Source organism: Mesorhizobium sp. WSM4906 (genome assembly GCF_029674625.1).
Classification (GTDB): domain Bacteria; phylum Pseudomonadota; class Alphaproteobacteria; order Rhizobiales; family Rhizobiaceae; genus Mesorhizobium.
In genome coordinates, this window is the sequence record NZ_CP121355.1 from 3,695,750 (window position 1) to 3,808,620 (window position 112,871).

Consider the following 112,871-nt stretch of genomic DNA (forward strand, 5'->3'; position numbering starts at 1 on the left):
AAAGAGTAATTTCGACTTTCCGCGACGGCTTTTTCTCGCGGAACGCAGGCGCCGATGGCCGCCGGTCATTGAAAGCTATTCATCATGAGCAAGTTGGTTGCGGCCTTGCCGATGTATGACTGGCCCGAGGTGCGTGGCGAGGTCGACGCGCAATGGGCGCGGCTCCGCGACGCTTTCCGGCAGAGAGGTATCGACGCGCCGGAGAAAATGGCGCGCAGCAATCGCGATTTGCCGCCGGTGCCAGGCGGTATCCGCGACGGTACCGGAAGACTGATCGCGCCCGACCCGACGACATTGCCCCCGGACGATTTCGATTTTCACCAGCTTTGGCTGAGCCCTGCGCTGCTCTTCGGGCAAACCTGCTGGGGACCGATGGGACTCGGCCTGGCCGCGCATGTGCAGGTGATTGCCCAGCCAAGCTATGACGAGTTCGAAGGCGGGCAGGGCGAGCTCTATTCCAGCGCGCTGGTGATGCTGGCCGATGGCGGGCCGTCGGTTACCTCGCCCGAGGATGGCAAGGCCGTCATCCCGCTCGATCTCGTCCGCGGCAAGCGCTTCATCTTCAACAATCCGGATTCCATGTCCGGGCTGCTGGGGCTGACGCGCGACCTGGAGGCGATCGGCGAAACTCCAGACATCTTCGCCTCGCGCAGCGAAAGCGGCGGCCACCGGTCGTCGATCGTCGCCATCGCCGAGGGCAGGGCCGACGTCGCCGCCATCGACTGCCAGAGCTGGGCGTTGGCCCAGCGTTTCGAGCCGGCGGCGAAGCATGTCAAGGTCGTCGGTTGGACGGCAAGGCGCAAGGGCCTTCCGTTCATCACCGCGAGGACTACGCCGGCCAATGTCGTCGCATCCATGCGCGAAGCCATCGCCGGGCTTGGCCTGGAAGGGTCAGTCGCCAAGCAGCCTTTCGTCGAGCGGATAGGCTGAGAGCTTTTCATTGCCGGTCTCGGTGATCAGGATCTGCTCCTCGATCTTCACGCCCTCGCGTCCACCCATCCTGCCGATGTAGCTTTCCACGCAAAGCGCCATGCCGGGCTCGAGCACGCCGTCAGGCGTGTCGTCCGTCCAGTCAACGGCATGCGGCAAGGTTGGATATTCGTCCGCCAGGCCGACGCCGTGGTAGAGCACGCCGTAGCGCGTCGGGAAGCAGTCTCCGGGTGGCACCGCAGAACGCTCGACGAGATCGCGAAACGAGATGCCCGGCCGCAATAGGCTGGTGTTGTGCGCGATCTGGTCGGCGGCGATGCGGAACAGGTCGCGCTGCTCGTTCGATGGCCTGCCGTCGCCACAGAGCCATGTGCGCGAAAGATCGGCGCAAAATCCATAGGGGCCGATGAGGTCGGTGTCGAAGGCGACGAGGTCACCGTCCTCGATCACGCGCGACGAGCATTCCTGGAACCAGGGATTGGTGCGCGGGCCGGACGACAGCAGCCGGGTCTCGATCCATTCACCGCCGCGCGCGATGTTGCCGCGATGGAGCTCCGCCCACAATTCGTTCTCGGAAATGCCCGGCCTCAGCGCCGCTTCCATCTCGCCCATTGCCGCCTCGCAGGCGACGACCGCGCGGCGCATGGCAAAGATTTCGTCGGGCGACTTGATCAGGCGCGCGTTCTCCATCACAGCCTCCCCGTTGCCGACCGTGATGCCGCGGCGGGCAAGCTCGTCGACGCCTTCCGGGTTGATGTGGTCGACGGCGATGCGGCGATTGCCGCCGCCGTGCTCGGCAAGGAGTTCGGCGATGCCGGCTCCCCAGCGGCGAACCTTCTTGTCGGTCAGCTCGCCGCTATAAAGATACATCCACGACACAGCCGGTCGCACCTCGTCGACGACCCCGGCGTGATCCGACAAGTGCTCACAGGAGAAATAGTCGAACAGCACCACCGGGCCTTCGGTGGCGACGAAACAGTGGCGGGTCGGGTTGTGCGCGACCCAAAGCTGCATGTTGGTCGTATCGGTCGCGTAGCGGATGTTGACCGGGTCGTAGAGCAGGGCGCCGGCATAGTCGCGACGCCTGAGCTCGGCGCGGATGCGTTCGAGCCGGTATTTTCGCATCGCCGGCAGGTCGGGAACGGCAATGCCTGCGGCCGCCCATTCGGCTTCGGCCTGTGCGCCATAGCCCAGGACGTGCTGGTTGAGCGCGGCAGCCTTCTCGCGGGAAGCCTCGCGCAGCGCTTCGACGGAGCCCGGTTCGAAGGGCATGATCTTGCGGTGGCGGCCGAAGCGAAATTTGTCCATGCGGTCCCCCTGCGCCTATTGCACCGCGATCTTGTGAAGCCTGGTGATCGTCACCTGACGGGTTCGCGGCGTGCCTCCGAGCAGCTGTGGCACCTCGATGCGCCGATGGATGGTGTCCATCACGTAGCCCGCCTTGGCGATCCTGTCGAAGATGACCCCGACGGGCTCCCTGTCATCAGCCAGGACGAGCACCGCCGGCTCGCGGATCGACTGGCTGAAGTCAGGTATCTCGTCGTCGAGTATGACAAGATCCGGATCGACCAGCCGCAGATTGCCGACCCAGAACCAGCTTGAGACCACTGTGCCTACCGGTCCGTCGGCGGTGATCTGGTCGTAAAGCGAACGATAGTCCATCCGCACGATACGGCCGCGGTTGTCGCCGCCGTTCAGATGCATGTACCAGCTTGCCGGTAACGCCAGAATGGCAAGAACGGCGCCGACGAAGACGATCGTGCCTTGCGTCTTCCGGCCTCTGTCTCCCATGGCGTCGAGCCGCATGGCAAGGGCGACAGGCAGCAGAACAAAAACAGGGAGCATCCAGCGATCGCGAAATTGCGTCACGCCGCTAACAAGAACCACGACGAGCGTGAGCAACAAGGCGAGGGCAATCGCCCGCCAGACCAACTTTTCGGGCCACGATGCCGCCACGGGTGATGGTGCGGATTCCTTGCGTGCCAGAAAGAAGGCGAGGGCGAAGACCGCGATCGGAAGTCCGGCGAAGTTGAGTATCGCATTGCCAAGGCCAAGAATGCCGAGAGATGCCGTTTTCGCCGCGCGGCCGCCCTCAACGCCATCGAAGCTCCCGCCGTGCGCCAGCAGGTCTCCCAGATGCGTGAGGCTCCAGTAGAATGTCGGCAGGCAGGCAAGGATCGCCACAACCACGCTGATCAGGAAACGGCGATCGAAGGTCGTCTCACGTGTCTCGCGAAGCGACAGCGCCGCAAGGAACAGCGCGGCGAGAAAGATCACCACATTGTATTTCGACAGCGTCGCCGCGGCCGTCGCCAGGCCAAGCAGCACATAGGCGGCCGTCGAACGCCGTTTCTGCAACTCGACCACCGCCAGAAGCAGCAGCGACGAAAAGGAGAAAACCGCGATCGAATGGGTGAGGGCGTGCTGCATCTCCCACACGATCTGAGGAAAAAGCAGCAGGCCGAACATCGCCGCGGCGGCCGCGCGGTTCGAGTAGCCGAAGCGGCGCACCGCTGCAAAGGACGCGATCAACCCACCGGCCAGCAGGGCGTATTTGACGATCTTGAGCGCGAAGATGTCGGTGCCGACCAGCGATGCGGTGAGGATGCCGAGCCAGGTGTATAAAGGCGGCTGAGAGCTGCCATAGCCGGCCGTCAGGAAGCGCATCGCCATCAACTGTTCGGCGTCGTCGACGCCGACGCCCGTGCCCACGACGTGGGACGAGAGCGTCATCATCGCGATCTGGACAAGGCAGTATGCAAGAGCAAACGCGATCGGGGCGCTAAATGGGCCGACCCGTTCATCGCAGAGCCAGTTGGTCCATTTCTCTAGCTGCCGCAAAGGGGTCGTCTTCTCACTGATGCGTTGGTGGCCGGTTGTCTATATAGCCGGCCACCGGCGCGATCCGAAAGCGGTACATTCAGGGTGAAACCGCGCACGCTCCTGGAGTTGCTCTAGGCGCGCATCTTCTCGCCGCTCGGGTCGAAAGGCGGCTCGATATTGATGCGGGCCGGGCGGCGGTGGCCGAGGATCTCGATCTCGAACAGACCGGCGCTCTCGTCCTCGGCAAGGGCGGCCGGCACATAACCTTGCGCCATCGATTTCTGAACATAGTGCGCATAGCCGCCCGAAGTGACCCAGCCGACCACGCGCCATTCGCCGTCGACGATGCCGCGCACGGCGGAGGCGCCTTCGGCGGCCCTGGAGCCGCGCACTTCCTTGCCCGTCTCGTCGAAACGCGGCGCGCCATAACCATGCGGCTTTTCCACCGTGCCGTAGTCCTTGCCGACCTTCGCCCAGATCGGCTCGTCGCCCATCACGTCGGCGTCCGCCGCATCGACGATGAAGGAGACACGGCGCAGCTTCGGCCCCTGCGCCTGCTCCTTGGCTGACGCCTCACGGCCGATGAAGTCGTTCTTCTCCAGCTTGATGAAGCGGTCCATCGAACCTTCGAACGGTCCGTAGATCGGGCGCAGTTCGCGGAACCAGGTCGGGAAGTTCTTCTCCAGGCGCATCGACAAGAGCGCGCGCATGCCGAAATCGACGATGCCGAATTCGGCGCCGGCGTCCTTGATCGCGTGATAGACCAGACGCTGGTAGGCGGGCGCCATCCAGATCTCGTAGCCCAAGTCGCCGGTATAGGTGATGCGGTTGACCATGCAGGGCGCGCCGCCGACCGCCATCTCGCGGAAATCCATGAAGCGGAAGGCCTTGGTCGAGACGTCGACATCGACAAGCCTCTGCAACAGGTCGCGTGATTTCGGTCCGGCGATGGACAGCCCGACCAGCGTCTGGTCGAAGCGGTGGATGCGTACCGAACCGTCCTTCGGCAGGTGCTTCTCGAACCAGCGCATATGATATTTCTGTGCGGCCGACGAGCCCCAGATCATGAAGCGGTCCTCGCCGGTCTTGGCGATGGTGAAGTCGCCGATCAGCTTGCCGAACTCGTTGACCATAGGGGTCAGCACGATGCGGCCGGCCTTCGGCATGCGGTTGGTCATCAGCCGGTTGAGGAAATCCTCGGCCGCCGGTCCCGACACCTCGTATTTGGCGAAGTTGGCGATTTCGGTGACGCCGACCCTTTCGCGCGTGGCGCGCACTTCTTCGCCGATCGGACCGAAATCGTTGGAGCGGTGGAAGGAGACGATGTCCTTTGGCTCGGTGCCCTTCGGCGCAAACCAGAGCGGGGTTTCGAGTCCCCATGAATCGCCCATGACGGCGTTGTTGGCGAGCATGGTGTCGTAGAGCGGCGTCGTCTGCGCCGGACGGGCGGCAGGCAGTTCCTCGTTCGGGAAGCGGATCGAGAAACGCCGCGAATAGTTCTCGCGCACCTTGGCGTTGGTGTAGCGCAGCGTCGCCCATTCGCCGAAGCGGGCGACGTCCATGCCCCAGACGTCGAAGCCCGGATCGCCATGCACCATCCAGTTGGAGAGCGCGAGGCCGACGCCGCCGCCCTGGCTGAAGCCGGCCATGACGGCGCAGGCGCACCAGAAATTGGTCAGGCCCTGTACCGGACCGACCAGCGGGTTGCCGTCGAGCGCGAAGGTGAAGGGGCCGTTGATGATCTGCTTGATGCCGGCCTTCTCGATGCCGGGGAAATGCTTGAAGCCGATCTCCAGCGACGGCGCGATGCGGTCGATGTCGGGCTGCAGCAACTCATGGCCGAAATCCCACGGCGTGTTCACCGGCGACCACGGCTTGCAGGCCTTCTCATAGGTGCCGAGCAGGATGCCGTTGCGCTCCTGGCGGGTGTAGATCTCGCCCTTGAAATCGAGCACGCCGATCATCTCGCGGCCGGTCGACTTGTTGAATTCCTCGACCTCCGGCATCGGCTCGGTGAGCAGGTACATGTGCTCCATCGCCAGCACTGGCAGCTCAACGCCGACCATGCGGCCGATCTCGCGCGCCCACAGTCCGCCGCAGTTGACGACATGCTCGGCCTTCACCGTGCCCTGCTCGGTAACGACGTTCCAGGTGCCGTCGACCTCCTGCGTCAGCTCGATGACGCGGTTGCGCAGCACGATCTCGGCGCCGAGTTTTCGCGCGGCCTTGGCATAGGCATGCGTCGTACCGGACGGATCGAGATGGCCTTCGACCGGGTCCCACATGGCGCCGACGAAATTCTTCTCGTCCATCAGCGGGAACATCGCCTTTGCTTCCGAAGGCGTGATCAGTTCGGTGTCCATGCCGAGATAGCGACCCTTGGCGTGGGCAAGGCGCAGGAAGTCCATGCGCTCCGGCGTATCGGCCATCATGACGCCGCCGGTGAGATGCAGCGAGCAGGACTGGCCGGAGAGCTCCTCGATCTCCTTGTAGAGCTGGACGGTATAGGCCTGCAGCTTGGCGACGTTGGGGTCGCCGTTGAGCGTATGGAAGCCGCCCGCCGCATGCCAGGACGAGCCGGAGGTCAGCTCCGAGCGCTCGATCAGCATGATGTCGGTCCAGCCGGCCTTGGCGAGGTGGTAGAGCACCGAGCAGCCGACGACACCGCCGCCGATAACAACCGCTTTTACGTGGGATCTCATGAAGATAGGTCCGTTTTTGAAGATACTGAATCGAGTGATTGAGGCGTGAAGACAAAGCGCAGATCGGGGGCGACGATGTTTTCCGCCATCCTGCCGTCAAGCGCGGCAAGGATGGTTTCGCAGACGGAAGCGCGATGTTTCAGGCCGTCATGGTTCCAAAGGCGCAGGATCGAATAACCTTGCGCGCGCATGAAGTCGTCGCGGCGGCGGTCATAGGAACTGTCGGCGTGTTGGGACCCATCGACCTCAACGACCAGCCATTTTTCGCGGCAAGCGAAGTCCGCGAAATAGGGGCCGATGGAAAATTGACGCGTGAACCGGTAGCCGCCGAGCTTGCGCGCCTTCAGCTCAAGCCAAAGCAGTGCTTCGGCCTGATTGCCTGTCTGACGGAGGTCTCTTGCTCGCTGGGTGGTACCTTGTTTGCGGCGGCTTCGCGTTTGAGCAGCGCCTTCCCCACTCCGTCGCCGCTTCGCGGCGCCACCTGTCCCCCCTCCGGAGGGAGAGGAAGGGTGCCACCGAGAGGAAGGGCGCCGGCTGGAATCGCCTCGCGCCTTTCCTCTCCCCCGTCGATCGGGGAGAGGTGTCGAGCGAAGCTCGACGGAGTGGGGGTCGATCGTGCACCAAATCCGCTTGATTTCCTGCTCGCTGGGTCGCGCCCGCTTTGCGGCGGCTTCGCGTTTGAGCAGCGCCTTCCCCCACTCCGTCGCCGCTTCGCGGCGCCACCTCTCCCCCCTCCGGAGGGAGAGGAAGTGCGGCACCGAGAGGAAGGGCGCCGGCTGGAATCGCCTCGCGCCTTTCCTCTCCCCCGTCGATCGGGGAGAGGTGTCGAGCGAAGCTCGACGGAGTGGGGGTCGACCGTTCATCCTCAACCCAGATGGATCAGAAGTCGGTCGGCGCGCCGCCTTCGGCGCGGCGCTTATCGACGAAATCGTTGAGCTCTTCGCGAATGGCAGGGTCCATATAGGGCTCCTCGTAGGAAGCAAGGCGCTCCTTCCAGACCTTGTTGGTGCGCTCCAGCGCCGTCGGCGAGCCGGCCTCGGTCCAGGTTTCGAAATTACGCCAGTCGGACACGATCGGCGAATAAAAGGCGGTCTTGTAGCGCTCCTGCGTGTGCTGGGTGCCGAAGAAATGACCGCCCGGTCCGACCGACTGGATGGCGTCGAAGCCGAGAGCATCCTCGGAGAGATCGAGCGGGGTGAGGAATTCCGCCACCATCTGCAGAAGATCGATGTCGAGAATGGTCTTTTCGTAGGAGCAGCGCAGGCCGCCTTCCAGCCAGCCGGCGCCATGCATCATCAGGTTGCCGCCGCCCTGGATAGCGCCCCACAACGAGAAGACGCTTTCATAGGCGGCCTGCGCGTCGACCGTGTTGGCCGCGCAGGTGTTCGAGGTGCGATAGGGGATGCTGTAACGGCGGGCGAGCTGACCGCCGACGAGCTGAGCCTTCATGTATTCCGGCGTGCCGAAGGCCGGCGCGCCGGACTTCATGTCGACATTCGAGGTGAAGCCGCCATAGCCGACCGGCGCGCCCTTCCTCACCATCTGCGCGAACGCGATGCCGGAGAGCGCCTCGGCGTTCTGCTGCACCAGCGCTCCGGCGATGGTGACGGGCGCCATGGCGCCCGACAACGTGAACGGCGTGACGATCACCGCCTGGCCCATGCTGGCCATCTGGACGATGCCTTCCATCATCGGCACGTCGAGCTTGAGCGGCGAATTGGTGTTGATGATGGTGAAGACCGAGGGCTCTTCCATCAGCTGCTCTCGGCTGATGCCGCGGGCGATGCGGGCGATCTCGATGCCGTCGACATTGCGCTCCTTGCCGAGCGAATAGATGTGGAAGACTTTGTCGGTCAGCATGGCGAGGTCGCGGATGCATTCGAGGTGCCGGACCGAAGGATGGATGTCGATCGGCTCGACCGGATAGCCGCCGGTGCACTGCAGGATGTTGTGCATCTGCGCCAGGCGTAGGAAGTTGCGGTAGTCGGCCTGGTTGCCTGGCCGCCGGCCGCGATCGAGGTCGGAGCAATTGGGCGCCGAAGCCATCATCGACAGGATGACATTGTTGCCGCCGAAACGCAGATTGTGTGCCGGATTGCGGGCATGCAACGTGAATTCCGGCGGGCAGTGCGCAATCAGCTCCAGGATCATGTCGCTGTCGAAGCGGACGCGCTCGCTGCCTTCGCTGACGTCGGCGCCATGCGCCTTCATGATGCGGCGCGCTTCCTCATGCAGCACATCGACGCCGATTTCCCTCAAAACGCGCAGCGAGGCGAGGTGGATCGATTCCAGCTCGTCGTCGGAGACCAGCTTGGTCGGCGTCAGCGGATTCTTCAGCTGCCGAAAGGGCGGCTGCTCGAAGGCCGCCGATCCGCCAGCGCGCTTCCCCGCACGGCCGCCGCGGCGGGCGCGATCTGTTGCCAATGCCGGTTCGGCGGGATGAAGGGCGGCGGTCATGAGAAGCCTCGTGAGGATGCGAAAGTGGCCGGCATAATGGACCGGCGGCAATGCTGCCGGTGAGGAGGCGGCGACCACTAGGGCGAGGGAAGCGACATGACGGAACGGCAGCCGTCGCCCCGGTCTGCTGACCCAGGTTCGGGGCGACGCTGCTCTTGAATGTTGGCGCGACGAACGCGATGTAGGCAAAGCCCCAGACGCCGGAGACCCGCATGACCAGCACAATGACCAAAACCCAGCCCGAACTGGCGGCCGAGGATCCCTTCCTCTGGCTGGAGGACCGCAATAGCAAGGAGGCGCTCGACTGGGTTCATCGCCAGAATGCGGTGACGGTCGCCGAATTGCAGGGCGACCCTTCCTATCAGGGCGCGTTCGAAACCGCGCTCGACCTGATGACCGCCGAGGACAATATCCCGGTCGGTGCGGCGCTCGCCGGCCATGTCTACAATTTCTGGCAGGATAAGACCAATGCGCTTGGGCTGTGGCGCCGCGCGCCTGTCGCCTCCTACAAGACCGCCAAGCCGGAGTGGGAGACGATCATCGACTTCGACCAGCTCTCGGCCAAGGAAGGCGTGAAATGGGTGTTCGGCGGGGCGAGCCGGCTCTATCCCGATTTCGACCTCTGCCTGCTCTCCATGTCGCCCGACGGCGGCGACGCCAGCGAGATGCGCGAGTTCGACATCGCGACGAAATCCTTCGTCGAGGACGGTTTTCGGGCGCCCGCCTCGAAGTCGGGTTTTTCCTGGCTGGACAAGGACACGGTGATCGTCTCGGCGGCTTTCGAGGAGGACGACAAAACGCAGTCAGGCTATCCGCGTGTGATCAAGCTCTGGCGGCGCGGGACGAAGCTGGAGGACGCAACGCCGATCTTCGAAGGCGAGAAGCATCATCTTGCGGTCGGCGGCGGCGTGGAGTTCGACGGCGACAAGAAGCATGTGCTGCTTGGCAAAACGATCGACTTCTTCACCTCGCACAGTTTTCTGCGGCTGGCTTCGGGCGAGAACCGACGCATCCCGCTGCCCGATGACGCCACCGACACGGCGATCTTCAAGGGACAGCTCGTTTTCGGCGTGCGCAGCCCGTGGACGGCGCCGGACGGCACACGCTGCCTGCCCGACGGGCTCTATTCCGTGGATTTCGACCGCTGGATCGAAACCGGTACGTTCGAACCGATCGAGACGCTGCTCAAACCGGAGCATCGCGTTTCCATCGCCGGCCTCGCGAGGACAGAGGACCGCCTGTTCATCAACCTGATGGACAATGTGCGCGGCAAGGTCGTCGTTTGCGATCGCACCGACAAGGGCTGGTCGCTGAAACCGGTCGGCCTGCCCGATAACGGCAATGTCGGCATCAGCCATGCCGAGCATTTCGGCGCAAGCGTCTCCTTTTCCTTCACCGATTTCCTGACGCCGAGCTCGATTATCTGGTCGGACGACGATGGCGAGACGCTGACGACCGTGAAGGCGCAGCCGGCGCGGTTCGATGCCTCGCCTTATGTTTCGGAGCAGTTCGAGGCGCGCTCGAAGGACGGCACGATGATCCCGTATTTCGTCGTGCGGCGCCGCGACCAGACAGGGCCGGCGCCGGCGCTGCTCTATGGCTATGGCGGCTTCGAAGTGCCGCTCCTGCCAAGCTATGCCGGCATCCGCGGCAGGCTCTGGCTGGACAAGGGCAACGCCTATGTGCAGGCCAATATCCGCGGCGGCGGCGAATTCGGCCCGGCCTGGCATCAGGCCGCTCTCAAGGCCAAGCGCCAGAACGCCTTCGACGATTTCGCGGCGGTGGCCGAGGATGTGGTCAGGCGCGGCATCACCACGGCGGCGCAACTCGGCATCCAGGGCGGCTCGAATGGCGGCCTGCTTACCGGCGTGTCGCTGACGCAGCGGCCGGAGCTGTTCGGCGCCGTCATCATCGATGTGCCGCTGCTCGACATGCTGCGTTACACCGAACTACCGCCGGGCGCGTCATGGATCGCCGAGTATGGTGATCCCTCGAAGTCGGAGGAGGCAGCCTGGCTCGGCGCCTATTCGCCCTATCAGCATGTCGCCCCGGGCACCGGCTATCCGCCGGTGCTGCTGATGACGTCGACCGCCGACGACCGCGTCCACCCCGGCCACGCGCGCAAGATGGCGGCGCGGCTGCAGGAAGCCGGTCACGGCAGGACGCTGTTCTTCGAAGAAACCGAAGGCGGTCACGGCGGGCGCGGCGACCGCCGGCCGCAAGCGGCACAGACGGCGATGCGCTATGTCTTTCTACAGCGCGCGCTGAGCATCGGACCGAAAAGTGGAAGCCGGTTTTCGGACAATCCGATGCTCGACTGAAAACGCGGCGCAGCTTGAATTTATGGCCATGGGCGGCTTAATGTGCCGCCATGGTCCGTATCAGCACATCAGGCGCCTTCGGGGTCGCGGTGACGCCGTCACCGCGCACGCTACGTGCCGAACTGTTGCGGCTGTGCGCCCGCATCGGCTACTCGCCGCCCCGTTTCCTCTGACGAATCCGCCCCGGCTTCTGCCGGATTGGTTCCAGAGGAAAGATCAAATCCATGACCTATCAGAACTATTCGCTGAAGCAGCTTCAGCAAATCGATGCCGCGCATCACCTTCATCCCTTCACCGACCACAAGGAACTGCGCGAGATCGGCTCGCGCATCATCACCCGCGCCGACGGTCCGTTCATCTACGATTCCGAAGGAACGAAGATCCTCGACGGCATGGCGGGCCTTTGGTGCGTCAATATCGGCTATGGCCGTGACGAGCTGGCCGACGCCGCTTATGCGCAGATGAAGGAACTGCCTTACTACAATTCCTTCTTCAAATGCTCGACGCCGACGCCAGTGCTTTTGTCGAAGAAGCTGGCGGAGCTGGCGCCCAAGGATGTCAGCCAGGTCTTTTACGGCTCGTCCGGCTCGGAGGCGAACGACACGGCGCTTCGGCTCGTGCGCCACTATTGGGCGTTGGAAGGCAAGCCGGAGAAGAACCGCATCATCTCGCGCAAGATGGCCTACCACGGCTCGACCATCGCCGGCACCTCGCTCGGCGGCATGGAGCCGATGCACAAGCAGCTCGGCGGCGCGGTGCCCAACATCGTCCATGTGATGATGCCCTATGCCTATGAGCTCGCGCTGCCCGGCGAAAGCGACCATGATTTCGGCATACGCGCGGCCAAGGCGGTGGAGGACGCCATCCTCGAAGCCGGCGCCGACAAGGTTGCCGCCTTCATCGGCGAGCCGGTGATGGGTGCGGGCGGGGTGAAAATCCCGCCGATGAGCTACTGGCCGGAAGTGCAGCGCATCTGCCGCAAATACGACGTGCTGTTGATGCTCGACGAAGTGATCACCGGCTATGGCCGCACCGGCGAATGGTTCGCGGCGCAGACCTTCGATGTGGAACCCGACACCATCACCACGGCGAAGGCGCTCACCTCCGGCTACCAGCCGCTGTCGGCGCTGCTGGTCGGCGACCGCATCAGCAAGACGCTGGTCGAGAAGGGCGGCGAGTTCTATCACGGCTACACCTATTCCGGTCATCCGGTGGCCTGCGCGGTGGCGCTGAAGAACCTCGAGATCATCGAGCGGGAAGGCCTGGTCGACCGGGTCAGGACCGACACCGGTCCCTATTTCGCGCAGGCGCTGCAGGAGCGCATCGCCGGCCACAGGCTGGTCGGCGAAGTGCGCTCGATCGGCCTGATGGGGGCGATCGAGATCGTCAAGGACAAGGCGACCAAGGAACGCTACCTGCCGTCGGGCAGCGCCGCCGTGGTCGTCCGCGATCATGCGATTGCGCAAGGCATGATGCTGCGCGCCACCGGCGACACGATGATTTTGTCGCCGCCGCTCATCTGGACGCGCGACACGATCGACATGGCTTGCGAGCGCATCGCCAAGGCGCTCGACCTTGCCGATGCGGATCTGCGGAAGCGTTGAACGAAGCGGGTCGTCTCGTCGTCATCCTGGGGCGGAGCAAGGAGCGTAGCGACGAGCGCAGACCCCAGGATCCATGCCGTGACCTCGACCGAGGGGTGCAGCGCTGCAGAGTTCTGCGCCATTGCACCGCTTCGAAGTCACGGCATGGATTCCAGGGTCTCCGCGACGGAGCTTCGCTCCTGCTGCGCCCTGGAATGACGAGGTGAAGGGGCATTGCATAAACGCAAAAACCGCGCCCCAACGGGAACGCGGCTTTTGCCAGATACGCATGGCGCTTCGCTACGAGAGACTTGCGAAACTTACGGGCTCCGGTACGCGAGACCTGATCCGGAGCGCCGGGCGGTTGCGATGTCCGCCTCGCAGTCCGTTTTAAAGGCACATCGTTACCGGTGCGTTATCGAGAGCTTAAGCAAATCTAAATTTGCCGGCTTTGCGTCGAAAAAATCCGCTGATAAGCCTTTGAAAGCAGTGGTTTAGATTTTATCGCCGCGCAGGAAATTAATAATGCCGGAAAAATCGACTCCGGCATTCCCTTGCGCGTTGAACAGCGCGTAGAGCTGCGTCGCCTCGGCGCCCAGAGGCGTCACCGCGCCGGCACTTTGCGCGGCTTCCTGCGACAGTTTCAGGTCCTTCAGCATCAGCGCTGCGGCAAAGCCTGGCTTGTAGTCGCGGTTTGCAGGAGATGCCGGAACAGGACCGGGCACCGGGCAGTAGGTGGTGAGCGACCAGCACTGGCCGGAAGAGGTGGAGGCGACGTCGAACAGCGCCTGATGCGAGAGGCCGAGCTTTTCGGCAAGCACGAAGGCTTCGGCGACGCCGACCATCGAGATGCCGAGGATCATGTTGTTGCAGATCTTGGCGGCCTGGCCGGCGCCGTCGCCGCCGCAATGGACGATGCGGCCGGCCATCGGCTTCAGGATCGGCTCGGCGGCGGCGAAAGCCGCGTCGGAACCGCCGGCCATGAAGGTCAGCGTGCCTGCGGCGGCGCCACCGGTGCCGCCAGAGACCGGGGCGTCGATCGAGGGCAGGTCATGCCTGGCGGCAATCGCATGCGCCTTGCGCGCTGATTCGACATCGATGGTCGAGGAATCGATGAGCAACGCGCCTTTCTTCGCCTTGGGCGCGATGTCCTCGTAAACCGACAGCACATGCTTGCCGGCAGGCAGCATGGTGATCACCACATCGGCGTCCTTCACCGCGGCGATGGCGTTGGCCATGACGGTGACGCCATGCTCTTTCGCGACGGTGAGGTTCTCCGGAACTAGATCGAAGCCGTTAACAATGTGCCCCGCCTTTACGAGGTTGGCAGCCATAGGGTTGCCCATATTGCCGAGGCCGATGAAGGCAATAGTGGTCATCGTTGTTTCTCCGGAATCTTCGCCTTCAGCGGCCTATCAGCGCGCGCGCGATGATGACCCGCATGATCTCGTTGGTGCCTTCGAGGATCTGGTGGACGCGCAGGTCGCGCACCAGCTTCTCGATGCCGTAGTCATGCAGATAGCCGTAGCCGCCATGCAGCTGCAGCGCCTCATTGGCGACGTCGAAGCCTATATCGGTGACGAAGCGCTTGGCCATCGCCGACCATTTGCCGGCATCCGGCGCCTTGCGGTCGAGCTTCGAGGCGGCGGCGTAGAGGAAGATGCGCGCCGCCTGCAGCTCGGTCTCCATATCGGCCAACCTGAACTGCAATGCCTGGAACTGGTTGATCTTGGAGCCGAACGCGTTGCGCTCGGCGGTGTAGGCAAGCGTCTTGTCGAGCGCCGACTGCGCGCCGCCCAGCGAGCAGGCGGCGATGTTGAGCCGGCCGCCGTCGAGCCCGGCCATGGCGATGCCGAAGCCGGCGCCTTCGGCGGCAAGCAGGTTCTCGGCAGGCACCTTGCAATCCTCGAAGATGACCTGGCGGGTCGACTGCATGTGCCAGCCCATCTTGTGCTCGTTGGCGCCGAAGGTGAGGCCCGGCGCATCCTTGGGCACGACGAAGGTCGAGATGCCTTTCGGCCCGTCGCCGCCTGTTCGCGCCATCACGACATAGAGGTCGCTGTCGCCGGCTCCGGAAATGAACTGCTTGGCGCCATTGAGCACATAGTCGCCGCCGGTCTTCACCGCCCGCGTCTTCAGCGCGGCGGCATCCGAGCCGGAGCCGGGTTCGGTCAGGCAATAACTCGCCAGCCATTCCATCGAGGTCAGCTTCGGCAGGAAGCGTTGGCGCTGCTCGTCGCTGCCGAAGCGGTCGATCATCGAGGCCGCCATGTTGTGGATCGAGATGAAGGACGAGAAGGCCGGATCGGCGCGGGCAAGCGCCTCGAAGATCAGCACCGCATCGAGGCGGCCGAGCGCCGAGCCGCCGACATCGTCCTTGATATAGATGCCGCCGAGGCCGAGCGGCCCGGTCTCGCGGATCACATCGGCGGGAAAGTGCTTCGCCCGGTCCCAATCGAGCGCGTTCGGCGCGACGCGGTCGGCCGCGAAGGCCTCAGCCATCTCCTTTATGGCGCGCTGTTCCTCGGTGAGTTCGAATTGGCCAGTGCCCGCATCGACTGCCGCGTCCATGGCGTGCTCCCTGTCGTTTCAGACCTTGTGGCCTGTCGTTTTTGGCTTTGCGCAGCGATCAATCTAGACCAATGATGCCGCCGCGCAACCCAGCCTTCCGCGGACCGGCTGTGCATGGATTGATCAACGGAGCCTTGCGTGCCGACAATTTTCGACCAGTTGCTGGAGCGGTTCCACTTCTATCTCGCCGGTGTCGGCAGCGATCTGGTCGCGGACGCCGTCGCCCGCATCGGCTGGGACATGCCCTCGCGCCGGCTCGAACCGCGCGCGCTCGGTTGTCTTCGCCATCTCGATCGCATCGCCGAGCTTGCGCAGCCTCACAGCAAGCCGTTGGCGCGGTTCGTTGCCGATCATCGAGACGAGTTGCGCTGGGGGCAGACCTATACGGCCGCCGATTTCGGCCAGGCCTTCATCGACAGTTACGGTTGGCTGGAGGTGTTCGGCACGCGCGGGCACTTCGTCAATGATGAGGTCGCGGCCGGCCTGCTGATCCTGGGGCCCGGCATCGTCTATCCCGACCATCACCACATCGCCGACGAGATCTATATTCCGCTGACCGACGGCACCGAATGGCGCATGGGCGAGGGGGATTTCCACGTTCGTGCGGGCGGCGAGGTCATTCACCACGCGTCCAACGTCAGCCACGCCATGCGCACGGGCAAGGAACCGCTCATGGCGCTCTATATCTGGCGTGGCGGACCGCTGGCGCAGAAATCGACGATCGGCTCGGAGGGCAGCAACTGATGGCAAAAGCGATCATGCTGCAAGGCACCGGCTCCGATGTTGGAAAGACTGTGCTGGTGGCGGGGCTCTGTCGTGCCGCCCAAAAGCGGGGCCTGAAGGTCAGGCCGTTCAAGCCGCAGAATATGTCGAACAACGCCGCCGTCGCCGATATCCCCGGCGACAGCAATGCCGGCGGCGAGATCGGCCGCGGGCAATGGCTGCAGGCGCTGGCCTGCGGGGTCCGGCCGACCGTGCACATGAACCCGGTGCTGCTCAAGCCGCAGAGCGACATCGGCTCGCAAGTGGTGGTGCAGGGCAAGGTGTTCGGCGAGGCGCGGGCGCACGACTATCAGGCGATGAAGGCACGGCTGATGGACGCGGTGCTCGATTCCTGGGCGAAGGTCGGCGAGGGCGCCGATCTGGTCATCGTCGAAGGCGCCGGCTCGCCGGCCGAGATCAATCTGAGGAGCCGCGACATCGCCAATATGGGCTTTGCGACGCGCGCCAACGTGCCGGTGGTTCTGGTCGGCGACATCGATCGTGGCGGCGTCATCGCCTCCGTCGCCGGCACGCATCTGATCCTGCCGGAGGAAGACCGGCGCATGATTGCCGGCTACCTCATCAACAAGTTCCGCGGCGATGTCTCGCTGTTCGACGATGGCATAAGCGCGATCGAGAAATTCACCGGCTGGCCGTGCTTCGGTGTCGTGCCATGGCTGAAGGCTGCCGCGCGCCTGCCTTCAGAAGATTCAGTCGTGCTCGAGCGCCTCGCTTCCGGCGAGAAGCGGGCGCTGAAGGTGGCGGTGCCGATGCTGGCGCGCATCGCCAATTTCGACGATCTCGATCCGCTCAAGGCCGAGCCGCAGGTCGAGGTGGTGTTCGTGCCGCCGGGCAAGAAGCTGCCGGAGGACGCCGGCCTAGTGGTCATACCCGGCTCGAAGTCGACGATCGGCGACCTTCTGAAATTCCGCGAGAATGGCTGGGATCGCGACCTCGTCGCCCATTGCAAGCGCGGTGGCCATGTCGTCGGCATCTGTGGCGGCTATCAGATGCTCGGCCGCATGGTGCGCGATCCAGACGGTATCGAGGGCATCGTCACCGAGACTGAAGGCCTTGGCCTGCTCGACATCGAAACGGTGATGGAACCGGAAAAGACGGTGCGCAATTCAAGCGCCCATTCGGTGCAGTTCGGCCTGCCGCTCGAAGGCTACGAAATCCATCTCGGCCGCACCACCGGTCCGGACACGGCGCGGCCGTCGGCGATCATCAACGGCGTCGAGGACGGTGCCATCTCCGCCGACGGCAAGGTGATCGGCACCTATCTGCACGGGCTGTTTTCGGCGAATGCCTTCCGCGCCGCTTATCTCGAGAGCCTTGGCGTCAGAAGCGGCGGCGTCGACTACCGCGCCGAGGTCGAAAAGGCGCTGGACGAGGTCGCGGCCGAGCTGGAAGCGCATCTCGACTGTGATGCGATTTTTGCGTTGGCGCGATAGGTCTGTTCCGCTGCACGGAAGCCGGGCTGGCCGCATGTGCCCCGAGCATAGAGCGTCTTGGCGGTTATCCGAGCCATCTAAGCGGTCGTCATTCTATGGCGGAGCAAGGAGCGAAGCGACGCGTGCAGACCATAGAATCCATTCCGTGACGTCGAGGCGTTGCAGCCGTGCAGAATTCTGCTCTGCTGCGCCCTTCGATCGAGGTCACGGAATGGATCCTCGGGTCTCCGCGACGGAGCTTCGCTCCTGCTCCGCCCGTGGATGACGAAGTTCAGGCGCTGTCGCCAATCCCCAACGTCAGCGAGACGTCCTACCCCGTCTCCCCGGCCTTCGGCCAATAGGTGCCGAAGGACCAGACATTGCCTTCCGGGTCGAGGCAGATGAACTCGCGGCTGCCATAGTCGCGGTCGACCAGTTCCTGAATGATCTTGGCGCCGGCCCTTCTTGGCTTTGGCATAGGCGGCGTCGGCGTCATCGACGGCAATGTAGATCGACTTGCCGCCACTACCGCCCGGCTCGCCGACCATCTTGCCGTAGTCGTCGTCGCGGGCCGTGCCGAGCATGATCATCGAGGACCCGAAGGTCAGCTCGGCGTGATGGACGAGGTCGCCCTCGCCATAGCGGGCGCGCACTTCGAAACCGAAGGCGTCGCATAGCCAGTCGATGATCTTGGCCGCGTTCCTGTAGCGCAGGGCAGGATAGATACGGGGTGCTTCGTTTGCCGCGGACATGACAATCTCCCTTGTGTCGGTTGATGAGAGCCAGTCTCGCTTGGGGCGGTTTCCGCGTCTTGAAGAAGTGTTACCTGCCCCCGGCGGCCTAAGCCAGCGCGGCGAGCGCGGTTGGCGTTTCGCCGGCGAACTGGCGGAATTCGCGCACCAGGTGCGCCTGGTCGGCATAGCCGCAATCGGCGGCGATGCCGGCCCAGTCGTCTTCCTGCCGCTTCGACAGCGAGAGCGCGTGGTTGAAGCGCACGATGCGCGACAATGTCTTCGGGCCTATGCCGATCGCGTCGGAGAATTTGGCCGCCAGATGCTTGCGGCTCCAGCCGATCTCTTCGGCGAGCGCCGAAATGCGGTTGCGGCCGCCCGACGCTATAACCTTCCTGTAGGCCCAGGCGACTTCGGGCGAAAGCGGGTTCGCCTCGGCAAGCCGGCTGGTCACGAACCCCTCGGCAATCGCAAAGCGTGCGTCCCAGTCCTGCGCCTCGCCCAGCCGTTCGCGCAAGGCGATGCCTTCGAAGCCCAGCGCATCGTCGAGGCCGACCATGCGGTCCTTGAGCTCGCTCATCGGCAGGCCGAAGAATTGCCTGGCGCCGAGCGGGGTGAAATTGACCTGGACGCAGCAGGCGCCGCCGAAGGATTCGATCACGACAGGACCGGCATAAAGGCCGGCAGCGAAGCTGGCGAAACGGTCATTGTCGCCGGGATCGCGGCCGAGTCCGATGGCGAAGGCCTCGGCAAAACTGATCACCAACGGCACGGTGAGCGAGGCATATTCGACGATGCGGAAATGGCCGGGCCATATCTCCCGATAGCCGCAGATATCGGTGACAATGCCCGCTAGCAAGGCGGTGGGCTTACGCCGGACCATCTCGAAATGGAGGGCGGAAGAGCGATTGTCCTGCCGATGGCGCTCTGTCTCGTCGGACATGGCTCAAGCCTACCAGACCTTGCCCTCGAATCAAAAGCGCCCGGGCAGAGCCGGGCGCTTCGAGTTGCTGAAGATCTGCCAGCCTTTATGCACCGCGCATCAGGCAGCCGGCGGCAAGCACGATATAGGCGATGAGCATGATCCAAACCGCCGCGAGAGGAATGAACGCAAGAAGGCCAAGAGCGGCGAGAAGGCCGATGATGGCGATGACCAACGAAACAATGAACACGATCTGGGTGGGCGCACTGAGATTCATGTCTGGTCCCTCCAACATGATTCGCAACACTCGAATTCTACCAGCAGGACCGTCACACACCAATTAGCTGGCGTAGGGGATTGGCCGGGTCGGCAAGCAGCTTGATCGCCAGCGCCACGCAAACGATCACCAGCAGCGGCTTGATCAGTTTGGCGCCGATCCTGATGGCGAGGCTGGCGCCGACGCGTGCGCCGAGAAACTGCGCCACGCCCATCATCAGACCGATCTTCCAGTAAACGACGCCGACAGCGGCGAAGACGACGAAGCCGCCAATGTTGGAGGCGAAGTTGAGCAGCTTGGTGTGTGCCGTCGCCTTGAGCACGCCGTAACCGGCGAGCGCGACGAAGGCCAACATGAGAAACGAACCCGTCCCCGGGCCGAACAGGCCGTCATAGAAGCCAATCGCCGGTACGATCGTCAGGCCGAACAGAAACGGAGACAGGCGCTCGGCACGATCGACATCGCCCATGTTGGGCTTGAACGCAAAATAGAGAGCAATGGCGATCAGCAGGACCGGCAACAGAGCACGCAGGAAGTCGCCGGGCACGACCGTCGCCAGCAGGGCGCCGATGGCGCCGCCGACGAGCGCCAGCAGCGCGGAGGGGAACTGGCGACGCAGATCGACCTGACCGTTCGCGGCATAATGGATGGTGGCCGAGCCGGAGCCGAACATGCCCTGCAGCTTATTGGTGCCGAGTGCCGCGACCGGTGAGAAGCCCGCGAGAAGCAGCGCCGGAATCGTGATCAAGCCGCCGCCGCCAGCGATCGAATCGACAAAGCCCGCGGCGAAAGCGGCGGCGATCAGTATGAAGACGGACTGCAGGGTAAGGTCGATCATCGGGCTGGGGGGCGAGGCGAGGAGGGAGCCGCAGCTTCCATCACGCTTGCCCAGTTTGCGCAAGACCGATTCCACGCTAACAATCAGGCGGAATCGCAAAGGGGAGGCTGATGGCGATGGCGCTGCTCGATCAGATACGCTCGATCTTCGACGGCGACCCGGGCGTGCGCAAGGTGGCGGACGATCCGGTGCTGTCGGCGGAGCTTTTGATGCTGTTCCGCATGATCCTGGCCGACGGCTCGGTCTCCGAGAGCGAAATGGCAGCCTTCCGGCGCATCTGCAAGGAAGCCTTCGGTATTCAGGAATCCTCGATCGACAGCGTCATCGAATATCTCAACGACTACGGCTACGAGACCAACGGCTCGCAGGCGATCGCGCTGTTCCGCGACCTCGACGTCGAGCGGCGCAAGCTGCTTGCGCGCCACATGGCCGAGATAGCCAAGGCCGACGCTAAGCTCGCCGAGAGCGAGGTCAAGCTTCTGCGCCGCACGCTCGACCTGCTCGATATCAGCCCGGTCGATCTGGTCAAGCCGGAGGGCTGAGCGCGGCTGCCCGGCCGGGTCCCCGCCACTTCGCGGCGTCCGGCGTTCGCTGTCGGCGCTGCGGGAACCGGCTGCTCAACCCTGTTCATGCATGCGCCGCGCGATCGCGCGGTGAAGGTCTGGCGCCGCCGCGACCAGCGCCTGAGCCGATTCAGAGCGAGGATTGTCGAGCACATCGCTGGTCCGGCCGCGCTCGACGATCTTGCCTTCATGCATGACCAGCACTTCATCCGACATTGCGCGGGCAACCGTCAGGTCGTGGGTGATTAAGAGATAGGCGATGCCGAGCTTCTGGTTGAGCTCGGCGAAAAGGTCGAGGATCTGGGCGCGGATCGAGACGTCCAGCGCCGAGACCGGCTCGTCGGCCACCACCAGCTTCGGCCGGGTGATGATGGCGCGGGCGATCGACAGGCGCTGGCGCTGACCGCCCGAGAATTCATGCGGGTACTTATCCATGTCGCGTGGGCCAAGCCCGACCTCGTGCAGCGCATTCGCGACAATCTCGCGGCGCTCGGCCCGCGCCGGCTGCTTTTCCAGAAGGTGCAGCGGTTCGGCCACCAGCTTCTCGACCTTCTGGCGCGGGTCGAAGGAGCCGTAGGGGTCTTGGAAAACCACCTGCATGTCACGCCGGGCCGGCTTCAGCGCCGCCTCCGCCTTACCGGTGATGGTCTCGCCGCGAAAGCGGATCGCGCCCGCCGTCGGCCTGTCCAGCGCCAGGATCATGCGAGCGAGGGTGGATTTGCCGCAACCGGAGCGTCCGACGAGCGCAACAGACTGGGCGGGTTCGATGGTCAGCGAGACGTCGTCGACGGCGCGGATCGGCTCCGCTGGTCGGAACAGGGATTTGCGCCGGCCCGGATAATCGCGGCTGACGCCTTCGACCTCGAGCAGCGGCTTTGCCGAGCCGGCAAGATGGGTCTTAGGCCGCGCCGGCACGTGCATGGAAGCAAGGGCCAACTCGCGGGTGTAGGGGTGAAGCTGCTCCGACAGCGTGCGCGCGGTATCGCCGGCCTCCATCACCTCGCCTTGCCGCAGGATGGTCAGGCGATCGGCCATCTCGGTCACCACCGCGAGGTCGTGCGAGATGAGCAGCAGGCCCATGCGGTTTTCGCGCACGAGATCACGCAACAAGTCGAGAATCTGCGCCTGCAGCACCACGTCGAGCGCCGTCGTCGGCTCGTCGGCGATCAGGAGCTTCGGCTTCAGCGCGCACGCGATCGCAATGACGACGCGCTGGCGCTGGCCGCCGGAGAGTTCGTGCGGGTAGCGCGACAGCGGGAACTTTGTCTCCGGCAAGCCGACCCGGTCGAGCATTTTTCGCGCCCGTTCCTCGGCTTCGGCGCGGCTCGTCTTGGTGTGCCAGCGGATGCCCTCGGCCACCTGCTCGCCGATCGTCTTGACCGGATTGAGCGCCGTCATCGGCTCCTGGAAGACCATGCCGATGTCGTCGCCGCGCAGCGCGCACATCTGGTCCTCGCTCGCGGCCAGGAGGTCGATGCCATCGAAAGTGACGCGTCCGCTGGTGCGCGCCAGATGCGGCAGAAGGCGCATGACGGTCAGTGCCGTCATCGACTTGCCGGAGCCGGATTCGCCGACCAGGCCGACCACCTCGCCGGGCGCGATTGCGAGCCCGACCTCCTTCAGGATCGGCGTCTTGCCGATGGCCAGCGACAGGTTCTCGATCTCGAGCAGGCTCATCGCTGCCGCCGCGATTTCGGATCGAAGATGTCGGCGATGCCGTCGCCGAGCAGATTGAGCCCAAGCACGGTGACGACGATCGCCATGCCGGGAAAGATCGCCATCCAGGGCGCCGTCACCATGCGCGTCTGGGCGTCGAACAGCATGCGCCCCCAGCTCGGCATCGGCGGTTGCGCGCCGAGACCAACGTAGGAGAGGCCGGCTTCGGCAAGGATGCCGAGCGCAAACTGGATCGTGCCCTGGACCAGCAGCAGCGTCGCGATGTTGGGCAGGATGTGCTCGATGGTGATATGCGTCATGCCCTTGCCGGCGGCGCGCGCGGCGAGGATGAACTCGCGCGGCCAGATCGCCAGGCCACCCGCGCGAGCGACGCGGGCAAAGACCGGGATGTTGAAGATGCCGATGGCGATGATGGCGTTGACGGCGCCGGGGCCGAAGATGGCGGTGATCATGATCGCCGAGAGCAGCGCAGGGAAGGCGAAGACGAGATCGTTGACGCGCATCAGCGCCTCGTCGGCAATGCCGCCGCGCGCGGCGGCGAAAGCGCCGAGCGGCACGCCGACGCCCATGCCGATGCCGACCGCCACCAGTGCCACGGCGATCGAGTTGCGGGCGCCGACCATGATCATCGACAGGATGTCGCGACCGAAGTGATCGGTGCCGAACCAGTGCGCCAGCGACGGCGCCTGCGTCTTGTCGGCGATCACCAGCTTGGTCACGTCATAGGGCGTCCAGACGAAGGACAGCAGCGCGACCGCGGCTACGAGCAGGGTGATCGCGAAGCCGATCAGGAACGAGCGGTTGCGGAAGGCTTTGGCCAGAGCCCCGGCAAGGGTTTCCTCGGGCAACTCGACGCGCATCGTCATTGCCGGCCTCTCAGCCGCGGATCGACGACGGCATAGGAGAAGTCGACCAGCAGGTTGACGGCGATCACGGCGGCGACCAAGAGCATCACGACGCTCTCGACGACGATCAGGTCGCGCTGGGTGATGGCCTGGAACACCAGCCGGCCGAGACCGGGCAGATAGAAGACATTCTCGATGATGATGGTGCCCGCGAGCAGGAAGGCGAATTGCAGGCCGAGGATGGTGAGCACCGGGATCATGGCATTGCGCAGCGCGTGGCGCCAGAGCACGGCGCGGTAGGGCAGGCCTTTGGCGCGGGCGGTGCGGATATAGTCTTCGTTGAGCACCTCGATCAGTGCCGAGCGGGCGACACGCGCGAGGATCGCCGCTTGCGGCAGGGCCAACGCCAAGGCAGGCAGCAGCAGCGACTTCAGCGCCGGCCAGATGCCGGCGCTCCAGCCGGGAAAGCCGCCGGCCGGCACCAGCCGCAGCCACACGGCGAAGAGGTAGATCAGCATCAGGGCGAACCAAAAGTTCGGCACAGCGACGCCAAGCTGCGCCGCGCCCATCGCAAGCGCGTCGCCGGCCCGCCCCTGCCGGCTGGCCGAAAACACGCCGACCGGAATGGCTATGACGGTCGAGAGCGTCAGCGCGACCAGCGCCAGCGGCAGGGAAACGACGACGCGCTCACGCACAAGTTCGATGACGGGAACCGAGTAGGTATAGGAGCGACCGAAATCGAGGCTGAGCAGCCCGCCCGCCCAGTGCAGGTAGCGCAGGACAAGCGGCGCATTCAGCCCCATCTGGTCGCGCAGCAGCTCGACCTGCTCGGTGCTGGCGTTGAAGCCCAGCATCAGGCGCGCGGGATCGCCGGGCAGGATCTCCATCACGGCGAACACCACCATCGAGGCCAACACCAGCGTGATGGCCGCGATGATGAGACGCTTGAGGAGGTAGGCGGTCATGGGAGGTGGTGCCCCGCGACGGCTGGATGAAGGCCGAGTTCCCGCCAACCCCCATCCGTCCTGCCGGACATCTCCCCCTCAAGGGGGGAGATTGTGCTCTCGCTACGGCTTTCGCCAATCGCCAACGGTGCCAAGGAAGAGGCGGCGATGAAGCCGCCAATCTCCCCCCTTGAGGGGGAGATGCCCGGCAGGGCAGAGGGGGGTGTGACGGAGTGCAAGTTTCGCCTTTAGGCCGTCAATCCGTCCACTTCACCTTGGTGAGGTCGTTGGCCTGGATCGGGGCGTTCTCCCACAGGCCCTGCAGCTTGGCGTCCCAGACGCCGACCTTCGGCAGCTCGTAGAGGAAGCCGACCACGGCGTCGTCGGCGAGGATCTTCTGCGCTTCGCCGAGCAGTTGCTTGCGCTTGGCTTCGTCGGAGGTGAGGTTGAGGTCGGCGATGATCTTGTCGAAGGTCTGATTGTCGTAATTGAAGTAATAGTCCTTGCGCGAATAGATATCGATGTCGTTCGGCTCGGTATGAGACACGATGGTGAGATCGTAGTCCTTCTTGGTGAAGACCTGGTCGAGCCATTGCGCCCATTCGACCGGAATGATCTCCAGGTCGATGCCGACCTCGCGCAGCTCGGAGGCGATGATCTCGCCGCCAAGCCGCGCATAGGAAGGCGGCGGCAGCTTCAGCGTCGCCTTGAAGCCTTTTTCGAGGCCGGCCTCCTTCAGCAGTTCCTTGGCTTTGTCGACGTTGTGCGGATAGAGGCCGGTGAGGTCGACATAGTCCTTGTTGGCGGGCGACATATGCGAGCCGATCGGCACGCCGAGACCGGCCGAGGCGCCGTCGATGATCGCCTTGCGGTCGAGCGCGAAGGAGATCGCCTGTCTGACCTGCAGCTTGTCGAAGGGGGGCTTCTTGTTGTTGATCGAAAGAATCGTCTCGCCTTCGGTGGAGCCGATCACGACCTTGAAACGCGGGTCGCCCTTGACCTGGGAAACGCTGTCGGGATCGAAGAAGGGAAAGGCCTGGATGTCGCCGGAAAGCAGCGCCGGCACAGCGGCGGCGGCGTCGGGCACGATGCGGAACTCGACCTTGTCGAGCGCAACGGGGGCGCCCCAGTAGCTGTCCGACTTCACCAGCGAGATCGACGAGCCCTTGGCCCAGTTCTGGAACTTGAAGGGGCCGGTCCCAATCGGCTTTTCCTTGTTGGTGTCGGCGGATTTCGGCGACACGATCACCGCGTCGCCCCAGCCCATGTTGTAGAGGAAGGAGCCCTGCGGGTTCTTCAACGTCACCTTGACGGTGGCTGGATCGACGACGTCGACCTTGTCGATCTGCGCGAACAGCCCTTTCTGGGCATTGACCGAATTGTCGGCGCGAGCGCGGTCTAGGGAGAATTTCACGTCGTCGGCGCTGAAGTCGCTGCCATCGTGGAACTTCACGCCGGTGTGAAGCTTGAATGTGTAGGTCTTGCCGTCATCAGAGATGGTCCAGCTTTCGGCGAGGTCGGGCAGAACCTCGCCGTTGGGGCCGATGCGGGTGAGGCCTTCGAAGACATTGGCATACAGCACCTCGTCGATCGCGGCGGCCGCGCCCGCGGTCGGATCGAGATGCGGGGGTTCGAGCGGAATGCCGATGACGAGGTCGGTGCGCGCGGCAAACGCCGACGTGGCGGCGGCAAACGACAGCACGGCTGCGGCAAAAATGGTCTTCCACAATTTCATCGCTGAACTCCCATTGCTCAAAATATGCTCAAGCCAGCGGATAGAAGCGTGATTTGGCCCGGGAGTAAATTGCGTTTCGTGCTGCCGGGCAGCGCCAAGGGAAATGTTTTTCCGGATCAGCCGTTCGTACCGCGCAGCAGCGCGTTGAGGCCGATCGCCATCACCTTGGCCGATTCCACCATGTCGGCGATGCCGACCCATTCGTCCGGCCGATGGGCAAGATCGAGAATGCCTGGGCCATAGGCGATGCAGTCGTAGATATGGCCGATGCGGGCGACGTGCTTCTGGTCGTAGGTGCCGGGCGAAATCACATAGTCGGGCTCGCGGTCGAAGACCTCCATGATGCCTTGTGCGACAGCCTTCACCACCGGTGCGTCGCGCTCCGTCATCAGCGGCAGAACTTCCATCAGGTCGCGGATCTCGTAGTCGAACTTCTTCCGCTCGCGCTTCAGCCGTTCGAGGATGCCCGTGACTTCGCCCTTGACGGCGGCGAGGTCCTCCTCGAGCAGGAAGCGGCGGTCGATGGTCAGCCGGCAGGAATCGGGAACATTGGGCGAGGGCAGGCCCGGCCTGAAATCCTCGGTCTGGCCGCCATGGATGGAATTGATGTTCATGGTCGAGCGCCGGGCGCCCTCGGGCACCACCGGCATGCGCGTCACCTTGCGGTCGAGCGCCGGGAACAGCTCGTCCTCGAAGGCCTGCAGCACGGCGCCCATATGGCGCACGGCGTTGTCGCCGAGGAACGGCATCGAGCCATGCGCGATCTCGCCCTTGGTCTCGATCTCGGCCCACCAGACGCCGCGATGGCCAAGGCAGATGCGATCCTTGTTGAGCGGCTCGGGAATGATGACGTGGTCGACCTTCGGCCTGGAGAAGTAGCCCAGCTTCGCCAGATGCGCGACGCCGCCGAAGCCGCCGGACTCCTCGTCGACGGTGCCTGAAATCTCGATGGCGCCGGAGAAGTCGGGATAGACCTCCATGAACGCTTCCGCGGCGATGACGGAGGCGGCGAGCCCGCCTTTCATGTCGCAGGCGCCGCGGCCGTAAACCCGGCCGTCCTTCACCAGGCCGGCAAAGGGATCGACGGTCCAGCCTTCGCCCGCTTCGACCACGTCGATATGCGAATTGAAGTGCACGCAAGCACCGGGCGAGCGGCCGTCGAAACGGGCGACGACATTGACGCGCGGGTAGCGGTCGGTGTCGCCGGGCGTGCCCTCGGCGCGAATGAACTCGGCCTCGAAGCCGAGCTTTTCCAGCCGCGCACCAAGATACTCGGCGCATGGCCGGTAGGCCTCGCCGGGGGGATTGACGGTCGGAAAGCGGATCAGGTCGGCGGCCAGCGCGACCAGGTCGTCGACCCGGTCGTCGACTGCCCGAAGGAGTCGTTCATTCATCCGACGGATTGAAGAAGCAATGCCGCGGTTTTGCAAGCCGCCACTCGCTCACCGTCAAACAATAATCAGCCGAGCAATCATCCGTCAGGCTCAAAGGTTAAACCGTCGAGAGTGTGTGCCGTATCGGCAACCATGGCGCGAAAATCATTCAAATTCGCCGCATCGGATTGGCGGTTTCGTCAACGAGTGTGTGGTACTTAACGCACCTGCCGGCAAAATGATGGAAAAGAACCACGTGATGGCAAGGGGCAATCGAAGGGGTTTGATCGCATGAAGAAGTCCGTTCTCATGGCAGCCGTGCTGGCAACCGCGCTGCTTGGCACATCTCTTGCCGGTAGGGCGGCCTCGCTGGTCGCCAACATCGACGTTTCCACGCAGACGATGACCGTCAGCAAATATGGCCAGGTGCTCTACCGCTGGAACGTATCGACCGCGCGCAAGGGCTACTTCACGCCGCGCGGCAGCTACCGGCCGCAATGGACGGCGCGGATGTGGTACTCGCGCAAGTACGACAATTCGCCGATGCCGTATTCAGTGTTCTTCCACGGCGGCTACGCCATCCACGGCACCGGCGCGGTGAAATATCTCGGGCGGCCGGCCTCGCATGGTTGCGTGCGCCTGCACACGGCCAACGCCGCGACCTTCTACGCGATGGTCAGGGAAGTCGGCTACGGCAATACGCGGATCGTCGTGACGAACTGATCCGGTCTGGACAGCCGGTTAGGGCAGTTCATCGTTTCACGGAAACGCTGAACTGCCCTAACTATTTGTTTTTACGCAATTCCGGACGGAAAACCGCCGCGCATTTTTTCCTGGAATTGCTCTAAATTATTGGCCGGTTGTCTCTCTTGCCTGTCCGCGCTTGCGCCGGCGGCCGCTCATCTCCCAGCGCTTGTGGAACCACATCCACTGTCCGGGATCCTCGCGCACCCAGCGCTCTACGACGTCGGCGAGCAGCTGGGTCGTGGCGTGGACGTCGATACTGCCGCCTTCGGTGCGCGGCAGGGTCAGCTTGTCTTCGATCTCGAGGCGGAACCGGTTTCCCGGCAACCTGACGCAGCGGGCCGGATAGACGTCGCAGTCATAGTGGCGGGCGAGCATGGCCAGCACTGGATTGCTCTGGCAGGGGCGGCCGAAGAAGGTCGTTTCGACGCCGTTCGTGAATTTCTGGTCGACCAGCACGCCGATATTGCCGCCGTTTTCCAGAATGGAGGCAAGGGCGAACGATGCGCCTGTCGAGGAGGGCAGCAAGCCTCCCATCGTCGAGCGGCGTGTCGAATGGATGTAGTCGGCGAGGTATGGATTGTTGGGCGGGCGAAACAGCGCCGTGATGTTCATGCCGAAGGTGGCGGCCGCCACCGGCAGCAGCTCGAAATTGCCGAGATGGCCGGTAAACAGGATATGCGGCTTCTTCTCGCCGGCGATCGCGACGAAATGGTCGATGCCGCGGACCTCGACCCGGCCCGGCTTGGTGGTGTTAGGATCGAAGTCGAACAATGCGTCGAGGAAGATATACTCGGCCGCCAGGCGAGCCATGTTGCCCCACATGTCGGACGCAATGGCCTCGATCTCGGCATCACTCTTTTCCGGATAGGCGAGGCGCAGATTGTTGACCGCCACCCTATGCCGCCCGACCAGAGGCCCAATGCGGCGGGCGACGCGGTCGGCGAAGTTGAGCGCGCTGTCCGGCGGCAAAAGCCGCAGCAGGCCGATCATCGTCATGGCAAGCCGCGCGACCAGCCAGTGCTCCATCTGGCGCAGCCGCCGGCCGTAGCGGAACATGAAGTCCCGGCGGGCTTTCTTGAGCACCTTGCCGACCATCTTGTCCTAGGAAACGCGCAGGATGATCTTGCCGAAGACGTCGCGGCCTTCCATGCGCTTCAGCGCGGCGTCGATATCGTCGAAGCCGACCTCGGTATCGATGACCGGAGCGACAAGGCCGGCCGCCATCTTCTGCATCGCATCGGCCATGTTCTCCATGCGGCAGCCGAAGGAGCCGAGCAGTTTCAGTTGCTGCTGGAAAAGCTGCATCAGGTTGACTTGCGTCGACACGCCGGACGTCGAGCCGCAGGTGACGAGACGGCCGCCACGCTTCAAGGACAGCATCGAGCCGGCGAAGGTATCGGCGCCGACATGCTCGAACACGACATCGACGCCCTTCTTCTTCGTCAGCTTGCGCACGACGCCTTCGAAACGGTCCTCGCGGTAGTTGATGACATGGTCTGCGCCAAGCGCCTTCGCCTTGTCGATCTTGTCGTTCGAGCCGACCGTGGTGATGACCGTGCAGCCCATGCGCTTCGCCAGCTGGATGGCGGCGGTGCCGATGCCTGAGCCGCCGGCATGGACGAGAATGGTCTCGCCCGGTTCCAGCTTCGCATTGTCGAACAGCATGTGCTCGACCGTGCCGAAGGTGACGGGCGCGACGGCGGCGCCGATTTCGGTGACCCCAGGGGGCGCGGGCACCAGGAGGCGGGCGGGCAGGTTGATCTTTTCCTGAGCGAAGCCGTCGAGATGAAAACCGTGGACGCCGGACACATGCTCGCAGAGATTGTCGCGGCCTTCCCGGCAGGCGCGGCAAAGCCCGCAGGTGCGCGCGCCATAAATCGACACCAACTGCCCCGGCAGAAGGTTGGAGACACCTGGTCCGACCGCCTCGACTTCACCGGAGGCCTCGGCGCCGACGACCAGCGGCAGCTTGCGCTTGGCGAAGGCCATGCCGCGCCAGCCCCAAACGTCGATGTGGTTGAGCGCCACCGCCCTTATGCGGAGCGTCACTTCGCCTAGCGATGGCGGCGGAGGAGGCAGCAGGTCCACCGTTTCAAGGCGGCGGTCCTCGATAAGTTGCAATGCGCGCATTTGGCCTGTCGGTACTGTGGAAGCGGAAATGTCCGCTAAAGCGCGTCGCGCAGAAACGGATTCAGGCGTCGCGCTTTAGCTCTTTGTTTTGATGCATGTCGTTCTCCCAAAACCGCTGCGCACTTTTGGGCGACATGCATTAGACCGGTTCCCGCGCCATGACAAGGCAGGTGTTCTGGCCGCCGAAGCCGAAGGAATTCGACAGGACCGTGCCGACTTCGGCGCTGCGCTTCGTGTTCGGCACGACATCGAGCACGATTGCGGGATCGGGATTGTCGTAATTGATCGTCGGCGGAATGACGCTTTCGCGCATCGTCATCAGCGAGAATGCGGCCTCGACCGCGCCGGCGGCCGATAGCGTGTGGCCGATCATCGACTTGTTGGACGAGATCGGCATCGAGCCGATCCGCTCGCCGAAGACGGTCGACAGCGACAGATGCTCCATCTTGTCGTTTTCCGGCGTCGAGGTGCCGTGAGCGTTGACGTAGTCGATCTCGTCTTCGCTGAGGCCCGCATCGGCAAGGGCGGCGCGCACCGCGGCGATCGCCGGCGAAGCGTCGGGTTTGGAACGGGTGCGATGGAAATCGTCGGCCTTTTCACCACAGCCGCGCATGATGCCGAGGATGGTCGCGCCGCGGGCGAGGGCTGCCTCCAACGACTCCAGCACCAGCGCGCCGGAGCCTTCCGCAAGGACGAAGCCGTCGCGGTCCTTGGAGAAGGGTTTTGACGCCTTCTCGGGAATGTCGTTGTGGGTGGAGAGCGCCGAGAGCAACGAGAAGCGGATCAGCGCCTCGGCCGTGGCTGAACCGTCGGCGCCGATCGACAGCGCCTTGTCGCACTCGCCGCGCCGGATCGCCTCGACGCCAAGCTGGATGGCAGTGGCGCCGGAAGCGCAAGCGGTCGACAGCGTGATCGGCAGGCCGCGCGTTCCGAAACGGTCGGCCAGGCGGTCGGCGATCGAGCCGAACTGCGTGGTCTCGAAGATGTCGAGCTCCTTCAACGCGCGAGCCACGCGCAGCAATCTCTCCGAACCGCTTTCCTTCTTGTCGGAATTATAGAGCGAGAAGCGGTCGGCCCAATCGAGCTCGACCGGCGGCGAGGCGAGAAACAGCGGTCCGCCGAAATCGCCGGAATCGAGGCCTGCCTCCGACATCGCCTCCTGGGCCGCCGTCTCGGCCAGCTCGTAGGTGAGGGGACTCGCACCCTTGGAGCTCGACGGCAGAAAATCGACCATGCCGGAGATGCGGGTGTTGAGGTGATCGACCGGAAAGCGGGTGATCGGATGGATGCCGGATCTGCCTGAGGTCAGCGCCGCCCAGTTATCGGTCTTGCCGACGCCCAGCGACGTGACGACGCCGATGCCGGTCACGGCAACGATCGGCCTGCCCATGTGATCGCGGAGATTGGCCATGTTTTATTGCCTCGCTCTAAGCGGCTTTGATCAGCCCCAGGCCCTCGAATTGGTGATAGCCGATCGCCGTTGCAAGGACGGTCGTGGGGGCGCCTTCGAATGGCCGCTCGGCCGTGGCATCGAAGGCAGGATAACCGGCCTTGCGATCGACGGCGAGCGCGGCGAGCGCCACGGCGAAGGGGAACTGCGCTTCCTTCATGTGGCCAGTAAGCGTCGAGAAGGCGCGCACGGCAAGCGCCGGGTTGGCGTCGAGCGCCGCCTTTTCGGCCGCCGTGGCGGCATGGGCCCCCGAGGCGCCGGAAATGGTCAGCAACGCGCCATCGGGCAGAGCCGCCTGCTTGAGCAGCGCGGCGATTTCGGCATTCAGCTCGCCGCGCCGGCGCCTGGCCCGGCCGGAAACCACGGGACCGAGCTCGGCGTAGATCTTGCGACCGCGGCTCATCGCGTGCTCGCGCTGTTCGAGCACAAGGAAGGCACCGCCCGAGCCGGTCACCACGCCGCCGCCTTCCGCCCCCTGCCGCTGCCAGACCGGCCTCCAGGGACCGCGGTGCAGATAGCCGGCGAGCTCGTAGCCCAGCAGCATGTCGGAATGTTCGGTCTGGAACGCGCCGCCGACCAGCACATGCGTCGACTGGCCGGAACGGATGCGCGCGGCGGCCGTCTCGACGGCCGAGACGCCGGCGCCTTCCTCGCCCATGAAGGTGCGGGACGAGCCGGTGACCTTGTGCACGATCGAGATGTTGCCGGCGAGCAGGTTCGAAAGCTGGGCGAGGAACAGCGTCGGCCGCAATTCGGTGGTCAGCTTCTCGTTGAGCAGCACGCCGCGGTCATTGCGGTTCTCGGAAGCAGCGAGGATCGCGCCGTCGACGGCCTCGTCACGCTCGCCGCCGCCGGCCGCCACCACCATGTCCATGGTCGTGCTGAGCTCGTCATTGCCCTTGATGCCGGCATCGTCCAGCGCCAAGCCGGCGACATAGGTGCCAAGCCGCTGCCAGGTCTCCATCTGGCGCTGGTCGCCGCGCTTGGCGATCTGCAGGTTCCAGTCGATCTCGGGCAGGGGGTGGATGGTGTAGGGAGCGAAGCGGGTCGCATCGAGCACCGGCTCGACACCCGGCCGGGTCAGCTTCTGCCAATGCGCGTCCGGACCTTCTCCCAGCGAGGAGACAAGGCCGATGCCAGTGATGACGACGTCGTGGGAATTCATAGGCGGCCGTTGTGGGTCAGGTTGCTTCCGATTTTGCGCATGATCTTTTCCGAAAATCGCTGCCGATTCTCGGGGTCATGCGCTGGGCACATCAAGACCACGCCCGGGCCGTCTCAGGCGGCCTTGGCCGCGACCAGCGCGTCGATCTTGGCGCAGAGGTTCTTCATGACGAAGTAGTCGTCGGTCGAGGCCTTGCCGTCATTGACCTCCTGCGTCCACTTCTCGAGCGGCACCTTGATGCCGAATTCCTTGTCGATGGCAAAGACGATGTCGAGGAAATCGAGGCTGTCGATACCGAGATCGTCAATGGTGTGGCTTTCGGGCGTGATGGTGTCGATATCGATCTCGCTGGTGTCGGCAATGATCTTGGCGACTTTCTCGAACGTCGTGGACAAGGGCTCTTCCTTCGGTTGCGGGCGGAATCTGTCCGCATCTTGTTTGGGCGCTGTCTAATCGGTTTTTCCGGGCAGGAAAAGGCCGAATGCACGGCGCGCAGATGGGATGCCGGCTTTCGGAACGCAAGAAGGGCCGCCGGTCGGCCCGGCGGCCCTTCCCGTTAACCTTAAGTCAGCTCAGCTCTCGCGGAGCTTGACCAGGTCGTTGAGCAGCCCGCCCGTACCGTTATGGACGGTCAGGCGCTCGACCTTGCCGGCGATGGCTTCGAGAGCCTCGAGCTCCTTCAGCCGCAGCATCACCGGGTTCTCGGCCATCACCTTGGCCGTGTTGAGCAGCGAACGCGTGGCGTTCGTCTCCTCGCGGCGGCGGATGACGTTGGCCTCGGCCTGCTTCTCGGCCGAAACCACCTGGTTGAGGATTTCGCGCATCTCGCCCGGCAGGATGACATCCTTGAGCGCGATATCGCTGACCTCGAGGCCGATCGCGGCCATGTCGGCACGGACCTTGGCCGCCGCCTCCTCGTCGACCGTCACCTTCTTGTCGAGGATCTGGTCGAGCGTGAGCGCGCCAAGCGTCTTGCGGAAGGCGTACTGCAGGGCGCGGTAGAGGGCTTCCGAGAAGTCCTTGACCGTGCTCACCGCCGTCACCGGATCGACGACCCGGTATTCGGCGGCGATGTTGACGCGGATCGTCACGCGATCCTTGGTCAGCATTTCCTGCCCGGCGACATCAAGCGACTGCCGCTTGAGGTCGACGACCTTCACCTGGACCATGCGCCCGACGTTCCAGAAGGCGTGCACGCCCGCGACAAGCGCGCGGGTGTAGACGCCGTCCACGAACAGCAGCCCGACCTGGCCGTCCGTGACCGGATGGAAGAACATGTGTTCCGTCTTCCGGGCCTGGCCGATCCGGCGCATCAAGGCCGGTTCGACGGCCAGATCGGCCGCCGTGTCGACGGACGTCACCTTCCACGGGCCGGCATCCGTCCACAACACGAGCTTGCGGTCCGGAGCAAGAACGGCGTGGAGGACGCCGTCGCGCTCGATGACGGCAATGTCGGCGCGCCCGGTGCGAACGACCGTGAAGTGACGCGCGGCCACATCCGGGAGCTTGTCGAATAATGCCTTCTCGTATGCCGAAACGAATTCCGGGTTCTTCAGGTCGTGCCTGGAGACTTCCAGGTTGCCGCGCCGGTTAGCGAGCCAATGTTCGCCCGGCATCAGGACAGCCTGGATCTCGCCCTTGTAGAGGGCGACGGCACGTTCGTTTTCCTTCACGAGGACGCGCTGGCGTCCAAGTAGCTTTTCGAGAATGGTCTTCATTGTCTTCACTCCTGTCGGGCATGGCCCCATGCGAGGCGTCACGTCATGCGTCGATCGTCCTTTCGTTTCTCGTTTCAACTCCCGGCACGAATGATCCGGAGACCGGTGGCATCGCCAAGCGGCGGGCTTTCGGGAGCGGATCGCGGGGCGGCGAAGCGGGCGCCGGAAGCCGAAGCTTCCTTGCCGGCCGCGTCGCGCCTTGATCGTCACCGCGGGCCTGGCCGCGAGCCGACGGCGCAGGACATCGCCGTCCGGCGGGGCCGAAGCCCTGCCGTCCATGAAGTCCTCGCATTCCGGTCCCCGGACCGTTTTGGATAACACCACCTGAAGGTGTCGGCTTATCAGGCCGTTGGAGAAGGATTCGAACCTTCGACAGTCAGATTATGAGTCTGATGCTCTAACCAATTGAGCTATCCGTGTCGTGGGTGTGGGAATCGAACCCTGCCTCCGGACCCAAATCCGGCGCTCTCCATGAGCTACACCCGCAAGTCCCAACACTCCGAAACGGCGCCGTACACAACGCGGCAAAGCCGTCTGCGCGGGCGGAGGCGAAAGCTCCAACCGTTGTGCTCGCTTCGGTTTTCGTGACCGGGAGCGCGCCCTTTAGACCCTGCGACGGGTTGTCGCAAGCGGCATTGTCGCGGCGGATTCGCGGCTTCTTTCGGTTGTTGCATTTCGGCAACGATTGCGTGTACCGATGTACCGTGGTACAAAAGGCCATGATTGTAGAACGTGTTCAGACCGGGGTTCGCCTGGAAAAGAGGTTGGTGAAGGTGCTCAAGGCGCTTGCAGAGCATCGCGACATGAGCCTTGGCGATCTCATCGAGGGCATCGTGCTGCACGCCTTCGAAGGCCAGGCGCCGTTCTCGCCGGCAACCTTGGAAACGATTGATCAGCTGAAGCGCATCTACGGGCTGGAGCTCGGCGCGACGGACAGCCATCGCCTCGTGGAAACGATTGGGAAAGCCGATGACGAACCATCTTGAGCGCAACCACAGCATTTTCCTTGCCGGACCGGTCGAACGCGTCTTCCCGTTGTTCACGCCGATCGGGGAAACGCTGTGGGTCGACGGCTGGGATCCGGAGTTTCTGCATCCGCAGGATGGGGAGACGCGCCGTGGCATGGTCTTCCGGACCAGCCATGGCGACGAGACCACGCTCTGGGCCTGCACGGATTGGGAGCCTGAGGCGCATCGAATGCGCTATGCCAGGGTGACGCCGGATTCGCGTTTCGGATTTGTCGAGGTGGCCTGCCGCCAGGCCGGCACCGGAGGCACACAGGTGTCGATCGCCTATACGCTCACGGCCTTGAACGAGGTGGGACGGTCATATCTGTTCGAGCTGACGGAGGATGCGTTCGAGCGCATGATCGAAGGCTGGAAGGTCCGCATCGACGCATGGCTGCTGAAGAATGCGTCGGCCAACCTGGCCAGCTAGAACGTAACCCGGCCGAGCACCTTGAGGCCGTCGCCCTCCGGCGCCACAACCACTGCCTCGCCCTCGCGCGGCGCGATGCCGGTGAGCGCCTCGATGTTTTCCAGATGCGTGACCAGCACGAGATTGTCGGAACCGGAATATCCGCGGATCTCCTTCATCACCGCCTCCAGCTGGGCAGCCTTCTCAGCCGGATCGGTCGTGAGCAGGTCGAGCGGCGCAAAAGGCTCGGGTTCGGCCTCGAAAGCGATGCGGGCGGTGTCGAGGCAGCGGCAGTAGCGGCTGGAGAGCACGCGCTCGATCGGGGCAGCGCGCGCCGCGAAGAGGGCGCCGATGCGGCTTGACTGCTGCTTGCCGCGTTCCGACAGGTTGAGCTGGGTGGCGCAATTGCGGATGTCGAAATTCGCCGGGTCGGTATTGCCGGTGACGAAGGCATGGCGAAGCAGCACGACATGGCCGCCATCGCGCAGCAGCGCCCAGCCCGCGTCGGTCGCGTGGGCGAGCGTAGGAACAGCAAGCAGGAAAAGCGCCAGGGCAAGTCGCAGCATCAGAAGTCCTTGAGACGGCCCGAGAGACCCCGGGTCCGATTGGCATATAGGAATCGCAAAGCGAGCCGAAAGACAAGCTGAGGACCCGGCGGATGGGGAAGCCAGCCCCGATTGCACCGCGATCGGGGCTCGCCTATGACGAGAAAAATGTCTCTGCCCCGAAAATGACCCCGCTCACCGAAACCGTCCTCTTCGTATTCAGCCTCGTCGCGCTCGGCTATCTGGCCGGGTTCGCCGGTTATCTGAGGCCGGCAAGCGGCGAGGGCATCTCCGAATTCGCAGTCAACGTGGCGATGCCGCTGCTGTTGTTCCAGACGATGGTGAAGTCCGATTTCCACGGCGTGGCGCCGTGGTCGCTATGGGGCGCCTATTTTGCGGCGGTCGCCGTCACCTGGACCGCCGGTCATCTGGTCACGACGCGCGTCTTCGGCCGGGACGCCCGCGCCGGCGTCGTCGGCGGTGTCTCCTCGGCTTATTCCAATGTCGTGCTGCTCGGCGCCCCCTTCATCCTCGGCATTTTTGGTCAAAGCGGCTTCGAGGTGCTGTCGCTGCTGGTCTCGGTTCACCTGCCGATCATGATGATGGCCTCGATCGTGCTGTTCGAGATGTTCGGCCGCGGCGGCGACGAGCAAGTGCATCCGCTGCGCGTCATCAGGAATTTTCTCAGGCGGCTGTTCGTCAACCCGCTGATCGTCGGCATTCTGGCGGGGCTCGCCTGGCGCTTCACCGGCGCGCCGCTGCCGGCGCTGATCGGGCGGCTGGTCGACGCGCTGGCCGACACGGCCGGGCCGGTGGCGCTCTTTGCGATGGGCCTCAGCCTGCGCCGCTTCGGCATTTCCGGCAACGTCCGGCCGGCGCTCGCGCTGTCGGTACTGAAACTCTTCCTGATGCCGGCCCTGGTGCTCCTCCTGGTCTGGCTGCTCGGCCTGCCGCCGCTGACGGCAAAGGTAGCGGTGGTGGTGGCGGCGCTGCCCTCCGGCATCAATTCCTATCTCATCGCCGTCCAGTTCAGCACCGGCCAGGCGCTGGCCTCGAACCAGATGACAATCGCCACCGCGAGCGCGGTGCTGACCACGTCCTTCTGGCTGACGGTGGTCGTCCACGTTTTCGGCTGACAGGGGCCAGGCGCTCGCTTTTGCTGGCCCAACCCCTATATGCCATCTTGTGATTGCTTGCAGGGCTTTCCCTAGGTAAGAGCATTGCGCCAGTGTGCGGCCCTGCACGCCTATCGAATATTCAGAAAAACGGCCGATCAGCGCGCCGAACGGAGGCCAGACCATGCTTCAGAAAACCAGTCATTTCATGCGCCAGGCCAATCTCATCAACGGCGAATGGGTGCAGGCCGACAGCGGCCAGACCATCGACGTCAACAACCCGGCCACGGGCCTCAAGATCGGCACGGTGCCGAAGGCCGGCAAGGCCGAAACCCGCCGCGCCATCGAGGCCGCCGAGGAAGCCTTCAAGACCTGGCGCAAGACCACCGCGCTCGAACGTTCGAAGCTCTTGCGCAAGCTGCATGACGCGATGATGGACAATCAGGACGTTCTGGCAGAGCTGCTCACCATCGAGCAGGGCAAGTCGCTGTTCGAGTCCAAGGGCGAGATCGGCTCGGCCGCGAGCTATATCCTCTGGTTCGCCGAGGAAGGCCGGCGTGTCTATGGCGACATCGTGCCGTCGCCGTGGGGCGACCGCCGCATCCTGGTAACCAAGGAGCCGGTCGGCGTCATCGCCGCCATCACGCCCTGGAATTTCCCGTCCTCGATGCTTGCCCGCAAGATCGGCCCCGCGCTTGCCGCCGGCTGCACGACCGTGGTCAAGCCGGCTTCGCAGACGCCTTATTCGGGCCTCGCCTGGGGCGCGCTCGCCGAAGAGGTCGGCTTCCCCAAGGGCGTCATCAACATCCTGACCGGCTCGGCCGGCGAGATCGGCGACGAGCTCTGCACCAATCCGCTGGTCAAGAAGATCACCTTCACCGGCTCGACCGAAGTCGGCAAGATCCTGATCCAGAAGTCGGCCTCGACGGTCAAGAAAGTGTCGATGGAGCTCGGCGGCAATGCGCCGTTCCTGGTCTTCGACGACGCCGATGTCGATCGTGCTGTCGCCGGAGCCATCACCGCCAAATACCGCAATTCCGGCCAGACCTGCGTCTGCACCAACCGCTTCCTCGTGCAGGCCGGCATCTATGACAAGTTCGTCGAGAAGCTCGCCGCCGCCAGCAACAACCTGAAGGTCGGCTCCGGGCTGGAGGAAGGCGTGCAGCAGGGACCGCTGATTGACGAGAAGGCGGTCGAGAAGGTCGAGGAGCTGATCGCCGATGCGACGTCCAAGGGCGGCAAGATCGTCGCCGGCGGCAAGCGCCATGCGCTCGGCGGCTCGTTCTTCCAGCCGACGGTGATCGCCGAGGCCACGCCGAAGATGCGCTTCATGAAGGAGGAAATCTTCGGACCGGTCGCGCCCGTGTTCAAGTTCGGGACCGAGGAAGAGGCGATCGCTCTGGCCAACGACACAGAGTTCGGCCTCGCCTCCTATTTCTACACCGGCGATCTCGGCCGCGCCTTCCGGGTGATGGAAGGTCTGAAATACGGCATGGTCGGTGTCAATGAAGGGCTGATCACCACGCCCGAGGCGCCGTTCGGCGGCGTCAAGGAATCCGGTCTCGGCCGCGAAGGCGGGCATCAGGGCATCGAGGACTATCTCGACACCAAATATGCCTGCTTCGGCGGCCTCGGCCTCTGACAATCATCCATGGAGCAGGGCGGGCGGATTGGCTTGCCCTTGCCGGACGAGACGCAGCCGGCCTAAATCCACGGATCATGAAGCGAGGTTTCGGGCACTGCGATGAAGGACGGCGAGGTCTTCGGCACGACGCAAGCGGGCGAGGCCGTTCGCCGCTTCACCATCAGGGGCGGCGGCCTCACCGCCAGTATCATCGGGCTCGGCGCGATCATCCAGGACCTGCGGCTCTCCGGCCACGATGCGCCGCTGGTGCTGGGCTACGACCGGTTCGAGCCCTATGAGACCGACCGCGCCTATTTCGGCGCCGTGGTCGGCCGCTTCGCCAACCGCATCCGCGACGGCCGCTTCACCATCGCCGGCAAACGCTACCAGACGGACCGCAATTTTCTCGCCAAGCACACGCTGCATGGCGGCTCGGAAGGCTATTTCCACCGGCCGTGGACGGTCTCGCTGCACGGCCGCGATTTCGTGACGCTGACGCTGCACGATCCCGACGGTACGATGGGCTTTCCAGGCGCGCTGGACGTCACCTGCACCTACCGGCTGAAGATCCCCGGCACGCTCAGCATGGAGCTGACCGCGACCTGCGAGGAGCCGACGCTCTGCAATCTGGCGCAGCACTCCTACTTCAATCTCGACGACGGCGGCGCCGGCGACATCCTCGACCACCGGCTGATGCTCAATGCCGGCGCCTATACGCCGGTCGACAGCGAGATGATCCCGACCGGCGCGGTGAAGCCGGTCGACGGCACGCCCTACGACTTCCGACAGTCGCGGCTGCTGCGCATGGAAACGGAAGGGGAGCAGCTTCCTTACGACCTGAATTACTGCCTCGCCTCCAGCCGTGGACCGCTCCATCAGGCGGCCTGGGTGCAGGGCGCCAGTTCCGGCGTCGAGATGGAGGTCTGGACCACCGAGCCTGGCCTGCAGCTCTATATCGGCCAGTATGTCGCGCCATCATCGCCTGGGCTGGATGGCCGCCTCTACAAGCCGTTTTCCGGTTTCTGCCTCGAAGCACAGACATGGCCGGATGCGCCGAACAGGCCCTATTTCCCGCAGGCCACATTGTGGCCTGGCCAGATCTACCACCAGGTGACGGAATACAGGTTCCGCCTGCCACAGCTCGTCTAAAGCGCGTCGCGATCTTTCAGATTCGCGCCATACGCTTTAGGTTTCTGATTTCACGCATCCCACTTTCGGGAGACATGATTTAGCCTTCAAAGGCTGTTCTTAGAATCTCGAAGGGCGCCAGAGCGCCGCGCACCTGAACGACGGCTGCAGCCACGCGATGCGCGCGCCGAACCGCGTCGGCGGGCGCATGGCCGGCAAGGCGCGCGGCGAGATAGCCGCCGTTGAAGGAATCGCCGGCGCCGGTGGTGTCGACGGGCGTGGCGACATGCACGGCGTCGACTGTTTCCGAGACGCCGTGCACGGCAATCAATGCCGGCTGCTCGCCATTCTTGACGACGACTTCGCCAGGCCGCTTGCCAAGCCGCTCGGCGGTCGCCTGCGGTGTCCCATCGCCGAACAGCATTTGTTCGTCCGGGAATGTGGGCAGCGCAATATCGGCGACGGCGAGCGCTCCCAGGATCGCAGCCTGCGCGGTTTCACGGCTTGACCAGAGCCTGGGACGGTAGTTTGGGTCGAAGGCGACGAGCGAGCCCGCCGAGCGGGCGGCTGCGATGGCCGCAAGCAGGGTCTTGCGCGCCGCGTCGTCCAGAATTGCCAGGGTGATTCCGGAAAAATAGACAAGCGCCTGGTTTTCAAGGCTTTTGGCGAGTGCCCCCGGATCGGAGGCGAGCTGGCGCGCCGCTGCGTCGCTTCGCCAATAGGTGAAGGCGCGCTCGGCTCCGGTGAGCGTGATGGCGTAGAGCCCGGGCCTGGCGCCGGCAATGACCGGACTGTTGCCGATGCCGATGCCGTTTTGGGCGAAGAAGCCGATCTGATCGCGCGAGAAAGGGTCGTCGCCGAAGGCCGACACATAGGTCGCCGGCCGGTCCGGGCTCAGCGCATGCAGCGCCCACAGCGTGTTGAAGGTGTCGCCGGCAAAGCCCATGCGCCAATTTGGGCCGTTCTGGCCCGACAGTTCCAGCATGCACTCGCCGATCGACACGATACCATTGGCTTCCATGCGGCTTGTCCTCCTAAAGCTCTGGTGCTGTAGCTTTTTGCGAGCGGCAGCGCCATGCTTGGCTCGGGCCGTTTTTTGCGCCAGAAGCGATTTCCCACAGGTGGGGCGGGATGCTGCACCCAGCCCGCGACGTTATCAGCCGAAGAGGAACCGGTTTGGCATCGATATGGCGTTACATTCTTGCGGGTCTCGGTCTGGCTGCCTTGCTCGTCGGCATCCTGGCGGTCGTCTATCTGACGGCGCCGCATTCGGCGCCAGGTCCCGACACGTCGCGTTCGAAGAGGACGGCGAGCGGCCTGTTCGTCGCCAGCTTCGAGCCGGAACGCGGCGTCATTCGGCAAGGCGAGCTGCAGTCCTGGCTGCTGACGCTGAAAACCGCCGCCGGCGCCCCGGTGGAAGGTGCCGCGATCACCATTTCGGGCGGCATGCCGCAGCACAATCACGGCCTGCCGACCAGTCCGCAGGCGACCGACTATCTGGGCGAAGGACGCTACCGCATCGACGGCGTCAAATTCACCATGAGCGGCTGGTGGCAGCTGCGCTTCGTCATCTCGGCGGCGGCGGGTTCCGATTCCGTCGTCTTCAACATCGTGTTGTGAGTGGCCGATGAGGCGTCTTGCCCGCGTCGCAAGCCTGGCCGCTCTTGCCGCGCTCGCCTTCCTTGGCGGCTGCGGCAAGCCTGAGTTCAGCGATGCCGAGAAGAAGACCATCGCCTCGCTGGCGCTGAACACGCTGCCGGCACTGAAATCTGACACCACGAACCAATATGCCGACGTGCCGGCCGCGGCTGCGCTCGGATCGACATTGTTCTTCGATGTCGGCATGAGTCGCGACGGCACGGTGTCCTGCTCGACCTGCCACAAGATCGACCGCCAGTTCCAGGACGACCTGCCGCAAGCGGTCGGCGTCGGCCGAACCAATCGGCGCACCATGCCGCTGGTCGGCGTGGCGCGCGATCCATGGTTTTTCTGGGACGGGCGGCGCGACAGCCTTTGGGCGCAGGCCCTGACGCCGCTCGAAAATCCGCTGGAGCAGGCCGGCAACCGCGCAGCTTTCGCGCATTATATCAAGAGCCGGTTCGGCGAGCGCTACGAGCGCATCTTCGGGCCGCTGCCCGATCTCTCGACTGTGCCGGCCAATGCCAGCCCGCTCGGCACCGATGCGGACAAGGCGGCGTGGAACGCCATGCCGGCCGGCCAGCAAGAGGACGTCAACCGCGTCTTCGCCAATATCGGTAAGGCGATCGCGGCCTTCGAGCGGTCGATTGAGCCTGAGCAGACGCGCTTCGACCGCTTCGCCATCGATCTTGCGACCGGCGCCAAGCCGCAGGGTGATGCTGCCTTCTCGGCGGAAGAGATCCTCGGGCTGAAGCTGTTCGTCGGCAAGGCCAATTGCGTGACCTGCCACAACGGCCCGCGCTTTACCGACAATGCTTTCCACAACACTGGCGTGCCGCCGGTCAAGGATCTGCCGCCGGATCGCGGCCGGGTCGATGCTGTAGCCCAGGTCCAGGCCGATCCGTTCAACTGCTTCGGTAAGTTCCGTGACGGGGACGCCGGCGCCTGCCGAGAGTTGCGTTTCATGGTGAAGGACGGGCAGCAATTGCTACGCGCCTATAAGACGCCGTCGCTGCGAGGCGCGGCTGCCCGTGCGCCTTACATGCATGCCGGGCAGTTCTCGTCGCTCGACCAAGTCGTCGCGCACTATTCGAAGGCGCCGGCTGCCGTCGAGGGCGTTTCGGAAGTCCATCCGCTCGACCTGTCCGATCGTGAACGGGCAGCGCTGGTGGCCTTCCTCAAGACCTTATCCGAATAGCTAGAGCCTGATACATCCCGATAGAATCGGGATGAGGCTCTATCTCTTTTTTGTCGGACCATGATCTATCCGAAAACCGGCGTCCACTTTTCGGGATCATGATCATCGGTCCTTCACCGTCTCCATCGCTACAAAGGTAGATGTCTGCGCAACGTGCGGCAGAGCCGAGATGCGCTCGCCGAGCACGCGGCGATAGGCGGCGATGTCGGTGGTGCGGACTTTCAGCAGATAATCGAAGCTCGATGCCATCATGTGGCATTGCTCGATTTCCGGCACGCCCTGCACCGCGCGGTTGAAAGCGTCGAGCGCGGCCGAGCGCGTATCGGAAAGCTTCACCTGCACGAAGGCGACATGGCCTTCGCCCATGCGCTCGCGGTCGATGATGGCGCGGTAGCCTCTTATATAGCCGTCCTTCTCCAGCCGCTTCACCCGCGCCTGCACCGGCGTCTTCGACAGACCGACCTTCAAAGCCAGTTCCGACATGGAAAGCCTGCCGTCGCGCCCGAGCGCGGACAGGATGTTGCGATCTATGCGGTCCAATTGGTCTTCGATCATCGATGCGGTGGTCTAAATGACGGGAAATCTATCCACATGATAGTTCGATCGAACTATCCTGTCAATTTCTTTGGACCGATCGGAGTCTGCAGCTATGCTAGCTTGCGTCATTCGGTCCGGCGACCGCCAGACCGCTCGCTAACGCTTGCTTTCATGGACCCGACATGCCGCTTGACGCCATCCGCCAGCAGATCCGCGCCAACTACATGCCCGACGAAGACGAGGCGGTGAAGCGATTGTCTGCGGCGGCCGGGCTTTCGGCGGAAGAGCGCAAGGCGATCTCAGCCCGGGCGACCGACCTGGTGCGCGCGGTGCGCGGCTCATCGGACCCTCGGTTGATGGAGGTTTTCCTCTCGGCCTACGGCCTGTCGACCAAGGAAGGCGTGGCGCTGATGTGTCTGGCCGAAGCGCTGCTGCGCGTGCCCGACGCCGAGACGATGGACGATCTCATCGCCGACAAGATCGCGCCGCATGACTGGTCGGCGCATTCGGGCAGCTCGAGTTCCATTTTCGTCAACGCCTCGACCTGGGCGCTGATGCTGACCGGCCGCGTGCTCGACGAAGGCGAGGGCGGCATCGAAGGCACGCTGCGCGCCATGGTGAGAAGGCTCGGCGAGCCGGTTATCCGCAAAGCCGTTGCGGCGGCGATGCGCGAGATGGGCGAGCAGTTCGTGCTCGGCCGCACCATCGCAGAGGCCGTCAGGCGCGGCCGACCGATGACACAGAAGGGCTACCTCTATTCCTTCGACATGCTGGGCGAGGCGGCACGCACCGAGGCCGATGCGCTGCGCTACCACAAGGCCTATGCGGATGCGATTTCCTCGCTCGACGCCGGCTCGAACGGACCCGACATCCGCTACAATCACGGCATTTCGGTCAAGCTCTCCGCCCTTCATCCGCGCTACGAGGTGGCGCAGAAGGAGAAGATGCTGCCGGTAATGGCCGAGCGGCTTCTGTCGTTGGCGCTTGCGGCGCGGCATTCGCGCATGGGCCTCAACATCGACGCGGAGGAGGCTGACCGGCTCGATCTGTCGCTCGATGTCATCGAACGTGTGCTGGCCGAGCCGGAACTTGCCGGCTGGGACGGTTTCGGCGTCGTCGTCCAGGCCTATGGCCCGCGCGCGGCCTTCGTCATCGACTGGCTCTACGCGCTCGCCAGGAAATACGACCGCAACATCATGGTGCGGCTGGTGAAGGGCGCCTATTGGGACACCGAGATCAAGCGGGCGCAGACGCTCGGGCTCGCCGGCTATCCGGTCTTCACGCGCAAGACCAACACCGACGTCTCCTATCTGGCCTGCGCGCGGAAACTGCTGTCGATGACCGACCGCGTCTATCCGCAATTCGCCACGCACAATGCGCATACGGTCGCCGCCATCCTGTCGATGGCGAAGGACCGCGATTCCTTCGAGTTCCAGCGCCTGCACGGCATGGGCGAATCCCTGCACGAGACGGTGCGCAAATCCGAAAGTACCCGCTGCCGCATCTACGCGCCGGTCGGCGCGCATTCCGACCTGCTCGCCTATCTGGTGCGACGGCTCTTGGAAAACGGCGCCAACTCGTCCTTCGTGCATCAGTTGACCGACGAGGAGGTTGAGCCGGAACAGATCGCCCGCGATCCGCTCGAGGCCGTCGAGAAACAGGGTCCCGCCGCCAATCCCGCGATCGCGCGTCCCGCCGCAATCTTCGGCGCCGGCCGGCGCAATTCCAAAGGCTTCGACATCAGCGACTCGGTGACGCTCGCAGCCATCGACAGGGCGAGGGCTGAGTTCTCCGGTACGGACCGCTGGCATGCCAAACCTGTCACGTGCGCCGCCGGCTACGGCAAGCAGCGCCAGATCGTCAATCCGGCCAAGCCCGACGAAATCGTCGGCACCGTGCATGAGGCGGCGGCCAAGCAGGTGGCGACCGCCGTGCGCATCGCCGTCGACGCGCAGCCGGCCTGGGCAAGACGCCCGGTTGCCGAGCGCGCCGCGATCCTCAACCGCGCCGCCGATCTCTACGAGGCCAACGCCGCCGAGTTCTTCGCGCTCGCAACGCGAGAGGCCGGCAAGTCGCTGGCCGACGGTGTCGCAGAGGTGCGAGAGGCGGTCGACTTCCTGCGCTATTACGCCGCCGAGGCGGCGAATGCCGAGGCGGGCACCGAAGCGCGCGGCGCGATCGTCTGCATCTCGCCCTGGAATTTCCCGCTGGCGATCTTCACCGGCCAGATCGCTGCGGCGCTGGTCACCGGCAATTCGGTGATCGCCAAGCCCGCCGAGCAGACGCCGCTGATCGCGTTCCGCGCTGTCGAGATGCTGCGCGAGGCCGGTGTGCCGGAGGACGTCATCCAGCTTCTGCCGGGCGACGGTCCGTCGGTCGGCGCGCCGCTCACCGCTGATCCGCGCATCGCCGGCGTGTGCTTCACCGGCTCGACCGAGGTGGCCAAGCTGATCGAGAAGCAACTGGCCGAGACGGCGGCGCCCGACGCCATGCTGATCGCCGAAACCGGCGGGCTCAACGCCATGATCGTCGACTCCACCGCGCTGCCCGAGCAGGCGGTGCGCGACATCCTTGCGTCCGCCTTCCAGAGTGCCGGCCAGCGCTGCTCGGCGCTGCGCGTGCTCTATGTCCAGAAGGATGTCGAGAAGAAGATGCTGGAGATGCTGAAGGGCGCGATGGAAGCGCTCAATGTCGGCGATCCCTGGGTGATCTCGACCGATGTCGGCCCGGTCATCGATGACGAGGCGCAGGCCTCGATCAGCGATTATTGCACGAAGAAGGGGCTGGAAGGCCGGCTGATCGCCAAGCTGGAGGCGCCGAAGAACGGCCGCTTCGTCGCGCCGCATGTCTTCCGCGTCAAGGGCATCGAAGAGATGGAGCGCGAGGTGTTCGGCCCGGTGCTGCATGTCGCGACCTTCGACGCCGACGACATCGACGCGGTGATTGCCGCCATCAACCGCAAGGGCTACGGCCTGACCTTCGGCCTGCATACCCGCATCGAGGGCCGCGTCCAACATTTCGTCGACGGCATCCATGCCGGCAACATCTATGTCAACCGCAACCAGATCGGTGCTGTCGTCGGCTCGCAGCCTTTCGGCGGCGAGGGTCTGTCGGGCACCGGACCGAAAGCCGGCGGGCCGCATTACCTGCGCCGTTTCCGGAAGGGACCGGAAGCCGGCACGGAGGTTGGCGAAGGCCATAAGGTCACCGCCACCGAACTCACTGACAATATGCCGGATCCGACGTTTGGCGGCTGGTCGACGCGGCCGGATCGCGTGGCGATCCTGCGAAAGCATCTGCGCGGCAAGGGCGCGGCGGCGATTGCGGCGGCTGCGAGCCTCGATTTCGGGCAGGTCGACCTGCCCGGCCCGACCGGCGAGGCCAACACGCTGTCGCTGGCGCCGCGCGGGCGGGTGCTCTGCCTCGGACCGGATGCCGACACGCTGCTTGCGCAAACGATCCAGGCGCTTGCAGCCGGCAACGCCGTTCTGGCGGTGGCGCCCGGCGCGCCGGCAGCGCTGTCGGCGCTGACCGGGAAGGGGCTGCCGCTCGCGGCGATCGACGGCCGGCCCGACCCGGTCGAGGCACGGTCGCTGCGCGTCGACGTCGTCGCCTTCTCCGGCACGCCCGAGGCGGCGCGCGTCGTGCGCAAGGTGATCGCCGAGCGCGCCGGGCCGATCGTGCCGCTGGTCAGCGAGGTGCTCAACCCGGCGGCCTACGCCCATGAGCGCGCCGTCTGCGTCGACACGACGGCGGCCGGCGGCAATGCCAGCCTGCTTGCGGCCGCATAGCGGCAGCGAATATTGTCAACGGCTGCCGCGACAGCGGCGGTCAGGCGCCTTCGACGACCGAAAAGCCCTCGAACTGGGGATGGCCGAGATAGTGCACCTTCGAGGTACCGGCGTTGCGGTGGGCGGCGCGGAAGTTTTCCGATTTGGTCCAAGCGATGAAATCCTCATGGCTGGCCCAGACGGTGTGCGAGGCGAACAGCGTGTAGCCTTCGGTCTCGTTGACCGGACCGCGCAGCAGATGGAATTCCTTGAAACCCTGCATTTCGGAAAGGTTGGAGTCTCGGTTCCTCCAGACGTCCTCGAAGACTTCTTCCGAGCCGTTCTGGACCTTGAAGCGGTTCATGGCGATGTACATTGGTATTCCTTTCGAAATGGATGAATCCTGACGGGTTAAGACGGCTTCAGCGGTGGGCCTAAAAGGGCCCGATCCGCGCTTTGAACAGCCAACTTGACCTTCCGGTCTCGGGTGGAATGGGAGGGAAGGGGGCCTGCTTGCGCACCAGCGTCAGGGCGAATTCATCGAGCTCGGCAGACCCTGAGCTTTCGGCGAGCTGCAAGTCGCTGATGCTGCCGTCGGCCCCGACGATGAAAACCACCCTGGCATTGTTGCGAGCCTTGGCCTGGACCGATTTCGAAACGCGACGGTTGGCGCGGGCAAGCTTCTTTTGAATTTCGCCACTGTAGCGGGATTCCAGGGCGTTGCCGGCGGCGGCCTTTACCTTGCCCCTGCTGGCGATGACCGGCGCATCGCGCGCATCGCCATCCGCTGTTTCCGCGCCGCGCGTTTCAACGGGTTGGCCTGACCCTGCCGATCCGGCTCGCGCTACGGCCGGGGCCGGCGGTTGCTCGGGCTCGGCGGGGCGCGCTTCGGCGCTTCGAGGTTCGATCGCGGCTGTCGGATCGCTGTCCTTGGGAACACTCTGATCGGCCTGGCGCGGCGCGGCGGCCGCCAGGATATCCGGCGTGGGGGTTGGCTCTTTGACGGCTTCTGGCTTGGGCTGAGACGTCACCGGTTCGCTTGCCGGTTGCGGCGCTTCGGCTGGCGGAGTGGGCTCTACGGCCCGCGGTTTCACCGGTTGCGGATCCGGCACCAAGGTTACATCCACCGCGCCGGACGCGGCGTCATTCAAGGCGCTGCCCTGGGCGTTGGCGCCTGACTGGTCGGTGCCCTCGGCCTGGATCGCGTCTTGAGAGTCGAATGTTCCGGCGGGCGCGATCAGAAACGCCGCCGCCACGGCGCCATGGAGCAGGCCGGAGGCGACGATGGCCACTGGCCATTTGCGCGGCCCGGCCGTTTGCCGCGGCTGCACAAGCTGCTCGGCCGGCGTGACCGCCAATTCGCTGCCTGCGTCGGAGAGGTGATCGATGTCCTGCATATCTGGCGCCGAGACCTGCCGCGCGCGATGGGGAGTTGTCAAATCAAGATCGGTTGCCGCCCATGGCAGCGTGCCGGGAGCGGGCCATGCCATGGTGTCCTGCGGGAGGGCCAGATGCAGTCCCATCTCTATACACCAAAAGCGATGCCGGTCTTGGTCGAGGTTTTCAGACCGCGCATGCAAGCCGCTGGATCGACGCCGGTGCCGACGCATTCCGTCGCGCTGTTGATCAGCACGCGGCCGATCTTTCCGCAATCGGCGCCGGCGAGGTCGAAGCGGGTGACCTTCGTCTTGCTGGCCGGCAGATCCTTGAAGTCGAGCACGGTGAGGCGATCGACAACGCCGACCTCGTTGAACAGCGCGATCTCGAAAGCCGCCTTCGAGAGGTCGGCGCCGAGCGCGTTGTTGACGACGAAGGCCAGCCGGCAGCCCTTGTCGGAGGGCTGCGCGGCGTTGAGCTCCAGGCTCAATGTCGGAACTGGAGCCTGAACCGAGGCCGGTGCCGGCGTGGACTGGGCCCACGCCGGCACCGGGCCGAGCGACATCGCCAGCGCCAAGAGACGAAGCGATGTCGTTGAGCGTGGCATGTCCGGTCAGCCTCCGAAGCGCATGGTTGCCGCCAGCTTCAGCGTGACGCCGGGTTCGTAGAGAACCGCGGTCGTGCTTCCGTTGAGCGGGTTGGTGTATTTGACGTCGAACAGATTGTCGGCACGGAAATCGACCTTGAGATTGTCCGTCGCCTGGTAGCTGGCAAAGGCATTGACCAGCGTATAGTCCTTAGCCACCGGATTGCCCCTGGGCTTGCCGTTGTACTGCACTTCGCCACCGACGGTGAGCTTGTCTTCGAGGAAACGGAGGCCGAGCTGCGCCGTCACCTGCGAAGAAGGGATGGTGGCGAGGTCGGCCCGCTCGCCTTCATAAGAGACGGTGTGGCCGTTGATGATCGAGGCCGAGAGGCCGGCAAAGCTCCAGCCGGCGTCGTAGACGCTTTCCAGCTCGAAGCCATTGATCTTGGCCTTGGCAAAATTCTGGTACTGGAAGCAGATCGGGATGCCCGGGCCGAACGGGCAGCCGCTGGTCGGATCGAAAGCCGAGAGCGTGACGCCGTCGATATAGTCCTCGACATTGTTGTTGAAATAGGCGGCCTTGAGCCGCAGTGCATCGCCGGCCTCGAGAATATCGTTCTGCTTGTAGTTGACACCGAACTCGACGGTCTTGCCGGTTTCAGGCTTGAGATTGGGGTTGGGCAGGAACGGGAAGGTGACGCCGGCGGGGTGATTGCCACTGATCAGCGTCTCCGTCAGTGAGGGTGACCGGTAGCCTTCCGCGTAGGTGCCATAGAACTGCAGGCCCGCGAGGCCGGCGCTTTCGAAAGGCGAGACGCCGACGGTGATGCGCGGCGACAGCCTGTCACCCGATGTCTCGTGGTCGGAGTCCTTCAGGCTGTAACTGTCGTAGCGCAGGCCGGCGATGATCTCGATCCATTCCCAGGTCAGCTTGTCCTGGATGTAGGCGCCGGAGACGTTGCGTTTGCCCGACGGCGTGTAGAAGCTGTCGCCGCCGGCTGTGCCGCCGGTCTCGACGTCATCGCCGACCCAGTCGCCGCCATAGGTCAGCTCATGCGCGATGCCGGCGGCCTCGAAGCGCGACGTGTTCCAGATGTCGATGCCGGTCGTCCCGACATCGAAGGTCGACAGCGAGCCGGCGGGCAGCACCACGGGCAGACCCGTGCTGGGGTCGAACCGGTTCTGCGGAACGAGCGTCTTCAGATCGAGGTTGGTCTTGTTGTAGGAGGCGTTGATGTGGAGGTCGAGCCAGCTCTTGGCATCGTCGGTGATGTTGTAGCGGGCGGTGAAGGTGTTCGACTTGAGGTCGACATCGTTGGCGGGAACGCCGCTGCTGGTCTCCGTCCAGCCGTCGCTCGAGCCGATCCAGCCGAGCTTCAGCTCGCTGTTTTCGCTCGGACGAATGGTGGTCTTGAGCAGACCGCTCAGCACATCGAAGCCGGTGCCGGCCACGGTGTCGCCGCCGCCATTCTTGTAGTCGCCGTAGTCGCGATAGACGATGTTGCCCAGAACATCCCAGTTCTCGTTGAAGCGGTAGGCGCCGCTGGCGCTGGTGGTCCAGCCCTTGCCGTTGCTTTCATAGCGGCCGGTAACGGAGGCGGCCCAGCTTTCCTCCGGCTTGAGGAAATCCTCGGCATCCTTGGTATCGAAGAAGACGACGCCGCCGATGGCGCCGGAGCCATAGGTGTTGGCGACCGGGCCGCGGATCACGTCGACCGATTTGATGAGCTCGGGATCGACATAGAAAGTCGACTGCGTGCCGTGGTCGGAGCGCTGGAAGTCCTGCCTGGCGCCGTCGACGATCACCGCGACGCGGCCGAAATCCTGCAGGCCGCGGATGTTGATGCTGGAGCTGACGCGCCGCGCGTCGGCCTGGACGGCGACGCCCGGAACGCCGAGCAGCATTTCGTTCGGCGTCGTCGCCATGCGGCGGTCGAGCTGTTCCCTATCGACATGGCTGGCCGATGCCAGCGACTGGATCGCCGTTTCGCCAGTGCGGCTGATGACCAGGATCTTGTCGAGCAGGGTCGAGCCGCCTGCAGGCTTCTCGTCAGTCTTCTTTGCTTGATCCGTCTGCTGGTCAGCCGGAGGCTGCGTGGCCTGTTGCGCTTTGGCCGCCGGCATGCCGAGCGCGATTGCCGCAGCGCCGGCAAGCAGCGCCGCCATTCCCTTCGCCATCGACCGATCTGTCGGCCGTCCCCAATTCACCAACCCCATGCCCCAGCTCCAAATTTTCAGGCTCGATGCTGGCTGGCGCGGGGCTCGCTCGCATTTTTGATCACATCCGGCGTCTTAAATGTTGACTCATTTAGTCCAGTAATGCACGACTAGTAAACATGATTATTCGAGTCAAGAATTTAATCGGCATTTTACGAGGCGCCTGCCAGGTGGCCGGCACAGGAAAGGACCGAACGAGATGAACACGTACAATCCCAACGACTTCCGCTATCGCGTCCGCCGTTCAGACGACACGCCAACGCGATTCGAGCGCGTGCCGATGGCGGTGCGCACGCTCTCCAGCAACACGCTGTTCCAGGGCGAGGACGAGATCGGCATCGAGCATCACGGCGCGCTCTACCGCCTCAAGATCACCCGCCAGGGCAAGCTGATCCTCAACAAGTAAGCGCGGCCAGCGGGCGGCCGCCAAACAGAGCAGACAGGAAGTGGGTAGGTGGACGACATGGACCAGCGCGTGAAGCCGTCGCCGGACGAGATCCGGCGGGCGCGGGAAGACAATCCGAAGCTGCGAGAGCGTGATCTTGCGGCCCAACTCGGCATTTCGGAAGCCGAGCTGGTCTCGGCGCATTGCGGCCAAGGCGCCGTGCGCGTCGAGCCGCGCGTCAACGATCTGCTGACCGGCCTCGAAGCGGTCGGCGAGGTGATGGCGCTGACCCGCAACGAGAGCGCCGTGCACGAGAAGATCGGCGTCTATGACAAGATCGTCACCGGCAACCACAATGCCATGGTGCTTGGCGAGAACATCGACCTGCGCATCTTCCCGAAGATGTGGGTACACGGTTTTGCCGTCGAAAAGCGCGACGGCGGCGAGATCCGTCGCAGCCTGCAGTTCTTCGATGCGGCCGGCGAGGCGGTGCACAAGGTGCATCTGCGGCCAGCGTCGAATCTCTACACCTACCAGAAGCTGGTGGCGGACCTCGAAGCGTCAAACCAAGAACCAAGCGTCACAATCGCCCCAAGAGCGCCGGAAGGCGAAGTGGAAGGCTCAGTTGCGACCACCGACGACCTGCGCGACCGCTGGAGCCGGATGACCGACGTGCATCAATTCTTCGGCATGCTGAAGACGTTGAAGCTCAGCCGCCGCCAGGCGGTGCGCATGGTCGGCCAGGACTATGCCTGGCTGCTCGACAACGATGCCGTCAGCGCCATGTTCCACCACGCTGCCGAAGGCGAAATGCCGATCATGTGCTTCGTCGGAAACCGCGGCTGCATCCAGATCCATTCCGGCCCGATCAAGTCGGTTAAGCCGATGGGGCCGTGGATCAATGTGCTGGACGAGACCTTCCACCTGCATCTCAGGACCGATCACATCCAAGAAGTCTGGGCGGTGCGCAAGCCAACCAAGGACGGCCATGTCACCTCGCTCGAGGCCTATGACGCCAAGGGCGGCATGATCATCCAGTTCTTCGGCAAGCGCCACGAAGGCGAGGGCGAGCGGGAGGACTGGCGCTTCCTCGCCGAGAACCTGCCCCGCATTCCCAGCCCGACCGCTGCATGAGGCAAGGCCCGATGTGTGTTGTCTTCCGTTTCCGCTCGGCGCTTGCGCCATTGCTTGGCGTTCTGCTTGCTTTCGCCGCTCCGCCTGCCGGAGCAAATGAAAACACGGCCGTCTTCTCGGATACGTCGCGGATCGCTTCGATCGGCGGCTCGATCACCGAGATCGTCTACGCGCTTGGCGAGGAAGGCCATCTCGTCGCCCGAGATTCGACCAGCTCTTTCCCGCAAGCCGCGCTCGAGCTGCCCGATGTCGGCTACATGCGTGCGCTGTCGCCGGAGGGCGTGCTGTCGGTCAATCCGTCGGGGATTCTCGCGCTCCACGGCAGCGGCCCGAAGGAAGCGGTCGATGTGCTGAAAAAGTCGAGAGTGCCCTTCATCGAGGTACCCGAGCGCTACAGCCATGAAGGCATCCTCGAAAAGATCCGCATCGTCGGCAAGGCGCTGGGCGTCGACGCCAAGGCCGAGAAACTGGCGACCGAGATCGATGCGAAGCTGAAGTCGGCCGAGAAGCAGACGGCTTCGATCAAGGAGCGCAAGCGCATCCTGTTCGTGCTGTCGACGCAGGGCGGCAAGATCCTGGCCGCCGGCAGCGACACCGCCGGCGACGGCATCATCAAGCTCGCCGGCGCGGTCAACGCGGTCGACGGCTTCTCCGGCTACAAGCAGATGTCGGACGAGGCGATCGTCACCGCCAGGCCGGATGTGATCCTGACGATGAAGAACGCTGGCCCTCCGATCGCCGAGGACGAGTTGTTCGCGAACCCGTCGATCGCGTCGACGCCCGCGGGCATCGCCCGCAAGGTGATCAGTATGGACGGCGGCTATCTGCTGGGTTTCGGGCCGCGCACGGCCGAAGCCATCCACGATCTTGCCGTCTCGTTCTACGGCAGCCAGGTCACGGACTGAGCGGCCATGGCCGAACAGTCGATTGCCGGTCCGGCAGGTGGGGCGATGGCATCCGCCGGCGACCGATCGGCACGGGCAAGGGTCGTCATCCTGCTTTTGTCGCTTGCGCTTGCGCTGTCCGTGTTCCTGTCGCTGACCTCGGGCGCTTCGGACGCGTCCGCCGTCCGAGCCATTCGTGACTGGCTCACGGGAACCGTGCCAGTCGATGCGGCGCTCGCCGCCCGCGACCAGCTGATCGTCTTCGACATCCGCATGCCGCGCGTCCTGCTTGGAGTGCTGGTCGGCGCCGCTCTCGCCGTTTCCGGCGCGGTAATGCAGGGCCTGTTCCGCAATCCGCTTGCCGATCCCGGCCTGATCGGCGTCTCTGCCGGATCGAGCCTTGGCGCGGTAGCGATCATCGTGCTCGGCACGACCTGGCTCGCACCTGTCACGCTCGCCCTCGGCTCGCTCGCCTTGCCGCTGGCGGCTTTCTTCGGCGGCTTGGCGGTGACATTGTTGCTTTACGCCATCGCGACGCGTCAGGGCCGGACATCGGTTGCCACGATGCTGCTCGCGGGCCTCGCCATCGCCGCCCTTGCCATCGCGCTCACCGGCATCCTGATCTTCATGGCCGACGACCGGCAGTTGCGCGACCTGACCTTCTGGCAACTCGGCTCGCTTGCCGGCGCGACATGGCCGAAGATCGGCACCGTCGGCCCGGTAATCGTACTGGCACTGTCCGCGATGCCGTTCCTGTCGCGGGGCCTCAACGCGCTGGCGCTCGGCGAGGCAACCGCCGGCCATCTCGGCATCCCGGTGCAGCGGCTGAAATACACGGCCATCGTCGGGGTTTCGGCGGCGGTCGGCGCGTCGGTTGCCGTCAGCGGCGGCATCGGCTTCATCGGCATCGTCGTGCCGCATCTCTTGCGTCTCGCGATCGGTCCCGACAACCGCTACCTTTTGCCGGCCTCGGCCTTGCTCGGCGCCTCGCTGCTGCTGCTCGCCGACGCGATCGCCCGCACGATCGTCGCTCCGGCCGAGCTGCCGATCGGCATCGTCACGGCAGTGACCGGTGCGCCGTTCTTCCTGTGGATACTGCTGCGCAAGCGCGGCATCGTCGATTTGTGAGCTGTCCATGATCGATGCACGCGACATCTCGGTGGCGATCGGCAATAAGCGCATCGTATCCCATGTCGATTTCGCGGCGCCGCCGGGCGAGGTGACGGCCATCGTCGGACCGAACGGCTCGGGCAAGACGACGCTGCTCAGGGCGCTGACGGGTGAGCTCGCCTATGCCGGCACGGTCACGCTCAACGGCCGCGATCTATCGACCATAAAACCGGTCGAGGCAGCGATGCGGCGCGCCGTGCTGCCGCAGTCGACCAGTCTGTCCTTTCCGTTCACTGTGCGTGAGATCGTTCGCCTCGGCCTGATCGGAGGCCGTTCGGGCGTGCTGCCCGGCGAGGATGCGCGCCTGCCTGAGCGAGCGCTGGCGCGCGTCGATCTCGATGGTTTTGCCGGGCGCTTCTACCAGGAGCTTTCCGGAGGCGAGCAGCAGCGTGTGCAGCTTGCGCGCGTGCTGTGCCAGGTCTGGGCGCCGGTACTGGAGGGCAGGCCGCGCTATCTCTTTCTCGACGAGCCGGTTTCCAGCCTCGACGTCAAGCACCAGCTCATCATCATGGACATCGCGCGCGATTTCGCCCGGCGAGGCGGCGGCGTGGTGGCGATCCTGCACGACCTCAACCTGACGGCAATGTATGCCGACCGCATCTCAGTGCTGCATCGCGGCCAAGTGGCGGCTGCCGGTTCGCCGAAAGACGTGCTCAACGACGAACTGATCGAAAAGGTCTTCGACTGCCGCCTCAAGGTCGGCGTGCTGCCTTCGGCAAGCGTGCCGTTCGTGCTGCCGCAATCGGCGGCTTAGGCGTAGCTGCGTCGCTGCGCTCCTCGCTCCGCCTGTGAATGACCAAGTCATGGACGGCGGCGCGCCCGGGAAGCCGTGGGCGGCGGCGCCCTCGAAAACCGAGCCCAGGGTTCGATTACGCCGCCGGAGCGCGCTGCTCCAACAGGTCGATGCCAAGCAGGTGGCGCACGTTCGGGCGCGCCGCGACGAGGTCGGCGATCGTGTAGCGGGAGAGCACGGCGAAGAAGGCGTTGAGCGCCTCGCGCAGCGCCGAATTCAACGCGCAGCTGTCAACCAGCGGGCATTCGGCGGCGTCGTTCTCGAAGCATTCGGCCATGGCGAAGCTCTCTTCCGTGACGCGTACGACATCGAACAGGCTAATCTGCTCGGCCGGGCGGCCGAGCCTCACGCCGCCGTTCCTGCCGCGCACGGTTTCGACCAAGCCTGCTTCGACCAGTGGCTGCAGGATCTTGAACAGGAACAGCTCCGAAACCGAGTAGGCGGCGGCGATCTCGGGGATACGGCTCAGCCTGTCGGTGTTCGCAGCGCAGTACATCAGTATGCGCATCGCATAGTTGGTCTGGCGCGTGAGCCGCATGGTATCCTCGCGAAAATATTAGCTTGAGCCGAATATGGCCCATAGTTTGGAACAATTCCAGACTGGACCGCCACATAGCTGAATAATCGTGTCAACTTTTTGTGCATGCCGGTGCGCATGGCCGGCCCGATATGCCTCATACGCTTTTGAGCGGGCGTTTCGCCGGCGCAGGCACTAGATAAGTCCGGGTGCAAATAGGAAACGGCCTTTCCATGTCACGATCAGCTCCGGCCCTCGCGCCGGTTCGATTCGACGCCGATGCGCAGGCAAAGCTCTCGGCATTGCGGCGGACCAAGATCATCGCCGCGGCCGCGCTCGCTTTGTGCGTCCTCGTCTTCTCGCTCGCCAAGTCTTTCCAGGGCAATCATCCCTGGCTCGGCTTCGTCGCCGCCTTTGCCGAGGCGGCGATCATAGGCGGGCTCGCTGATTGGTATGCGGTCGTCGCGCTGTTCAGGCGGCCGCTCGGCCTGCCGATCCCGCATACCGCCATCATCCCGGAAAACCAGCACCGCATAGCCGACAATCTCGGCCGTTTCATCGAGGCCAATTTCCTCGCGCCGGAGCCGGTGCGGGAAAAGCTTGCCGAGGTCGACTTTGCAGCTCTCGTCGCCGACTGGCTGGCCGATGCCGAACGCGCCGCCGACTTGTCGCTGTTCGTCGCCCGGCTGGTGCCGCAGACACTTGCCGCGGTGGAGCAGTCCGGGCTGCGCGACTTCGCCACCAGCCGCATGCTGGAGCAGATCGAGAAGGTGCCGCTGGCGCCGCTTGCCGCCGACCTGTTGTCGGCGCTCACCGACGACCGTCGTCATCAGAAGCTGTTCGACGAGTTCACCAGGGTGGTCGGGCGTTTCCTGAACGACGAGAAGGCCCTGACGACGATGCGCGAGAAGATCCGCGAGGAACTGCCGTCGCTGTTCAACCTGTTTCGTGCCGACGCCTATCTCCTGAAGAAGATCGTCGCTTCGGCCGGGTCGCTGCTGGAGGAGGTGCGGGCCGATCCCGATCATCCGATGCGCGGCGAATTCGACCGTTTCGCGCTCGGGTTCATCGAGCAGCTACGGACGTCGAAGCAATATGCAAGACGCGCCGAGAAGCTGAAGCGCGATTTCCTTGGCCGTCCGGAAGTCAGGGCGCTGGCCGGCGACACGTGGGCAAGCCTGCGCCTGTTCATCGAGCAGGACGCCAAGGCGCCCAATTCGATGATCCGCGAGCATCTTGCCAACATGTTCGTCGAGGTCGGCCGGCATCTGGCCGACGATGCGCAGATCAGGGCCGACATGAACCAGGGCTTCGTCGTCGCGCTCGCCTCCTTCGTCGAAAGCCAGAAGAGGGGCGTGTCGAAATTCATCGCCGACCAGGTCAAGCGCTGGGACCTGGCCCAGTTGACGCGCCTGATCGAGATGAACATCGGCAGGGACCTGCAATATATCCGCTTCAACGGCATGGTGATCGGCGGCCTGGCCGGTTTGGTGCTCTATACGGCCGAGCGGCTGTTTCTCCTCAATTGACGCGGGCCGGGCGCGCACTATTCTCCCTAGCGGGCGCCGCAAAAGGCGGCAGATCGGGAGGCGACGATATGGCAAGACGACCGGAATCCGACTCTTTCCTCGACATCTTCAGCAGGTTCGGCCGCGACCTGAAGCTGCCCAAGGTCGACGTTCAGGCGATCCTCGATCATCACCGCAAGAATCTCGAGGCTCTGGAGAAGTCGGCCAGGGCAAGTGCCGCCGGCGCGTCGTCCGTTCTGTCGAGGCAGCACGAAATGGTGCAGGAAGCGCTCAGCGAAATCACCCGGATGGCACAGAGCTACCAGGCCCCGGGCAATCCGCAGCAATTGATGACAAAGCAGGTGGATTTCGCCAGGAAATCCTTCGAGACAACGCTGAAGAATGCCGGCGAGGTCGCCGACCTGGTCCGGAAGTCCGGCACCGAATCGATCGAAATCCTGCGCGACAGGATCAAGGACGCGATGGCGGAAATCCGGGCAGGCTACGACGGCAAGTGAGCCATCCGGTTTCCAGTATTTCCGAATCGGGTTCGTGCGTTGAACAACCGGAGCGCGGGGCTGCGCGTTTCCTGCCAGCCGTAAAACCGTCAACTCCAGGAGCGAAATCGCGTCTAGGCGTGAAATCGCCGCGCCGCGAATTGACAGGAGCCGCCGGTTCATGGTCGGGAGACTGGCAGAAGCCACCAGGAAAGCAGGAATGACGGAAAATCGGCCGAGAACGCCGCCGACCTTCGAACAGTTGCGGACAATGGCCGGCCAGGAGATCGGCGTGTCGGACTGGACGACGGTCGACCAGCAGCGCATCGACCAGTTCGCCGAATGCACGGGCGACCATCAGTGGATCCATGTCGATCCGGAGCGTGCGAAACGACAGAGCCCGTTCCGCACCACGATCGCGCATGGCTATCTGACGCTGTCGATCATCGGAGCATTGGCGCTCGAGATGGGCATCGTGCCGGAAAACACCCAGGCCGCCTTCAACTATGGCTTCGACAAGGTGCGTTTCCTGGCGCCGGTGAAGTCCGGCGCGCGCATCAGGCTGCGCACGACGCTGCTTTCCATGGAGGACCGCGGTCCCGGCCAGTATCTGATGAAGGCCGCGAACACCGTCGAGATCGAAGGCGAGCAGAAGCCGGCGCTGACGGCCGAGACGCTGGTGATGATGTATGAGCGCCGCAAACGGGCAGCAACCTGATATTCAGGTTGGACCGGCCCGCGACGCAACCTAGCGGCGGGACGCCGCCATCGCCCTCTCAAGCACCCTGAAGATGCGCTCGTCGGCGCACTGGGTAACGTTGAAGCGCATGAAGCGGCCGGCGGTGTGCGACAGGCTGAAGACTTTGCCGGGCGCCAGCACGACGTTTTCCGCCAGCGCATGGCGGGCGACGTCGGCGGCGTCGATGCCGTCGGGCAGGCGGCACCACAGGAACATGCCGGTGGGCTGGTCGATCCAAGGCACGATACCCATGGCTTTCAGTTTGCCACCGGTTTCGGCCATGGCGCGCGACAGGCGGGTGCGCAATTGCTCGACATGCTTGCGGTAGCTGCCGTCCTTCAACAGGGTCAGCACCAGTTCGGCGGACAGCCGCGCACCGCCGAATGTCGTGGCGATCTTGAGATCGGTCAGGCCTTCCATCCAGTCGGGTGGCGCGGCGATGAAGCCGCAGCGCACCGAGGCCGACAGCGTCTTGGAGAAGGAACCGATCTGGACGACGCGCTGCAACCCGTCGAAGGCCGCGAGCCTTGGGGCAGGGCTATGCTCGAAGTCGGCGAAAATATCGTCCTCGACGATGGTGAGGTCCGCCTGGTCGGCAAGCTTCAGGAGCCGATGCGCGGTGACCGGCGACAGGATCGCGCCCGTCGGGTTGTGGATGCCGGAATTGGTGATGTAGAGGCGTGGCCGGTGCTCGGCGAGCGCCTCGGCGAAGAGTTCGATGTCCGGTCCCGAAGGTGTGTAAGGCACGCCGACGACCTTGGCCTGGTGGGCGCGCAACAGCGCGTGAAAGTTGAAATAGCAGGGATCGTCGACCAGGACCGCATCGCCGGGCTCGATCAGGAAGCGACACAGAAGATCGATCGCCTGGGTGCCACAATCGGTTAACATGATTTGGTCGGGCGAAACCTCGATGCCGTGACCGGCCATGCGCCTTGCCAGCAATTGGCGTAAAGGCGGCAGGCCGAGCGGCGTGCCGTAATCGGCAAGCGCCACGTCGTCCGCGCGGGCGGCGGTGCGCAGAGCCCGGCGCAAGGCGGCCTGCGGCATCCAGGACGCCGGCAGCCAGCCGCAGCCAGGTTTCAGCATCTCACCTGCTTCCAGCGATTGCCTGGAAACCCAGAGTGGGTCGACGGCGCGGTCAAGCCGAGGGCCGATCTCGGCCAGCGACAATGGCGCAAGCTGGCCGGCGGCATAGAAACCGGAGCCCGGGCGCGAACGGATCGTGCCTTCCGCCGCGAGGCGCTCATAGGCTTCGACCACAGTCGACTTCGAAACCTGCATGGATTTGGCCATGGCCCGTATCGACGGCAGGCGGGCTCCCGGTGTCAGCGTGCGCGCCGCGATCCGCTGGCGGATCACCGCCATGACGGTTTCGACGAGAGTGGCGCCACTGGCATTTGGGCCGGATACGTCCATCTGTACTTCCCCGCGGACCATTACAGTTTTGTGGAATTGTACCCCATTGTCTCTGGCAATGCCACGTGCCGCACCGGTACGGAAGCGCAAACGGAGCGGATGATGGACAAGAGTTTCAACGGCTGGCTCAACGGCTTCATCGGCGTGCTGATCTTCAGCGGCTCGCTGCCGGCGACGCGCGTGGCGGTGGTGGATTTCGACCCGACCTTCCTGACATCGGCCCGCGCCGCGATCGCCGGCCTGCTCGGGATCGCGATGCTGTTCCTGTTCCGCGAGAAGCGACCGGCGCGAGGCGATCTGGTTTCGCTCGTAGTCGTCGCGCTGGGCGTCGTGGTCGGCTTTCCCTTGCTGACCGCGCTGGCGTTGAAGCACGTCACCGCTGCGCATTCCATTATCTTCGTCGGTCTGCTGCCGCTGGCGACCGCGATCTTCGGCGTGCTGCGCGGCGGCGACCGTCCGCGCCCGGCCTTCTGGTTGTTTTCATGCCTGGGCAGCGCGCTCGTCGCGGGTTTTGCCTTGTCGCAAGGCGTGACCGCGTCACCGGTCGGCGACGGCTTGATGCTTGCCGCCATCATCGCCTGCGGGCTGGGCTACGCCGAGGGCGCGGCGCTATCGCGCAAGCTCGGCGGCTGGCAGGTGATCTGCTGGGCGCTAGCGCTGTCGCTGCCGGTCATGCTGGCGCTGAGTCTTGCGACGCTGCCGCCGTCCTTCGCCAGCGTTGGCTCCAGCGCGTGGATCGGTCTCGCTTACGTCTCGCTGTTCAGCATGCTGATCGGCTTCGTGTTCTGGTATCGCGGCCTTGCGCAGGGCGGCATCGCCGCCGTCGGGCAGCTGCAATTGCTGCAGCCCTTCTTCGGCCTGGCGCTGGCGGCAACGCTGCTGCATGAGCGGGTCAGCCCATTGATGGTGGTCGTCACGCTTGGAGTGGTGGTGTGCGTGTTCGGGGCGAAGAAGTTTGCAAAGCCGGGTCCGCCATTGCGCACAGCCGAGCGATGAGGGCGTTGTTTCCGACTCAAAACTTCGTCACCACACCGATGCCGATGCCCTCGAAGCCGCCCATCGCCATCAGAGCAGCCGGCGCCTCCTCGAGGCTGATCCTTTTGCCCACCAGCAATTCGGGTTTCAGCTTGCCGGTGCGGATCATCTCCATCATCGCGGAATAGCGGTAGGCCTGCATGCCGTGGCTGCCGAGGATTTCGAGCTCGAAGGCGATCACCTTGTCCATCGGCACCTGCGGGCGGGAATGCTCGCCCAGCATCAGCCCGACCTGAACGTGGCGGCCGCGCCGGCGCAAATTGGCGATCGAGTTGAAGCATGTCGTCGGGTGGCCGAGCGCGTCCATCGACATATGCGCGCCGCCATTGGTGATCTGCTTGACCGCCTTGATCACGTTCGGCGTCGTCGAGGCGTTGATCGTCGCCACCGCGCCGATTTTTTGGGCGAAGTCCAGCTTCTCGTCGGTGAGGTCGATGGCGATGACGTTGGCGCCCATGGCGCTGGCGATCATGATGGCCGAGAGACCGACGCCGCCGCAGCCATGCACCGCAACCCATTCGCCCGGCGTCACCCGGCCCTGGTCGACGATGGCGCGGAAAGAGGTGACGAAACGGCAGCCGAGGCTGGCCGCGGTGGCGAATTCCATCTCGTCGGGAAGGCGCACCAGATTGGTGTCGGCATGCTCGATGCCGACATATTCGGCGAACGAGCCCCAGCCGGTGAAGCCAGGCTGGGTCTGATGCTCGCAGACCTGATGATTGCCCGAGGTGCATTCGAAGCAGCGGCCGCAGCCGACGGCGAACGGCACGGTGACGCGGTCGCCTGCCTTCCAGCGGCTCACCTGCTTGCCGGCAGCAACGACGACGCCCGCCAGCTCATGTCCCGGAACATGGGGCAGGGTGATGTCGCTGTCATGGCCCATCCAGCCATGCCAGTCGCTGCGGCAAAGGCCTGTCGCCTCGACCTTGATGACGACGCCATCGGCCGCCGGCTTCGGGTCGGGAACGGTCTGGATCGTCGGCGCCTCGCCGAATTTTTCGAAGACGACAGCTTTCATGGGAGTGCTTTCATATGTTTCAGTTCAAAAGACAGTACGGGTGAGCTGTCCGAAGCTAAGTTGGCGATGGTGGTTGGTCGAGAAGTGGCTGCCGCTTGCGAAACCACTCGTCGGCTTCGGCGTCCCAGGGCCATATGCCCGAGGTATTCGGATACACGAGTTGCATGACGCGGAAATCCGCACCGTCGTAGAACCAGATGTCCCAACCGAAATGTTCGGGATATTGGTCCGGATGAACGGAGCCGAACTGACAGTCAAAGCCGCCGCCCAGGAAACCTGACGCTCGCTGTCCGATGCCGAACTTTTCGCCGTTTCGCACCCGCCGGCAATATTCGTTGATGATGCTTTGGGAAAGCTCTGGTTTCAGCCCGATAATGACCAATTCGGGAACCTTGAAATTGTGCTCTATGCCGACCGAATAGGCGAACGGCGGATGCTCGTCTTCTGCCAAGACATACAAGATGTGGCAGCCATACGCCTCAATGTCGGCGAGCGCCTTTGCCTCGTCTGCATCCTTGGCTTCTCTATTCGGCATCGATCTGGTTCTGCGGTGCCGCCTTCTGGAAGGCGGGAAGCGCCATGCAGGCGGCGTGGATGCGCGAGATCTCCGGGTAGGGCGCCATGTCGATGCCGAAGCGGGCGTTGTTGGTGACCTGGGCGGCAAGGCAGATGTCGGCGAGCCCCGGTGTCTCGCCATGGCAGAATGTGCCGGTCTCAGGCGACGAAGCCAGCAGCTTTTCAAGCGGCTGGAAGCCTTCGTTCACCCAGTGCCGGAACCAATTGACGACGTCGTCGTCGCCGGCGCCGAACAAGCTGCGCAGCGAGGTCAGCACACGCAGATTGTTCACCGGATGGATGTCGCAGGCAATCATCTGCGCCAGCATCCTGACGCGGGCGCGCCCCAGCGCATCCTTGGGCAGCAGCGGCGGCTCCGGCACCGTCTCGTCGAGATATTCGATGATCGCCAGCGACTGGGTCAACAGTGTGCCGTCGTCCAGCACCAGCGCCGGCACCAGGCCCTGCGGGTTGACCGCGAGATAAGCGGGCTCGAGATGTTCGCCATGGCGCAGATGGTGCGGCACATAGGTGTAGCTCAGCCCTTTCATCTCCAGCGCGATCCGCACCCTGTAGGAGGTGGAGGAGCGGTAGTAGTTATGAAGGACGAGATCGCTCATCGGATCAGGGTCTCGGCTGGCCGATGGCCACCTCTATGGCGCCTATGCCGTCGACGCCGCCGGTGATCCTGTCGCCCGCCCGAACCTCGCCGACGCCGGCCGGCGTGCCGGTGAAGATCAGGTCGCCTGGCCGAAGCTCGACCGCCTCGCTGCAGATCGAGACGACATCGGCGACCGGCCAGATCAACTCGGCCAGGTCGCCGTCCTGTTTCACGTCACCGTTGACAGCGAGCCAGATGCGGCCCTTTTCGGGATGGCCCGACTTCGCCACCGGAAGCAGGGGACCGCAGGGCGCGGACTGGTCGAAGGCCTTCGACCAGTCCCAGGGGCGGGCCGCCTTCTTCGCCTGGTCCTGCAGGTCGCGGCGGGTCAAGTCGACGCCGACGCCGTAACCCCAGACATGGGCAAGCGCCTCGGCGCGGGCAATACGAAACCCAGCCCTGCCGATCGCCACGACCAGCTCGATCTCGTGGTGGAGATTGGCGGTCAAAGGCGGGTAGGGGATCTCGGCGCCGCTGTCGACCACCGCGTCGGCCGGCTTGGTGAAGAAGAAGGGCGGGTCGCGCTCGTCATTGCCGAGCTCGCGCGCATGCGCCGCGTAGTTGCGGCCGACGCAGAAGATGCGGCGCACGGCAAACCGCTCCGCCGAGCCGGCGACGGCAACCGAAGCAATCGCTGGCGGTGGAAGGACGAATTCTGGCACGGGCTGCCTCTGTGTTGGCATGAATCGTCCGCACCTTCGGCCGATTTCGACGGGCGGGCAAGGCTCTATGACCTCGAACACATTGGCCCTGTCGTTTCAGTGACAATGCCGTGTAGTTGGGCGATATACTATTTGCCAATAAGCTGACCATGGTCACGGGACTATCCTGTGCCCGACAAAACCGAACCAATGCCCGAACTTGTGCAATGACCGCCGTCAACGAGCGCGCCCGCTTCCTGATCATTGACGACCATCCGCTGTTTCGCGAGGCGCTGCATAGCGCCGTGCAGATGGCGTATCCGGATGTCGACACTGTCGAGGCGCGCTCGATCGCCGAAGCGATCGATCTTCTCGCCGACGCAAAGCCATTCGACTTGGCGCTTCTCGACTTGAGCATGCCCGACGTGCACGGCTTCGAAGGACTGCTGCAGCTCAGGACCCGTTATCCGCGCCTGCCGGTGGTGATCGTTTCGGGCTATGAGGAACCCAAGATCATCTCCGAGGCGCTTTCCTACGGCGCCGCGGGTTTCATCCCGAAATCGGCAAGGAAAAGCGATCTCGCCGCCGCCATCCGCTCGGTGATGGACGGCGCGGTCTATGTGCCGGAAAATTACGAAGGTCAGTCGCCGGACGCCGACAGCACCGACCGCGCCGACATGGTACAGCGGCTGGCGACGCTGACGCCGCAGCAACTGAGGGTTTTGCAAATGCTGCGCCAGGGCATGCTCAACAAGCAGATCGCCTATGAGCTGCAGGTGGGCGAGACCACGGTCAAGGCGCACGTCTCGGAAATCCTGCGCAAGCTCAACGTCTACAGCCGCACGCAGGCGGTGATCGAGGTATCGAAGCTGGACAATGCGGAGCTGTTCAGGGATCAGACCGGGTTTTGAGCGTAGTTTCTATAGCGGTTCACCGTTTCACGGAAACGGCGAACCGCTCTATCTCTTTGTTTTGACGCAATTCCGGACGGAAAACCGTTACACACTTTTCCTGGAATTGCTCTAAGCCAGCAGATGCGCCAACAGCGCGCGCAGCTGCGCGGGCTTCAGAGGTTTGCGCATGAGCTCGATGCCGGCGGCGCGGGCGGCCTTGGCGACGAGCTCCGAGCCGTCTGCCGTGACGATCAGCGCCGGCACGGGGCGACCGAGATAGTCGCGCACTTCGGCGATGGTTGCGGTGCCGAGATCGCCACCGTCAAGATGCTGGTCGGCGATGACGATGTCGGGCACCCAGTCGGTATCGCCGATCAGGTCGAGAGCGTCGTCCGTCGAGGTAGCGGCACGTACCAGGCACTGCCAGCGCTCGAGCAGCGAGGTCATGGCGCTCAGCACGTCGGTGTCGTTCTCGACCAGCAGCACCTTGGTGCCGAACAGGCCGTAGCCGCGCGGCCGCTCCATGTCGGCGGCGCCTGCGGCCGGCTCGGCTGCGGCGCTCATGCCGACCGGCACGTCGATGTGGAAGATCGTGCCGCGCCCGACCTTTGAGGAGAAGGTGACGGGGTGGCCGAGTGCGGCCGCCATGCGGCGCACGATCGCCAGGCCGAGGCCCAGCCCGCCCGCAAGTCCTGCCTCGGTCAGGGTCGAGATGCCGCGATGGAACTCCTCGAACACCGCCTCGCGCTGGTCGTCGGGAATGCCGCAGCCGGTGTCGGCGACGTCGATGCGGATGATGTCACCGCGATGCCTGGTGCCGACCAGCACGCCGCCGGAGCGGGTGTAGCGCAGCGCGTTAGAGAGGATGTTTTGCAGGATACGGCGCAGCAACGTACGGTCGGAACGCACGACGACATTGACCGGCCGGAATTTCAGCGACAGGCCCTTGTTCTGCGCCTCAGGCAGGAAATCCGAGCGCAGCGAGGAAAACAGCGCCTCCAGGCTGACGTCGACGATTTCCGGCTGGACCACGCCGGCGTCGAGCTTGGAGATGTCGAGCAGCGTGCGCAGCAGGTCTTCCATCGTCTCCAGCGAGCGCTCGACCTGCCGCACCAGTTTCTTGCCTTCCGCACTGGTCTGCACTTCGGCGAGCGCCGAGACCGACAGGTGCGCGGCGTTGAGCGGTTGCAGCACGTCGTGGCTGGCGGCGGCGAGGAACCTGGTCTTGGAAAGATTCGCCAGCTCGGCATTTTCCTTTGCCGCGCTGAGCTCGATGTTCGACCGCTCGAGCCGGCGCAGCGTCGTATGCAACTCCTCGGTGCGGGTGCGCACCTGGTTCTCCAGCGAGATCGCGGTCTGGAACAAAGAGAAGGCGTTGACCTGCTGGTCCATCGAACGTTCGACGCGGCTGACGAGAGCGGCGTTGATCTTCTTCAGCTTCTCGAGGTCGTCGATATCGCGAAGCGGCATGGCGGTTCACTCGGCCGCCCGACGCTCACCGAAGGCGATGCCGGTGAAGGTCTGGTTGAGATGCATCGAGCGGTATTGCTCGCCATAGGTGCCGAAGCCGATGACGTTGTTGGTCCGGTAGAGCTCGGAAATATCGCGGAAGACCTGGCGGTTGCGCGCGTCGAGCCGGCGCAGCACGCAGTCGAAGCCAAGCACCATGTCGATACCGCCGAGCTTGCGCTCGACATCCAGCAAGGCGGCGCGAGTCGCTTCGACCATGTTCTTGGGCTGGGCGATGGATAGAACGACGCCGTCGTCGATGGCGCAGAAGAAGGACAGCGAGCCGTCGGCATGCATCCGCTGGATCGAGCGGCAGTAATATTCGCCGCCCACCTTCACCACGACGGGGTGCGAGGCAAAGCTTAAGGGTGTCAGCATCTGCGGCACGATGCCGACGGAGGCGGCATATTCCTCCGCAGCGTTGGTGGCGTTGAATTCGCGCACGATGCGGTGGTCGGGATCAGATTGAGTGACCACCAGCTTCTCGTCGGTGGGAATGAAATTGTCGGTCTTGAAGACGTGGAAGGGAATCTCGGTCGCGATCAGCACGACGATGGCGCTGTCGGAAGCGACCTTGCCGTTCGAGATCAGACTGGTGGTCTCGAATTTCAGGTTATCGCCGGCCGAACCGCCGATCAGCGGAATGTCGTCCAACCCCCAGTGGATGGCCGAGGTCACCGCTTCCTCGGCATAGGACAGCCCGTCGATAAAGCAGAGCGCGAAAGTGTCTTTGGCCCGCCCAGGTCCGACACGGTTGCGCAGCGAACGTCTCAGCGCGGCAACCTCGCCGGTAATCCGGTCCATGCTCGACGAAGAGAGGTTGTCGACCATGATGCTTGCCGTCGAAAAGGACGCGGTAGGAAGCAGCAGTGCAAGGACATGGCCTTCCTCGAGGCCTTGAGGGGTGATTTCACCGGCGGTCGAGCAGCCGGCATAGTCAAGCGAGGGTGCATGTGTCTTGAGTGCTTCCGACAGGGCGGCCGCATCGACGAGGCTCTGGGAAAAGAAAAGCAACGCAAAGCCGGCGTCCATGGCCGCGGCCTCCGTCGCGACCATCCGGGCGAAAGCGTTCGCGTCGGGCTCATCCGTGGTGAGCGCCGAAAGGCCGCAAGCATAGCGCGTCCGTGAACTGGCCAGCGACTTCCTCCCTGCATTTCCTCCGACGCTTTTTTGTGTGCGTTCAGCGCGCTTGCGTCGAAAGGCATTGTTGTCTTCAACCGTCATTTTGGCAATGGGCGGGCCTCATGCTGCGTGACCGAAAGTACAATATGCGGAGTTTCGGACGAACTGCATTCTCGCAGCGTGGCGCTTTGGGGGCACTTCTTCCGGTGCATTATACGGTATAGGAATAGCGGATAGCCGGGGCAGCCGGGCAATAACCCGCGCCGGGACTACCAAGGTAATACCTAGGGAGGATTCATGTCGGACATATCGTTGACGGTGAACGGAAAGCGAGTCAGCGGCGTTGCCGAAGACCGAACGCTTCTGGTTCATTTCTTGCGGGAGAATCTGGGTCTCACCGGGACGCATGTCGGTTGCGACACCTCGCAATGCGGGGCCTGCGTCGTGCTTGTCGACGGCAAGGCTGTGAAGTCCTGCACGATGCTCGCGGCGCAGGCCTCGGGTTCGAGCGTCGTGACGATCGAGGGACTGGCAAACGGCGCCGACCTGCACCCGGTGCAGGCAGCCTTCAAGGAGCACCACGGTCTGCAATGCGGCTTCTGCACGCCGGGCATGATCATGGCGGCGACAGACATAATCGCCCGCCACCCGCAAGGCCTCGACGAGGCCACGGTGCGCGCCGAGCTCGACGGCAATATCTGCCGCTGCACCGGCTACCACAACATCGTCAAGGCGATCCTCGCCGCATCGCAAGCGATGGCGAAGGGATCGAAGGGCAAGGCCAGGCAGGCAGCTTGATAGGGGAGTAAGGGAATAGGGGAGTAAGGGAGTAAGCAACTTGGCGCTTATTTCCCTACTCCCTTACTCCCCTACTGCCCTATTCCCCTAAATTCCGGAGGAATTTCTAATGGGTATCGAAGGTGTCGGCGCCCGCGTGGCGCGCAAGGAAGACAAGAGGTTCATCACCGGTGGCGGCCGCTATGTCGACGACATGGTGGTTCCCGGCATGAAGCATGCCGTGTTCGTGCGAAGCCCGCACGCGCATGCCGAGATCAAGAAGATCAACGTGAAGAACGCGCAAGCGATGCCGGGCATCGTCGGCGTTCTGACCGGCAAGGAGCTCAAGGCCGACGGGATCGGCAATCTCATCTGTGGCTGGATGATCCACTCCAAGGACGGCACGCCGATGAAGATGGGCGCCTGGTCGCCGCTCGCGGTCGACAAGGTGCGCTATGTCGGCGACGCCGTCGTGATCGTCATCGCTGACACCAAGGGCCAGGCGCGCGACGCCGCGGAAGCGGTCGAAATCACTTACAAGGAACTGAAGGCAGTGGTCGAGGCGACCAAGGCGCTCGAAAAGGGCGCGCCGCAGGTCCATGCCGAGGCCGAGAACAATCTCATCTTCGACTGGGAACTCGGCGACGGCAAGGCAACCGACGCCGCAATCAAGTCGGCCGCCCATGTCACGCGCATGAAGATCGTCAATAACCGGCTGGTGCCGAACGCGATGGAACCACGCGCGGCTCTGGGCCACTACGACAAGGCCAAGGACCACTATACCTGCTGGACGACCTCACAGAACCCGCATGTCGCGCGGCTGGTGCTGAGCGCCTTCTATAATGTCGCACCGGAAAACAAGCTTCGAGTAATCGCGCCGGACGTCGGCGGCGGCTTCGGCTCCAAGATCTATATCTATCCGGAGGAGATCGTCTGTCTCTGGGCGTCGAAGAAGACCGGGGTTCCAGTCAAATGGGTCGCCGACCGCACCGAAAGCTTCCTCTCCGACGCGCATGGCCGCGACCATGTCTCGACGGTGGAGATGGCCTTCGACAAGGACAACCGGATCACCGGCCTCAAGGTCGACACAATAGCCAATCTCGGCGCCTACATGTCGCTGTTCTCGTCCTGCGTGCCGACCTACCTCTATGCCACGCTGCTGTCGGGCCAGTACGACATTCCGGCGATCCACGCCAATGTGCGCGCCGTCTACACCAACACGGCACCCGTCGACGCCTATCGCGGGGCAGGGCGGCCGGAGGCCACCTATGTCCTCGAGCGCATGATGGAGACCGCCGCGCGCGAGCTTGGCGTGTCGCCGGCGGAACTGAGGCGCAAGAACTTCATCACATCGTTCCCGCACCAGACGCCGGTGATCATGAACTATGACGCCGGCGACTATGGCGCCTCTCTCGACGCGGCGATGAAGGCTGCCGACTATGCCGGCTTCGCCAAGCGCAAGGCGGAAGCCGCCAAGCAGGGCAAGCTGCGCGGCATCGGCATGAGCTGCTACATCGAGGCTTGCGGCCTTGCGCCGTCGGCGGCGGTCGGTTCGCTCGGCGCCGGCGTCGGTCTGTGGGAATCGGCGGAAGTGCGCGTCAATGCGGTCGGCACGATCGAGGTGCTGACCGGCTCGCACAGCCATGGCCAGGGCCACGAGACGACCTTCGCGCAGCTGGTCAACCAGCGCTTCGGCGTGCCGATCGATTCAGTCTCGATCGTCCATGGCGACACCGACAAGGTGCAGATGGGCATGGGTACTTACGGGTCGCGCTCGGGCGCCGTCGGCATGTCGGCCGTCGCCAAGGCGCTCGACAAGGTCGAGGCCAAGGCCAAGAAGATCGCGGCGCATCTGCTCGAGGCGGATGAAGGCGACATCGTCATCGAGAATGGCGAGGTCAAGGTCGCCGGCACCGACAAGAGCCTACCCTGGTTCCAGGTCGCGCTTGCCTCCTACACCGCCCACAACCTGCCTGCCGGCATGGAGCCGGGCCTGAAGGAAACGGCCTTCTACGATCCGTCCAACTTCACCTTCCCGGCCGGCTGCTACATTTGCGAGGTCGAGATCGATCCGGAAACCGGCCTGACGGAAATCGTCCAGTTCGTCGCTGCCGACGACTTCGGCAACATCATCAATCCGATGATCGTCGAAGGGCAGGTGCATGGCGGTATCGCGCAAGGCGTCGGCCAGGCGCTGCTCGAAGGAGCGCATTATGACGCCAGCGGCCAGCTTTTGACGGCCAGCTACATGGACTACACGATGCCGCGCGCCGACGACCTGCCGTCGTTCAAGGTCTCGACCTCGAACACGCCATGTCCCGGCAATCCGCTCGGCGTCAAAGGCTGCGGCGAGGCCGGCGCCATCGGCTCGCCGCCGGCGGTGATCAACGCCATCACAGACGCGCTCGGCGTCGTCGATATCGCCATGCCGGCGTCGCCGTCGACCGTGTGGTCGGCGATCCGCGCGAAGAAACACTGAAAGAGCGAATAGCGAATAGGGAGTAGCGAATAGAGGAAAAGCGCGATGCGAAGGGATGGGTCCTATTCGCTATTCGCTACTCCCTATTCGCTTTTTTCCCGAAGGGAGGAAGACAAATGTACTCGGTCAACTACCATCGCGCCGCCTCGGTCTCCGACGCCGCCAAGCTGTTGAAGAGCGGCGATGCCAAGCTGCTCTCCGGCGGCATGACGCTGATCCCCGCCATGAAGACGCGGCTTGCAGCGCCCTCCGACCTTGTCGACGTGTCGAGGCTGAAGGAGCTGCAGGGCGTCAAGGTGTCCGGCAAGACGGTCACCATCGGTGCTGCGACGACGCATTATGAGGTCTCTGCCGACGAGAAGCTGAAGAAGGCCTGCCCGGCGCTCGCGCATATGGCCTCGCTGATCGGCGATCCGGCGGTACGCTACAAGGGCACGATCGGCGGCTCGATCGCCAACAACGATCCGGCGGCCGACTATCCGGCGGCGCTGCTGGCGTTGGGAGCGACCATCGTCACCAACAAGCGCGAGATCGCCGCCGACAAATTCTTCAAGGGGCTGTTCGAAACGGCGCTGAAGGACGGCGAGATCATCACGGCGGTGACCTTCACCGCGCCCGCCAAGGCCGCCTACCAGAAATTCCGCAACCCGGCATCGCGCTACGCCATCGTCGGGGTGTTCGTGACCAAGGGCAAGGATGGCGTGCGGGCAGCAGTGACCGGCGCCGGCGACGACGGCGTCTTCCGCCCCAAGGAAATCGAGGCGGCGCTGGCGAAGAATTTCGACGCCTCGGCGCTCGATGGCGTCAAAATCTCCGCCAAGGGTTTGATGAGCGACATCCATGCTTCCGCCGACTACCGCGCCAATCTGATCGCAGTGATGGCCAAGCGCGCGGTGGCCGCGGCCAACGCCTGAACACTCCCGTCCTGAACGAAAGGAGGGGCCGCCGTAGCGGCCCTTTTTCCTGTGTATTCGCAACTGGTTGGCCGGAATTACCTGAGAATTCACGTCTTCGCACTTGCACAAGATTATCCCGCATTGCAAAATAAATGCGGCGGGAGACGGAGCGGTTCCGGGCGCGGCTGTCCGTGCCGGGGCTTCGAGTTGCGAAGGGACGGGTATGACCGACATCTCCGCGACGGCCGGTGTCCTGCCACGGGCCGCAGCCGACAGAGCGGCACGGACAAGGCTGGCCTATCTCGACGGCTGGCGCGGCCTGTCGATCGCACTGGTGCTGATCGGCCATTTCTTTCCCATCCCCGGCATCAATCTCGGTGTCTTGGGCGTCGAGTTCTTCTTCGTGCTCAGCGGCCGGCTGATGGGCGAGATCCTGTTCATCGAGCGCTTTCCGCTGAAGAAATTCTTCAAGCGCCGGTTCTCGCGCATCTATCCGGCACTGCTGGTGTTCGTGATTGCCGCCATGATCGGCCTTTCGGGCACCTTCATCGCCTTCAAATGGAAGGCGGCGCTGACGGCGCTGACCTTCACGTACAACTATGCCGGCATTCTCGTTAACCGCGCCGGCGCGCTCGACCATATCTGGTCGCTCGCCATCGAGGAGCATTCTTATGTCATCCTGGCGCTGATCAGCGTGGTGGTGTCAGGGCGCGCCACTGTCGTACGGCTGCTTGTGGCATTGTCGCTGCTGGCAATGGCCAACGGCGCCATCTCCTACTGGCTTCTCGGCATGGACTACGAGACCAGCTACTGGCGCACCGACGTGCATATCGCCTCGATCCTGCTTTCGGCGGCGATCTGCCTGCTCAAGGCCGATGGGCGGCTGCCGGCATTCCTCAGGAACCAGCATGTGGCGTTGGCGGCGGCCGCGGGCGCGGTCCTGCTGTTCCTCGATCCGGTGCCGACGCCCGTGCATTATCTACTGGGCGTGCCGCTGCTCGCGCTTGCCGTCAACACGCTCGACTTCGCCGGTGGCTATCTGACCGGATTGCTGTCATCGCGGCCGATGGTGATGCTGGGGCTGTGGTCCTACTCGCTCTATCTCTGGCAGCAGCCCTTCTACAAATTCGTCTATGATCGGGACGTCACACCGATCCCGATGCTGGCCGCGGTCTTCGCCTGCGCGCTGGCAAGCTACTACATCGTCGAAAAACCCGCCCGCGGCTGGCTCAACCGCAACTGGTGAGCAGAGCCCGTCCATCCGATAAATCGGGATCGTTCCCTTTTCGGGATCATGCTCCAGGTCAAGCCGCCTTGCCGTTCTTGCGCGCGGCGAGATAGCGCCGAAGCCCGGCTTCGCCGCGCGGCGTGGTCCAGCGGTGGTTCCAGGCAAAGGCCGGCCTGAGCAGGGGCGCGAGGAGTTTGAGGATCGGCCTTTCCACGATAACCTGCCAAGTGAGCTTCACATGCGTGCCGGTTCCGGACGGCGACAGTTCGGCCCGCCACAGGCCATCGAAATCGCCGAAGGTCTTCACCACTACCAGCCTGCCCGGCTCGAGCTCGGCGGCCTCGATGATGAAGTTCAGCTCGTAGGGCAGGGCGCCTCGCGCCCTGGCTCTCGCCCGCGATCCGACGACGCCCTTGCCTCTTTTGTCCAGCGGCTCGACTTCCTTGTAGGCATCGCCCCACCAGAGCGGTAGCAATTCGGCGTCGGACAAAACGTCCCACACTTCCTGCGGCGTCCCTTCCGGGATGTCCCAGCTCTCGTCGAAACGGAAGACGTTGCTCGGCATGACGGTCGCCCCCCTTGTGGCGAAAAACCGCTTACATTAGCGGCGACTGTTTTATCGTGCTAGCGCCTCTCGCTGCCAGGGAGCGTTTTCCGTTCTTTTGAAATCGAAAAACTCACTCCGACTATTTTGTTTCGATTAGATCTGGCTGCAAAATGCCCTAGTTGATTTACTCGCCCCAATGCACTTCAAGAACCCGCATGAGCAAGCCTGATCCCGACGAAGTCTCCCGTCAATTGGCTGCCCGATCGCTCGCCAACGACGATCCGACCGGTTGGTTTGAGGAGCTCTATCGCGCCGCGGAAGCCGGCGAGGCACAGGTGCCATGGGAGCGGACGGCCCCCAACGCATTGCTTGCCGAATGGGTGGCCAGCAGCGATGGCCATGGCAAGTGCGCCGTCGTCGTCGGTTTTGGCACCGGCCAGGATTCAGAGTTCATCGCCTCTGTCGGCTATGACACCACTGCCTTCGAGGTTGCCGCCACCGCTGTCTCGGCTGTGCGGCGGCGTTTTCCCAATTCGAGCGTCGACTATGCCAAGGCCGATCTCCTCGCCCTGCCGGCTCAGTGGGTCGGCCGCTTCGATCTCGTCGTCGAGTGCCTCACCGTGCAGTCTCTGCCGCGCCCACTAAGCGCCCAGGCGATCGCTGCCGTTGTGAGCCTCCTCGCTCCGGGCGGCAGGCTGATCGCTATCGCCACCTCGATGTCCCCCGACTGCGACATGAACGCAGGTCCGCCTTGGCCGCTGACCGAAGCCGAGATCGGCATATTCAGCAGGCCCGGAATCACCGTCGTGAGGCAAGAGCATTTCCCCTTCGCGGACGATCCCGGCTTTGGACGGTGGCGCATCGAGTTCGCGCGTGAAAGTCTGTAGAGCGGTTCAGCTTTTCGCGGAATCGCTACTGCAGTTTCCTGAAATTGCCCTAGCTGGTGACGGGTTTGGCGTAGTAGCGCACCGACTTCTTGCCACCATGGATCACGGCATCGCCCACCTCGGCGAAGCCGAGCGCGGCGTGGAAGGCATCCGAGGCAGGGTTCGGCGGATCGGCATTGACCTCGCAGGTGACGATCGTGTGGCCGGCGCGCCGGACATGCTCGAACAGATCCTCGTAGAGGCGGCGCGCATGGCCGCGGCCGCGCGCTTCGGCGGCGACCACCACCCGGTCGACATAGACGAAGCGCGGATAGCGCTCGCGGAACCACACAAAATTCGGGCTGTCGTAGCGGGCGTCCTGATCGAAGCACATGATGAAAGCTTCGAGCGCGCCGATGCGGCGCGTGTAGAATGCCTGTCCGATCAGGAACGACAACCGGTCCGGCTCCAGCCAGGACAATTCGGCGGCATGCTCGTTGTTGAGAACGAGAATGGCCGCCTCGTCGGCGGGTGAGACGCGTTCGATCGGCGGCCTATCCTTCGACATAGTCAGTTCCGGCATCAGGCCCTCGCGGCCGCGATCGTCGCCGCCACCAGGGCCTCGTCGGTCACCGTATTGCGGTATTCGCGATCGAGATCGTTGCCGCCCATGCCGACATGCGGATTGCGGTAGCGCATGGCGCTCGGCACGTCGGCGAGAGCGGCGAAATGCATTTCTCGCAACCCGGTTCGTTTGCCGACTTCACCTATGTTGTCGGGCGCCAGCGCGCCGCAACCGAGGATGATGATGCGTTCGCCGGCCTGGCGAACGAGCCGCGCCAGCAGGGTGACGCCTTCCAGCGCCGTATCGCGCTGGCCGCTGGTCAGCACACGGCCGACCTTGCAGCGGATCAGCGCCTCGAGTGCCTCGGCCGGATCACGCGTCATGTCGAAGGCGCGATGGCAGGTGACGTTGAGCGGGCCGGCGGCGCGCACCAGTTCGCTCATGCGCGCCTCGTCGATGGCGCCGTCGGCGGTCAGGCAGCCAACGACGACGCCCGCCACGCCAAGGTCGCGCAGGGCTTCAACATCGGCGAGCATCGACCGGTATTCGGCCTCGCTATAGAGAAAATCGCCGCCGCGCGGACGCACGATGACATGGAATGGGATGGTCGCGCGTTCGAGCGCGGCGCGCACCGTGCCGAGGCTCGGTGTTATGCCGCCTTCCACGAGGCTGGCGCAGAGTTCGACCCTGTCGGCGCCGGCGGCCTGCGCGGCAAGCAGCCCGTCAATGCCTTCGACGCAGATTTCGATCAGGGGTTTTGGGGCGTCGGTCACCGGCATCCATCCATGTTGAAGAGAGAGCGCAGCCCTAGCATTGGGGTGATTGCGGCGAAAGGCGCATCGATCGGTCCAGCACTGGAGCATTTGTCACGTCCAGGCGTCCAAAGACCGTTGACATCAATAACTCTATGGTTATAAATAAATCCATAGCTGACAGGTTATTGATCGGGTGGGCGAATCCGCGAAGGAGAGCTTTGAGCCCGGCCAGAGATCCCTGCAACAGCCTGGCAGCGGCATGTCTTGGCTCTTGAGACATTGTTGGAGAAACCGGACAAGGAGGATGCAGTGAATGACATCGGAGAAAGAACGTTGGCAACCGAGACCAAATCGATCCTTGTCGAGCGGCTCCTTCCGCACGCGGTCGACAAGGTGTGGCGCGCGCTGACCTCTCCGCACCTGGTCGCCGAGTGGCTGATGGAGAACGATTTTGAACCCAATGAAGGCCACCATTTCACTTTCAGCGCGAAGCCGGTGCCCGGCTGGTCAGGCGTGGTCAACTGCGTGGTGCTGAAGGTCTCGCCACCGCGTCTGCTCGTCTACAGCTGGGGCGACGGAAGTGAGTCCGACAGCGGCTTGAAGACTATTGTGACCTGGTCACTGACGCCCGAGGGGCCGTCCACGCGGGTGCGGATGGAGCAATCCGGTTTCAGGCCGCAAGACGAGCCCGGCTACAAAGGCATGGGAAGCGGTTGGCCACGCATCCTGGAGCGGCTCGAGCAAGTCGCGGCTGGGCAGGGCTGACATTTCCGGCGTTGCGCCTGCCGAAGGCGCGCAACAGCAAACCAGACCTGAACCCTGATGTAGCGCATTCCAGGGCTTGTAAAGACACGTCCAAAGGAGATGGACTATGGAAGCCAGATTGAAGAACCCGGTGATGCTCATCCCCGGCGCCCTGCAGGCGCTGCTGGCGCTGGACAAGTCGACCGAGGCCGCCGAGCTGCCTTATGTGACGCGAAAGCTCATCCATCTGCGTGCCAGCCAGATCAACGCTTGCAGCGTCTGCGTCGACATGCACGCGCGCGAGCTCAAGAAGGCCGGCGAGAAGGACGAGCGGATCTTTGCCGTATCCGCTTGGCGGGAAACGCCCTACTTCACCGGCGCGGAGCGCGCCGCCCTGGCGCTGACGGAGGCCGCGACGCGATTGGCCGACCGCTCGGACGCCGTGCCCGACGACGTCTGGGACGAGGCAGCTCGCCACTATGACGACAAGGCGCTTGCCGCGCTGGTGATCCAGATCGCGCTGATCAACGCCTTCAACCGCCTGAACGCGCCGACCCGGCAGCCGGTGGGCGCCTGGGGCTGACATGGATGATCGGCGTCCGCCTTGGGGCGGCGCCCGACCGCGGACAGCCGAGCCGTTGCCTGGCTACTGCTTCAAGATCGTATTCTTGGCGCCTTGTTCGACCTGGTCGATCACCAGGAGCTTCACCGGATCGGTGCCAATATTGGTGGCCTGGTGCCATTGCCCGATCATCTCGACGATGAAATCGCCGGTCTTGTAGGTGTTGCTGCTGCCGGTCTCGACATTGGTGACCTTGAGCGTGCCTGCCTCGACATAGGCGTAACGCGGGAAGGGGTGCTTGTGGACCGGGAGCGTCGCGCCGGGCGCGATCTGATAGGCTGAAACCTGAACATCGACATTCTTCTGCGGCAGCGTGATCGGCTGGCCGGAAGCGGTCGTCGTCTTGGACGCCAGCGGCGTCACCACGACAGGTGTGCCGGAACTGTCCAGCGCGTTGGCGGTGCCCGAAGAAAGCGCTGCTGCCAGGAGCAGCGCCGATGCCAGGATATTGCGCACGATTTCCTCCCAAAATGGTCGGCAGAATCGCGCAGGCCTCATCCGCGCGCAAGTGGGAGGCGGCATGATCAGATCGTGCCCAAGCCCTGCTGGCGATCCTTGAGCGGTGCCGGCCATCGCCACGCGCCAGGTTCTTGATACACCGGATTCATCCCCTAATTATTCCGTGGGCGCCGTAGTCGCGGATTGCTTGGGGGCAGCGACGGTTTGCGACGTTCTGACCGCTTGTCGCGGAAGGACGGCCGGGCCGACGCAACTTTGGAGGCTCCCGTGCGTCGATTCCCTCGATCCAGCTTGGCATATTTCGCATTCGCTTGCTCGATCGCGATGGCTTGCGCGGGGCCAGCAGCCGGCGGCCCGCGCGGCGGAGGGCATGACGCTGGCGACCATCAAGGCGATGGCGGCAATCATGACGAAGGCGGCAACGGCGGCCCGCACAAAGGACCTGCCGGCGATCCCGTCGGCGACATTAGCGACCCGTTGTCGAACGATCCGCCGCCGAACGATGATGGGATCAGCACCACTACAACGGCGGCAGCACCGTCAACTCCAGCCGCCACTGCCGACCCGCCCGCAGGCGGCGGACATTCGCTCGACCTTCCGCTCGCCTTGCAGCCTGCCGAAGGCGGCATTGTTCCACCAGCGGTTCATCCAATCGAAGTGCTGCCGGGCGTCCCGGATAGCGTCGTTCGCGCCTGCCATGACGCGGTCGTGCAGGCCGCCGCCTCATTTGGCGCGATCAGTGTGGGCGTCAGCAGCGCAGGTTCCATACATCGGTTAAGCCGGACTAAGATGTCGGCCCCGATTCAGGTCAGCATCGATTATGTGCGTGACGGCAACGTCGAGACGCGTCAGGCGGCGATCGGATGCGAATTGAACGCTAAAGGCAACGTGATCGGCCTGACATAGCGTACGGCCACGTCGTGGTCTTCCCTGCCTTCGCCGTGTTGCGAGAGGGGCGCGGCAAAGACCAGAGCCTTTACCGTGGGCCCGTGAAGTCGTCTGGAACTCAGTCCAACGTCGGGCGGCTCGGCCGGAGGGAAAACGGAAGCGTGAAGGTACGCACGCGGATTACCCGCGACGAATTGCGAACCTTGTTGCGCGCAGTCTTCTGGCTGACAGCCTTCACCTTGCCTGCGCCGGCCGATGCGCGGCCAGAGCGCGGCTTCAGCGGCGGATCAATCTGTGCTTCGCGGCTTTCGGCCCTGAGCTTGTCATTATCCGCGCGCACTGCGGCCAGCTCGCGGGCGAGAGAAACAGTCGCTTCACGTTGGTTGTCCAGAGCCTCCTTGAGCCTGATGGCTGCCTGCCCCAAAAGGTCTCGGGCTGCGTCGCGCTCGAGGCGGGCTTTGTCGAGGTCCTCCTGGGCCGAAACTGCCGAAGCGCGTTCTCGCTCCAGAGCCTGCGCCGTCTCGGTTGCAGTCTGCTCGGCATGCTCTCTCGCCGAGACGGCCCTGGCTCGTTCTTGTAAAGCTGCATCGCGCTCCAGGCGGGCTTTGTCGAGGTCCTTCTGGGTCGAGGCTGCTGAAGCGCGTTCTCGTGCCAGGACCCGCGCCGCCTCGGCCGCGGTCTGCTCGGCACGCTCTGTTGCTGAGACAGCCCTGGCTCGTTCTTGTAAAGCTGCATCGCGCTCCAGGCGGGCTTTGTCGAGGTCCTTCTGGGTCGAGGCTGCTGAAGCGCGTTCTCGTGCCAGGACCCGCGCCGCCTCGGCCGCGGTCTGCTCGGCACGCTCTGTTGCCGAGACAGCCTTGGCTCGCTCCTGGTCAGCCGCGTCGCGCTCCAGGCGGGCTTTGTCGAGGTCCTTCTGGGTCGAGGCTGCCGAAGCGCGTTCTCGTGCCAGGACCCGCGCCGCCTCGCTCGCGGTCTGCTCGGCACGCTCTGTTGCCGAGACAGCCTTGGCTCGCTCCTGGTCAGCCGCGTCGCGCTCGACGCGAGCTTTGTTGAGATCCTCGCGGATCGAAGCTGTTGCAGCCTGTTCCCGTGCCAGGGCCTGCGCCGTCTCGGCCGCAGTCTGCTCAACCCGTCCTCTCGCCGTGGCTGCACCGGTCCGTTCCCGCTCGGCCGTGTCCGCGATCGCGGCCTTGGACTGCTCCATTGCGGCTATGTCGCCACGAAGGTCCTTCGACTTCCGGCGCTCCTCGTCGAGCATTCCGCTCACTTGCGCCAGCGAAGCCTCGGCCTTGGCGCGATCCTGGGCGGCCTTGGCCTCAAGCTGTTCAATTTGCGCCCGCGCTTGCGATAGGTCTCGCGCCATCCGTTCGGTTTGCTGACGCTCCAGGCGAGCAGCGGGCATCTGTATAAAGACGTAGTTGAGGGTCTGGCCCGCCAGCGCGCGGGCGTCTTGCGCAATTCGCCGCAATGCGTCGAACGTGCGGGCTGCCGCGAGTTCGTTGCGCAAACGCTCCTCGCTGGCTTTGCCGGCGGCTGCCATGCTCGTCTTCAGTGCGTCGATCTGTTTGCGAGACTCGGAGAGCGCGCTCTGCAGCGAGGCGCTCCTGGCACGCTCTTCTTCCGCAGCTTGGTGCTCCTGGCCGGCCAATTCCCTCGCAGCGGATGCCTGAGCAAGAGCCGCCTCGACTTGCGCCTTGGCGGCCGTAGCATCCGGTCCAGGCAATTCGACATTCGTGCGCCCATCTTCCTGGGCTGGTTCATGCACACCTGACGCAGCATTTGCCGGAAGCTCGACGGGGCGCGAAGGATCGGGATGGTCCAGGACCTGCGAAATGATGGGGACGTTCTCGACCAAGTTTTGTCTCGTCATCGCGTAACCGAGCGGCACGGCCAGACAGATTGCGGCAACGCCCAGGCGTAACGCGACACTCGTCGGCCTGTGAACGCGGGGAGGCGAGGCCATAGCGAAGCTGGTCGCCGAAGCGAAAGCATTGGGCTGCACCCCAGGCGGGCTCTCGCCTGCCTCGGACGTCGTGTCGAAATCGAAATACTCGTTTCGCAACCCGGACTGCCGATCGTCGAGATCATCCTGAGGTCTGCCATCAGGGGCCGGGGGCACGGCAGCCTGGGAGGAAGCAGGCTTGGCTGCAAGGTCGGGTGGGCGGTCCCAAGCCCAAGAAGCCTCATCGAGGGGAGTAATCCTGCTTTCGCTCAGGTACGCATTTGGTATCGCGTGCCGTCGCATAGCGATGAGGATGCGCCGGAGTACGAGACAGACGCCTATCAAGACAAATATCGTCATCCCGCCCAGGAGGGCGAGATCCGTGTTATCTGCGTAAATTCCGGCAAGATGGTTTGACATCGCAGTGCCTGTGCGGTCTTCGGTGTAATTTAATCTCGTGAGGCTTTGTGTGCGTCCTCGCCTTGGTGCTGGCTAAAGCTTCTGCCTGCCCTCGAAGCTGTCGCTGCTTCGGCCCCCCAGTCTGCGCGAATTTGTCATTGCATCGCGCAGCATAGGAGATGCCCGCGCCGATGATTTTTGCCTGAAACGAAACCAGAAAACGCCGTGACCGCCGATTGTCGGCGGCCGAGGACGTGCAGAACTCCGAAAAGCCGGCCCGCACCTCGCCATCCTCAATGTCCCGAGAGGTCTCCCACGGTGCGTGCCATTCCGCCATTTCGGAGTCTGGACGGTCCATCGTGAGGGTAAGCTAGGTCACGGACCCCGGCGGTCAACCATCTCGGCAGCACTTCGGCCATGCGAAACGGCCATGGTGCCTGCTCTTCGCGGCGGGACTGAGTCCTATCTCTTCAGTTCCTCGTCGGCGCCATGTGCTGAAAGAAAGACTCGCCGGGCGAGGACCCCAATAACTCAAGCCCGGCGAGAGGTTACTTCCTGATCCCCCGATCAGGACCGATGGGAGGAGCACCGGCAATCTCTTCGGTGCAAGACAGGTGCCAGCATTTTGGTCCAAAAACGAAACACCCGGAAGGGTGGCCGGCGCCTCTCGTTGGGGAGATTGCCTGAAGTGTGCGCCGGCCTGGCGGCCTATTAGGTCCGCCGCATATGCAAATCGGCTAACTTACCTCGAAAGGGTATGGTGCGATCGCGGAAGGCACGCCTCCTAACGTGACCCGGTTGCGAACCACGAGACAAATGCGGCTTCGGCGCCGTTGGACAGCGGCGGCCAACACGCGCTCAGCGCGAGATTGCGCGGCGCGCGGAGGCCGGCCCGGGGCCGCGCATGTAGTAAAGTTCTGGCCGGTAGCTTGGTGCAACGAATTCGCGAAAGGCCGATACCAACCGAGCGATCAAGGTCCACATCGAACGCCCCTATGACCTTGTGACGGCCGGCGGACATGGCGGCAAAATCCGCGACGCCGATACAGTCACGAGCGAAGGACCGCTCGAACAAAAGACTGAATGGGATTGGATCGCTGTCACAAGTCTCCATGCGGTCTCGGACGAAAAGAAGGCTAACCCGAGGGCCGTGGCCAAAAATGCTGCGGGAAGGCCAAACAGAACCTTACGCTTCGTCATTGTCCCAACCTCGCACACGCCGGTGTTGATATGGAACAGTGCCTAAATTCCCGGCGTGCCTGAAATTACGACCGCAAGAACCGTGCCACGCTTGCAGTCGAACGAAGGAACGATTCCGGCGACGTCACGGACCAATGTCCCACCGTGATGTCAGCGGGCAGGGACGTCGGTCGCAGGGTCGAATGCCACGTATGGCCCTTAGCCGGTTCATCAGAAATTGCTAAGACTCGCCGACATCGGGGAGTGTCGTATGGATCCGCTGCGCATTTACCTAGAGGCCAAGCGCTGGGCAGACTCGGTAGCGCCGCCGCCTAGATACAATCCTTTGCTGGCAGGTGCGTTTGGGGCGACGATAGCCGGTGGCGTGGTCGCGGTTTTTTGCTGGCTTGCCGGCAGCAGCCACGTGACAGGGGCGACCATCGTCACGATGATTTTGGCATTCGCTCTGCCGTACTTCCACCAGCGGAGCAAGGACTCGAACAATGCCGGGGCCTTTGCGTCAGTATTCAGCATCCTATTGGAACTGGAGAGGAAGAGAGAAGCAGGTCGTCCAGAGACCTCTGCCGAAAAATGACCGGCGCCTGTCGGTGGAGGTTGCCTGAAACGCTGGCGCCGGCCAGGGAGTGCGCACGCGCAGCCATAGCTGAGTCCTGACGCAGGGTCACTCGTCTCATTTCAGAACAGATTCCTGGCATCTGTCTTGCACAGCAAGGCTTGCCGGTTGATCCCGGTCCTGATCGCGTACTCTGGTCAGGTAGTAGGCTCGCCGGGCTTGAGGGAGTTGGGGTCTCGCCCGGCGAGTTCCTTCTATACGTTGTCGCTAATGTGACCGGAACACATCCAAAGAACGGCCGGGACGCATCCATACGGACGATGCCTCTCGGCCAGCACAACACAATATGGCCAGACGGCCATCAGCGCGCTTGCGGCGATCCCGACATCCATTGCCGCTCCGTCAGCATCGGAAAAATCCGGAGTTGCCGTGGCTCGCGGCCGAGCTTCCGGCCGCGGAGGCAAAATTCGCCGAGGCCCGGGAACATGATACGGGCCCGGGAGCATGGCAAATGGGTTGCAAGCGAAGTTCAGGCTAATGCGACGTAGCCCAGATTGTCGCCCAAGAGTGACCGTGCCGGCAGAGCGGCAGGATCGGCTTTCCCAGCAAGTTATCGAGAATTGTTGGCTCCCCGGGCCGGATTCGAACCAGCGACCAACCGGTTAACAGCCGGTTGCTCTACCACTGAGCTACCGGGGAACGGAGGCTCTGATGTGAGTGGCGCAGCCTATAGCAAACACCTTTCGGCTTTGCAAAGCAGCAATTCGCAATTTTTCTCCAGTTTTTCGTGCGGCCATTTGTGGCATCGTTTCGGCGTGCCCACATATGAACGGCTTCACACTGGCGCGGAACAAAGCGGCCGGTTGTTGCCTTTGGTACCGATGACGCAGATGGATCTGGTTTTGAATGACGGCAGCTGACGACGACAATGCACCGGCGCGGAAGATCACGGTCTTGGGCCGCGAGTTCGCGATGCCGCGCTCGCGCGGACTGCGGATCGCGATCGGCGTGCTGCTCACCGTCGGCGGGATTCTGGGCTTTCTGCCGATTCTCGGTTTCTGGATGATTCCGCTGGGCCTGTTGGTCCTATCCTACGAATTCGCGCTGGTGCGTCGCCACAGGCGGCGCTTCGTCGTCTGGTGGGAACGCCGCCGCCGGCCTGATTGAGAGCCTGCCAGGAGGCGGCCATCAAGCTCCGGCGACGCTGCCGAGGACGGCCGCAAGCGATCGGCAACCACTTGTCTGCGATGACGCATGGAAAGCGCCGGGAATGACCTGCCGGTGCTTGACGACCTTCCACCGCCAACATAATGAGTTCGCTCGGAACGCCGGGAGCATGGAAGGCCTCGTGGCGGAGTGGTTACGCAGAGGACTGCAAATCCTTGCACCCCGGTTCGATTCCGGGCGAGGCCTCCAATGCCCGGACTCCGGCGCCGTCGCGCCGGAGCGTCAGGTTCCGGTCGAATTGGCTCGCGGACTTTACCTGGGAATTGGATCGGGCGCGGGTGGTGAATTGGCGCGGAAAGCGGGTTGGTTGGGACATGAACGCTGATTTCTCCGAACGCCGCGTGAGGATGGTCGATGGCCAGATCCGCACCACCGACGTGACCAGCGCGCCGCTGATCGAAGCGATGCTCTCCGTGCCGCGCGAAGTCTTTGTCAGTGCCAGCCAACGCGATCTGGCCTATATCGACGAGGACATCCGTATTTCCGACGGCGTCAATGGCGGCAGCGCCCGCTACCTGATGGAACCGTCGCCACTCGCCAAGCTGCTGCAGCTGGCTGAGATCAGCGACAGCGATAGCGTGCTCGATGTCGGCTGCGGCACGGGCTATTCGGCCGCCCTGCTTTCCCGAATCGCGAAATCGGTGGTTGCATTGGAGAGCGATCCGGCGCTGGCGGAAGCCGCGAAGTCGACACTTTCGATACTTGGTTGCCAGAACGTGACGGTGGTGACCGGGCCGTTGCCGCAAGGTCATGCCGCCAAGGCGCCCTATGACGCCATCTTCGTCGGCGGCAGCGTCGAGGAGGTGCCGGCGGCATTGCTCGACCAGCTCGCGGAGGATGGACGGCTGGTTGTGGTCGAAGGGCGGGGCAACTCTGGCGTGGCCCGGCTATTTTTCAAGGCTGGGGGGGTTGTAACCGGAAGACGCGCCTTCAATGCGGCAATTAAGCCACTACCGGGGTTCGAACGTATCCATGCGTTCGAATTTTAAGCGTTTTTGCCTTGCGGCGAAGGCGCTGTCATGATCGCTTGCGCCTGAACAATCGTTGCTGATTTGCCTGACCGGGGATTTTCGGGGGGCGGTCAGCGGGGGAACGATAACAACGCGACGCGGGCTGATCCATAAGGAGAGGCTGCGTGGCGTGGTTCCCATGCAAAACGAATGAGGGATAATACGTGCCGCCCCTACGCAAGACTTTTCTAACAGCCATGCTCGTTTCGGCGACAGCGCTTTCGCCATTGGCCGCATCGGCAGAAACCATCACCGGCGCGCTCGCCAAGGCCTATCAATACAACTCCCAGCTGAATTCCGCCCGCGCCGGCGTGCGCGTCACCGATGAAGGCGTGGCCATCGCCAAGTCGGGCTACCGGCCGACCGTCACCGGTTCCGGCAGCATCGATTACACCAATACGCACGGATTTGGTTCCAGCAGGAGAATAACGACCGGCAGCTTCGGCATTCAAATCAACCAGCTGCTGTTCGACGGCTTTCAGACCAAGAACAACGTCGCCGCCGCCGAATCGCAGGTGAAGGCTTCGGTCGAGAGCTTGCGCAACACCGAAGAGAACATCCTGTTCAACGCGGCAAGCGCCTATATGGACGTGATCCGCGATCGCCAGATCGCGGTGCTGACCGAGCAGAACCTGCAATTCCTGACCGAGCAGGCGCGCGCCGCACGGTCGCGCTTCGAGGTCGGCGAGGGAACCCGCACCGACGTCGCCCAGGCCGACGCTTCGCGGGCGACGGCGGTGGCGCAGCTCGCCAGCGCCCGCGCCACGGCTCTGGCCAGTGCCGCGACCTATCACCAGATCGTCGGCGACGAGCCGGGCAAGCTCAAGGCTGCCGCGCCGCTTGGCAAGCTATTGCCGGGAAGCATCGATTCGGCCTTCACCATCGCCGCTGCCGAGCATCCGGCCATCCTTGCCACCGAACATCTCGTCGACGCCGCGGCGTTTTCGGTGAAATCGGCGGAAGGCGCGCTGCTGCCGCAGGTCTCGGCTTCCGCGGGCATTTCGGACAACTACAGCCACACCGTTCCCACCTCCCTCACCAACCCCAACGGTAGCTCGACGTCCGCCAATATCGGCGCCACGCTGACCATTCCGATCTATTCCGGCGGCCGGACCTCGGCGATCGTGCGGCAGAACAAGGAATCGCTCAGCCAAGCGCGCATCGAAGTCGACGTCAGCCGCGACCAGGTGCGCCAGGCCGTGGCGTCGGCGTGGACGCAGTACACCGCCGCCCGCGAAAATGTCGACGCCAACCGGCAGGTGATCGCCGCCGCGCAACTGGCGCTCAACGGCGTCATCGAGGAGCGCAATGTCGGCCAGCGCACCACGCTCGACGTGCTCAACGCGCAGAATGCGGTGATCACGGCCAAGATCAATCAGGCGAGTTCCGAGCACGACGTGGTGGTGGCGAGCTATGCGATCCTGTCGGCGATCGGCCGCCTGTCGGTCGACCGGCTCGGTCTGGCGGTCACCAAGTACAAGCCGGAAGAGCATTACAACGCCGTCAAGGACAAGTGGATTGGGCTGCGCACGCCGGACGGCCGCTGATCCTTCCTGTAAGCTTCCAAAAGCGCCGCGTATCCGATGGATGCGCGGCGTTTTTGCATCTGAAAGCCAACCAGTCGGCTGCTGACGTCGGAGGCGGCTAATCTGTTGAAATCCAATGTCTCCCCAGATTGGGGATTCTCGGATGACGATCGGTCGGTTACGCTGTCGCCATTGATTCGAATTCCGGCCGGCCGGAATGGAAATCTGCAATGGGTCACAAGGGCGGCGGATGTGACGATGGCGACGGCAAGCAGCGCACAGCGCGAACCTTCCATGGAAGAGATTCTCGCTTCCATCCGAAGGATCATCGAGGACAGCGACACCGGCCGCAAGCAACCGGCGGCCGAGGGCGGTGACGTGCGCCAGGACCTCCAGCCCACGCCGGCGGCACCGGCCGCCGAGGTTGACGCCTTCCGTTCAGAGCTGAACGCGGAATCCGCTCCCCGGAAGCCGGTGAGTCTTGCGGAGATTCAAGCCCAGCTTGCGGCGTCCGATCCGGCGGCCGCGCGCGCCGAGACGCGCTCCGAGCCGATGAAGACCGCATCTGCACCCACAACCCTGGCGGAAGTCGGGGCCAGGATCGCCGCCGAGCCCGACACGCCGGCGGTTGCGGGGGCGGCGGCGAGCTTACCGCAAAGCGCCGATACCATCGTCGCCGACTGGCGGCGCGAGATCGCTGCCGTTGGTGGAAGCTCCGTCAAGGCGAAGGTGGCAACCCGTCCTCCGGGAGTGGCACCCGAAGTCGAGATCGATGAGGAGGATGTTGCCGCGCCAACGGTCGAAACCGCAGCGCCCGGCAAGGTTTCCGGGCTGTCCTCGACCGACTTGCCGCCGGCGCGGCCGGCGATCCTGTCCGAGCATGCGGGCCGTCAGGTCGCGGCGGCATTCGGCGAGCTTTCCGACGCCTTCGCCAGCCGCAGCAAGAAGACTTTCGACGAGATGGCCGAGGAGATGCTGCGGCCGATGCTGCAGGATTGGCTCGACAACAATCTGCCGACGCTGGTCGAACGGCTCGTGCGCGAGGAAATCGAGCGCGTGGCGCGCGGCGCGCAGTGATTTCGCCCGGCCGTTCGAGGTAAAGGCGCCGCCATCGGGCGGGAAATGCGGCTGCGGGATTGCCGTCGATCGCGGCAAGCCTATCTGGGCGAGGCAGGCCTATCCTTCTCGCGGTTGACTCGGCCAAGAGCTTCCGATTTACACCGGACGCTTGTTACCGACAGTTCGGACTTCCTCCATGCTTGATAAAACCTACGACGCCAAGACCGTCGAGCCGAAGATCGCCAAAATCTGGGAAGAGGCCGACGCGTTTCGCGCCGGCGCCGGCGCGGAGGAAGGGGCGGAAGCCTTCACCATCGTCATCCCGCCGCCGAACGTCACCGGCTCGCTGCATATGGGCCACGCGCTCAACAACACGCTGCAGGACATACTGGTGCGCTTCGAGCGCATGCGCGGCAAGAACGTGCTTTGGCAGCCCGGCATGGACCATGCCGGTATCGCCACGCAGATGGTGGTCGAGCGCCAGCTGATGGAAAGGCAGATCCATCGCCGCGATCTGACGCGCGAGGAGTTCATCGAAAAAGTCTGGGAGTGGAAGGCCGAATCCGGCGGCGCGATCTTCAACCAGCTGAAGCGGCTCGGCGCCTCGGCCGACTGGAGCCGGGAGCGCTTCACTATGGACGAGGGCCTGTCCAAGGCGGTTCTGGAGGTCTTCGTCACCCTCTACAAGGAAGGGCTGATCTACAAGGACAAGCGCCTTGTGAACTGGGATCCGAAGCTGTTGACGGCCATTTCCGACCTCGAGGTCGAGCAGCACGAGGTCAACGGCAATCTCTGGCACTTCCGCTATCCGGTCGAGGGGGCGGTGTTCGACCCCGAGAACCCGAAGACCTTCATCACGGTCGCGACGACCCGCCCCGAAACCATGCTCGGCGACACCGCTGTGGCCGTGCATCCCGATGACGAGCGGTTTCGCGATCTGGTCGGCAAGAACGTCATCCTGCCGATCGTCGGCCGGCGCATCCCCATCGTCGCCGATGAATATTCGGATCCGGAGAAAGGCTCAGGCGCGGTCAAGATCACGCCCGCGCACGACTTCAACGACTTCGAGGTCGGCAAGCGCCACAAACTGCCTGCGATCAACATCCTGACCGTCGATGCCGCCGTCAAGCTCAAGGATAACGAAGACTTCCTCGCCGGTCTTGAAGTGACGCCGGAGCGGCAGGCCGTCTGGGATGAGCTCGACGGGCTGGACCGCTTCGCCGCGCGCAAGAAGATCGTCGAACTGATGGAAGCGGGCGGCTTCCTCGGCAAGGTCGAGCCGCATCGCCACACGGTGCCGCATGGCGACCGCGGCGGCGTGCCGATCGAACCGTTCCTGACCGACCAGTGGTACGTGAACGCGGCCGAGCTCGCCAAGCCGGCGATCGCCTCGGTGCGCGAGGGCCGGACCAATTTCGTGCCCAAGAACTGGGAGAAGACCTATTTCGACTGGATGGAGAACATCCAGCCCTGGTGCATCTCGCGGCAGCTGTGGTGGGGTCACCAGATACCGGCCTGGTACGGGCCTGACGGTCGCGTCTTCGTCGAGAAAACCGAGGAGGAGGCTTTAGCCGCGGCGATCGAATACTATCTGGCGCTGGAAGGGCCGTGGAAGGCCTGGGTCGAGGACAGACTGGAGAATTTCCAGCCGGGCGAGATACTGACGCGTGACGAGGATGTTCTCGACACTTGGTTCTCCTCGGCGCTGTGGCCGTTCTCCACACTCGGCTGGCCCGACCAGACGCCGGAGCTCAAGACCTACTACCAGACCGACGTGCTGGTGACCGGATTCGACATCATCTTCTTCTGGGTGGCCCGCATGATGATGATGGGCCTGCACTTCATGGACGAGGAACCGTTCCACACGGTCTATGTCCATGCGCTGGTGCGTGACAAGAACGGGCAGAAGATGTCGAAGTCGAAAGGCAACGTCATCGACCCGCTCGACCTGATCGACGAGTATGGCGCCGATGCGCTGCGCTTCACCTTGACCGTAATGGCGGCGCAGGGACGCGACGTGAAGCTCGACCCGGCGCGCATCGCCGGCTACCGCAATTTCGGCACCAAGCTCTGGAACGCGACACGCTTCGCCGAAATGAACGAGGTCGCCAGGAACGACGACTTCTGGCTGAACGATGCCATGCTCGCGGTCAACCGCTGGATCCTGACCGAGCTGACGCGGGCGGCGCGCGCGATCACCGAGGGCATCACCTCATACCGCTTCAACGAGGCGGCGGGCGCCGCTTACCGCTTCGTCTGGAACCTGTTCTGTGACTGGTATCTGGAGTTGCTGAAGCCGGTGTTCATGGGCGCGGACGAAGCCGCCAAGGCGGAAAGCCGGGCCTGCGTCGCGTTCGTGCTGGACGAGATCTACAAGCTGCTCCATCCGATGATGCCGTTCATGACCGAGGAGCTCTGGGCGCAGACGGCGGGCGAGGGCAAGGAGCGGGAGTCGCTGCTTTGCCATGCCACCTGGCCGTCGCCCGATTTCGAGGATGACGACGCGGCCGCCGACATCAACTGGTTGGTCGACCTCGTTTCCGGCATCCGCTCGGTGCGCTCGGAAATGAACGTGCCGCCGGCGGCGATCGCGCCCTTGGCGGTGATCGGCGCCAACGCAACGACGCGCGAGAGGCTCGAACGCCATGATCAGGCAATCAAACGCCTGGCCCGCGTCGGCAGCATATCGCTGGCGGAAACGCCGCCCAAGGGCTCGGCCCAGATCGTCCTCAACGAAGCGACCGTCTGCCTGCCGCTCGGCAGCCTGATCGATCTTGCCACCGAGGCTGCGCGCCTGCAGAAGGAACTGGCCAAGGTGACCGAGGAGATCGCTCGCCTGCACAAGAAGCTCTCGAACGAGAAGTTCGTCGCCAACGCGCCCGAAGAGGTGGTCGAGGCCGAGCGCGAAAAGCTGGCCGAATATCGCGAGGCGCAAGAGAAGCTTTCGGTCGCCCTGACCAGGGTTCGCGACGCCGGCTGAGGGCGAAGATTCGCCCCGCCGGAAGGCCGCTTTCCCTCACGGCACCTGCTGTGGATACAGCCATGCCGTTGCGTTAATTTTGACGTAAACGGAAACTTTACGCCCCATTGTTGCCATAATGTAACAATGGGGCCTTTTTCCCGCAGAATGGCTTGTTTTTGGGCCGTATCGAAAGGTTTTTGCAGCTTTTTCCTGCCATTCGACGCCTGTCAAGCCGCGATTGGGCTCGATTTCGCGGCCGGGCACGATGGCGAAAATGCGTGCTGTCAAGATGTACGTGTACAACTCTTGAATTCGTAGTTGCGCCGTTAACCCGAATTGGCTCTAGCTTGATCCCGCGTTTTTCGGGGAGGGATTTCCATGAACATTTTGTGTCTTAAAGCGCTGCTGGGGGCAGGGTGCTTTTCGCTGGCTTTGGTCGGAGCGGCGATGCACCCGGCGCATGCCGGCGGCATCGAGCGCGGCGGCTACGACATCGACCTGCTGTTCGATCCGGCGCCGTTCGCGACGGAGGCGGAAGCGACTTTCGTGATGCCGGACCGCAAACTCAAGAACGCTGTCGACACCTCTGGCAACCCGATTGTGTTGACAGGTATGAGCTCGGCCAAGGATAGCGAGGACTATTGGGTGCCACGCATCGGCGCCAAGGTCCAAGTCGTCCAGGGCGTCGACTGCATGGTCGACTATTCGCAGCCTTGGGGCGCACACACGGCGCCGGGGGTATGGAATGGCGCCTATTCCAACATGGAAACCGACATCAAAAGCGACAATTACGCGGCCACCTGCTCCTATAAGATGGATGCGGGCAAAGGCCAGATTCGCTTCATCGGCGGTGTGTTCTACCAGAAGGTCTACGGCTTCAAGGAAGACTTGGTCTCGCCGCTGGTGCCTGACTTTGGCGGTACTGGTCGTGTCGATCTGACGAGCAACGGCTGGGGTTGGCGGGCTGGCCTCGCATACGAAATCCCGGAGATCGCGTTGCGTGCCAGCCTTGTCTACAATTCGAAGGTCAAGCTCGACAACATCTCGGGCACTCTGGATCTGACGAATGTCGGCGGAATTGTCCTGCCGATCTACGGTTCGACGCAGTACATGCCGGATGTAGTGGAATTGAAGCTGCAGTCGGGTATCGCGCCCGGATGGCTCGCCTTCGGTTCGATCAAGTGGGTCAACTGGAGCGTGCTGCAGAGCGTTCCCATCTGCGTGGTAGGTACTCCCGCTGCGGCATGTGTCACGGGTGACGAGCTTCATTCAGCCCAAGTGACTTCACTTGACCTTATGTACCGCGACGGGTGGACGGTTTCTGGCGGCATTGGCCACAAATTCAACGATCAATGGAGTGCCGCCGGTCAGCTCACATGGGACCGCGGCACTTCGCATGGCTATGGCTCGCAAACCGATACTTGGACCCTCGGTGGCGGCGTAGCCTATACGCCGAAGCCGAATATCGAAGTTCGCCTGGCTGGCGCGATAGGCGTGCTGACCAGTGGTCACTCGGGAATAGTGAATGGAGAGAATGGGTACCAGGCCGGCACCGAAGTTAGCTATGACTTCGGCAACGATCTGGTCACGGCGATTTCGGGTGGCATCAAGATCAAGTTCTAGACGTCGGCATTCCACGAAAAAAGGCCGGGCATCGCCCGGCCTTTTTTCGTTGTGCAATCAACGGTCTGGCCCGATTGGCCGATCCTATGTTGCAGATTCTCATCACAACCGGCGCCCTTCACGATTGTGACGTTTTGGCAACAGTTTATGGACAACCCCTGCTCTAGAAGTCTCGCGGAGGGAACTGCCTATTTCCCGCCATAAACCCGGAGCAACCCGGATAGGTCTCGGGATGCGTGCCAGGTTGGCGCGGCGATGGGACCGGCCGCGGGGTGTGCGGCAAGGACGAGTATGGACGCCAGGGTGATCTCCAAGGCCAAGCTGCCCAGCCGCTACGTGACCGAAGGTCCGGCGCGCGCACCGCATCGCTCGTACCTCTATGCAATGGGATTGTCGGCGGCCGAGATCGCGCAGCCGCTGGTCGGCGTCGCCAGTTGCTGGAACGAAGCGGCACCCTGCAACATCTCGCTGATGCGCCAGGCGCAGGTGGTCAAGAAGGGCGTGGCGGCCGCCAACGGCACGCCGCGCGAATTCTGCACCATCACCGTCACCGACGGCATCGCCATGGGCCACCAGGGCATGAAGTCATCGCTGGTGTCGCGCGAGGTCATCGCCGATTCGGTCGAACTCACTATGCGCGGCCATTGCTACGACGCGCTGGTCGGGCTTGCCGGCTGCGACAAGTCGCTGCCCGGCATGATGATGGCGATGGTGCGGCTCAACGTGCCGTCGATCTTCATCTATGGCGGCTCGATCCTGCCCGGCAGCTATCGCGGCCGCCAGATCACCGTGCAGGACGTGTTCGAGGCGGTCGGCCAGCATTCGGTCGGCACGATCGGCGATGACGAGCTGCTCGAGATCGAGCAGGCGGCCTGTCCGTCGGCGGGTTCCTGCGGCGCCCAGTTCACCGCCAACACGATGGCGACCGTCGCCGAGGCGATCGGCCTTGCCTTGCCCTATTCCTGCGGCGCGCCGGCGCCCTACGAAATGCGCGATCGCTTCAATTTCGCTTCCGGCGAAAAGGTGATGGAGCTGATCGCCAAGAACATCCGGCCGCGCGACATCGTCACCCGCAAGGCGCTGGAGAATGCGGCGACCGTCGTGTCGGCCACCGGCGGCTCGACCAACGCGGCGCTGCACCTGCCGGCGATCGCGCATGAGGCCGGCATAAAATTCGACCTTTTCGACGTGGCGGCGATCTTCGAGAAGACGCCCTACATCGCCGATCTCAAGCCCGGCGGCAAATATGTCGCCAAGGACATGTTCGAGGCCGGCGGCATTCCGCTCCTGATGAAGACGCTGCTCGACCACGGCTATCTGCACGGCGACTGCATGACGGTCACCGGCCGCACTTTGGCCGAAAATATGGAGCACGTTGCTTGGAATGACAGCCAGGATGTGGTCCGTCCCGCCGATCGGCCAATCACCAAGACGGGCGGCGTCGTGGGCTTGAAGGGCAACCTTGCCCCCGAAGGCGCGATCGTGAAGGTCGCCGGCATGTCGGAACTGAAATTCTCAGGCCCGGCGCGCTGCTTCGATTCGGAAGAGGAGTGTTTCGAAGCGGTCACGCAGCGCAATTACCGCGAAGGCGAGGTTCTCGTCATCCGCTATGAAGGCCCGCGCGGCGGGCCGGGCATGCGCGAGATGCTGTCGACGACGGCAGCGCTCTACGGCCAGGGCATGGGCGGCAAGGTGGCGTTGATCACCGACGGGCGCTTCTCAGGCGCCACACGCGGCTTCTGCATCGGCCATGTCGGGCCGGAGGCGGCGGTCGGCGGACCGATCGGGCTCATCAAGGATGGCGACGTGATCTCGATCGACGCCGTGAAGGGCACGATCGAGGTGGCGCTCTCGGATGCGGAACTCGCGGCACGGGCAAAGGAATGGAAGGCGCGCAAGACCGACTATCAGTCCGGCGCGATCTGGAAATATGCGCAGACCGTAGGGTCGGCTCGCGACGGCGCGGTCACCCATCCGGGCGGTGCGAAAGAAACACACTGCTATGCGGACATTTGAGGTGTTGAGGTCGTCGGTCTTTTCGGCACTGGTCGCGGTAGCGACCTTGGGCGCCGTCGGGCAGGCCATGGCCTTCGACGACAAGGTGTTCGACGACAAGACCGGGGTGAAGCCGCAGTCGAGCCCGTGGGCGGTGTTCCAGTTCGGCTTCTCCGCCTACAAGAATGGCCACAAGGACCAGGCGGTCGAGGCCTATAAATATGCCGCCGAGAACGGCCAGATCGGCGCCACCTGGAAGCTTGCGCGCATGTATGCCGAAGGCGACGGCGTGGCGCGCGACGATTATGCGGCCTTCAAGTTCTTCTCGGAGATCGTCGACCAGGACGTCGAGCCCGGCTCGCCGGAGGAAAGCTATGTCTCGGACGCCCTTGTCGCGCTCGGCGACTATCTGCGCAAAGGCATCCCAGGCAGCCCGGTCGAGGAAAACGAGATCGCGGCGCAGGAATACTACATGCGCGCCGCCGCCAACTACCGCAATCCGAACGCCCAGTTCGAGATCGGCCAGATGTTCCTCAAGGGCGAGGGCGGCGTGAAGGCCAGCGTCAAGCAGGCCGGGCGCTGGCTGCAGCTGGCGGCTGAAAAAGGCCATGCCGGCGCGCAGGCGACGCTTGGCAATCTCTTGTTCCAGAGCGGCAAGGTCGTGCGCGGCCTGGCGATGATGACGGCCGCACTCGAGCGTGCTCCGCCCGCCGATCAGCCCTGGATCCGCAGCATGCAGGAAGAGGCCTTCGCCGCCGCCGGCGAAGCCGACCGCCGCACGGCGATTTCGCTGGCCGACGACATACTGACCAAGGGCAACAACGGCGACCAGTAAGCGGGCCAGATCTCCCCCTCAAGAGGAAGATCAGCAGCTCTTCAGTTCTCGGTCGGCTCCGTCGGCACCAGGCTGGGCGCCGGCGTCGAGATCGAGGTAGGATGCAATTTCGGCGCCTGGCTCTCGCCTGGGCACTCATCCTTGACCTTCGTCCACGACGTGTTGTTGAGGACCATGTCGCAGCGCGCGAGGTGACTTTCGCCGGCGACGGTCAGGCAGGCCGTCTCACCGACCTTGAAGGATTTGCCGTTGGCAAGGCATGCCTGCGCGGCCGCCACCGACGCCGGCGCGGCAAACGCCAGCGCAAGGCCGGTCAGGCAAAGGACAAATCGGACAGCCATCGAACCCCCGCAACAATGCGCATCAAACGCGCAATTTGTGGCGATATCAGGATCTTACGAAAGTCGCTTGCAGCTGGTGCTTTCAGGCCGGCTGCAAGTCGAGATCGATCGCCACCGGCACATGGTCGGAGGGTTTTTCCCAAGCGCGCACATGTTTTTCGACCGAGGCCGAGGAAAAGCGGTTGGCGGCTTCGGGCGACAGCAAGAGGTGGTCGATGCGGATGCCGTTGTTCTTCTGCCAGGCACCGGCCTGATAGTCCCAGAAGGTGTAGACATCGGGCGAGTCGGTCACGGCGCGCACGGCCTCGGTGAAGCCGAGATTCTTCAGGCGGCGGAAGGCCTGCCTCGTCTGCGGCTGGAACAGCGCGTCGTTCCGCCAGTTTTCGGGGAACCTGGCGTCGGCAGGCTCGGGGATGACATTGTAGTCGCCGGCCAGCACCAGCGCTTCCTCGAGCCTCAGCCGCTCTTCCGCCCAGCGCTCCAGCCGCGCCATCCACGACAGCTTGTAGGAAAACTTCCGCTCGTCATCGATCGGATTGCCGTTCGGCAGATAGAGCGAGGCGACGCGCAAGGCGCCTTTGTCGGTCGAGAAGACGCCTTCGATGAAGCGCGCATGGTCGTCGGCATCGTCTCCGGCCAGACCGCGATTGACCTCGTCGAAGGGGAGCTTCGACAGGAGGGCGACGCCGTTGAAGCTCTTCTGGCCGTTGGTCTCGACATTGTAGCCGAGCGCCTCGATCTCGGCGCGCGGGAACTGATCGTCGAGGGTCTTGATCTCCTGCAGGCAGACGACGTCCGGCGCGCTCTCGGTCAGCCAGTGGGTGAGGTTGCCGATGCGGGCGCGGACGCCGTTGATGTTCCAGGTGACGATCTTCATGCGGACCTCAATCTTCTTCCGGCGCAAGGCGCTCGACGAGGCCGATCGTATTGCCTGCGGGGTCCTTTAGAAAGGCCATCCATTCGCTTTCCCCCGCCGGACCGAAGCGGCCTTCGGTGTCGCGGTGCACGAGCGTGGGCGGCGCGGTGAAAGGGATACCGGCGGCTTTCGCCTCGGCGTGGAAGGCCTCGAGACCGGCAATGTCGAGATAGACGGTGCCCGGCGGAATACCGTCGGTGAAGAGCAGCCGCACATCGCCGGCCATGATGAAAGCGATGCCCGGCGGATCGTAGCGCGCATGCACGCTCATGCCGAGCACGCCCTGCCAGAAGGCCAGCGTCGCATCGAGATCGCGCCCGGCCGACAGCGCGACCTGGCGGACCGCGCCGATCGCAAGCATCGTAATTGTCAGATGGAGAAACTGGTGCCGCAGCCGCAGGAGGCGACGGCGTTGGGGTTCCTGATCTGGAAGGACTGGCCCATCAGGTCGTCGACGAAGTCGATCACCGAGCCGCCCATATAGACCAGCGAGAGATCGTCGATCAGGATCGTCGCGCCATCCTTCTCGATGGCGACGTCGTCGTCGTTGCGACTGTCGACCAGATCGAACTTGTAGGAAAAGCCCGAGCAGCCGCCGCCTTCGACGGAAACGCGCAGCGCCGTCTTGCCCGGCTCGCCGGACAGGATCCTGGCGATCCGCTTCGCGGCCGCTTCTGTCATCTCGACCTTCATGGCAGTCTTGGCATCCGCGCCCATCGGCGTCACCTTGCTTTCGGTTTCCCATGATAGGTATGAAGCGGGCGCGGGCAAGTCAACTGGTGGGTGAATGGGCAAGGATGCTCTCGGCGATATCGGATTCGGCTACCGGCCGCGCGCCGTCTATGCGAGCGATCCGGCGCGCTCGCGCGGCCGGCTGTTCGACGAACCGGAAAGCCCGACCCGCACGCCGTTCCAGCGTGACCGCGACCGCATCATCCACTCCACCGCCTTCCGCCGGCTGAAGCACAAGACACAGGTGTTCGTCGCGCATGAGGGCGACCACTATCGCACCAGGCTGACGCATTCGATCGAGGTGGCGCAGATCGCGAGAGCCCTGGCGCGGGCGCTGCGCGGCGACGAGGATCTCGCCGAAGCCGTCGCCCTGGTGCACGATTTCGGCCACACGCCGTTCGGCCATACGGGCGAGGAGGCGCTGAACGAGAAGATGGCCGCCTGGGGCGGTTTCGACCACAATGCGCAGTCGCTGCGCATCGTCACCAGGCTCGAGCGGCGCTATGCCGATTTCGACGGGCTGAACCTTACCTGGGAGACGCTGGAGGGGTTGGTCAAGCATAATGGGCCGCTCACCGATGCAAGCGGGAAGGGACTGAAAGGCCCGGTGCCGCAGGCGATCCGCGACTATTCCGAACTGCACGACCTCGAGCTCGATCGCTTCGCCGGCATCGAGGCGCAGTGCGCCGCGATCGCCGACGACATCGCCTACAACACGCATGACATAGACGACGGCCTGCGCTCCGGCTTCCTGACGCTTGAAATGCTCGATGACGTCGGCCTGCCGGGCTCGATCCTGATGGGCGTGCGCGCCCGCTATCCGCAGCTAGACGACGTTCGCACCGGCCACGAGCTGATGCGCCGGCAGATCACGTTGATGGTGGAGGATGTCATTGCTTCCACTGCAGCCAATATCGAGCGCCTCAAGCCGGGCAGCGCCGATGCGGTGCGGGCGGCGGGCGAGACAATGGTAACCTTTTCGGCCGATATGGCCGCGGCCGAAAAGGAACTGAAGGCCTTCCTCTACAAGCATCTCTACCGGCATTCCGAAGTGATGCGCGTGCGGACGGGCGCCGAACAGATCGTGCGCGATCTGTTCGATGCCTATTTCGCCGACCCGCGCGCCATGCCCGACGGATGGCGCGAAGGGCTCGACAGGGCGCAGGATCGCATCAAGGCACGCAGCGTCGCCGATTTCCTGGCCGGCATGACCGACACCTATGCGCTCAAGGAGCATAGGCGTCTGTTTGACCACACGCCCGATTTGAGCTAGGGCGAGCCACGATTTTTGCCGGCCAAGCAGCCGGTCGCCTCTTAAAGCCCAGAGCATACCCGATGAATATCTTCGCCGATTTCAACGCGCGGATCGTAAAAGCTGTCGAAGCTCTTGATCTGAAAGACAAGGATGGCGCGTCGCCGGATCTGTCGCGCATCGCGGTCGAGCCGCCGCGCGATGCGAGCCATGGCGATCTCGCCACCAATGCGGCGATGGTGCTGGCGAAGCCCACCGGCCAGAACCCGCGCGTGCTGGCGGAAAAGCTGGCCGAGGCCCTGCGCGCCGATGCCGACATCGCATCGGCCGACATCGCCGGCCCGGGCTTCGTCAATCTCAGGCTGAAGGACGGGTTCTGGCAGGCGCATCTCGCGGTGCTGCTCGGCGAGGGGCGCAATTATGGCCGCTCGAAGATCGGCGGCGGCCGCAAGGCCAATGTCGAGTATGTCTCTGCCAATCCCACCGGCCCGATGCATGTCGGGCATTGCCGTGGCGCCGTCGTCGGCGACACTTTGGCCAATCTGATGGCCTTCGCCGGCTACGACGTGACCAAGGAATACGTCATCAACGACGCCGGCTCGCAGATCGACGTGCTTGGGCGCTCGGCGATGCTGCGTTATCGCGAGGCGCTTGGCGAAAACATCGGCGAAATCCCGGCCGGTCTCTATCCCGGCGACTATCTGGTCCCTGTCGGCCAGGCGCTGGCCGAGGAGTTCGGCCTCGGACTGCTGGAGATGCCGGAAGAGGAAGCGCTGGCGATCGTCAAGGACCGCACGGTCGACGCGATGATGGCGATGATCCGCGAGGATCTGGCGCTGCTCAACGTGCATCACGACGTGTTCTTCTCCGAGCGCACGCTGCATGCCGACAACGCCAAGAAGATCCGGGCGGCGATCGCCGACCTGACGCTCAAAGGGCATATCTACAAGGGCAAGCTGCCGCCGCCCAAGGGCGAGAAGCCGGACGATTGGGAAGACCGCGAGCAGACGCTGTTCCGCTCGACCGCCGTCGGCGACGACATGGACCGGGCTCTGGTGAAGTCGGACGGCTTGTTCACCTATTTCGCGGCCGACGTCGCCTATCTCAAGGACAAGGTCGAGCGCGGCTTCGTCGATCTGATCTATGTGCTCGGCGCCGACCATGGCGGCTACGTCAAGCGGCTGGAGGCGCTGGCGCGCGCGGTCGCCGGCGACACGGTGAAGCTCACGGTGCTGCTCTGCCAGTTGGTGAAGCTGTTCCGCGACGGCGAACCGGTCAGGATGTCGAAACGGTCGGGCGATTTCGTCACGCTGCGCGACGTGGTGGAAGAGGTCGGCCGCGACCCGATCCGCTTCATGATGCTCTACCGGAAGAACGATGCGCCGCTCGATTTCGACTTCGCCAAGGTCACCGAGCAGTCCAAGGACAATCCGGTGTTCTACGTGCAGTACGCCTCGGCGCGCTGCCACTCTGTGTTCCGCCAGGCGAGCGAGCAACTGGGCGAGGCGAATTTCGACCGAAACCGGCTCGTGGCCTCCGTCGCGTCGCTGACGGATGAGGGCGAAATCGGCCTGATCCGGAAGCTGGCTGAATATCCACGGCTAATCGAATCCGCGGCACTTGCATTGGAGCCGCACCGGCTGGCATTCTACCTTTACGATCTGGCTTCCAGCTTCCACGCACACTGGAATCGGGGCACCGACAACCCAGACTTACGTTTTGTTAAGGTTAACGATCCACAATTGACGTATGCCAGACTAGGGCTGGTGCAGGCTGTTTCGGATGTTTTGACCTCCGGCCTGACGCTGATAGGAGCTGATGCGCCTACCGAAATGCGTTAGGTTTGACTAAAAAACCTGTCACCTTTTGCCCACATTGCGCTGGTAGGGCCAACCCTGCGCGACGTCCATGGCGTCCGACTGTGTGCGAGTTTGGGAACAATAATGGCAGACAGAACCCAGCTGAAAGTAGCCGAAAACAACCACATCGCTGACGACGATCCGTTCGCGGAACTGACCCGGATCATGGGTTTCGACCCGCGTCAGCCGGTCAGGCCGCAGACGCCGGCGGTCGCGAAGGCTGCGCCGGCAAACCAGGCTGCGGAAGACACAGATTTCGACATCGACCTCGAAAAGGAGCTGATGGGCGAATTCGACGTTGCCGAGGAAAGCGCGCCGGTCGCGCAACAGGCGGTCCAGCACGAGCCGGCTTACGACGCCGCCACCGCCGCTCTCACCGACGACGAGCTTGCCGCTTCTTTCGAGCAGGACTTCGTCTTTGACGACGCGGCCGATCACGCCCACTTTGCCGCGCCCCGCGCGCCGGAGCCTGCCGCCCACATTGACTTCGACGATGATTTCGACAGGGCGGTCGGGGGCTCCTTGGAAGTCTCGCCTCTTGAGGACGAAGTCTCGCCTCTTGAGGACGAGGTTTCGCCTCTTGAGGACGAGGTTTCGCCTCTTGAGGAAGACCTTTCCATCGACCAGGAAATGGCAGCCTCGCTGGATGACGGCTTCCGGTCCGGCCATCACGACGCCGATGCGGGCCACGGCGCCACCGCGGCAGTCGAGCCTGCGGCCGAGGCGGCATTCGATGCCGATTTCGACAACGCGGTCCAGATGTCGCTCGAGGACGAGCTGGCGTTCGATGACCGTGAGATCGAGCAGACCGGGTCCGCTGACGTTCAACCGGTCGAAGCTCACGCCGCCGACCAGCCGACCGCCGCCGAGGACTTCGACAGCCAATTCGATCAGGCGCAGTTTGATCAGGAAATGGCCGATGTCGACACGGATTTCGATCAGCCGCACGACCTGACCCTGGAACGGGAACTGTCGGTCGAGAACGAGCAGCCACAGGCTGTCGATGACGAGCAGCCGCAGGCTGTCTCGAACGAGCAGCCGCAGGCCGTCGAAGCACCTGTGGAGACAGCACGTTTCGCCGCCGATATCGAGCCCGTTGCCGATCACGAAGCAGCGGCGAAACAGGTCATCGAAGACGATTTCGAGCTCAGCTTCCGTGACGCCCTTGCCGAGGAACCGGAAGTCCCCGCCGCCAATCCTGAACCGGTCGCCGATCACCAGACCGCAACCGATCAGGCCTTCGAAGACGATTTCGAACTCAACTTTGGTGACGCTCTTGCCGAGGGGCCGGAAGTTTCCGCAGTCGCGCCCGTCGCCGCGGCTGAGCCGTCATTCGAGGATCCTGCTCCGGCCGTCTCGGCCCCGGTTCCGCCGGTCGCCGCAGTCGAACCGGTCAAGCCGGTTGCAACCTCTGCCGAGCGAAGCCTGGAAGACGAGCTCAACGCGCTGCTCGGCGCCATGACCGCGCGGCCTATCCCGGTTGCGCCTGTTCCGGCCGCCCCCGCTCCAGTCGTCAAGGAACCCGCTCCGGCACCGCAACCGGCCAGCCACGCCGGCCCGCAGGCTGCCGTCGCCGACGATCTCGACTGGGACCTCGATGAGCACGAGCCGACGCGCGACGAGCAGACCGCCCGGCCTGCCGATCTCGATGGGCTGCTCGCCGGCGAACTCGACCAGCAGGGCTTCGAAGACACGGCGGTCGAACAGAATGCCGAGCCGAGCATCGATTTCGACGACGAGGCATTCGATGCCGCCTTCGCCAAGGGCATAGAGCAGGACGCGCCGGTCGCGCCCGCCGAGCCGGACCGGTCGTGGAGCCGCGTGACGCCGGTCGCCGCGCCGGCGCAAGCGTCGTTCGCGCCGCAACCGCAGACGGATTCATCGCCGCAGATCGCGGCTCCCGCCTATCGCGACGAGCCGGTGAAAGACTATTTCGCCTACGCCAAACCCGCTTCGTCGCCGCAGATGGCAGCGCCTGCCTATCGCGACGAGCCGGCGAAGGACTACACTGCTTACGCCAAGCCAGCCTCGGCGCCGCAGCCTCGCCATCAGGAGGAAATGCCCGATGTCGAGACCGTCGACGTGCCGGAGCGCGTCGTGGCGCTGGCCGACGATCTCGATATCCCGGAACTCAGCTTCGAGGAAGATCAGCCGGCGGCACCCGCCTATGACGATCTCGATGCCGAGTTTGCGGGCCTGCTCAACGAGATGAACGCGACCGAGATCGCAGCGGCTCCGGTACAGAGCCGGGGTTATGACGACGATTCCTACAATACCGGATTCAAGGCCGGCTACGATCGTCGCGAGTTGCGTGCGGAGACGACCGCCGCTCCGGCGGCTGCGTCCCATGCCGCGGCCGCGAGCGAGTTCGATGCCGATGATTTGCCCGGCAGCCGTCCGGTTTCGCAGGCTGACGACTTTGCAGTCGACGAGCTCGACTACGATCCCGAGCTCGATGAGGCGATGACCGTGCCGGGCCTTGCCGAGCGCGAAGCCGCAAAGCCGCGCAGCCGCGGTTTCATGGTTGCGGCGCTCGTCGGTGCCGCGGTGATTGCCGGCGGTCTCGGTGCTCTTGCCTTCTCCTTCGGCGGCAAGGGCGGCGGCGAGGCGCCGGTGATCGTCAGGGCCGACAATTCGCCGATCAAGGTCAAGCCGGAAAATCCGGGTGGCGCCGTGGTGCCGAACCAGGACAACAAGGTCTATGACGCCGTGGCCAAGAGTGGTGCGGCCAAGCCCGCCGAGCCGGTGCAGCAGAAACTGGTGACAAACGTCGAGGAGCCGATCGACGTGGCGTCGAAGGAGCCGCCGCAGAGCCGGATCGTCGACCTTTCGCCTGATGACACCGATGCCGCGCCGGGCACGGACGCGGCGGGCAATGCGAACGCGGCTGCGCCGGCTCCGCAGGTGGTTGCACCGGCTCCGAACACAGTGGCGCCAGTTGGTGCGCAAGCGGATGCGCCCAAGAGCGCCCAGCCGGCTGCTCCGGCGCCGAAGTCGGAGGACCGCATCGCGCAGGTGCTGCAGGAGGCCGACAAAGGGACCAGCAACGATGTCGTCGCCGTTGCGCCGCGCAAGGTCAAGACCATGATGGTGAAGCCTGATGGCTCGCTGGTTCCGCACGAGGATCCGGCTCCCGTCGCGCCGAAAGTCGCGGCGACCGAACCAGCCGATCCGGTGCCGCAGCACGTGGCTCCGGCAGGGCAGGGCGACGCCCAGCCGACGGGAACCGTCACGCCGGCGACCGATCAGACAGCCGATCAGGTCGATTCCGGTCAGGACGAGACCGCCAAGCCGGCGAAACCCGCTGCCGCGCCGAAGGCCGAGGCCAAGGCTCAGTCGACCAACACGCCGGCGAAGGTGCCGGTGGCGCCGCCGCGCCCGTCCGACCAGCCGGTCGACATCGTCGGCGAGGTCAAGCCCGACAAGGTCGCCTCCATCGATCCTGCTGCTGCAGGCGGCGGCTCGTGGTCGATGCAGGTCGCCTCGCAGCCGACGGTTGAAAGCGCGCAGTCGACCTATCAGGACCTGCAGCGCCGCTACGGCAGCGTGCTTTCCGGGCGCAAGGCCAACATCGTCAAGGCGGAGATCGCTGGCAAGGGCACGTTCTACCGCGTCCGCGTTCCGGCGCAGTCACGCAATGACGCGATCAACCTGTGCACCAGCTACAAGGCGGCCGGCGGTACCTGCTTCGTCTCACGCTGACCGTTTCGAACATCTCAAAGCCGGTGCTGCCGCAAGGTCGCGCCGGCTTTTCGTTGTGGACGGCTCACGGCTTGCGGGCGCCGTCAGGCAGGGGTGATTCCCTTTGCTTGGCCAAAGCTTTAAGGTTTCATTCATGACCGAATCAAAATCCATGATCCTCGGCTGCGCCGGTAAATCCCTCACTGAAGAGGAAATCCGCTTCTATCGCGATGAACGGCCATGGGGCTTCATCCTGTTTGCCCGCAACATCGGTGAGACCGGGCAGATCCGCGACCTGGTCGCCTCGATGCGCGACTGCGTCGGGCGTCCGGATGCTCCGGTCTTCATCGATCAGGAAGGCGGCCGGGTGCAGAGGCTGCGTCCGCCGCTGGCGCCCAATTATCCCGCCGGCGGCGCGCTCGGCGCCCTTTGGCGCGACGACCGCGAGGCCGGCCGCCGCGCCGCTTGGCTCTTGGCGCGGCTGCATGCCTTCGATCTGCTGCGCCACGGGATCACTGCCGATTGCCTGCCGGTGCTCGATGTGCCGGTTGAAGGTGCCTCCGACGTCATCGGCGCGCGTGCCTATGGCAGAGAGCCCGAGGCCGTGATCGAGCTTGGCCGGGCTTCGGCCGAAGGCTTGATGTCGGGCGGCGTCCTGCCGGTCATGAAGCATATTCCCGGCCACGGCCGTGCCTTCGCCGATACGCATTTCGCGCTGCCGACGGTCGACACGCCGCTTGCCGAATTGCGGGGACATGATTTCGCCCCGTTCAAGGCGCTCAACCATCTGCCGATGGCAATGACGGCGCATGTCGTCTACAGCGCCGTCGACCCGGACAATCCGGCAACGACCTCGGCCAAGGTCGTCAACGAGGTGATCCGCGGCGAGATCGGCTTCGACGGGCTCTTGATGAGCGACGACACGTCGATGAAGGCACTTTCTGGGGATTTCCCGACAAAGGCGGCCGCGATCCTTGCGGCCGGCGTCGATCTCGTCCTTCACTGCAACGGCGTTTTCGAGGAAATGTCGGGGATCGCGTCGCGTACGACGGCGCTCGAGGGCAAGTCCCTGGCGAGAGCGGAGCGGGCGCTGACCTATATCAAGAGCCGCGACGTCGCCGACGAAACCGCGATACGAGCGGAATTCGCCACCTATTTCGAAGCGGTGGCCTGAACCGAAGGAAAGAAAGGCAAGTGGCGGAGACATTGGACAGCAAGGCCGCGAAGGCCGCACCGATGGACCGTCTGTGGGCCGAGAACGACGATTCACGTCTGACCGGCGATCCTTCCCTGGTGGTCGACGTGGCCGGCTTCGAGGGCCCACTTGACCTTCTGCTGCATCTTGCCCGCAACCAGAAAGTCGATCTGGCACGCATTTCCATCCTGGCTTTGGCCGAGCAGTATCTGGCCTTCATCGAGAAGGTGAGGGTGCTCAGACTGGAGCTCGCCGCCGACTACCTGGTGATGGCGGCATGGCTCGCCTTCCTCAAGTCGAAGCTCTTGATCCCGAAACAGCCGGGCGAAGAGGGTGAGAGCGGCGAGGAACTGGCGGCGGTGCTGCAGTTCCGGCTGAAGCGGCTGGAAGCGATGCGCGATGCCGCCGCGAGGCTCGTCAACCGAAACCGGCTCGGCCGCGATGTCTTCGCGCGCGGCATGCCGGAAATGGTGATCGTCGAGAAGCGCAATGCCTATTCGGCTTCGCTCTACGATCTTCTGACCGCCTATGCGCAGCAGCGCCAGCGGCAGGCGATCAACAATGTGACGATCGCCCGGCGCGCCGTCTGGTCCTTGAAGGACGCGCGCGAAGTGCTGGCGCGGCTGGTCGGGACGGTCGGCGACTGGACGGCGCTCGATAGCTTCCTGATCCAATATCTGGTGGCGCCGGAGGAGAAGCGCACGGCGGTCGCCAGTTCCTTCGCCGCCACGCTCGAAATGGTGCGCGAAGGCAAGCTGGAAGTGCGGCAGGATCAGGTTTTCGCACCGATCTATCTGCGCGGCCGCGCACAAGGGGTCAAGGCAGTCGAGGTGGCATCATGAGCGAACGCGCCAACGCTTCGGTCATTCCGTTCAAGGTCGAGGACGAGCCGGAAGACGAGATGGCCGAACAGGGTTCTATCGAGAACCCCGCCGAGCGGCTGCAGTTGTCGGAAGCCGTCCGCATGGCCGAGGCGATCATCTTCGCCAGCGCCGAGCCGATCAGCGAAAGGCAATTGGTGGCGCGCCTGCCCGAGGGCGTCAACATAGCGGCGGCAATGGCCGATCTCCAGGAAATCTATGCCAAGCGCGGGGTGAACCTGGTGCGGGTCGGCGATGCTTGGGCATTCCGGACCGCCGGCGATCTCGCCTTCCTGATGAGCAGGGACTCGGTCCAGCAGAGAAAGCTTTCGCGCGCGGCGCTCGAGGTGCTGGCGATCATCGCCTACCACCAGCCGGTGACTCGCGCCGAGATCGAGGACATCAGGGGCGTCGAGACCTCCAAGGGCACGCTGGACACGCTGCTGGAAACGGAGTGGGTCAGGATGCGTGGCCGTCGCCGCACGCCCGGCCGCCCTGTTACCTATGGCACCACCGATGCCTTCCTCGACCATTTCGCACTGGAGGAAATCCGCGACCTGCCCGGCATGGAGGAGTTGAAGGGCGCCGGGCTCCTGTCGACGCGCATGCCCTCCAATTTCTCGATCCCGGTGCCGCCGGCCGATCCGGAGGCGCTTGCCGAGGACGAGGATGCGCTGACGGATATCGACCTCGAGGAGCTTGGGCTGCTCACGCCGCGCGTCACCGAAGAGTGAGCGCAAACCGGCCGCGAATGTCTATGGGGGAAAGCCTGCGCGGATTCGTAGCAAGGCGCTCACGCCGAAAATGCGTGACATCGGCTAGCCATTTTATCAACTTCATTGCGGTTGTGTTTGAATCCCTGAGCGAAAACGCATAGATCATCGCCGAGGGAAAACATTCGAGAGAGATTGTTATGGGTTCACTATCGATATGGCACTGGCTGATCGTTCTGGTCATCGTGCTGCTGCTGTTCGGCCGCGGCAAGCTGCCGGAGCTGATGGGCGACATGGCCAAGGGCATCAAGAGCTTCAAGAAGGGCATGGCTGACGACGATGCCGACGACAAGCGTACCGTCGAGCACCGTGCCGACGAGACCGTTTCGCCGGGCAAGGAAAAGGTCAGCAAGAGCTGAGCCCCAGGCTCTCGTTGGAACAGCTCTCGTTGGAATAGATCGCCATGTTCGAAGTCGGTTGGAGCGAACTGCTGGTGATCGCGGTCGTCATGATCGTGGTCGTCGGGCCGAAGGATTTGCCCAACATGCTGCGCACTTTCGGCCGCACCGCGGCCAAACTGCGCGCCATGGCGGCCGATTTCCAGAAGCAGTTCAACGATGCCTTGAAGGAGGCCGAACTCGACGACGTCAAGAGTTCGGTCGACAGTCTTCGCGGCCTCAATCCGATGACCGAAATCCGCAAGCAGCTCAATCCGTTCGAGCAGGCGGCCGCTGATGTGCGGGCGGGCGTCGATACGATGATGAAGCCCAAGTCGGCCGATGCGGCGGCATCGACGCCGCACGCGGCCGAGCCGCTCAAAACCGGCGCAACCGAAATGCCTGGCGTCAACGGGACTGAAGCGGCTGCGGCCGCGCCGATCTTTCCGGCAATGACCGACGCCGCCGTGACCGCGCCAGTTGTCGCGACGGCTACGCCCGCCCAGCCGTTGAAAAAGGCGGCGGCGCCGAAGGCGAAGGCGGCCGGTGCCGCGACGAAGGCAGCATCGACCAAGGCTCCCGCGGCGAAGATCCCGACAAAATCCGCGCCGGCTTCGGCAAAGGCGGTAGCACCCGCCAAGAAGATGGCGCCCAAGGCTGAAGCCAAACCCACCGCGGCGAAGAAGCCGGCTGCAAAGAAGGTCGCCGACACCAAGAAGACGGCGGGAGCCGCCAAGTGAGCGTTTCGGATCAGGAAAGAGACGAGATCGAGAAATCGTCGGCACCGCTGATCGAGCACCTCATCGAGCTGCGCCGGCGGCTGATCTGGTCGCTGGGCGGCTTCTTCATCGCGTTTCTCGTCTGCTTCTTCTTCGCCAAGCGCCTGTTCAACCTTCTGGTCATCCCGTTCAAATGGGCGACGCAATGGGCCGGGCTCGACCCGCATAAGGTCGAGCTGATCTACACGGCGCCGCAGGAGTTCTTCTTCACTCAGGTGAAGCTTGCCATGTTCGGCGGCATGGTCATCGCCTTCCCGCTGATCGCCACGCAGATCTACAAGTTCATCGCGCCAGGCCTCTACAAGAACGAACGCAGCGCCTTCCTGCCGTTCCTGATCGCGTCGCCCATCCTGTTCCTGATGGGCGCCTCGCTGGTCTACTTCTTCTTCACCCCGATGGTGATGTGGTTCTTCCTCGCCATGCAGCAGGTCGGCACCAACGACCAGGTGCAGATCTCCCTGCTGCCGAAGGTGTCGGAATATCTCAGCCTGATCATGACGCTGATCTTCTCCTTCGGCCTGGTGTTCCAGCTGCCGGTGGTGACCAGCCTTTTGACGCGCGTCGGACTCTTGTCCTCGCGGGCACTGGCCGAGAAGCGCAAATGGGCGATCGTCATCGCCTTCGTCGTCGCCGCGGTGCTGACGCCGCCCGACCCGATGAGCCAGATCGGCCTCGCCCTTCCGACCATCGTGCTCTACGAGGTCGCCATCTTCTCCTCGCGCATGATCGAGCGCAGCCAGGAGCGTGACCGCCTGGCACGCGAGCGGCGGGAGAACGGCGGCACGGTCGCCGACAAGGCGCCGGACACCTCGTCAAGCTGAGACGACGCGGCGTCGGGGCCGGAAAATAGCGGCCTCTTCGGCATGCCAGCTTGCATCGATGACGGATGCGGTTTACGCCCTCGAACCTTAGTTTGAGGACGGATCAATCATGCTTGACATCAAATGGATTCGCGAAAATCCAATCGCTCTTGTCGATGCGCTGGTGAAGCGCTCGTGGTCGGCAGGCGAGGCGCAGTCCACCGTCGACGAGCTGATCGCCAGGGATGAGGCGCGGCGCGCGCATCTCAGCGAACTGCAGGTCAAGCAGGAGCGCCGCAACGCCGCCTCGAAGGAGATCGGCAACGCCATGCGTTCGGGCGACGCTGCGTTGGCGGAAAAGCTCAAGGGCGAAGTCAGCGATATCAAGGCCTTCATCCAGAACGGCGAGGCGCGCGAGCGCGAGCTCGACAAGGCGCTGAACGACGCTCTCGCGGTGTTGCCCAATGTTCCGCTCGACGACGTGCCGGTCGGCAAGGACGAGCACGACAACGTCGTCAAGCGCATCGTCGGCGAGGTGCCGACGCGCCCGAACTGGGTGAAGGAGCATTTCGAAATCGGCGAAGCGCTCGGCATGATGGATTTCGAGCGGGCGGCGAAACTGTCGGGATCGCGCTTCACGGTGCTGAAGAGCCAGCTCGCGCGCATGGAGCGGGCCATCGGCCAGTTCATGCTTGATCTCCACACGACCGAACATGGCTATGAAGAGATCCAGCCGCCTCTGATGGTGCGCGACGAGGTCCTGTTCGGCACCAACCAATTGCCGAAATTCGAGCTCGATCTGTTCTTCACGCCGCATGGCGACGGCCGCCTTGGCCTGATCCCAACCGCCGAGGTGCCGCTCACCAACCTCGTGCGCGAGGAGATCACGGCTCATGAAAAGCTGCCGCTGCGCTACACGGCGCTGACGCCATGCTTCCGCTCGGAAGCGGGCTCGGCCGGCCGCGACACGCGCGGCATGCTGCGCCAGCACCAATTCTACAAGGTAGAGCTGGTCTCGATCACCGACCAGGACAGCTCGCTCGCCGAGCATGAGCGCATGACGCAATGCGCCGAGGAAGTGCTGAAGCGCCTCGGCCTGCCGTTCCGCACGGTGACGCTCTGCACCGGCGACATGGGTTTTGGCGCGCGCAAGACCTATGACATCGAGGTCTGGCTGCCGGGCCAGAACGCCTATCGCGAAATCTCGTCCTGCTCGGTCTGTGGCGACTTCCAGGCGCGGCGCATGGATGCCCGCTACAAGGACAAGGACGGCAAGGGCAACCGGTTCGTTCACACCCTCAACGGTTCGGGCACCGCGGTCGGCCGCGCTCTTATTGCCGTCATGGAAAACTACCAGAATGAGGACGGCAGCGTAACCATTCCTGAAGTGCTGCGGCCTTACATGGGTGGCCTCGCCAAGATCGAATCGAAATGAGTCCATGCGCATCCTGCTGACCAACGATGACGGCATCCATGCCGAGGGGCTGGCGTCGCTCGAACGCATCGCCCGCACGCTCTCGGATGACGTCTGGGTGGTGGCGCCCGAGCAGGACCAGTCGGGCTATGCGCATTCGCTGTCGATCTCGGAGCCGCTGCGGCTGAGGACGGTCGGCGAGAAGCATTACGCCGTGCGCGGCACGCCGACCGACTGCGTCATCATGGGCACGAAAAAGATCCTGCCCGGACCGCCCGACCTCATCCTGTCGGGCGTCAATTCCGGGGCCAACATCGCCGACGACGTCACCTATTCCGGCACCGTTGCCGGTGCCATGGAAGGCGCGCTGCTCGGCGTGCGCTCGATCGCGGTGAGCCAGGCCTATTCCTATGTCGGCGAGGATCGCGTCGTTCCTTACGAGACGACGGAGGCGCTGGCGCCGGCGCTGCTCAAGAAGCTGATCGCGATGCCGCTGCCGGACGGGGTGCTGCTCAATGTCAATTTCCCGAACTGCGCGCCCGACGAAATCGAGGGCACGGTCGTCACCTCGCAGGGCAAGCTGGTGCATAGCCTCTGGGTGGATGAGCGCCGCGACGGTCGCGGCCTGCCTTACTATTGGCTGCGCTTCGGCCGCGAGCCGGTCGAAGGCAAGAAGGGCACCGACCTCCATGCGTTGCGCAACCGGCTGGTGTCGGTGACGCCGCTGCAGCTCGACCTCACCGCCCATGAACTCCGCGACCAGCTGACCAAGGCCCTGTCATGACCATGGACGACCGCGAAGGTTTTGCCGCTTTCCTGCTCCGTCTGCGCGGCCGGGGCACGGCGCCGAAGGCGTTGATCGCCGCCTTCGAGGCGACGCCGCGGCGCGGTTTCCTGTCCGCGCAATTTCATTCGATCGCCTGGTCGGAGGGCATGCTGCCGATCGAATGCGGCGAAGCGATCGAGGGTGCGGACCTGCAGGCGGCGGTGATCGCGGCTTTAGCCATCGAGCCGGGCAACCGCGTGCTCGAGATCGGCACCGGGTCGGGATATACGGCTGCGGTGATGTCCAGGCTTGCCGCGCGCGTCGTGACCGTCGACCGCTACAAGACCTTGACCGAACAGGCAAAGCAGCGCTTCGAGGCGCTTGGCATCGGCAATGTCATCGCGCGCCAGGCGGACGCCTCCAATGGCTTGCCCAACGAAGGGCCGTTCGACCGTATCCTCGCCTGGGCGGCCTTCGACAGCCTGCCGCGCTTCCTGCTCGACCAATTGTCGAGCGGCGGCATCGTCATCGCGCCGATCGGCCCGGAAGAGGGCGAGCAGGTGCTGGCCAAGCTCACCAAGGTCGGCAGCCGTTTCGAGCGCGAGGACATCGGCATGGTCAGGCTGCAGCCGATCCTGCGCAGCGTCGCCGCGGTCATCTAGCGGGGTTGGATTCAGGTGAGGGCCGGCCTGCAAATGGCGGCTTCCTGCGCTTCCGGCCTTCGCCGGCGGAAGTATCCATAGCATAAGAGTGGCGTGGCAGTTACGCTCCGATCCGGCTCTCAGAGACGATCATTCCCGACTCGGCCTGACCTGAATCTCAGTCCGCCCCGAGGCACCCCAAAAAAGTTTTAAGAAAATTTTCGCCGGATTCTAATGGGTTAACCGGCCAGTAACATTAACGCGCTTTAATCAAGACCAGTTTGTACCGGGTCTGTGCGGGTTACTGCGATGCAATTCAATAGTTTGAAGGCAAACGGACGCAATCTGGCGCGCGGCTGCGCCGTCCTCATGATCGCCGGCGCGGCGGCCGGGTGCAGCTCGCAGGCCATGCGCTTCAATGGTGTCGACGACGTGTTCACCTCGTCCACCAACAACCAGCGCGCCATCATCAACAAGCAGGGTGTCGACCAGCCCTATCCGGGCGATACGGTCGCGCCGGCGCCGGTAGACGGCAGTCATACTCAGTCGGTGAGCCGCTCCAGCCTCGAGCCGGTGACCTCACAGCAGCTGCCGCCGCCCTCGGCGCCGGCAGCGCCCGCCAAGCCGATGCGTATCGCTTCAGCCCCGGCGCTGGCGCCAGCTCCCGCCGCGCCGCATCTCGACAAGGCGACTACCGGCACCATCGCGCCGGCCGCGAAGCCATTCAAGACCGCCGAGCCCGATGCCGTGCGCAACGCAAGTGCCGCGCCGCACGCCACCGAGATCGTGGTGAGGAAAGGCGAGACGATTTCCGGTCTCGCACGGCAATATCATGTGCCGGCCGATGCGATCATCAAGGTCAATGGGCTCGATGCCAACAAGGGCATCAGGACAGGCCAGAAGATCGTCATCCCCGCCTACGCCTATTCGAGCAAGGCCGGGCCGAAGGTTGCCGACGCCACCAAGCCCGTCACGCCGAAGCAGCCTGCCGGCGTGCCGGAGA

General features: G+C 64.0%; 103 protein-coding genes, 3 tRNA genes and 2 pseudogenes (2 of these 108 running past the window's edge). 58 read left to right on the top strand and 50 right to left on the bottom strand.

What is annotated here, in order from left to right; all coding sequences use genetic code 11:
* Together QAZ22_RS17560 and QAZ22_RS17565 are read left to right on the top strand one after the other, a co-directional pair.
* Positions 1-9 carry the 3' end of a fatty acid desaturase gene (locus tag QAZ22_RS17560; RefSeq protein ID WP_278202016.1) on the top strand. Its footprint begins 1,002 nt before the window's first position, so 9 of the gene's 1,011 nt are visible here — the last part of the coding sequence; the start codon falls outside the window, past its left edge; the stop codon is at positions 7-9.
* Between the two features lie 75 nt (positions 10-84).
* Positions 85-930 carry a PhnD/SsuA/transferrin family substrate-binding protein gene (locus QAZ22_RS17565; protein WP_278202017.1) on the top strand — a complete coding sequence of 282 codons (846 nt, stop codon included), beginning with the start codon at positions 85-87 and terminating at the stop codon, positions 928-930.
* Here the strand turns inward: QAZ22_RS17565 and QAZ22_RS17570 are convergent.
* The 5 genes and pseudogenes from QAZ22_RS17570 to QAZ22_RS17590 all read right to left on the bottom strand — a co-directional run bounded on the left by QAZ22_RS17570 (position 892) and on the right by QAZ22_RS17590 (position 8,912).
* Positions 892-2,238 (bottom strand): Xaa-Pro peptidase family protein, encoded by a 1,347-nt coding sequence (locus tag QAZ22_RS17570; RefSeq protein WP_278202018.1) that lies wholly within the window; start codon positions 2,236-2,238, stop codon positions 892-894. The genes QAZ22_RS17565 and QAZ22_RS17570 overlap by 39 nt on opposite strands.
* 15 nt (positions 2,239-2,253) lie before the next feature.
* Positions 2,254-3,666 (bottom strand): glycosyltransferase family 39 protein, encoded by a 1,413-nt coding sequence (locus QAZ22_RS17575; RefSeq protein ID WP_278202019.1) that lies wholly within the window; start codon positions 3,664-3,666, stop codon positions 2,254-2,256.
* A 218-nt stretch (positions 3,667-3,884) separates the two neighbouring features.
* Positions 3,885-6,455, bottom strand: a complete 2,571-nt coding sequence (locus QAZ22_RS17580; protein WP_278202020.1) for an FAD-dependent oxidoreductase — start codon at positions 6,453-6,455, stop codon at positions 3,885-3,887.
* Positions 6,452-6,865, bottom strand: a pseudogene (locus QAZ22_RS17585) (DUF559 domain-containing protein); the annotation flags it as partial. The gene QAZ22_RS17580 and the pseudogene QAZ22_RS17585, both read right to left, overlap by 4 nt.
* 469 nt (positions 6,866-7,334) lie before the next feature.
* Positions 7,335-8,912 carry a trimethylamine methyltransferase family protein gene (locus tag QAZ22_RS17590; RefSeq protein ID WP_278202022.1) on the bottom strand — a complete coding sequence of 526 codons (1,578 nt, stop codon included), beginning with the start codon at positions 8,910-8,912 and terminating at the stop codon, positions 7,335-7,337.
* A gap of 212 nt (positions 8,913-9,124) precedes the next feature.
* Here QAZ22_RS17590 and QAZ22_RS17595 point away from each other — a divergent pair, with 212 nt between their 5' ends.
* Positions 9,125-11,233, top strand: a complete 2,109-nt coding sequence (locus QAZ22_RS17595; protein WP_278202024.1) for a prolyl oligopeptidase family protein — start codon at positions 9,125-9,127, stop codon at positions 11,231-11,233.
* A gap of 224 nt (positions 11,234-11,457) precedes the next feature.
* Complete coding sequence (locus tag QAZ22_RS17600; protein WP_278202025.1) at positions 11,458-12,837, top strand: aspartate aminotransferase family protein; 1,380 nt, start codon at positions 11,458-11,460, stop codon at positions 12,835-12,837.
* Positions 12,838-13,310: 473 nt separating this feature from the next.
* Here QAZ22_RS17600 and mmsB read toward each other — a convergent pair whose 3' ends face one another.
* On the bottom strand, positions 13,311-14,195 hold the full coding sequence (mmsB, locus tag QAZ22_RS17605; protein ID WP_278202027.1) for a 3-hydroxyisobutyrate dehydrogenase: 885 nt from the start codon (positions 14,193-14,195) through the stop codon (positions 13,311-13,313).
* A 25-nt stretch (positions 14,196-14,220) separates the two neighbouring features.
* The gene (locus QAZ22_RS17610; protein WP_278202028.1) at positions 14,221-15,387 is read right to left on the bottom strand and encodes an isobutyryl-CoA dehydrogenase; all 1,167 of its coding nucleotides are present in this window, start codon (positions 15,385-15,387) and stop codon (positions 14,221-14,223) included.
* Positions 15,388-15,525: 138 nt separating this feature from the next.
* Here QAZ22_RS17610 and QAZ22_RS17615 point away from each other — a divergent pair, with 138 nt between their 5' ends.
* Together QAZ22_RS17615 and QAZ22_RS17620 are read left to right on the top strand one after the other, a co-directional pair.
* Positions 15,526-16,131: a dimethylsulfonioproprionate lyase family protein gene (locus QAZ22_RS17615; protein WP_278202029.1), complete on the top strand. Its 606-nt coding sequence runs from the start codon at positions 15,526-15,528 to the stop codon at positions 16,129-16,131.
* Positions 16,131-17,603: a cobyric acid synthase gene (locus QAZ22_RS17620; protein WP_278202030.1), complete on the top strand. Its 1,473-nt coding sequence runs from the start codon at positions 16,131-16,133 to the stop codon at positions 17,601-17,603. Before QAZ22_RS17615 ends, QAZ22_RS17620 begins: the two co-directional genes overlap by 1 nt.
* A gap of 310 nt (positions 17,604-17,913) precedes the next feature.
* On the opposite strand, the pseudogene QAZ22_RS17625 reads toward QAZ22_RS17620, so the two are convergent.
* The 4 genes and pseudogenes from QAZ22_RS17625 to QAZ22_RS17640 all read right to left on the bottom strand — a co-directional run bounded on the left by QAZ22_RS17625 (position 17,914) and on the right by QAZ22_RS17640 (position 20,350).
* Positions 17,914-18,334 (bottom strand): annotated as a pseudogene (locus QAZ22_RS17625) (VOC family protein).
* Positions 18,335-18,422: 88 nt separating this feature from the next.
* The gene (locus tag QAZ22_RS17630) at positions 18,423-19,256 is read right to left on the bottom strand and encodes an AraC family transcriptional regulator (RefSeq protein ID WP_278202031.1); all 834 of its coding nucleotides are present in this window, start codon (positions 19,254-19,256) and stop codon (positions 18,423-18,425) included.
* 85 nt (positions 19,257-19,341) lie between these two features.
* A complete protein-coding gene (locus QAZ22_RS17635) occupies positions 19,342-19,512 on the bottom strand; it encodes a hypothetical protein (RefSeq protein ID WP_278202032.1) in 171 nt (56 codons plus the stop codon).
* 52 nt (positions 19,513-19,564) lie between these two features.
* Positions 19,565-20,350 carry a TSUP family transporter gene (locus QAZ22_RS17640; RefSeq protein WP_278207871.1) on the bottom strand — a complete coding sequence of 262 codons (786 nt, stop codon included), beginning with the start codon at positions 20,348-20,350 and terminating at the stop codon, positions 19,565-19,567.
* 110 nt (positions 20,351-20,460) lie between these two features.
* Between QAZ22_RS17640 and QAZ22_RS17645 the strand changes: the two genes are divergently transcribed.
* Positions 20,461-20,892, top strand: coding sequence for a TerB family tellurite resistance protein (locus QAZ22_RS17645; protein WP_278202033.1), 432 nt, complete (start codon positions 20,461-20,463; stop codon positions 20,890-20,892).
* Positions 20,893-20,967: 75 nt separating this feature from the next.
* Here the strand turns inward: QAZ22_RS17645 and QAZ22_RS17650 are convergent, their stop codons facing one another.
* From QAZ22_RS17650 to QAZ22_RS17670, 5 genes are all read right to left on the bottom strand, one after another.
* Positions 20,968-22,590, bottom strand: coding sequence for a dipeptide ABC transporter ATP-binding protein (locus QAZ22_RS17650; RefSeq protein WP_278202034.1), 1,623 nt, complete (start codon positions 22,588-22,590; stop codon positions 20,968-20,970).
* The gene (locus QAZ22_RS17655) at positions 22,587-23,456 is read right to left on the bottom strand and encodes an ABC transporter permease (protein WP_278202035.1); all 870 of its coding nucleotides are present in this window, start codon (positions 23,454-23,456) and stop codon (positions 22,587-22,589) included. The genes QAZ22_RS17650 and QAZ22_RS17655 overlap by 4 nt, the downstream gene beginning before the upstream one ends.
* The gene (locus QAZ22_RS17660; protein ID WP_278202036.1) at positions 23,453-24,400 is read right to left on the bottom strand and encodes an ABC transporter permease; all 948 of its coding nucleotides are present in this window, start codon (positions 24,398-24,400) and stop codon (positions 23,453-23,455) included. Before QAZ22_RS17660 ends, QAZ22_RS17655 begins: the two co-directional genes overlap by 4 nt.
* Positions 24,401-24,635: 235 nt before the next feature.
* Positions 24,636-26,114 (bottom strand): ABC transporter substrate-binding protein, encoded by a 1,479-nt coding sequence (locus QAZ22_RS17665; protein ID WP_278202037.1) that lies wholly within the window; start codon positions 26,112-26,114, stop codon positions 24,636-24,638.
* A 116-nt stretch (positions 26,115-26,230) separates the two neighbouring features.
* Positions 26,231-27,508: an acetylornithine deacetylase/succinyl-diaminopimelate desuccinylase family protein gene (locus QAZ22_RS17670; RefSeq protein ID WP_278202038.1), complete on the bottom strand. Its 1,278-nt coding sequence runs from the start codon at positions 27,506-27,508 to the stop codon at positions 26,231-26,233.
* 270 nt (positions 27,509-27,778) lie between these two features.
* Between QAZ22_RS17670 and QAZ22_RS17675 the strand changes: the two genes are divergently transcribed.
* Complete coding sequence (locus tag QAZ22_RS17675; RefSeq protein ID WP_278202039.1) at positions 27,779-28,210, top strand: L,D-transpeptidase; 432 nt, start codon at positions 27,779-27,781, stop codon at positions 28,208-28,210.
* Between the two features lie 126 nt (positions 28,211-28,336).
* Here the strand turns inward: QAZ22_RS17675 and QAZ22_RS17680 are convergent, their stop codons facing one another.
* From QAZ22_RS17680 to QAZ22_RS17710, 7 genes are all read right to left on the bottom strand, one after another.
* Positions 28,337-29,329, bottom strand: a complete 993-nt coding sequence (locus QAZ22_RS17680) for a lipid A biosynthesis lauroyl acyltransferase (protein WP_278202040.1) — start codon at positions 29,327-29,329, stop codon at positions 28,337-28,339.
* Between the two features lie 6 nt (positions 29,330-29,335).
* Positions 29,336-30,364: a zinc-binding dehydrogenase gene (locus tag QAZ22_RS17685; RefSeq protein ID WP_278202041.1), complete on the bottom strand. Its 1,029-nt coding sequence runs from the start codon at positions 30,362-30,364 to the stop codon at positions 29,336-29,338.
* Positions 30,365-30,503: 139 nt separating this feature from the next.
* On the bottom strand, positions 30,504-31,775 hold the full coding sequence (locus tag QAZ22_RS17690; RefSeq protein WP_278202042.1) for a beta-ketoacyl-ACP synthase: 1,272 nt from the start codon (positions 31,773-31,775) through the stop codon (positions 30,504-30,506).
* A 16-nt stretch (positions 31,776-31,791) separates the two neighbouring features.
* The gene (locus QAZ22_RS17695; RefSeq protein ID WP_278202043.1) at positions 31,792-32,979 is read right to left on the bottom strand and encodes a beta-ketoacyl-ACP synthase; all 1,188 of its coding nucleotides are present in this window, start codon (positions 32,977-32,979) and stop codon (positions 31,792-31,794) included.
* A 113-nt stretch (positions 32,980-33,092) separates the two neighbouring features.
* A complete protein-coding gene (locus QAZ22_RS17700; RefSeq protein WP_027167184.1) occupies positions 33,093-33,374 on the bottom strand; it encodes an acyl carrier protein in 282 nt (93 codons plus the stop codon).
* Positions 33,375-33,551: 177 nt separating this feature from the next.
* Positions 33,552-34,697, bottom strand: coding sequence for a slipin family protein (locus tag QAZ22_RS17705; protein ID WP_278202045.1), 1,146 nt, complete (start codon positions 34,695-34,697; stop codon positions 33,552-33,554).
* Between the two features lie 349 nt (positions 34,698-35,046).
* Positions 35,047-35,114 (bottom strand) — tRNA-Ile (locus tag QAZ22_RS17710).
* 350 nt (positions 35,115-35,464) lie between these two features.
* Between QAZ22_RS17710 and QAZ22_RS17715 the strand changes: the two genes are divergently transcribed.
* The gene (locus tag QAZ22_RS17715) at positions 35,465-35,683 is read left to right on the top strand and encodes a hypothetical protein (RefSeq protein WP_278202046.1); all 219 of its coding nucleotides are present in this window, start codon (positions 35,465-35,467) and stop codon (positions 35,681-35,683) included.
* The gene (locus QAZ22_RS17720) at positions 35,667-36,134 is read left to right on the top strand and encodes an SRPBCC family protein (RefSeq protein ID WP_278202047.1); all 468 of its coding nucleotides are present in this window, start codon (positions 35,667-35,669) and stop codon (positions 36,132-36,134) included. Before QAZ22_RS17715 ends, QAZ22_RS17720 begins: the two co-directional genes overlap by 17 nt.
* Here QAZ22_RS17720 and QAZ22_RS17725 read toward each other — a convergent pair.
* On the bottom strand, positions 36,131-36,679 hold the full coding sequence (locus tag QAZ22_RS17725) for a histidine phosphatase family protein (protein ID WP_278202048.1): 549 nt from the start codon (positions 36,677-36,679) through the stop codon (positions 36,131-36,133). The two genes, QAZ22_RS17720 and QAZ22_RS17725, sit on opposite strands and share 4 nt — an antisense overlap.
* 164 nt (positions 36,680-36,843) lie before the next feature.
* Between QAZ22_RS17725 and QAZ22_RS17730 the strand changes: the two genes are divergently transcribed.
* The 3 genes from QAZ22_RS17730 (at position 36,844) to QAZ22_RS17740 (ending at position 40,546) form a co-directional block, all read left to right on the top strand.
* Positions 36,844-37,794 carry an AEC family transporter gene (locus QAZ22_RS17730; protein ID WP_278207872.1) on the top strand — a complete coding sequence of 317 codons (951 nt, stop codon included), beginning with the start codon at positions 36,844-36,846 and terminating at the stop codon, positions 37,792-37,794.
* 163 nt (positions 37,795-37,957) lie between these two features.
* Positions 37,958-39,415, top strand: coding sequence for an NAD-dependent succinate-semialdehyde dehydrogenase (locus QAZ22_RS17735; RefSeq protein WP_278202049.1), 1,458 nt, complete (start codon positions 37,958-37,960; stop codon positions 39,413-39,415).
* Between the two features lie 102 nt (positions 39,416-39,517).
* A complete protein-coding gene (locus tag QAZ22_RS17740; RefSeq protein WP_278202050.1) occupies positions 39,518-40,546 on the top strand; it encodes an aldose epimerase family protein in 1,029 nt (342 codons plus the stop codon).
* A 79-nt stretch (positions 40,547-40,625) separates the two neighbouring features.
* Here the strand turns inward: QAZ22_RS17740 and QAZ22_RS17745 are convergent, their stop codons facing one another.
* Positions 40,626-41,546, bottom strand: a complete 921-nt coding sequence (locus QAZ22_RS17745; RefSeq protein ID WP_278202051.1) for a sugar kinase — start codon at positions 41,544-41,546, stop codon at positions 40,626-40,628.
* A 155-nt stretch (positions 41,547-41,701) separates the two neighbouring features.
* Between QAZ22_RS17745 and QAZ22_RS17750 the strand changes: the two genes are divergently transcribed.
* Complete coding sequence (locus QAZ22_RS17750; protein ID WP_278202052.1) at positions 41,702-42,145, top strand: FixH family protein; 444 nt, start codon at positions 41,702-41,704, stop codon at positions 42,143-42,145.
* 7 nt (positions 42,146-42,152) lie between these two features.
* Positions 42,153-43,361 (top strand): cytochrome c peroxidase, encoded by a 1,209-nt coding sequence (locus QAZ22_RS17755; RefSeq protein ID WP_278202053.1) that lies wholly within the window; start codon positions 42,153-42,155, stop codon positions 43,359-43,361.
* Between the two features lie 102 nt (positions 43,362-43,463).
* Here the strand turns inward: QAZ22_RS17755 and QAZ22_RS17760 are convergent, their stop codons facing one another.
* The gene (locus QAZ22_RS17760; RefSeq protein ID WP_278202054.1) at positions 43,464-43,916 is read right to left on the bottom strand and encodes an Lrp/AsnC ligand binding domain-containing protein; all 453 of its coding nucleotides are present in this window, start codon (positions 43,914-43,916) and stop codon (positions 43,464-43,466) included.
* A gap of 164 nt (positions 43,917-44,080) precedes the next feature.
* Between QAZ22_RS17760 and putA the strand changes: the two genes are divergently transcribed.
* A complete protein-coding gene (gene putA, locus QAZ22_RS17765; RefSeq protein ID WP_278202055.1) occupies positions 44,081-47,689 on the top strand; it encodes a bifunctional proline dehydrogenase/L-glutamate gamma-semialdehyde dehydrogenase PutA in 3,609 nt (1,202 codons plus the stop codon).
* A gap of 40 nt (positions 47,690-47,729) precedes the next feature.
* On the opposite strand, the gene QAZ22_RS17770 is transcribed toward putA, so the two are convergent.
* From QAZ22_RS17770 to QAZ22_RS17785, 4 genes are read right to left on the bottom strand one after another with little or no spacing between them, the layout of a single operon-like run.
* Complete coding sequence (locus QAZ22_RS17770) at positions 47,730-48,044, bottom strand: antibiotic biosynthesis monooxygenase (RefSeq protein WP_278202056.1); 315 nt, start codon at positions 48,042-48,044, stop codon at positions 47,730-47,732.
* A 58-nt stretch (positions 48,045-48,102) separates the two neighbouring features.
* Positions 48,103-49,191 (bottom strand): TonB family protein, encoded by a 1,089-nt coding sequence (locus QAZ22_RS17775; protein WP_278202057.1) that lies wholly within the window; start codon positions 49,189-49,191, stop codon positions 48,103-48,105.
* Between the two features lie 2 nt (positions 49,192-49,193).
* On the bottom strand, positions 49,194-49,652 hold the full coding sequence (locus tag QAZ22_RS17780) for a hypothetical protein (protein WP_278202058.1): 459 nt from the start codon (positions 49,650-49,652) through the stop codon (positions 49,194-49,196).
* 6 nt (positions 49,653-49,658) lie between these two features.
* Complete coding sequence (locus QAZ22_RS17785; protein WP_278202059.1) at positions 49,659-51,848, bottom strand: TonB-dependent hemoglobin/transferrin/lactoferrin family receptor; 2,190 nt, start codon at positions 51,846-51,848, stop codon at positions 49,659-49,661.
* A 199-nt stretch (positions 51,849-52,047) separates the two neighbouring features.
* Between QAZ22_RS17785 and hemP the strand changes: the two genes are divergently transcribed.
* Genes hemP through QAZ22_RS17810 form a run of 5 tightly spaced genes read left to right on the top strand, consistent with a single transcriptional unit; the run spans position 52,048 to position 56,175 of the window.
* Positions 52,048-52,254, top strand: coding sequence for a hemin uptake protein HemP (hemP, locus tag QAZ22_RS17790; RefSeq protein WP_278202060.1), 207 nt, complete (start codon positions 52,048-52,050; stop codon positions 52,252-52,254).
* A gap of 57 nt (positions 52,255-52,311) precedes the next feature.
* Complete coding sequence (locus tag QAZ22_RS17795; protein WP_278207873.1) at positions 52,312-53,367, top strand: hemin-degrading factor; 1,056 nt, start codon at positions 52,312-52,314, stop codon at positions 53,365-53,367.
* A gap of 11 nt (positions 53,368-53,378) precedes the next feature.
* Positions 53,379-54,272 carry a hemin ABC transporter substrate-binding protein gene (locus QAZ22_RS17800; RefSeq protein ID WP_278202061.1) on the top strand — a complete coding sequence of 298 codons (894 nt, stop codon included), beginning with the start codon at positions 53,379-53,381 and terminating at the stop codon, positions 54,270-54,272.
* A gap of 6 nt (positions 54,273-54,278) precedes the next feature.
* Positions 54,279-55,379 (top strand): iron ABC transporter permease, encoded by a 1,101-nt coding sequence (locus QAZ22_RS17805; RefSeq protein WP_278202062.1) that lies wholly within the window; start codon positions 54,279-54,281, stop codon positions 55,377-55,379.
* Positions 55,380-55,386: 7 nt separating this feature from the next.
* Positions 55,387-56,175, top strand: a complete 789-nt coding sequence (locus QAZ22_RS17810) for a heme ABC transporter ATP-binding protein (protein WP_278202063.1) — start codon at positions 55,387-55,389, stop codon at positions 56,173-56,175.
* Positions 56,176-56,290: 115 nt separating this feature from the next.
* On the opposite strand, the gene rirA is transcribed toward QAZ22_RS17810, so the two are convergent.
* Positions 56,291-56,752, bottom strand: a complete 462-nt coding sequence (rirA, locus tag QAZ22_RS17815) for an iron-responsive transcriptional regulator RirA (RefSeq protein WP_278072988.1) — start codon at positions 56,750-56,752, stop codon at positions 56,291-56,293.
* 212 nt (positions 56,753-56,964) lie between these two features.
* Here rirA and QAZ22_RS17820 point away from each other — a divergent pair, with 212 nt between their 5' ends.
* The 3 genes from QAZ22_RS17820 to QAZ22_RS17830 all read left to right on the top strand — a co-directional run bounded on the left by QAZ22_RS17820 (position 56,965) and on the right by QAZ22_RS17830 (position 59,454).
* The gene (locus QAZ22_RS17820; protein WP_278202064.1) at positions 56,965-58,260 is read left to right on the top strand and encodes a DUF445 domain-containing protein; all 1,296 of its coding nucleotides are present in this window, start codon (positions 56,965-56,967) and stop codon (positions 58,258-58,260) included.
* Between the two features lie 68 nt (positions 58,261-58,328).
* Positions 58,329-58,757: a TIGR01841 family phasin gene (gene phaP / locus QAZ22_RS17825; RefSeq protein WP_278202065.1), complete on the top strand. Its 429-nt coding sequence runs from the start codon at positions 58,329-58,331 to the stop codon at positions 58,755-58,757.
* A gap of 199 nt (positions 58,758-58,956) precedes the next feature.
* Positions 58,957-59,454 carry a MaoC family dehydratase gene (locus QAZ22_RS17830; RefSeq protein WP_126088743.1) on the top strand — a complete coding sequence of 166 codons (498 nt, stop codon included), beginning with the start codon at positions 58,957-58,959 and terminating at the stop codon, positions 59,452-59,454.
* Between the two features lie 30 nt (positions 59,455-59,484).
* On the opposite strand, the gene QAZ22_RS17835 is transcribed toward QAZ22_RS17830, so the two are convergent.
* Positions 59,485-60,891 (bottom strand): PLP-dependent aminotransferase family protein, encoded by a 1,407-nt coding sequence (locus QAZ22_RS17835; RefSeq protein ID WP_278202066.1) that lies wholly within the window; start codon positions 60,889-60,891, stop codon positions 59,485-59,487.
* Positions 60,892-60,993: 102 nt separating this feature from the next.
* Between QAZ22_RS17835 and QAZ22_RS17840 the strand changes: the two genes are divergently transcribed.
* Positions 60,994-61,887 (top strand): DMT family transporter, encoded by an 894-nt coding sequence (locus tag QAZ22_RS17840; protein ID WP_278202067.1) that lies wholly within the window; start codon positions 60,994-60,996, stop codon positions 61,885-61,887.
* 16 nt (positions 61,888-61,903) lie between these two features.
* Here QAZ22_RS17840 and QAZ22_RS17845 read toward each other — a convergent pair whose 3' ends face one another.
* From QAZ22_RS17845 to QAZ22_RS17860, 4 genes are read right to left on the bottom strand one after another with little or no spacing between them, the layout of a single operon-like run.
* Positions 61,904-62,944 carry a zinc-dependent alcohol dehydrogenase family protein gene (locus QAZ22_RS17845; RefSeq protein ID WP_278202068.1) on the bottom strand — a complete coding sequence of 347 codons (1,041 nt, stop codon included), beginning with the start codon at positions 62,942-62,944 and terminating at the stop codon, positions 61,904-61,906.
* Positions 62,945-62,999: 55 nt separating this feature from the next.
* Complete coding sequence (locus tag QAZ22_RS17850) at positions 63,000-63,479, bottom strand: DUF4262 domain-containing protein (protein WP_278202070.1); 480 nt, start codon at positions 63,477-63,479, stop codon at positions 63,000-63,002.
* Entirely contained in the window at positions 63,469-64,119 is a 651-nt protein-coding gene (maiA, locus tag QAZ22_RS17855) for a maleylacetoacetate isomerase (RefSeq protein WP_278202071.1), read from the bottom strand. The genes QAZ22_RS17850 and maiA overlap by 11 nt, the downstream gene beginning before the upstream one ends.
* A gap of 4 nt (positions 64,120-64,123) precedes the next feature.
* Positions 64,124-64,822 (bottom strand): fumarylacetoacetate hydrolase family protein, encoded by a 699-nt coding sequence (locus QAZ22_RS17860; RefSeq protein ID WP_278202072.1) that lies wholly within the window; start codon positions 64,820-64,822, stop codon positions 64,124-64,126.
* A 206-nt stretch (positions 64,823-65,028) separates the two neighbouring features.
* Between QAZ22_RS17860 and QAZ22_RS17865 the strand changes: the two genes are divergently transcribed.
* Positions 65,029-65,712, top strand: coding sequence for a response regulator transcription factor (locus tag QAZ22_RS17865; RefSeq protein WP_278202073.1), 684 nt, complete (start codon positions 65,029-65,031; stop codon positions 65,710-65,712).
* Positions 65,713-65,823: 111 nt separating this feature from the next.
* On the opposite strand, the gene QAZ22_RS17870 is transcribed toward QAZ22_RS17865, so the two are convergent.
* Positions 65,824-67,164 (bottom strand): hybrid sensor histidine kinase/response regulator, encoded by a 1,341-nt coding sequence (locus QAZ22_RS17870; RefSeq protein WP_278202074.1) that lies wholly within the window; start codon positions 67,162-67,164, stop codon positions 65,824-65,826.
* A gap of 6 nt (positions 67,165-67,170) precedes the next feature.
* Entirely contained in the window at positions 67,171-68,235 is a 1,065-nt protein-coding gene (locus tag QAZ22_RS17875; protein WP_278202075.1) for an FIST signal transduction protein, read from the bottom strand.
* A gap of 387 nt (positions 68,236-68,622) precedes the next feature.
* Between QAZ22_RS17875 and QAZ22_RS17880 the strand changes: the two genes are divergently transcribed.
* The 4 genes from QAZ22_RS17880 (at position 68,623) to QAZ22_RS17895 (ending at position 73,723) form a co-directional block, all read left to right on the top strand.
* Positions 68,623-69,123 (top strand): (2Fe-2S)-binding protein, encoded by a 501-nt coding sequence (locus QAZ22_RS17880; protein WP_278202076.1) that lies wholly within the window; start codon positions 68,623-68,625, stop codon positions 69,121-69,123.
* Positions 69,124-69,232: 109 nt separating this feature from the next.
* Positions 69,233-71,581: a xanthine dehydrogenase family protein molybdopterin-binding subunit gene (locus QAZ22_RS17885; RefSeq protein WP_278202077.1), complete on the top strand. Its 2,349-nt coding sequence runs from the start codon at positions 69,233-69,235 to the stop codon at positions 71,579-71,581.
* A gap of 116 nt (positions 71,582-71,697) precedes the next feature.
* Positions 71,698-72,495 (top strand): xanthine dehydrogenase family protein subunit M, encoded by a 798-nt coding sequence (locus QAZ22_RS17890; protein ID WP_278202078.1) that lies wholly within the window; start codon positions 71,698-71,700, stop codon positions 72,493-72,495.
* A gap of 205 nt (positions 72,496-72,700) precedes the next feature.
* Complete coding sequence (locus QAZ22_RS17895) at positions 72,701-73,723, top strand: acyltransferase (RefSeq protein WP_278202079.1); 1,023 nt, start codon at positions 72,701-72,703, stop codon at positions 73,721-73,723.
* Between the two features lie 58 nt (positions 73,724-73,781).
* Here the strand turns inward: QAZ22_RS17895 and QAZ22_RS17900 are convergent, their stop codons facing one another.
* Entirely contained in the window at positions 73,782-74,270 is a 489-nt protein-coding gene (locus QAZ22_RS17900) for an SRPBCC family protein (RefSeq protein WP_278202080.1), read from the bottom strand.
* Positions 74,271-74,467: 197 nt separating this feature from the next.
* On the opposite strand from QAZ22_RS17900, the gene QAZ22_RS17905 reads away from it, so the two are divergent.
* Complete coding sequence (locus QAZ22_RS17905; protein WP_278202081.1) at positions 74,468-75,139, top strand: methyltransferase domain-containing protein; 672 nt, start codon at positions 74,468-74,470, stop codon at positions 75,137-75,139.
* 49 nt (positions 75,140-75,188) lie between these two features.
* Here QAZ22_RS17905 and QAZ22_RS17910 read toward each other — a convergent pair whose 3' ends face one another.
* Both QAZ22_RS17910 and QAZ22_RS17915 read right to left on the bottom strand, forming a co-directional pair.
* A complete protein-coding gene (locus tag QAZ22_RS17910; RefSeq protein ID WP_278207874.1) occupies positions 75,189-75,686 on the bottom strand; it encodes a GNAT family N-acetyltransferase in 498 nt (165 codons plus the stop codon).
* Positions 75,687-75,700: 14 nt separating this feature from the next.
* Positions 75,701-76,462: a copper homeostasis protein CutC gene (locus tag QAZ22_RS17915; RefSeq protein WP_278202082.1), complete on the bottom strand. Its 762-nt coding sequence runs from the start codon at positions 76,460-76,462 to the stop codon at positions 75,701-75,703.
* A gap of 285 nt (positions 76,463-76,747) precedes the next feature.
* Between QAZ22_RS17915 and QAZ22_RS17920 the strand changes: the two genes are divergently transcribed.
* Complete coding sequence (locus QAZ22_RS17920) at positions 76,748-77,203, top strand: SRPBCC domain-containing protein (RefSeq protein ID WP_278202083.1); 456 nt, start codon at positions 76,748-76,750, stop codon at positions 77,201-77,203.
* Between the two features lie 106 nt (positions 77,204-77,309).
* Complete coding sequence (locus tag QAZ22_RS17925; RefSeq protein ID WP_278202084.1) at positions 77,310-77,765, top strand: carboxymuconolactone decarboxylase family protein; 456 nt, start codon at positions 77,310-77,312, stop codon at positions 77,763-77,765.
* A gap of 63 nt (positions 77,766-77,828) precedes the next feature.
* On the opposite strand, the gene QAZ22_RS17930 is transcribed toward QAZ22_RS17925, so the two are convergent.
* Positions 77,829-78,260: a cupin domain-containing protein gene (locus QAZ22_RS17930; RefSeq protein WP_278202085.1), complete on the bottom strand. Its 432-nt coding sequence runs from the start codon at positions 78,258-78,260 to the stop codon at positions 77,829-77,831.
* Positions 78,261-78,554: 294 nt separating this feature from the next.
* On the opposite strand from QAZ22_RS17930, the gene QAZ22_RS17935 reads away from it, so the two are divergent.
* A complete protein-coding gene (locus QAZ22_RS17935; protein WP_278202087.1) occupies positions 78,555-79,169 on the top strand; it encodes a hypothetical protein in 615 nt (204 codons plus the stop codon).
* Positions 79,170-79,269: 100 nt separating this feature from the next.
* Here the strand turns inward: QAZ22_RS17935 and QAZ22_RS17940 are convergent, their stop codons facing one another.
* Complete coding sequence (locus QAZ22_RS17940) at positions 79,270-81,006, bottom strand: hypothetical protein (RefSeq protein ID WP_278202088.1); 1,737 nt, start codon at positions 81,004-81,006, stop codon at positions 79,270-79,272.
* A 1,936-nt stretch (positions 81,007-82,942) separates the two neighbouring features.
* Between QAZ22_RS17940 and QAZ22_RS17945 the strand changes: the two genes are divergently transcribed.
* Entirely contained in the window at positions 82,943-83,266 is a 324-nt protein-coding gene (locus tag QAZ22_RS17945; protein ID WP_278202089.1) for a hypothetical protein, read from the top strand.
* A 603-nt stretch (positions 83,267-83,869) separates the two neighbouring features.
* Here the strand turns inward: QAZ22_RS17945 and QAZ22_RS17950 are convergent.
* Positions 83,870-83,944: transfer RNA gene (locus QAZ22_RS17950), tRNA-Asn, on the bottom strand.
* Positions 83,945-83,958: 14 nt separating this feature from the next.
* Between QAZ22_RS17950 and QAZ22_RS17955 the strand changes: the two genes are divergently transcribed.
* From QAZ22_RS17955 to QAZ22_RS17985, 7 genes are all read left to right on the top strand, one after another.
* Entirely contained in the window at positions 83,959-84,165 is a 207-nt protein-coding gene (locus QAZ22_RS17955; protein WP_278202090.1) for a hypothetical protein, read from the top strand.
* Positions 84,152-84,412 carry a hypothetical protein gene (locus QAZ22_RS17960; protein WP_278202091.1) on the top strand — a complete coding sequence of 87 codons (261 nt, stop codon included), beginning with the start codon at positions 84,152-84,154 and terminating at the stop codon, positions 84,410-84,412. Before QAZ22_RS17955 ends, QAZ22_RS17960 begins: the two co-directional genes overlap by 14 nt.
* A 175-nt stretch (positions 84,413-84,587) precedes the next feature.
* Positions 84,588-84,661, top strand: a tRNA-Cys gene (locus QAZ22_RS17965).
* Positions 84,662-84,786: 125 nt separating this feature from the next.
* A complete protein-coding gene (locus QAZ22_RS17970) occupies positions 84,787-85,461 on the top strand; it encodes a protein-L-isoaspartate O-methyltransferase (protein WP_278202092.1) in 675 nt (224 codons plus the stop codon).
* Positions 85,462-85,646: 185 nt separating this feature from the next.
* Complete coding sequence (locus QAZ22_RS17975; protein WP_278073014.1) at positions 85,647-87,029, top strand: TolC family outer membrane protein; 1,383 nt, start codon at positions 85,647-85,649, stop codon at positions 87,027-87,029.
* A gap of 237 nt (positions 87,030-87,266) precedes the next feature.
* A complete protein-coding gene (locus QAZ22_RS17980) occupies positions 87,267-88,085 on the top strand; it encodes a PopZ family protein (RefSeq protein WP_278207875.1) in 819 nt (272 codons plus the stop codon).
* A 178-nt stretch (positions 88,086-88,263) separates the two neighbouring features.
* Complete coding sequence (locus QAZ22_RS17985; RefSeq protein WP_278202093.1) at positions 88,264-91,047, top strand: valine--tRNA ligase; 2,784 nt, start codon at positions 88,264-88,266, stop codon at positions 91,045-91,047.
* A gap of 36 nt (positions 91,048-91,083) precedes the next feature.
* On the opposite strand, the gene QAZ22_RS17990 is transcribed toward QAZ22_RS17985, so the two are convergent.
* Positions 91,084-91,317 carry a hypothetical protein gene (locus QAZ22_RS17990; RefSeq protein ID WP_278202094.1) on the bottom strand — a complete coding sequence of 78 codons (234 nt, stop codon included), beginning with the start codon at positions 91,315-91,317 and terminating at the stop codon, positions 91,084-91,086.
* Positions 91,318-91,407: 90 nt separating this feature from the next.
* Between QAZ22_RS17990 and QAZ22_RS17995 the strand changes: the two genes are divergently transcribed.
* From QAZ22_RS17995 to QAZ22_RS18005, 3 genes are all read left to right on the top strand, one after another.
* On the top strand, positions 91,408-92,652 hold the full coding sequence (locus tag QAZ22_RS17995) for an OmpP1/FadL family transporter (protein ID WP_278202095.1): 1,245 nt from the start codon (positions 91,408-91,410) through the stop codon (positions 92,650-92,652).
* A gap of 291 nt (positions 92,653-92,943) precedes the next feature.
* Entirely contained in the window at positions 92,944-94,668 is a 1,725-nt protein-coding gene (gene ilvD, locus QAZ22_RS18000; RefSeq protein WP_278202096.1) for a dihydroxy-acid dehydratase, read from the top strand.
* Positions 94,655-95,482 (top strand): tetratricopeptide repeat protein, encoded by an 828-nt coding sequence (locus tag QAZ22_RS18005; protein ID WP_278202097.1) that lies wholly within the window; start codon positions 94,655-94,657, stop codon positions 95,480-95,482. The genes ilvD and QAZ22_RS18005 overlap by 14 nt, the downstream gene beginning before the upstream one ends.
* A 41-nt stretch (positions 95,483-95,523) precedes the next feature.
* Here QAZ22_RS18005 and QAZ22_RS18010 read toward each other — a convergent pair whose 3' ends face one another.
* From QAZ22_RS18010 to erpA, 4 genes are all read right to left on the bottom strand, one after another.
* Positions 95,524-95,823 carry a hypothetical protein gene (locus tag QAZ22_RS18010; RefSeq protein WP_278202098.1) on the bottom strand — a complete coding sequence of 100 codons (300 nt, stop codon included), beginning with the start codon at positions 95,821-95,823 and terminating at the stop codon, positions 95,524-95,526.
* A gap of 82 nt (positions 95,824-95,905) precedes the next feature.
* Positions 95,906-96,700 carry an exodeoxyribonuclease III gene (gene xth / locus QAZ22_RS18015; RefSeq protein WP_278202099.1) on the bottom strand — a complete coding sequence of 265 codons (795 nt, stop codon included), beginning with the start codon at positions 96,698-96,700 and terminating at the stop codon, positions 95,906-95,908.
* A gap of 7 nt (positions 96,701-96,707) precedes the next feature.
* Positions 96,708-97,100 carry a VOC family protein gene (locus tag QAZ22_RS18020; protein WP_278202100.1) on the bottom strand — a complete coding sequence of 131 codons (393 nt, stop codon included), beginning with the start codon at positions 97,098-97,100 and terminating at the stop codon, positions 96,708-96,710.
* An 8-nt stretch (positions 97,101-97,108) separates the two neighbouring features.
* The gene (gene erpA / locus QAZ22_RS18025; RefSeq protein ID WP_127859904.1) at positions 97,109-97,456 is read right to left on the bottom strand and encodes an iron-sulfur cluster insertion protein ErpA; all 348 of its coding nucleotides are present in this window, start codon (positions 97,454-97,456) and stop codon (positions 97,109-97,111) included.
* Positions 97,457-97,526: 70 nt separating this feature from the next.
* Here erpA and QAZ22_RS18030 point away from each other — a divergent pair, with 70 nt between their 5' ends.
* Positions 97,527-98,744 (top strand): deoxyguanosinetriphosphate triphosphohydrolase, encoded by a 1,218-nt coding sequence (locus QAZ22_RS18030; protein WP_278202101.1) that lies wholly within the window; start codon positions 97,527-97,529, stop codon positions 98,742-98,744.
* A gap of 62 nt (positions 98,745-98,806) precedes the next feature.
* The gene (gene argS / locus QAZ22_RS18035; protein WP_278202102.1) at positions 98,807-100,564 is read left to right on the top strand and encodes an arginine--tRNA ligase; all 1,758 of its coding nucleotides are present in this window, start codon (positions 98,807-98,809) and stop codon (positions 100,562-100,564) included.
* A gap of 18 nt (positions 100,565-100,582) precedes the next feature.
* On the opposite strand, the gene QAZ22_RS18040 is transcribed toward argS, so the two are convergent.
* Complete coding sequence (locus QAZ22_RS18040; protein WP_278202103.1) at positions 100,583-101,530, bottom strand: hypothetical protein; 948 nt, start codon at positions 101,528-101,530, stop codon at positions 100,583-100,585.
* Between QAZ22_RS18040 and QAZ22_RS18045 the strand changes: the two genes are divergently transcribed.
* The 11 genes from QAZ22_RS18045 to QAZ22_RS18095 all read left to right on the top strand — a co-directional run.
* Positions 101,495-104,284, top strand: coding sequence for an SPOR domain-containing protein (locus QAZ22_RS18045; protein WP_278202104.1), 2,790 nt, complete (start codon positions 101,495-101,497; stop codon positions 104,282-104,284). The two genes, QAZ22_RS18040 and QAZ22_RS18045, sit on opposite strands and share 36 nt — an antisense overlap.
* A 133-nt stretch (positions 104,285-104,417) precedes the next feature.
* Positions 104,418-105,437, top strand: coding sequence for a beta-N-acetylhexosaminidase (gene nagZ, locus QAZ22_RS18050; RefSeq protein ID WP_278202105.1), 1,020 nt, complete (start codon positions 104,418-104,420; stop codon positions 105,435-105,437).
* 62 nt (positions 105,438-105,499) lie between these two features.
* Positions 105,500-106,300 (top strand): ScpA family protein, encoded by an 801-nt coding sequence (locus QAZ22_RS18055; RefSeq protein WP_278207876.1) that lies wholly within the window; start codon positions 105,500-105,502, stop codon positions 106,298-106,300.
* Positions 106,297-107,052 (top strand): SMC-Scp complex subunit ScpB, encoded by a 756-nt coding sequence (gene scpB, locus QAZ22_RS18060; protein WP_278202106.1) that lies wholly within the window; start codon positions 106,297-106,299, stop codon positions 107,050-107,052. Before QAZ22_RS18055 ends, scpB begins: the two co-directional genes overlap by 4 nt.
* A 179-nt stretch (positions 107,053-107,231) precedes the next feature.
* On the top strand, positions 107,232-107,450 hold the full coding sequence (locus QAZ22_RS18065) for a twin-arginine translocase TatA/TatE family subunit (protein WP_278073029.1): 219 nt from the start codon (positions 107,232-107,234) through the stop codon (positions 107,448-107,450).
* A gap of 44 nt (positions 107,451-107,494) precedes the next feature.
* Positions 107,495-108,208 carry a Sec-independent protein translocase protein TatB gene (tatB, locus tag QAZ22_RS18070; protein ID WP_278202107.1) on the top strand — a complete coding sequence of 238 codons (714 nt, stop codon included), beginning with the start codon at positions 107,495-107,497 and terminating at the stop codon, positions 108,206-108,208.
* Positions 108,205-109,068, top strand: a complete 864-nt coding sequence (tatC, locus tag QAZ22_RS18075; protein WP_278073031.1) for a twin-arginine translocase subunit TatC — start codon at positions 108,205-108,207, stop codon at positions 109,066-109,068. The genes tatB and tatC overlap by 4 nt, the downstream gene beginning before the upstream one ends.
* A gap of 109 nt (positions 109,069-109,177) precedes the next feature.
* Entirely contained in the window at positions 109,178-110,482 is a 1,305-nt protein-coding gene (gene serS / locus QAZ22_RS18080) for a serine--tRNA ligase (protein WP_278202108.1), read from the top strand.
* A gap of 4 nt (positions 110,483-110,486) precedes the next feature.
* Positions 110,487-111,245: a 5'/3'-nucleotidase SurE gene (surE, locus tag QAZ22_RS18085; protein ID WP_278202109.1), complete on the top strand. Its 759-nt coding sequence runs from the start codon at positions 110,487-110,489 to the stop codon at positions 111,243-111,245.
* Positions 111,242-111,889, top strand: coding sequence for a protein-L-isoaspartate(D-aspartate) O-methyltransferase (locus QAZ22_RS18090; RefSeq protein ID WP_278073034.1), 648 nt, complete (start codon positions 111,242-111,244; stop codon positions 111,887-111,889). Before surE ends, QAZ22_RS18090 begins: the two co-directional genes overlap by 4 nt.
* A gap of 288 nt (positions 111,890-112,177) precedes the next feature.
* A protein-coding gene (locus tag QAZ22_RS18095; RefSeq protein ID WP_278202110.1) for a peptidoglycan DD-metalloendopeptidase family protein crosses the window boundary here: on the top strand, positions 112,178-112,871 show its 5' end (the start). 836 nt of this gene lie beyond the right edge of the window; only the first 694 of its 1,530 coding nucleotides appear in the window; the start codon lies at positions 112,178-112,180; its stop codon lies beyond the right edge, outside the window.

Coding starts and splice junctions, on each gene's coding strand:
- QAZ22_RS17880 (WP_278202076.1), top strand. CDS start 68,623: ATGTCGGACATATCGTTGACGGTGAACGGAAAGCGAGTCAGCGGCGTT.
- QAZ22_RS17755 (WP_278202053.1), top strand. CDS start 42,153: ATGAGGCGTCTTGCCCGCGTCGCAAGCCTGGCCGCTCTTGCCGCGCTC.
- QAZ22_RS17645 (WP_278202033.1), top strand. CDS start 20,461: ATGGCGATGGCGCTGCTCGATCAGATACGCTCGATCTTCGACGGCGAC.
- QAZ22_RS17685 (WP_278202041.1), bottom strand. CDS start 30,364: ATGCGCGCATTGCAACTTATCGAGGACCGCCGCCTTGAAACGGTGGAC.
- QAZ22_RS17845 (WP_278202068.1), bottom strand. CDS start 62,944: ATGAAAGCTGTCGTCTTCGAAAAATTCGGCGAGGCGCCGACGATCCAG.
- QAZ22_RS18045 (WP_278202104.1), top strand. CDS start 101,495: ATGGCCGATGTCGACACGGATTTCGATCAGCCGCACGACCTGACCCTG.
- QAZ22_RS17680 (WP_278202040.1), bottom strand. CDS start 29,329: ATGGTCGGCAAGGTGCTCAAGAAAGCCCGCCGGGACTTCATGTTCCGC.
- QAZ22_RS18010 (WP_278202098.1), bottom strand. CDS start 95,823: ATGGCTGTCCGATTTGTCCTTTGCCTGACCGGCCTTGCGCTGGCGTTT.
- ilvD (WP_278202096.1), top strand. CDS start 92,944: ATGGACGCCAGGGTGATCTCCAAGGCCAAGCTGCCCAGCCGCTACGTG.
- QAZ22_RS18005 (WP_278202097.1), top strand. CDS start 94,655: ATGCGGACATTTGAGGTGTTGAGGTCGTCGGTCTTTTCGGCACTGGTC.
- QAZ22_RS17910 (WP_278207874.1), bottom strand. CDS start 75,686: ATGTCGAAGGATAGGCCGCCGATCGAACGCGTCTCACCCGCCGACGAG.
- QAZ22_RS17610 (WP_278202028.1), bottom strand. CDS start 15,387: ATGGACGCGGCAGTCGATGCGGGCACTGGCCAATTCGAACTCACCGAG.
- QAZ22_RS17805 (WP_278202062.1), top strand. CDS start 54,279: ATGGCCGAACAGTCGATTGCCGGTCCGGCAGGTGGGGCGATGGCATCC.
- QAZ22_RS18090 (WP_278073034.1), top strand. CDS start 111,242: ATGACCATGGACGACCGCGAAGGTTTTGCCGCTTTCCTGCTCCGTCTG.
- QAZ22_RS17890 (WP_278202078.1), top strand. CDS start 71,698: ATGTACTCGGTCAACTACCATCGCGCCGCCTCGGTCTCCGACGCCGCC.
- putA (WP_278202055.1), top strand. CDS start 44,081: ATGCCGCTTGACGCCATCCGCCAGCAGATCCGCGCCAACTACATGCCC.
- QAZ22_RS17570 (WP_278202018.1), bottom strand. CDS start 2,238: ATGGACAAATTTCGCTTCGGCCGCCACCGCAAGATCATGCCCTTCGAA.
- scpB (WP_278202106.1), top strand. CDS start 106,297: ATGAGCGAACGCGCCAACGCTTCGGTCATTCCGTTCAAGGTCGAGGAC.
- QAZ22_RS17905 (WP_278202081.1), top strand. CDS start 74,468: ATGAGCAAGCCTGATCCCGACGAAGTCTCCCGTCAATTGGCTGCCCGA.
- QAZ22_RS17780 (WP_278202058.1), bottom strand. CDS start 49,652: ATGCCACGCTCAACGACATCGCTTCGTCTCTTGGCGCTGGCGATGTCG.
- QAZ22_RS17650 (WP_278202034.1), bottom strand. CDS start 22,590: ATGAGCCTGCTCGAGATCGAGAACCTGTCGCTGGCCATCGGCAAGACG.
- QAZ22_RS17850 (WP_278202070.1), bottom strand. CDS start 63,479: ATGCCGAATAGAGAAGCCAAGGATGCAGACGAGGCAAAGGCGCTCGCC.
- QAZ22_RS17870 (WP_278202074.1), bottom strand. CDS start 67,164: ATGCCGCTTCGCGATATCGACGACCTCGAGAAGCTGAAGAAGATCAAC.
- argS (WP_278202102.1), top strand. CDS start 98,807: ATGAATATCTTCGCCGATTTCAACGCGCGGATCGTAAAAGCTGTCGAA.
- QAZ22_RS18065 (WP_278073029.1), top strand. CDS start 107,232: ATGGGTTCACTATCGATATGGCACTGGCTGATCGTTCTGGTCATCGTG.
- surE (WP_278202109.1), top strand. CDS start 110,487: ATGCGCATCCTGCTGACCAACGATGACGGCATCCATGCCGAGGGGCTG.
- QAZ22_RS17785 (WP_278202059.1), bottom strand. CDS start 51,848: ATGGGGTTGGTGAATTGGGGACGGCCGACAGATCGGTCGATGGCGAAG.
- QAZ22_RS17590 (WP_278202022.1), bottom strand. CDS start 8,912: ATGACCGCCGCCCTTCATCCCGCCGAACCGGCATTGGCAACAGATCGC.
- QAZ22_RS17795 (WP_278207873.1), top strand. CDS start 52,312: ATGGACCAGCGCGTGAAGCCGTCGCCGGACGAGATCCGGCGGGCGCGG.
- QAZ22_RS17770 (WP_278202056.1), bottom strand. CDS start 48,044: ATGTACATCGCCATGAACCGCTTCAAGGTCCAGAACGGCTCGGAAGAA.
- QAZ22_RS18055 (WP_278207876.1), top strand. CDS start 105,500: ATGGACCGTCTGTGGGCCGAGAACGACGATTCACGTCTGACCGGCGAT.
- QAZ22_RS17830 (WP_126088743.1), top strand. CDS start 58,957: ATGACGGAAAATCGGCCGAGAACGCCGCCGACCTTCGAACAGTTGCGG.
- QAZ22_RS17820 (WP_278202064.1), top strand. CDS start 56,965: ATGTCACGATCAGCTCCGGCCCTCGCGCCGGTTCGATTCGACGCCGAT.
- QAZ22_RS17600 (WP_278202025.1), top strand. CDS start 11,458: ATGACCTATCAGAACTATTCGCTGAAGCAGCTTCAGCAAATCGATGCC.
- QAZ22_RS17980 (WP_278207875.1), top strand. CDS start 87,267: ATGGCGACGGCAAGCAGCGCACAGCGCGAACCTTCCATGGAAGAGATT.
- QAZ22_RS18020 (WP_278202100.1), bottom strand. CDS start 97,100: ATGCTTGCGATCGGCGCGGTCCGCCAGGTCGCGCTGTCGGCCGGGCGC.
- QAZ22_RS17690 (WP_278202042.1), bottom strand. CDS start 31,775: ATGGCCAATCTCCGCGATCACATGGGCAGGCCGATCGTTGCCGTGACC.
- QAZ22_RS17760 (WP_278202054.1), bottom strand. CDS start 43,916: ATGATCGAAGACCAATTGGACCGCATAGATCGCAACATCCTGTCCGCG.
- QAZ22_RS17635 (WP_278202032.1), bottom strand. CDS start 19,512: ATGAATCTCAGTGCGCCCACCCAGATCGTGTTCATTGTTTCGTTGGTC.
- QAZ22_RS17580 (WP_278202020.1), bottom strand. CDS start 6,455: ATGAGATCCCACGTAAAAGCGGTTGTTATCGGCGGCGGTGTCGTCGGC.
- QAZ22_RS17705 (WP_278202045.1), bottom strand. CDS start 34,697: ATGAAGACCATTCTCGAAAAGCTACTTGGACGCCAGCGCGTCCTCGTG.
- QAZ22_RS17745 (WP_278202051.1), bottom strand. CDS start 41,546: ATGGAAGCCAATGGTATCGTGTCGATCGGCGAGTGCATGCTGGAACTG.
- QAZ22_RS17925 (WP_278202084.1), top strand. CDS start 77,310: ATGGAAGCCAGATTGAAGAACCCGGTGATGCTCATCCCCGGCGCCCTG.
- QAZ22_RS17865 (WP_278202073.1), top strand. CDS start 65,029: ATGACCGCCGTCAACGAGCGCGCCCGCTTCCTGATCATTGACGACCAT.
- serS (WP_278202108.1), top strand. CDS start 109,178: ATGCTTGACATCAAATGGATTCGCGAAAATCCAATCGCTCTTGTCGAT.
- QAZ22_RS17695 (WP_278202043.1), bottom strand. CDS start 32,979: ATGAATTCCCACGACGTCGTCATCACTGGCATCGGCCTTGTCTCCTCG.
- QAZ22_RS17945 (WP_278202089.1), top strand. CDS start 82,943: ATGGATCCGCTGCGCATTTACCTAGAGGCCAAGCGCTGGGCAGACTCG.
- QAZ22_RS17640 (WP_278207871.1), bottom strand. CDS start 20,350: ATGATCGACCTTACCCTGCAGTCCGTCTTCATACTGATCGCCGCCGCT.
- QAZ22_RS17775 (WP_278202057.1), bottom strand. CDS start 49,191: ATGGGACTGCATCTGGCCCTCCCGCAGGACACCATGGCATGGCCCGCT.
- QAZ22_RS17735 (WP_278202049.1), top strand. CDS start 37,958: ATGCTTCAGAAAACCAGTCATTTCATGCGCCAGGCCAATCTCATCAAC.
- QAZ22_RS17900 (WP_278202080.1), bottom strand. CDS start 74,270: ATGCCGAGCAACGTCTTCCGTTTCGACGAGAGCTGGGACATCCCGGAA.
- QAZ22_RS17565 (WP_278202017.1), top strand. CDS start 85: ATGAGCAAGTTGGTTGCGGCCTTGCCGATGTATGACTGGCCCGAGGTG.
- QAZ22_RS17800 (WP_278202061.1), top strand. CDS start 53,379: ATGTGTGTTGTCTTCCGTTTCCGCTCGGCGCTTGCGCCATTGCTTGGC.
- rirA (WP_278072988.1), bottom strand. CDS start 56,752: ATGCGGCTCACGCGCCAGACCAACTATGCGATGCGCATACTGATGTAC.
- phaP (WP_278202065.1), top strand. CDS start 58,329: ATGGCAAGACGACCGGAATCCGACTCTTTCCTCGACATCTTCAGCAGG.
- QAZ22_RS17740 (WP_278202050.1), top strand. CDS start 39,518: ATGAAGGACGGCGAGGTCTTCGGCACGACGCAAGCGGGCGAGGCCGTT.
- nagZ (WP_278202105.1), top strand. CDS start 104,418: ATGACCGAATCAAAATCCATGATCCTCGGCTGCGCCGGTAAATCCCTC.
- QAZ22_RS17575 (WP_278202019.1), bottom strand. CDS start 3,666: ATGATGACGCTCTCGTCCCACGTCGTGGGCACGGGCGTCGGCGTCGAC.
- QAZ22_RS17725 (WP_278202048.1), bottom strand. CDS start 36,679: ATGCTGCGACTTGCCCTGGCGCTTTTCCTGCTTGCTGTTCCTACGCTC.
- QAZ22_RS17985 (WP_278202093.1), top strand. CDS start 88,264: ATGCTTGATAAAACCTACGACGCCAAGACCGTCGAGCCGAAGATCGCC.
- QAZ22_RS17835 (WP_278202066.1), bottom strand. CDS start 60,891: ATGGACGTATCCGGCCCAAATGCCAGTGGCGCCACTCTCGTCGAAACC.
- maiA (WP_278202071.1), bottom strand. CDS start 64,119: ATGAGCGATCTCGTCCTTCATAACTACTACCGCTCCTCCACCTCCTAC.
- QAZ22_RS17885 (WP_278202077.1), top strand. CDS start 69,233: ATGGGTATCGAAGGTGTCGGCGCCCGCGTGGCGCGCAAGGAAGACAAG.
- QAZ22_RS17895 (WP_278202079.1), top strand. CDS start 72,701: ATGACCGACATCTCCGCGACGGCCGGTGTCCTGCCACGGGCCGCAGCC.
- QAZ22_RS17875 (WP_278202075.1), bottom strand. CDS start 68,235: ATGGACGCCGGCTTTGCGTTGCTTTTCTTTTCCCAGAGCCTCGTCGAT.
- QAZ22_RS17595 (WP_278202024.1), top strand. CDS start 9,125: ATGACCAGCACAATGACCAAAACCCAGCCCGAACTGGCGGCCGAGGAT.
- QAZ22_RS17720 (WP_278202047.1), top strand. CDS start 35,667: ATGACGAACCATCTTGAGCGCAACCACAGCATTTTCCTTGCCGGACCG.
- QAZ22_RS17995 (WP_278202095.1), top strand. CDS start 91,408: ATGAACATTTTGTGTCTTAAAGCGCTGCTGGGGGCAGGGTGCTTTTCG.
- mmsB (WP_278202027.1), bottom strand. CDS start 14,195: ATGACCACTATTGCCTTCATCGGCCTCGGCAATATGGGCAACCCTATG.
- QAZ22_RS17810 (WP_278202063.1), top strand. CDS start 55,387: ATGATCGATGCACGCGACATCTCGGTGGCGATCGGCAATAAGCGCATC.
- QAZ22_RS17630 (WP_278202031.1), bottom strand. CDS start 19,256: ATGTCCGACGAGACAGAGCGCCATCGGCAGGACAATCGCTCTTCCGCC.
- QAZ22_RS17620 (WP_278202030.1), top strand. CDS start 16,131: ATGGCAAAAGCGATCATGCTGCAAGGCACCGGCTCCGATGTTGGAAAG.
- tatB (WP_278202107.1), top strand. CDS start 107,495: ATGTTCGAAGTCGGTTGGAGCGAACTGCTGGTGATCGCGGTCGTCATG.
- QAZ22_RS18030 (WP_278202101.1), top strand. CDS start 97,527: ATGGGCAAGGATGCTCTCGGCGATATCGGATTCGGCTACCGGCCGCGC.
- QAZ22_RS17730 (WP_278207872.1), top strand. CDS start 36,844: ATGACCCCGCTCACCGAAACCGTCCTCTTCGTATTCAGCCTCGTCGCG.
- QAZ22_RS17970 (WP_278202092.1), top strand. CDS start 84,787: ATGAACGCTGATTTCTCCGAACGCCGCGTGAGGATGGTCGATGGCCAG.
- QAZ22_RS17675 (WP_278202039.1), top strand. CDS start 27,779: ATGAAGAAGTCCGTTCTCATGGCAGCCGTGCTGGCAACCGCGCTGCTT.
- QAZ22_RS17665 (WP_278202037.1), bottom strand. CDS start 26,114: ATGAAATTGTGGAAGACCATTTTTGCCGCAGCCGTGCTGTCGTTTGCC.
- hemP (WP_278202060.1), top strand. CDS start 52,048: ATGAACACGTACAATCCCAACGACTTCCGCTATCGCGTCCGCCGTTCA.
- QAZ22_RS17660 (WP_278202036.1), bottom strand. CDS start 24,400: ATGACCGCCTACCTCCTCAAGCGTCTCATCATCGCGGCCATCACGCTG.
- QAZ22_RS17840 (WP_278202067.1), top strand. CDS start 60,994: ATGGACAAGAGTTTCAACGGCTGGCTCAACGGCTTCATCGGCGTGCTG.
- xth (WP_278202099.1), bottom strand. CDS start 96,700: ATGAAGATCGTCACCTGGAACATCAACGGCGTCCGCGCCCGCATCGGC.
- QAZ22_RS17960 (WP_278202091.1), top strand. CDS start 84,152: ATGACGGCAGCTGACGACGACAATGCACCGGCGCGGAAGATCACGGTC.
- QAZ22_RS17655 (WP_278202035.1), bottom strand. CDS start 23,456: ATGACGATGCGCGTCGAGTTGCCCGAGGAAACCCTTGCCGGGGCTCTG.
- QAZ22_RS17915 (WP_278202082.1), bottom strand. CDS start 76,462: ATGCCGGTGACCGACGCCCCAAAACCCCTGATCGAAATCTGCGTCGAA.
- QAZ22_RS17670 (WP_278202038.1), bottom strand. CDS start 27,508: ATGAATGAACGACTCCTTCGGGCAGTCGACGACCGGGTCGACGACCTG.
- erpA (WP_127859904.1), bottom strand. CDS start 97,456: ATGGGCGCGGATGCCAAGACTGCCATGAAGGTCGAGATGACAGAAGCG.